Origin of the sequence: Lysobacter alkalisoli, from assembly GCF_006547045.1 — a bacterium.
Taxonomy (GTDB): Bacteria; Pseudomonadota; Gammaproteobacteria; order Xanthomonadales; family Xanthomonadaceae; genus Marilutibacter; species Marilutibacter alkalisoli.
In genome coordinates this window covers 2,856,618-2,969,971 of the sequence record NZ_CP041242.1, presented here as the reverse complement: position 1 = coordinate 2,969,971, position 113,354 = coordinate 2,856,618, and the positions used below count along the sequence as shown (strand labels likewise).

The window sequence follows — 113,354 nt, the reverse complement described above, 5'->3', positions numbered from 1 at the left end:
TCGAGCGCATCGAGATCGTGCGCGGCCCGTTCTCCAGCCTGTACGGTTCCGAAGCGATCGGAGGGGTGGTGCAGATCTTCACCCGTCGCCCGCAGGGGCCGTTCGAGCCCAACGCCATGCTGGCCATCGGCAGCGAGAAGACCCGCCGGGCATCCGCCGGCCTGGCCGGACGCCGCGGCGACGACACGCGCGGCGGCTGGTACTCGCTGCAGGCCGCGCACGAGACCACCGAGGGCATCAACGCCTACCGCGGCACCCGCAATTTCGATCCCGACCTCGATGGTTACCGCAACACGTCGCTGACCGCACAGGGTGGATACCGCTTCAACGAGCGCTGGGACGGCGAGCTGCGCGTGTTCCGTGCCGAGGGCCGCAACGAGTACGACGGCGGTCCGGCCAGCGAGGCTGACAGCGTGCAGCAGGTCCTCGGCGGGCGCCTGCGGCATGCGCCGAACGAGCGCGTGACGTTCACCGCCAGCGCCGGCGGCAGCGCCGATCTCAGCGACAACTTTTTCGACGGCGTGTTCAGCTCGCGCTTCGACACCCGCCGCAAGGTCGGCGGGCTGCAGGCCGACCTGGGCATCGGTGCCGGCCTGCTGACCCTGGGCTTCGACTGGCAGCGCGACGAGATTGACGGTACCACCGCCTATGCCGTCGACCGCCGCATCAACCGCGGCGTGTTCGGCCAGTGGCAGCAGGCGTTCGGTGCGCAGTCGCTGCAGGCCAGCCTGCGCCGTGACGACGACAGCCAGTTCGGCGGCGAGACCACCGGCAGCGTGCTGTGGGGCTGGGACTTCACCGACGCACTGCGCCTGACCGCGAGCTACGGCACCGCGTTCAAGGCACCGACCTTCAATGAGCTGTACTTCCCCGGCTACGGTAATCCGGCACTCGGGCCGGAAACGTCGCGCAGCGTCGAGCTGGGGTTGCGTGGCGCGCATGGCTGGGGCGTGTGGTCGTTGAACGCCTACGACACCCGCATCGACGACATGATCGCCTACGACGCCGACCTCGGCGATTTCGGCGGTCCCAACAACATCGACCGCGCCCGCATCCGCGGCGTCGAGGCGACGTTCGACACCACCGTGCTGGGTTGGGACCTGAGCGGCAGCCTGGGCTGGCTGGACCCGGAGAACCGCGCCGGCAACGCCGGCAAGGTGCTGCCGCGCCGGGCCAGGCGCAGTGCGCGCATCGACCTGGACCGGCGTTTCGGCGACTTCAGCGCCGGGGCCTCGGTGACTGGCGTCGGCGAGCGTTTCGACAACCTGTCCAACACCACCCGCATGGGTGGCTACGGCCTGGCCGACCTGCGCGTGGGCTATGCGCTCTCGAACGACTGGCAGCTGCGGCTGTCGCTCAACAACGTCCTGGACAAGCAGTACGAAACCGCCGCGCTCTACAACCAGCCCGGCCGCAACTGGCTGCTGAGCGTCCGTTACCGGCCGGGCCGCTGAGCGTCCCGGTTCCATTCCCTTCCCGACGAGGCCTGCCGATGAAACCGCTCTCCGGATCCATGAACCTCGGCCTGTTCGCCGCCTTCGCGGCGTTCATGGTCGCCACGCGCTTCAACCATTTTGGCGATGCCCTGCATTTGCCGGATGCATCGATGGCGCTGTTCTTCCTCGGCGGCCTGTACCTGCGCCGTCACTGGCAGTTCGTGGCGATGTTGGCGCTGGCGGTGACGATCGACTGGGTTTCGATCGAATACGCCGGGGTCAGCGATTTCTGCGTGACGCCGTCCTACGCGTTCCTGCTGCCGGCCTATGCGGTGCTGTGGTACGGCGGTCGGCTGTATTCCGGTCAGCTGCAGCCGGCGTGGCTGCCGATGCTGGGCGCGGCCGGGGCCGGCCTGGTGTCCGCCAGCCTGTCGTTCCTGATCTCCAACGGCGCGTTCTACTGGCTCGGCGGGCGCTATGCCGATCCGCACTTCGCCGAATACATCGCACGTGTCTGGCAGTGGGGGCCGTTGTTCGTGCGTACGACGCTCGCCTACATCGTGGTGGCGCTCGCGGTGCACGCGGTCGTGGCATATGCGATGCGTCGCAGGGCCCCGCAGGGCGCCGGCCAGCACTGATCCGGATCTTCATGTCCGATCCGACATCCGACAGGAGGGATGTACCGATGCAAGCACATGCACAACCATTGCCACTGGCGTCCACGCGCGACCAGTGGCTCGTCGGGCTCGCGCTCGCGGCGTTGATGATCGCCACCCGCGGCCAGCATTTCGCCAGCGTCGATGCCCTGCCGAGCGCGTCGTGGGCGGTGTTCTTCCTTGCCGGCGCACTGCTGCGGCCGATGTGGGCGCTGCCGGCGTTCTTCGTGCTCGCGACCGCGCTCGATCTGGGCAGCTACGCGGCCGGCACGATCAGCGACTGGTGCCTGTCGCCGGCGTACTGGGCGCTGGCCTTCGCCTATGCCGCGTTGTGGCTGGGCGGGCACGTCTACCGGAACCTGCATGTCGATGACTGGCGGATGGTGCCGCGGCTGGCGCTGGTGCTGGTCGCGACCGCCAGCGTGGCCTACCTGCTGTCCAAGGGCGGCTACTGGTTCTTTTCCGGACGCTATCCGGAACCGACATGGCAGGGCTTCATCGCCCGCGTCCCGACGTACTATCCGCGTTCGCTGGGCACGCTGGCCGGTTATGCCGGCATCGCCTTCGCCTTGCGCGCGGCATGGCGTGGCGCGACCCTGAGGGTCCGTCGCGTGGAGGAGGTGGTGTCGTGAGCCGCGGTTCCGAGCGTCTCGGCCGTACCGAAGAGGAGCACTACCGCGAGCGGGCGCGGCGCAAGAAGGAACTGGTCGACCGCCGGATCGCGCGGGCGACCATCGACCGCGGTGTGCTGGTGGTCAACACCGGCAACGGCAAGGGCAAGAGCTCATCCGGCTTCGGCATGCTCGCGCGTTCGCTCGGGCATGGTTTCCGCTGCGGCGTGGTGCAGTTCATCAAGGGCAGTTTCAGTACCGGCGAGGATCTGTTCTTCCGCACGATGGGCGATGCCTTTGCCGATCGCCTCGAGTACCACGTGATGGGCGAGGGCTTCACCTGGGAGACCCAGGACCGCGAGCGCGACATCGCCGCGGCCGGCGCCGCATGGGACGTGGCCGCGCGCATGCTGGCGGATCCGGCGTTCGACTTCGTTTTGCTGGACGAACTCAACATCGCGCTCAACAAGGACTACGTGCCGCTCGATGCGGTGCTGTCCGCGCTCGCGGCGCGGCCGCAGCGCCAGCATGTGGTCGTCACCGGCCGCGGCGCGCCGGACGCGTTGGTGGAGGCGGCCGACACTGTGACCGAGATGCGCCTGGTCAAGCACGCGTTCAAGGCCGGCATCAAGGCCCAGCACGGGATAGAACTCTGATGGGCGGCGCCATGCGCTCGTGCCCCGCGTTGCTGGTGTCGGCGCCCGCGTCGGGGCAGGGCAAGACCAGCGTGACCGCCGCGCTGGCACGCTGGCACCTGCGGCAGGGTCGGCGGGTGCGGGTGTTCAAGACCGGCCCGGATTTCCTCGACCCGATGGTGCTCGAACGCGCCAGCGGCGCAGCCGTGCAGCAGCTCGATCTGTGGATGTGCGGCGAGGCCGACGTGCGCGCACGCCTGTACGCCGCCGCGGACGAGGCCGACCTGATCCTGGTCGAGGGCGTGATGGGACTGTTCGATGGCGAGCCGTCCAGCGCCGACCTCGCCATCGCGCTCGGCCTGCCGGTGCTGGCGGTGATCGATGGTTCGGCGATGGCGCAGACCTTCGGTGCGCTGGCGACCGGGCTGGCGAGGTACCGCGATGGGCTGAAGGTGCATGGCGTGGCGGCCAACCGGATCGGCAGTGCGCACCACGCCCGGTTGCTGCGCGAAAGCCTGCCGCCGGACCTGGCGTGGCTGGGTGCGCTGCCGCGCCGCGCGGAACTGGCACTGCCCGAGCGCCACCTGGGCCTGGTGGCGGCCGGCGAGCTCGACGACCTGGATGCACGCCTGGACGCGCTGGCCGATGCCTGGGGCGAGCATGCGCAAACCGCGCTGCCGCCGCCGCTGGCATTTCCGGCGGCGGCTCCGCTGGCGGTGCCGCGCCGGCTGGACGGGTGGCGGATTGCGGTCGCGCGCGATGCCGGGTTCTGTTTCCTGTACCCGGCCAACCTCGAGTTGCTGCGCGAGGCCGGGGCCGAGCTGCGGTTCTTCTCGCCGGTGGCTGGCGATGCGTTGCCGGAATGCGACGCGGCCTGGCTGCCAGGCGGCTATCCCGAGCTGCACCTGGAGGCGCTGTCGAACAACACCGCGCTGCATGCCGCCCTGTGCGCGCACCGCGATGCCGGCAAGCCGCTGCTGGCCGAATGCGGCGGCCTGCTGTTCGCGTTGGAAACCCTGACCGATCGCGACGGACACGGCGCCGCGATGGCCGCGCTGTTGCCGGGCAGCGCGGTGATGCAGCGCCGCTTCGCCGCGCTGGGCATGCAGGAGGTTTCACTGCCGGAAGGCACCTTGCGCGGCCACAGCTTCCACTACGCCCGCGCCGACATCGCCGCCGAACCGCTGGCCACGGCACGCAACCCGAACGGGGGACCGACCGCCGAAGCGGTCTACCGCGATCGCGCGATGACCGCGAGCTTCGTGCATCTGTACTTCGCCTCGAATCCCGAAGCCGCGACCCGGTTGTTCCGGCCATGACGGCGGCGCTGGTCGCGCTGGCCGCCGTGTTGCTCGATGCCGTGCTCGGCGAGCCGCGGCGCGCGCATCCGTTGGTCGCATTCGGCCGTTGGGCAGCATGGCTGGAGCGCCGGCTGCACGCGGACCGGCGCGGCGCCGGGATGCTGGCGTGGGGCCTGGTGGTCCTGCCTTGGCTCGGGCTGGCGGTACTGCTCTCCGTCGGCGCGGCCCGGATTTCGCCATGGCTTTCGGCCGGGTTATCGGCAGTCGTGCTGTACCTCGCGATCGGGCTTCGCAGCCTCGGCGACCATGCGCGCCCGGTGGCGCGGGCGCTGGAGGCGGGCGATCCCGACGGTGCGCGAGCCGCGGTCGGTCGCATGGTCAGCCGCGATACCGGCGCATTGTCGGAATCGCAGGTCGCGGCGGCGGCGACCGAGTCGGTACTGGAGAACGGCAACGATGCGGTATTCGGCGCGCTGTTCTGGTTCGCGCTGCTGGGCGTTCCCGGCGTCGTGCTGTACCGGCTGGCCAACACCCTGGATGCGATGTGGGGCTACCGCACGCCGCGCTTCGAACGTTTCGGCTGGGCCGCGGCCCGCATCGACGACCTGCTCAACTACCTGCCGGCGCGGCTGACCGCGTTGACCTATGCATTCTGCGGGCGCTTTGCCCCGGCGTGGCGCTGCTGGCGCGTGCAGGCGCCGGCCTGGGACAGTCCCAACGCCGGTCCGGTGATGGCGGCCGGTGCCGGCGCATTGCAGGTCCGCCTCGGCGGCCCGGCGCCGTACCACGGCCGCTGGGAAACGCGACCGCATCTGGGAGAAGGCGCCGCGGCGGAGGCGACCTCGATCGACCGCGCGCTGGCGCTGGTGCGCAACGGGGTCGCGGTCTGGCTGCTGATCGGCCTGGTACTGGCGTTTGCGGTGGAGGTGTTGCGTCATGCTTGAGCACGGCGGACGGCTGCGGCGCGCGGCACGCGAGCATGGCATCGCGCTCGAACAATGGCTCGACCTGTCGACCGGGATCAGCCCGTTCGCGTGGCCGGTGTCGCCGGTGCCGGCGTCGGCGTGGCAGCGGTTGCCGGAGGATGACGATGGTCTGATCGATGCCGCGCGCGACTACTACCGCGCGCCGTCGCTGCTGCCGGTCGCCGGCTCGCAGGCCGCGATCCAGGCGCTGCCGCGGCTGCGTGCCGCGTCATCCCGCGTTGGCGTGATCGCGCCGGGCTATGCCGAACATGCACACGCCTGGCGACAGGCCGGGCATGCGGTCGAGACTCTGCCGGCCGCACGCCTGCTCGACGAGGCCGAGCGCTTCGACGTGGTCGTGCTGATCCACCCCAACAATCCCGGCGGCGAGCGATTCCGGCACGATGAACTGCTCGGCCTGCATGCGCGGCTGGCCGCGCGCGGCGGCTGGCTCATCGTCGATGAGGCGTTCATCGACACCACCCCGGAGCGCAGCCTGTGTCCGCACAGCGGTCGCGATGGCCTGGTCGTGCTGCGCTCGGTCGGCAAGTTCTTCGGTCTGGCCGGTGCACGTGCGGGGTTCGTCTGCGCGGCGCCGGCGTTGCTCGACATGCTGCGCGAGTCCCTTGGACCGTGGACGCTGACCGGTCCAGGCCGGCATGTGCTGAGGCATGCATTTGCCGATCGCGAATGGCATGCGGTCGCGCGCCAGCGGCTGATCATGGCCGGCGAGCGCCTGCAGCAGCTGCTCGACCGCAACGGCCTGGGCGATGGCGCCGGCTGCGATTTCTTCCAGTGGCGGCGGCATCCCCATGCGCCGGCGCTGCATCGGGCATTGGCCCGGCGCGGCATCCTCACCCGGCTGTTCGAAGCCGACGGGCACACACCGGCCAGCCTGCGCTTCGGCCTGCCGCCGGACGCCGACGCATTCGACCGCCTCGGTGCCGCGCTGGGCGAAGTGTTGTGCGAGGTGCCGGCATGACGCGCTTGCCGGGAACGAATGCGGGCCACCGCGGGGCTGGCGCCTGCAATGCGCCGGCTTCGGTCGCCCGTGTCCTGATGGTGCAGGGCTGCACCTCCGATGCCGGCAAGAGCACCGTGGTCGCTGCGCTGTGCCGCTGGCTGCGGCGTCGCGAGGTGCGGGTCGCGCCGTTCAAGCCGCAGAACATGGCGCTGAACGCGGCGGTGACCGCCGACGGCGGCGAGATCGGCCGCGCCCAGGCGGTGCAGGCGCAGGCCTGCCGGCTGGCGCCGCACACCGATTTCAACCCGGTGCTGCTCAAGCCGAGCAGCGACAGGGGCGCACAGGTGATCCTGCACGGCCGCGCGATCGGGCAGATGGATGCAGTCGACTACCACGGTTACAAACGCGTCGCGATGGACGCGGTGCTGGCCTCGCACGCGCGGCTGGTGGAGACGTATGACGCCGTGGTCGTCGAGGGCGCCGGCAGCCCGGCCGAGATCAACCTGCGCGCCAACGACATCGCCAACATGGGGTATGCCGAGGCGGTCGACTGCCCGGTGGTCCTGGTCGCCGACATCGACCGCGGCGGCGTGTTCGCGCATCTGGTCGGCACGCTCGCGTTGCTGTCCGAAAGCGAGTGCGCCCGTGTGCGCGGCTTCGTCATCAACCGGTTCCGCGGCGACATCGCGTTGCTGCAGCCCGGTCTCGACTGGCTGGAGCGCGAGACCGGCAAGCCCGTGCTTGGCGTGCTGCCGTACTTGCACGGGCTGCATCTGGAGGCGGAGGATGCATTGCCGGGTGTCGGCGAAACAAGGCCGGACGCGGCCCTGCGCGTGGTCGTGCCGGTGTTGCCGAGGATCAGCAACCACACCGACCTCGATCCGCTGCGCGCGCATCCGCAGGTCGACCTTCGTTTCATCGGCCCCGGTGAAACAGCGCCGGCCTGCGATCTGATCGTGCTGCCGGGCAGCAAGGCGACCCGCGCCGATCTCGCATGGCTGCGTGAACACGGCTGGGAGGCCGCCATCGCCCGTCACCTGCGCTATGGCGGCAAGCTGATCGGCATCTGCGGCGGCCTGCAGATGCTCGGTCGTGCGGTGCACGATCCGGACGGCATCGAGGGCGCGCGCGGGTCGAGCGCGGGGCTGGGCTGGCTTGATTTCGAAACCACGCTGCGTCCGGACAAACAGTTGCGCAACGTCGGCGGCAAGCTCTGTATCAGTGATGGCTGTATCTACGATGTCACGGTACGCGGCTATGAAATCCATTGCGGTGTCAGTGCAGGACCCGCGCTGGCACGGCCGGTTGTCCTGCTCGACGATGGTCGCGCCGACGGCGCGTTGTCGGCGGACGGGCAGGTCCTCGGCAGCTACCTGCATGGCCTGTTCGATCATCCCGACGCGCTCGCTGCGCTGCTGCGCTGGGCCGGCCTGCATGACGCGCAGACGCTCGATATTGCGGCGTTGCGCGAGGCGTCGCTCGAGCGCCTCGCCGACATGGTCGAGGCCCATCTCGATACCGCATTGCTATCTGAATTGCTGGAGCCATCGGCATGCATAGCCTGATTCTGGGAGGTGCCCGCTCAGGCAAGAGCGCGCTGGCCGAGCGACTCGCACTCGACAGCGGCCTGGCGGTGACCTACATCGCCACCGCACAGGCAGGCGACGGCGAGATGGCCACGCGCATCGCCCACCACCGTGCGCGCCGGCCCGCGCACTGGGGCTGCGTGGAAGAACCGCTGGCGCTGGCCGCGACCCTGCACGCACATGCCGCGGCCGACCGTTGCCTGCTGGTCGACTGCCTGACCCTGTGGCTGAGCAATCTGCTGGCCGATCCCGGCGGCGAGCGCTTCGGGCTTGAGCGCGAGGCGCTGCTCGAAGTGCTGCCGGAACTGCCCGGGCGAATCCTGCTGGTCAGCAATGAAGTCGGCCTCGGCGTGGTGCCGATGGGCGAATTGAGCCGCCGCTTCGTCGACGAGGCCGGCCGCCTGCACCAGGCGCTGGCACAACGCTGCGGACAGGTGCTGTTCGTCGCGGCGGGGTTGCCGATGGCGCTCAAGGGGCCGTCGCCATGAATGCAATCGGGCAGGCAACGAATTCGTGGGAGGAAGCTTTGAACCGGAAATTCGATCTACAGGGGCGCTGCGCGATGCCGGATGCGGCGATGGCCGAAGCCGCACGGGCACGACAGGGCGTGCTGACCAAGCCACCGGGCTCGCTGGGCGTGCTGGAGGACGCCGCGGTCATGCTGGCCGGGCTGCAACGCACGCCACAGCCGACGCTCGACCGGGTCTGGATCAGCGTGTTCGCCGGCGACCACGGCGTCGCTGCCGAGGGCGTGTCGGCATTCCCGCAGGCGGTCACCGGCGAGATGGTGCGCAACTTCGCCACCGGCGGTGCGGCGATCTGCGTGCTCGCGCGCGGACTGGGCGCGACCCTCGAGGTCGTGCAACTCGGTACCGTCAACGATCCCGGCGAACTGCCCGGCGTACGGCGGGTGTTGATCGCACCGTCCACCGCGAACTTCTGCGAACAGCCGGCGATGACCGCGGCACAGCTCGAAGCGGCGTTGCAGGCCGGCGCCGACAGCGTCGCACGCGCGGTCGCGGCGGGTGCGCAGGCCTTCGTCGGTGGTGAGATGGGCATTGCCAACACCACCGCGGCGACCGCGCTGGCCTGTGCCCTGCTGGGCGAGGCTCCGGCGATGTTGTCGGGGGCGGGCACCGGGCTGGATGCGGCCGGCATCGCCCGCAAGCAGACGGTGGTCCGGCGGGCACTGGACCGTCACGCCGGTATCGCCGATCCGGCCGAATGCCTGCGCTGCCTCGGCGGCTTCGAGATCGCCGCACTGACAGGTGCCTACATCGCCGCCGCGCAGCAGGAGTTGCCGGTGATCGTCGACGGCTTCATCGCCACTTCGGCGGCGCTGGCGGCGGTGCGGATCAACCCCGGCGTGCGCGATTGGCTGCTGTTCTCGCACTGCTCGCACGAGCGCGGCCACCGCCGCCTGCTCGATGCGCTGGACGCGCGGCCGCTGCTGGATCTGGGCATGCGCCTGGGCGAGGGCAGCGGCGCCGCCGCCTGCGTGCCGCTGCTGCGGCTGGCCTGTGCGCTGCACAACGGCATGGCGACCTTCGAGCAGGCAGGAGTCTCGACCGCGTGAGCGCCGACGGCATCGATACCGGCGCCGGCAGGGCGCATGCCAGCACGGCTGCGACCTTCATCGAGCTGCTGCGGCACGGCGATACCGGGCGGCAGGGTTTCCGTGGCCAGCTCGACGATCCGTTGACCGCGGATGGATTCGGGCAGATGCGGGCGGCTGTCGCCGACGGCAGCTGGGATGCGCTGGTGTCATCGCCGCTGCGGCGCTGCGCGGCGTTCGCGCGCGAGCTTGCATCGGTGCGCGGGTTGCCGCTGGTGCTGGAACCGCGCCTGGCCGAGTACCGCTTCGGCCGCTGGCAGGGCGTGCCGATGGACGCGCTTGCGCGCACCGAGGGCGAAGCGCTGGCGCGGTTCTGGGCCGACCCGTCCGTCCATCCCCCACCCGGCGCCGAAACCCTGGAGCGGTTCGAGGCGCGCGTCGCCGCCGCGCTCGCCGAGGCCGCATCGCGTTTCGCCGGTCGTCGCGTGCTGGTGGTGACCCATGGCGGGGTGATCCGCCTGCTGCTGTGCCGGCAACGTGGCCTGCCGTGGTCGGCGATGGCCGGGCTCGAGGTGCCGCACGCGTCGCGGCATGTACTCGACTGGCCGATGCCGGCACCGGTCATCGCCGCGACCGATTGCGAAACCGGGGCAGCGGGTTGATGTCCGGCTGGCTGGGTGGCCTGCTGGCCGCATTCGGCTTCCTGACCCGAATTCCGGTACCGGCCGGCGCGTTTGCGCGGCCCGGCGCGCAGGCGCATTCGCTGCCGTGGTATCCCGTTGTCGGCGCCTTCATCGGCCTGCTGTTGTGGGGACTCGCTTGCCTGCTGCCGGCCGGCGCACCGATGCTGGTCGCGGCGGTGGTGCTGGTGGCCTGGGTCGCGTTGACCGGGGCGTTGCATATCGACGGACTGGCCGACAGTGCCGATGCGTGGGTTGGTGGGCTGGGCGACCGCGAGCGCACCCTCGCGATCATGAAGGATCCGCGCAGCGGTCCGGCCGGGGTGACGGCGGTGGTGCTGGTGCTGCTGCTCAAGTTCGCCGCGCTGGCGACGCTGCTGCCGGATGCGGGAATGGCGCTGGTACTGGCGCCGTTGCTGGCGCGGGCTACGCTGACCGCTGCCTTCCTTGCGTTGCCGTACGTGCGTGCGAACGGAATCGGCACTGGCCTGGCCGGTGCTTCGCGCACAGCCTGTGTCGTGTCGTTGGCGATGACGGCGGGAGCATGCATCGTTGCCGGCGGCATGGGATCGCTCGCGCTGGTGACGGCGACCTTGCTGTTCTTCGCCTGGCGCCGGGCCTGTCGGCGGCGCCTGGGTGGAATGACCGGCGACACCTGCGGCGCGCTGACGGAACTGGTCGAGACCGCCGTACTGGTGGTACTGGCGTTCGCCTCAATCGCATGAGCACAGTCGCGGCGGTCGCCTCGCCTGTCTGGCGCAGCCCGGCGAGATCGGCTGCGAGGGCGTTCTGGCCAGGTCCCGGGCCGGCTCAGGCACCGGCGGGTGGCAGCCGACGGTCGCCGCGGAACGCAGGGGTGGCCAGTACCATCTCGGCCAGGCTGTGAGCCAGCTCGCGTTCGGCCATGACCGCGCCATCCGCGCCGTGCTCGAGCAGGTGCTTCACCTCGGCGTCGCTGTGGGCGCGGGCGACGATGGTCAGGCCCGGGTTGATCTCGCGCAGGCGGGCGATGATTTCGCCGGCTTCCAGCACGTTCGGGATCGCCAGCATCACGGTGTTGGCGGTTTCGGGACGCGCTTCCGCCAGCACCTTTTCGTTGGCGGCATTGCCGCGGATCGCGGGCAGGTCGGCGGCACGTGCATGTTCGACCAGGTCATCCTCGCCATCGATCACCACCAGCGACACGTCCTGCGCCTTCAGCAGTCGGCCAAGCTCGCTGCCGACGCGGCCGAAGCCGATCAGGATGACGTGCCCGGACAGGTCGTCGGGAATGCCGGGAATCACCCGGGGCGGCTCCGGCGGCGTGGCGGAAGCTTCCCTGCGGGTTCGGCTGTCCAGCCACTGGAACAGCAACGGATTGATCACGATCGAAAGCAGGGCGCCGGCCAGGATCAGGTCCTGGCCGCGCTGGGGCAGGATGTCCAGCTGCAGGCCGAGGCCGGCGAGGATGAAGGAGAACTCGCCGATCTGCGCCAGGCTGGCCGAGATCAGCAGCGCGGTGGAGTCCGGCTTGCCGAACGCACGCACGATCGCGTAGGCGGCGATCGACTTGCCCAGCACGATGATCAGGAAGGTCGCGATCACCTCGAACGGATGTTCGACCAGGATCATCGGGTTGAACAGCATGCCCACCGAGACGAAGAACAGCACTGCGAACGCATCGCGCAGCGGCAGGGTCTCGCTGGCGGCCTTGTGGCTGAACTCCGATTCGTTGAGCAGCATGCCGGCGAAGAACGCACCCAGCGCGAACGAGACCCCGAACAAGTGCGCCGAGCCGAACGCCACGCCCAGCGCGATCGCCAGCACGCACAGGGTGAACAGTTCGCGAGAACCGGTGCCAGCGACGCGTTCGAGGATCCACGGGATCACCCGCCGGCCGATGATCAGCATGAAGGCGACGAAGCCGCCGACCTTGGTGAAGGTCTTCAGCAGCACGATCGAAACCGAAGGTGCCTCTTCGCCGCCGCCGCCGATGATCTCGGCCAGCGCCGGCAGCAGCACCAGCGCCAGCACCATCGCCAGGTCCTCGACGATCAGCCAGCCCACCGCGATGCGGCCACGTTCGGTTTCGACCAGGCGGCGTTCCTCCAGTGCCCGCAGCAGGACCACCGTGCTGGCCACGGACAGCGCCAGCCCGAACACGATGCCGGCGGCGTGCGACCAGCCCAGCAGCTGCGAAAGCCCCCAGCCCAGCACGGTGGCCACCGTGATCTGCACGACCGCGCCCGGCAGCGCAATCGCCTTGACCGAGAGCAGGTCGCGCATCGAGAAATGCAGGCCGACGCCGAACATCAGCAGGATCACGCCGATCTCGGCCAGCTGCGGCGCCAGCTCCTGGTCGGCGACGAAGCCGGGCGTGAACGGACCGGCGACGATGCCGGCGACCAGATAGCCCACCAGCGGCGAGAGCCGCAGACGCTGCGCCAGTGCCCCGAACACGAACGCAAGCACGAAACCGGCGACGAGGATGGCGATCAGCGAGGTGTGGTGCATCGACGCTCCGGAGGCAAGGGCTCAACGCAGGATGTGGGCCGCCGGGAAGGGACGCAACCCGCCTGAAGCGCCACATGACGGAAACGCCAGACTACGCCAGCCGACGTCATGGACAGGTGGGCTGCGGGGAGGCGCCGGCCGCGCCCAAGGGGCCGACGCTGGTTTGGGTCATTGTCCCGGTGCGTTGATTCTGCGAGGAAGCCGATGGTCGTGGGTGTACGGGACACGCCGTAAACCCGTCCATGGGGGCTCATCCGAAACATCCATGTTTCGGAAGGCCCCGCACACCCACGACCATCGGCTTCTGGACAGGTTGCTGGCGTTCCCTGAGAAACACCCGAAGCGACACCCCCACCCGGTGGGGTGTCGACATCTTCCGGAGCCGCTATCCCCGGAAACCGCTATCCCTGGAAACGCAAGAAGAGCCAAAAAACGAAGACGCCCCGCGCTTGGCGGGGCGTCGTTCCCATCACCTGCGGCGATGGATGCTTACCACTTGTAGCCAATCCGGGCGTAGGCGTAGGCGCCATTGAAGCCGAACGGCGACGAGCTGCTGTACGGCAACTGGCCGGACGAGGAGTTGGCGAAGATCACTTCATCCGGGTACTCGTTCAGCACGTTGTCGCCGCCGACCGTGAACTCCCAGCTGTCGAGCCGGTAAGTCGCGGCCAGGTCCAGTGTCCATTTCGGATCGAAGGTCTGGTCGCGCGCCGGGTCGGCGTTGAGCACGCTGAACTCGCCATAGCGGGTCGCAGTGGCGCCGAGGCTGAACGCGCCGACGTTCCATGTGCCGCCGAGGAAGAACTTGTCGCGCGGCGCACCGACTTCGAAGCGGCCCAGTTCCAGGCGGCCGAAGCGCACCGCGTCCGGGTCGATGGCTTCCAGCGCCGGCGGATTGGGCGCGACCTTGTCGATGCTGGTCTTGTTGTAGTTGTAGCCGGTGGTCAGGTCGAGGGTGCTGTTGGCCAGCGTCCAACCGTAGGTCGCGACAACGTCGACACCGTCGGTCGTGGTGTCGATGGCATTGGTGAAGTAGCGACCGCCGGCCACGGCCGGGAACCCGTTGGCATTGAGGTATTCGCGCACCGGCGTGCTGACCAGGTTCTCGGACAGGGTGATGCGGTCGTCGACCTCGATCCGGTAGGCATCGATGGTGACGTACAGATCGTCGATCGGCTGCAGCACCAGGCCCAGGCTGTAGTTGGTCGATTCCTCGGCCTTCAGCGGTTCCGCGCCCAGTGCGATCGCGGCCGGATGGTTGGTGCGGAAGGTGGCGATGTCGAACGGCACACCGCCGATGAAGTTGGTCGAGGTGGTCTGGTAGAACTGCTGCTGCAGCGACGGTGCGTGGAAGCCGGTGGAGACGGTGCCACGCAGCGCGACCCGGTCGGTGAACGCATAGCGTGCGGTGACTTTGCCGGTGGTGGTATCGCCGAAGTCGCTGTAGTCCTCGTAGCGCGCGGCCACGCCCAGTGAAAGCCTGTCGGTCAGGTCGCCTTCCAGGCCGGCGTAGAACGAGAAGCTGTGGCGGTCGAAGCTGCCGCTGTCGCTTGGGCGGAATCCGGGGAATACCTGTGAACCGGAAGGTGCCGGCGCGTCGCCGGGCAGCAGCACGCCGCCATTGATGTAGGAAGCCGGCTCGCCCGGCGACTGGGTGAACTGCTCGCCGCGCCACTCGGCGCCGTAGGAAAGGGTCAGCGGGTAGGCCAGGCCCCAGTCGAGCAGCTTGTTGAAGTCGAGGTTCAACACGTGCTGCTTGAGTTCCAACGCGCCGGCGTAGAAGTCGGTCGGCGAATCCAGCCCCATGCTGCGGTTGAGCGAGTTGCGGACGTCGAAGCTCAGCTCGTTGTGGCCGTAGGCGTAGCTGAAGTCGACGTCGGTGCCGCCCGCGGTGGTGGCCCTGAGCCCGGCGACCAAACCGACGTCCTCGGACTCGTTGTAGATCTGCGGCAGGAAGCCGTCCGGATAGATCTCCGGGATGTTGCGCGAATCGCCGGCCGGCCGGTAGAAGCCGTTCGACAGCACCTCGCGCTTGGTGAAGATGCCGTAGGAATAGAAGGCCAGGTCATCGATGACGGCGTATTCGGCGTTGTAGGAAAACGAGCCGTTGTCGACTTCAGGATCGCCGTAGCGCTGCACGACCTCGCCGAGCGGCGCCGAGCTGGGGGTGGGGGTGCCGATGAACGGGCGCGCACGGTCGGTCTGGTCCTGGTGGCCGCCCTGCGCGGCGAAGTGGATGAAGCCGTCGGCTCCCAGCGCGAAGCCGGCATCGGCACCGAGCTGGTACTGCCTGCCGTCACCGGCGCTGTACTGGCCGACGGTGGCGGTGACTCCGCCGCCGCTGTCGCTGCCCTTGAGCACGACGTTGATCACGCCTGCGATGGCATCGGAGCCGTACTGCGCCGATGCGCCGTCGCGCAGGACCTCGACCCGGGCAATGGCGGAGATCGGGATCGAGTTCAGGTCGACCGGCGAGGAGCCGCGGCCCTGGGTGCCATTGACGTTGACCAGCGCGCCGGGGTGGTAGCGCTTGCCGTTGACCAGCACCAGCACGTGGTCGGGGGCGAGGCCACGCAGCTGCGCCGGGCGCACCGCATCGCTGCCGTCGGAGATGGCCGGGCGCGGGAAGTTCAGCGAGGGCACCGCGCGCGATAGTGCGGTGGCCAGTTCGACCGTGCCGGTGGCCTCGAGCGCTTCCGGGGTGATGATGTCGATCGGCGCAGTCGACTCGGCCACTGTGCGGTCGGCCACGCGGGTACCGGTGACGATCAGCGTGTCGAGGGTGGTGCGGGCGTCGCCGCCTGCGTCCTGGGCGAGGGCCGGTGGAACGACGAGGGCGAGCGCAACGGCGAGGGCGAGGGGGGAAAACGATGGGTTCATGGCAACTCCGGCTGGGTCCTGGAACAAGGGGAGGAAGGTCGTGTTGCGATGCGGCATTATTCGATTACAGCGACATGACAGGCATGTCAACACTTTTTTAACAACCAGTCTGCGACGCGCAGCCGATAAACTGCCCGCCCGTATTCAGGCCCTCGGGTTCTTTCGTGATCTCATTCCGCAATTTCGCCCTGCGCCGCGGCGAACGCCTGCTGCTGTCCAACGTCGACCTGGCCCTGCACGCGGGCTGGCGGGTCGGCGTGATCGGGCGCAACGGCACCGGCAAGTCGTCGTTGTTCGCGGCGATCCGTGGCGAGGTCGAGGCCGACACTGGCGACATTGAGGTGCCGGCGAAGGTCCGCATCGCCAGCGTCGCCCAGGAAACGCCGGCGCTGGACGACACCGCGCTGGACTTCGTGCTGTCCGGCGATGCCGAGGTTCACGATGCGATCCAGGCCGAGGCCAACGCCTTCGCCAGCGAAGACTGGGAGGCCGTCGCCGAGGCCCACCAGCGGCTGGAGATGCTCAACGGCTACGACGCCAGCGCCCGTGCCGGCAAGCTGCTGCACGGCCTGGGCTTCAGCGCCGACACCCACGGTCGTCCGGTCAAGGCGTTCTCTGGCGGCTGGCGGGTGCGGCTGAACCTGGCCCGCGCGCTGATGACGCCGAGCGATCTGCTGCTGCTCGACGAACCGACCAATCACCTCGACCTCGACGCGGTACTGTGGCTGGAACAGTGGCTGCTGAAATACCCCGGCACGCTGTTGCTGATCAGCCACGACCGCGAGTTCCTCGACGGGCTGTCGACCCACACCCTGCACCTGCATGACGGCAGGGCGAAGCTGTACACCGGCGACTACACCGCATTCGAGCGCCAGCGCGCCGAGCACCTGCGTCAGCAGCAGATCGCGCACGAGAAGGAACAGGCCGAGCGCGCCCACCTGCAGAGCTTCATCGACCGCTTCAAGGCCAAGGCCAGCAAGGCGAAGCAGGCGCAGAGCCGGGTCAAGCGGCTGGAGAAGCTGGCCGGCACCGAGGCGGTGCGGGTCGAGCGCGCGCTGCGGATCGAGTTCCCGGTGCCGGACAAGCTGCCGCATGCGTTGTTGCGATTGGCCGATGCGGAGTGTGGATATGCACTGGTCGATGGCGGACAGACGAAGATCCTCGACAACGTCGGTTTCATCCTCGAAGCCGGCGACCGCGTCGCCCTGCTCGGCCCCAACGGCGCCGGCAAGTCGACCCTGGTCAAGTCGCTGGTCGGCGAACTGCCGCTGCTGGCGGGCGAGCGCAGTGGCCATCCCGACCTGCGCATCGGTTACTTCGCCCAGCACACGGTCGAGTCGCTGCGCGAGGGCGCCAGCCCGATCGATCACCTCGGCGAGATCGCCCCCGGTGTCGCCACCCAGGTGCTGCGCGACTTCCTCGGCAAGTGGAACTTTCCCGGCAACCGCGCGTTCGAGTCGGTCGACAGCTTCTCCGGCGGCGAACGCGCGCGACTGGCGCTGGCCCTGATCGCCTGGCGCAAGCCGAACGTGCTGCTGCTCGACGAACCGACCAACCACCTCGACCTCGACATGCGCGAGGCGCTGGCCGAGGCGTTGGCCGACTTCGACGGCGCGATCGTGCTGGTCAGCCATGACCGCCACCTGATCGGCCTGGTCTGCGAGACGTTCTGGCGCGTCGCCGACGGCCATGCGCAGCCGTTCGACGGCGACCTCGACGAGTACGCCGCCTGGTTGCGCAACCGCGACGTTTCCGCCGACGGCAGGGCCGGCAAGCGCAAGCCGGAACCGGCGCCTGTACCGCCACCGGCGGCAGCGAAGCCGCGCAAGGCCAACCCGGTCAAGCTGGCCCAGGCCGAAGCGCGCGTCGCCGAACTGGAAGCGAGGTTGAAGGCGCTGGATGAAGCGCTGGCCGACCCGGATGTCTACGTCGAAGGCGGGAAACGCGCATCCGAATTGACCGGCGAGCGCGAGGCCCTTGCCGCACGCCTGGCCGAGGCCGAAGCGGAGTGGTTGGCGTTGTACGAGACGGCGTGACCGTTGCCGCTGCGATTCACAGCCGGAATTTCGTCGCCGGAGTTTCGTCATCCCGGTCGGGGTAAGGGATCTGTTGTTGCCCGACCTGCGGTTTGACTCATCGCCTCGCCGCATGTTTGGGTAAAAAGCGGTCCGGACGAACGGGGAACGATGGGAACGCTGCACACGTTCGATTACGCCGTATTGGCGGCGTATGCACTGGTGGTCATCGTGGTCTGCGCGCGAGTGGCGCGCCGCAGCCCGGATTCGGATGAATTGTTCCTCGCCGGCCGCACCCTGGGCGCGGGCGTGGTCGGACTGTCGCTGTTCGCCTCGAACATCTCCTCGACCACCCTGATCGGTCTGCCTGGGGCGGCATGGACGTCGGGCATCGCGGTCGCCAACTACGAATGGATGGCCGCGCTGGTGCTGCTGTTCTCGGCGCTGTTCGTGGTGCCGGTACTGCTCGGCAATCGCCTGACCACGATCCCGGAACTGCTCGAACGCCGCTTCGACGCACGCCTGCGCAAGTACCTGTCGGGCGTCAGCGTGTTCCTGTCGATCGTGCTCGACACCGCCGGCAGCCTGTTCGCCGGCGCGGTGGTGCTGAAGGTGTTCTTTCCGATGCTGCCGCTGGTCGAGACCATCGCCGCGATCGCCCTGTTCGCCGGTCTGTACACCGCTGCCGGCGGCCTGCGCGCGGTGGTCTATACCGACGTGCTGCAGTCGATCGTGCTGCTGCTCGGCTCGGCGGTGTTGGCGGTGATGGTGTTCGGCGAGTTCGACTATTCGTGGAGCAAGGTCGTGGCGGCGGTGCCGGCCGACCACATGTCGCTGATCCGCCCGCTCGACGATCCCGACCTGCCGTGGCTCGGGACACTGATCGGCCTGCCGATCCTCGGCTTCTACTACTGGACCATGAACCAGTACGTCAGCCAGCGCCTGCTCGGCGCGCGCAACGTGGAGGCCGCCGGCAAGGGCGCGATCATCGCTGCGGCGCTCAAGCTGCTGCCGTTGTTCCTGATGGTGCTGCCCGGCGCGATGGCGATCGCGTTGTTGCCGGACCTGGAGCGCGGCGACGAGGTGTTCGCGCGATTGCTGGCCGAGTACGCACCGGTCGGCGTGGTCGGGTTGGTGCTGGCTGGCCTGCTGGCGGCGATCATGTCGAGCGTGGATTCGGCGCTGAATTCGGCCTCGACCCTGATCACCCTCGACTTCATCAAGCCACGCCGGCCGAACCTCGATACCCGTGCGCTGGCCCGCATCGGCCGCATCACCACCCTGCTGCTGATGGCGCTGGCGGCGGCGTGGGCGCCGATGATCGACCGCTTCCCCGGACTGTTCGCCTACCTGCAGCAGACCTTCGCCTACGTCACCCCGCCGCTGGTGGCGGTGTTCCTGTTGGGCCTGTGGTGGAAAAAGCTGGCCGCCGGCCCCGCATTGCGTGCGCTGGTCACCGGCCATGCCGTCAGCGTGGCGTGGTTCGTCGCCAGCCAGCTGGGCTGGATCGGTTTGCACTTCACCATCGTCGCCGGCGTGCTGCTGGCGGTGACCCTGATGGCGGCATTGCTATGGCAGGTCGCCAGCACGGCGCGGCCCTCCAGAGAGCAACTGCTGGTCGTGGATATGTCGAAGGCACCGCGGGTGCCGGCTCCGATCCGTTGGGGAGCGGCTGTGGTGGCGCTGTTGACGGCGGTTGTGATCCTGGCGTTCTGGTGAGCTTGCGGCTCCGCCGCGCCCTCACCCCAACCCCTCTCCCGTGAACGGGAGAGGGGCTTTCAAAGCAGGAGCGCCGTTTCAGCCCCTCTCCTGCGTGCGGGAGAGGGGTTGGGATGACGGTGTCTTGACCAGCTCTAGTCCCGCTCCAGCTCATACACATGCCGCCGCAACCCGCTGCCGGCAGTCTCGACCGCCTCCAGGAAGTCGCGGCCCCAGCGCTCGACGTCGTAGCGGCTGACGATGTCGAACAGCTGCCGTTGGCGCGATTCCGCCTCGTCCGGAGGCATCGCCAGCGCCTGCTCCAGGCCGACGATCAGGTCGGCCGGGTCGTGCGGATTGGTCAGCACCGCGCCCTTGAGCTCGGCCGCGGCGCCGGCGAACTCAGACAGCACCAGCACGCCGGCGCTGTCCTCCACGCCGTGCGCGGCGATGAACTCCTTCGACACCAGGTTCAGGCCGTCGCGCAGCGGAGTGATCCACATCACGTCGGCGGCGGCGTAGTGGGCGACGACCTCGTCGAATGGCAGGCCGCGGGCGAAGAAGCGGATCGGGGTCCAGTCCAGCTGCGCATGGCGGCCGTTGATGCGTCCCACCGCCTGTTCGATCTGGGTCTGCAACTGACGGTAGATGGTCATCTCCTGCGCCGCCGGCACGCACACCATCAGCAGGGTCACGGTGCCGCGCAGTTCGGGCCGGTCGGCGAGCATGCGTTCGAATGCCAGCAGCTTCTCCAGCGAACCCTTGGTGTAGTCGAGGCGCTCGACCGACAACACCAGCTTGCGGCCATGGAATTCCTTGCGGATCTGGCCGATGCGCTCGCGCACGTCCTCGCGCGCGAGCATGCCGCGGATCCGGCCCATGTCGGTGCCGACGGGGTGCGCACCGAGCGCGATCTGGCGGTCGCCGACCCGGATCGCGGTGGTCATCCGGTCCAGCCCCACCGCGCAGCCGTAGGTCAGGAAGCGCGGCGCGCAGCCCTCGCGCGAGACCGTCTCGATCGGCATCGCGCCGCGCACCACATCGACGAAGTTCTCGACCTGGCGCGGGATGTGGAAGCCGATGTAATCGCACTGCAACAGGCTGCCGAGGATGTCGCGCCGCCACGGCACCACGTTGAACACGTCGGCGGACGGAAAGTAGGTGTGGTGGAAGAACGCGATCTTCAGGTCCGGGCGCATTTCGCGCAGGAACGCCGGCACCATCCACAGGTTGTAGTCGTGCAGCCACACGGTCGCGCCGTGCGCGGACTCGGCGGCGGTGGCCTCGGCGAACTTGCGGTTGACCTTGAGGAAGATGTTCCAGTCCTCCTCGCGGAAGCGCGCACGCTCCCAGAAGGTGTGCAGCATCGGCCAGAACGCTTCCTTCGAGAAGCGCTTGTAGAACGCATCCACCTCGCCCTTGGTCAGCTTCACCCGCGAGGCGACGAGGTTGGGGTAGAGCTCGGTGTCGACGGCGGTGTGGGTCTCGAACGCGCGTCCCGACTTCGGATCGTCGATGCTCCACGCCACCCATGAGCCCTTGCGTCCGCTGCTGAAGAAGCCGAGCAGGCTGGGGATGATGCCGTTGGGCGAGCGCGGCTGGCGACGCTTGAGCTGGCCGTCCTCCACATACTCTTCGTACGGCAGCCGGTGATAGACCATCACCAGGTCCGACTTGCCGAACTTCAACGAGGCCGGCGTGCTCAGCTGCAGCTCCTCTTCCGGCAGCAGCCTGAAGTGGCGGATCGCTTCCAGTATTCCACCGCAGCCCGGTGCCTTGGCGTGCAGCACGTTGGCCAGCTGGCGGGTCGCGCGGGTCAGCGCCTTTTCCGATTCGCCCACCGCGACGCCCTGGAAGCCGGCGCTGAACATCGACAGGTCGTTGAGTGTGTCGCCGGCGACCAGCACACGCTCGCGCGGGATGCCCAGCTGGACGGCCAGCGCCGCCAGGGTGCGGCCCTTGTCGGTGTCCGACGGCAGGATGTCGAGATAGCGGTCGGCCGAATAGAGCACCGAGCAGTCGAGTGTGGCGGCCGCGGCCTCGATGTCGCCGCGGACTTTTTTCAGCGCCTTCGGATCGCAGAAGTACGAGCAGCGGCGCTCTTGCGGCACGTCCTGCCGGATCAGGCCGGGGAAGTCGTCGATCAGGTCGGCGACCGCATGTTCGCCCGGCCAGCGGGCGTCGATCGCGGCCTGCAGCGGCTGCACCGGTTGCCGGCTGTGCCCATCGACCACGGTCGCGCCAACGTCGCAGATCACGTAGTCCGGGTTCGGCAGGGTCGGATCCGACAGCAACGGCATCACCGCCTCCAGCCCGCGGCCGGTGACGAACACCAGCTGAATCTCGGGGTGGCGATCGACCAGCCGGTAGAGGTGCTGGCGATGTTCCGGGGTGCCGGCGAGGAAGGTGCCATCCAGGTCGGTGGCCAGCATCAGTTTGGGCAGTCTGATGGTGTCCTGCATGGATGCGGGAGGAAGAATCTGTGCTTCTTTCTGGGTCAATGGTTTTCCTTGGCAGGGATGGTGTCGGGAAGGTGGGTGGTGTCGTCGTCGGCAGACCCGGTCTCGGGCAACAGCTCGATCGCGGTCGGGGTAGTTCGAAGCATCACGTGGAAGGCGGTCGGGTGGTCGGTGTCGCGGCGCCGCAGCAGGCGGCGCCCGCCAGCGACCAGCGCGGCCAGGACGAGGGTGATGGCGAAGAACACCGGCAATGCCTCGTGGCCGAAGCGGGTCATCGCAATGCCGGCGAGTGCCGGTCCGAACGCCGAGCCCACACCGTTGAGCAGCAGCAGACTGGAACCGGCCGAGAGGGTGTCCTCGGGTGGCAGGTGGTCGAGCAGGTGGGCCATGCAGATCGGGTAGATCGCAAACGACAACCCGCCGAATGCGAACCAGAGTCCGTACAGCAGCAGGTCGGAAGGAATCCGTGGCACGGAGGGCAGCAGCATCGCCATCGCGGTCCCGGCGGCGAGCAGGCAGACCACGGCCAGCGTGGTGCGGCGGTCGCCTCCATCGGACAGGCGGCCGATCGGCCACTGCAGCGCTGCGCCGCCGATGATGGTGATGCTCATCAGCATCGCCACTCCGGTGACGTCCAGCCCGATCCGGGTCGCGTATACCGCGGCCAGTCCCCAGAAGCCGCCCATCGCCAGCCCGGCCAGCAGCGCGCCCAGCGTTGCCGCCGGGGCGACCCTGAACAGTGCCTTCAACGCCAGCCGTGGCATTGGCGGCAACTCCGGCTGGACCATCCGGCTGGCGGTGACCGGCAGTCCGGCCAGACAGATCAGGATCGCGACCAGGCTGAACAGCGTGAAGGTCTCCTGCGGATACAACCCGATCAGCCACTGGCCGGCCGCCAGTGCGAGCAGGTTGACTGCCATGTAGATCGCGAACAGCTGGCTGCGTTGCCCCGGAGGTGCCTGTACGTTGAGCCAGCTCTCGATCACCGTGTACAGGCCGACCAGGGCGATGCCGGTAAACAGCCGCAGCACGGCCCAGGCCCATGGCGAAACGAATATCGCGTGTAGCAGCACGGTGGCCGCGCAGAGCGAGGTGTAGAACGCGAAGGCGCGGATATGGCCGATCCGCTGGATCAGGCCCGGTGCGGCATAGGTGCCGAGGAAGAAGCCGACGAAGTAGGCCGACATCACCAGGCCGAGGGTCTGGTCGTCGAAGCCTTCGATCCGCCCACGCACCGCCAGCAGCGTGCCCAGCAGGCCGCTGCCCATCAGCAGGAGGGCCACGCCTGCGAGTAACGCGGCCAGGGGACGTACGGTCGCAATCATGGTCCGGCGTTCCTGGGCAAGCGCGAAATTCTAACACATTGAAAAATCAGGAATATTGAGTATTCCGGCGCGCGGCGGTCGTCGTCGCGGCTTGAATCGGCCGGCCGCGGCCCCACACTGGCGCGGGTCCGGTACCGCCCGGCCCTGCTCCAATTCGTTCGTACTTTTAATCCTTTGTGCTCCAACCGCCCGTTTCGGTACTCCGACACCGCCATGCCGATCTATGCCTTCGAATGCGCCGCCTGCGGCCATAGTTTCGACCGTCTGCAGAAGATTTCCGATGCCGATCCGGCCGAATGCCCATCCTGTGGCGAGCCCCGGGTGCGCCGCCAGCTGACCGCGCCGCAGTTCCGCCTTGCCGGCGGCGGCTGGTACGAGACCGATTTCAAGAAGGACGGCGACAGGAAACGCAACCTGGCCGGTGATGGCGGGGCGGCCAAGCCGGACAAGCCGGACAAGCCGGCGGAGAAGTCCGGGAGCAGGCCTGCGGCTTCCAGCAAGACGGATTGAACGAAGCAAGGTTTCGCGAGGAAGCCGACGGCCATGCCTTTGCGGGACACGCCGTAAACCCATCCCTGGGGGCTCATCGTCGGCATCCATGCCTTCGAAGGTCCCGCAAAGGCATGGCCGTCGGCTTCTGGATAGGTGGTCGGCACACGTTTGAAACCCGTCATGGCCCAACCCTCGGCGGTCAAACCGTTAAACTTGCCTGCTTTCCGCGGCCCCTCCCGCGGCCTCAATGTCCGGAGTTTCCATGCGTACCCATTTCTGCGGCTTGATCGACGAGGCGCTGATCGGCCAGACCGTGACCCTGTGTGGCTGGGCCGATGTCGCCCGTGACCTCGGCGGTCTGTGCTTCATCGACCTGCGCGACCACGAGGGCATCGTCCAGGTCGTCGCCGAGCCGGAGCCGGGCGTGGAGGGCAATGCCGAGGTCATCGCCGCCGCGGCCAGGGTCGGTTACGAGGACTGCCTGCGCGTGACCGGCGAAGTGCGCCGCCGCGAGTCGCCGAACGCGAAGATTCCGACCGGCCAGGTCGAGGTGGTCGCGCGCCGCATCGAGGTGCTCAACAAGGCCGAGCCGCTGCCGTTCCACGCCCACGAGAACCCGGGCGAGGACATCCGCCTGCAATACCGCTACCTCGACCTGCGTACGCCGGAGATGCAGCGCAGGATGCGCACCCGGACGAAGCTCGTCCAGGCGTTGCGCCGCTGGCTCGACGCACGCGGCTTCCAGGACATCGAGACCCCTATCCTGACCAAGGCCACGCCCGAGGGCGCGCGCGACTTCCTGGTCCCGGCGCGCATGCACCCGGGCGAGTTCTACGCGCTGCCGCAGTCGCCGCAACTGTTCAAGCAGATCCTGATGGTGGCCGGCTTCGACCGCTACTACCAGATCGCGCGCTGCTTCCGCGACGAGGCCCTGCGCGCCGACCGCCAGCTCGAGTTCACCCAGCTCGACATGGAGTTCGCGTGGGTGTCCGAGCGCGACGTGCAGGACGCTACCGAAGCGATGATCCGCGAGGTGTTCAAGGAGGTCATCGATGTCGACCTCGGTGACTTCCCGCGCATGACCTACGCCGAGGCGATGCGCCGCTACGGTTCCGACAAGCCCGACCTGCGCATCGCGCTGGAGCTGGTCGACGTCGACGCGCAGGTCAAGGATTCGGAGTTCAAGGTATTCACCGACTGGGCCGGCGTCGACGGCGGCCGCGTCTGCGCGCTGCGCATACCGGGTGGCGCGACGCTGAGCCGCAAGCAGATCGACGAGTACGCCGCCCACGCCGCCAAGTATGGTGCGCGCGGGCTGGCCTACATCAAGCTGTCGGAGAGCGGCGAGGTGTCGTCGCCGATCGCCAAGTTCTTCTCCGAAGAGCAGTTCGCCGCGCTGGTGGCGCACGTTGGCGCCGGCAACGGCGACATCGTCTTCTTCGGTGCCGGTGCGTACGCCACCGTCAGCGACTTCATGGGCGCGCTGCGGCTCAAGGCCGGCAGGGACTTCGGCCTGGTCGAGGCGGGCTGGAAGCCGCTGTGGGTCACCGACTTCCCGATGTTCGAGTGGGATGCCGAGGAAGGCCGCTACGTCGCCCTGCATCATCCGTTCACCGCGCCGGCGGTCGACAGCATCGACGACCTGCGCGCGAATGCGAAGACCGCGGTCTCGCGCGGCTACGATATGGTGCTCAACGGCAACGAGATCGGCGGCGGTTCGATCCGCATCCATCGCACCGCGATGCAGTCGGCGGTGTTCGAGCTGCTTGGCATCGGCGCCGAGGAGGCGCAGGCCAAGTTCGGCTTCCTGCTCGACGCGTTGAAGTACGGCGCCCCGCCGCACGGCGGCATCGCCTTCGGCGTCGACCGCATCGCCGCGCTGATGGCCGGCACCGAGTCGATCCGCGACGTGATCGCCTTCCCCAAGACCACCACCGCGCAGTGCCCGATGACCGGTGCGCCTTCGCCCATCGCGGACGCGCAGCTGGCCGAGGTGCACGTAGCGGTGCGGCCGAAAAGCTGAATCCCATGTGGATCCTGACCGGCGGTGGGTGCGACGCTTCTGCCCCGGTCCCACGTAGATGCACAATGAGCGGGTATTCCTGGCCCGCGGAGCATCGACATGAACATCCGCAATTTCTTCCGCATCGCCTGCATGGCCCTGCTGCTGGTTGGCGCCAGCCAGGCCATGGCGCGCGTCACCACGGTCACCGATCCCGAGCGGCCGCGCCAGCTGGAAGGCGACAGTCCGGTCAGCGTCAGCTGGGATGACCCGGCCGACTTCACCGAGATCCGCTACAGCGGCAATCGCTGGGAGGCCCAGCGTGGCAACTGGGTCATGCAGCTGGCCGAGCACCTGCGCAAGCAGGTCGGCAAGGCGCTGCCGGAGGGGCAGCGCGTCGAAATCCACATCACCGACATCGATCTGGCCGGCGATTATCGGCCAGGCCAAGGCATGAACACCGACCACATCCGGATGATGCGCGACATCTATCCGCCACGGATGCGCTTCGACTACACCCGTTACGACGCCAATGGCCAGATCATCGCCCAGGGCGAACGCAAGCTGTCTGACATGGGCTACCTGTCGCGTTCGACGACACGTTTCGACTCCGACAAGCTGGCCTACGAGAAGCGCATGATCGATGAATGGGTGCGCCGCGAGATGACCACAGCCGGTGGCTGACCGGCCTGACCCGGACAGCGACGCCCGCGCTGCAATCCGGGACGTGGCGGGCCGCCCCCGTCGCCGCGTGCTGTTCCTGCACGGCCTGTGGATGCGCGGGCTTTCGATGCGCTGGCTGGCACACCGGTTCCGCAAGGCCGGTTTCGACACCGAACTGTTCGACTACGCCAGCGTGCTCGGCGAACCCGAGGCGGCCGGGCCACGGCTGGCCGCACGGCTGGCGCGTGGCCCGGTACACGTGGTCGCGCACAGCCTCGGTGGCCTGCTGGTCATGGATACCCTCAAGCGCCATCCGGGCCTGCCGGTGGGGCGCGTGGTCTGCCTCGGCTCGCCGCTGTGCGGGAGCGGGGTGGCCCGCGATGCCGCGCGGCGCTCGCTGCGGCTGTTGACCGTGGGGCGCAGTGCGGCCCTGTTGCAGCGCGGCTGTCCGGAGTTGCCGGCCGGGGTCGAGGTCGGCATGGTTGCCGGCGACCTGCCGCTGGGCCTGGGGCAGCTGTTCGGCCGGGTGGACGGGCCACACGACGGCACCGTGGCGCTGGCCGAAACCCGTCCGCCAGGCCTGCGCGATCATGTGGTGATCCATGCCAGCCACACCGGGCTGCTGTTCTCGGCCGAGGCGGCCCGCCAGGGCGCCCATTTCCTGGCCCATGGCCGGTTCGCGCCGGTCGCCCTGCACGCAAGCTGAGCCTTGCCTATAATTGCGCGCTGCAGCAAATCACCCGGCGGAACAAAGACATGGGTCGTGGCCCCTCCATCGAAGCGCGCAAGAACGCATCCGACGCCAAGCGCGGCAAGATTTTCACCAAGATCATCCGCGAGATCGGCGTCGCCGCCCGTGCCGGCGGCGGAGATCCAGGCAACAATCCGCGCCTGCGCGCGGCGATGGACAAGGGTCTGGCCTCGAACATGTCCAAGGACGTGATCGAGCGGGCGATCAAGAAGGCCACCGGCGAGCTGGAAGGCGTCGAGTACGAGGAGATCCGCTACGAAGGCTACGCGCCCGGCGGCGTCGCCGTGATCGTCGACTGCCTGACCGACAACAAGGTCCGTACCGTCGCCGACGTGCGCCATGCGTTCGGCAAGTTCGGCGGCAACCTGGGCACCGACGGTTCGGTCGCCTTCATGTTCAAAAAGCTCGGCGTGCTCAGCTACGCCCCGGGTTCGGACGAGGACGCAATCACCGAGGCAGCGATCGAGGCCGGCGCCGATGACGTGGTGGCCTATCCCGACGACGGCTCGATCGACGTATTGACCGCGCCGGATACGTTCGCGGGCGTGGCGGCGGCGATGGAGGCCGCCGGCCTGAAGCCGGACCTGGCTGAAGTCACCTACCGTGCCGACAACGACATCGCGGTCAGCGGCGAGACCGCTCAACAGGTGGTCAAGCTGCTGAACTGGCTGGAAGACCTGGACGACGTCCAGAACGTCTATTCCAACGCCGACCTGGGTGAGGACGCCTACGCGTAAAGCGCGTAGGCTCCACGTCGTGACCCGCGCTTTCCTCCCGCATCATGCTCATGCCTGCTCGTCGGGGTGTGCGCGGTGATTCGAATCCTCGGCATCGACCCGGGATCGCAGCGCACCGGACTCGGCGTGATCGACGTCGGTAACGACGGCCGTTGCCGCTACGTGCATGCCGGGGTGCTGAAACTGCTCGATGCCGAGGACTTCCCGGCCCGGCTCGGCCTGCTCTGCGAAGGGCTGGAGGCCGCGCTCGACGAATGGCAGCCGCAACAGGTCGCGATCGAGACGGTATTCATGGACAAGTCGGCGACATCGGCGCTGAAGCTCGGCCATGCGCGTGGCGCGGCGCTGGCCACGGTGGTGCGCCGGCGCCTGCCGGTCAGCGAGTACGCGCCGCGGGTGATCAAGCAATCGCTGGTCGGGCGCGGCGCGGCCGACAAGCAGCAGGTCCAGCACATGGTGCGGCTGCTGTTGAACCTGGGCGACGCGAAGCTGCAGGCCGACGCCGGCGACGCGCTGGCGATCGCCCTGACCCATGCGCACATGAGCGCGACCGCGGGCCGGACCGGCATCGCGGTGAACCAGTTGCGGAGGCGCAGTTCACGATGATCGGGCGTTTGAAGGGAGTATTGATCCACAAACAGCCGCCGTGGCTGATGATCGACGTCAACGGCGTCGGCTACGAGCTGGAAGCGCCGATGAGCACCTTCTACGACCTGCCCGAGGTCGGTCGCGAGGTGTCGCTGTTCACCCATTACGCACAGAAAGAAGACAGCGTCTCGCTGTATGGTTTCCTCAGCGAGGCCGAGCGGCGCCTGTTCCGCGACGTGCAGAAGGTCTCCGGTATCGGCGCGAAGATCGCGCTGGCGGTACTGTCGGGGGTGAGCGTCGATGAGTTCGCGCGGCTGGTGCAGGCCAGCGACGTGACCGCGCTGACCCGGATCCCCGGCATTGGCAAGAAGACCGCCGAGCGCATGGTCGTGGAGCTGCGCGACCGCGCCGCCGATCTGGCAGGTACCGGGACGGCATTCGCCGCCGGCGCGCCCGCCGATCCCCAGAGCGAGGCGACCGTCGCCCTCCAGCAGCTCGGCTACAAGCCGGCCGAGGCCGCGCGTATGGCCAGGGCGGCCGTCGAAGCCGGCGACGACGCCGCCACCATCATCCGCAAGGCGCTGAAGTCCGCGCTTCGTTGACGCTGCCCAGCGCGCAACCGGCACCTGACCCGCCAGTCCAAGGCAATACCATGACCAGCTCCTCGACTCCCTCAATGCAGCGGAAAAGCGATCAGGAGATCAGCCTGCGTGGCCTGATGATCGGTGCCATGGCCGTCGTCTTCGGCGACATCGGCACCAGTCCGCTGTACACGATCAAGGAGGCGTTCTCGCCGCAGTACGGCCTGCAGCCCAATCACGACACCGTGCTCGGTCTGCTGTCGCTGGTGTTCTGGTCGCTGATGCTGGTGGTCGCGCTCAAGTACGTGACCGTGATCCTGCGCGCCGACAACGAGGGCGAGGGCGGCATCATGGCGCTGATGACCCTGGCGCAACGCCACGTGGCCAAGGGCTCTCGCTCCGCCTACGTGATCGGCGTGGTCGGCATCTTCGGTGCGGCCCTGTTCTTCGGCGACGGCGTGATCACCCCGGCGATCTCGGTGCTGGCGGCGGTGGAAGGCCTGGAGGTGGTGTCGCCGAGGCTGCATGCGGCGGTGATCCCGGTGACCCTGGTGGTGCTGGTCGCGCTGTTCGCGATCCAGCGTTACGACACCACCCGCTTCGCGCGGCTGCTGTTCGGGCCGGTCGCCGGGCTGTGGTTCCTGGTCCTCGCGGTGCTCGGCGTGGCCGACATCCTCCACGAGCCGGAGGTGCTGAAGGCGGTCAACCCGTTGTGGGCGGCGCGGTTCTTCGCCGAGCATACCTGGGGCGGCATTTTCATCCTTGGCGCGGTGATCCTGGCCGTCACTGGTGGCGAGGCCATCTACACCGATCTCGGCCGTTTCGGTGCCCGTCCGATCCGCCGGGCCTGGTACTTCTTCGTGCTGCCGGCGTTGATGCTCAACTATCTCGGGCAGGGCGCGCTGGTATTGGAGAATCCTGCCGCGGCGCGCAACCCGTTCTACATGGGCGTGCCGGACTGGGGGCTGATCCCGCTGATCGTGCTGTCCACCGCGGCCACGGTGATGGCCTCGCAGGCGGTGATCACCGGCGGCTTTTCGGTCGCCCAGCAGGCCATGCAGCTGGGCTACATCCCGCGCATGTCGGTGCACTACACCTCCAGCCAGAACATCAGCCAGATCTACATCCCGGCGATCAACTGGTCGATGATGGTGATCGTGATCGGGCTGGTGATCGGCTTCGGCAGCTCCTCGGCACTGGCCAGCGCGTATGGCGTGTCGATGTCGATGACGATGCTGATCGACACCGTGCTGCTCGCCATCGTCGCCCGCGCGCTGTGGCCGCGCTGGCGGGTGTGGGTGCTGCCGCTGTGCATCGTGCTGCTGTTGATCGACCTGGCCTTCTTCGTGGCCAACTTCGTCAAGATCCCGCAGGGCGGCTGGTTCCCGGTGGCGCTGGGCATCGTGCTGTTCACCATGCTGCGGACCTGGCGCCGCGGCCGCAAGCTGCTGCGCGCGGAAATCCAGAAGGAAGGCATCGATCTCAAGACCTTCCTGCCCAGCCTGATGCTGGCCCCGCCGGTGCGGGTGCCGGGCACGGCGGTGTTCCTGACCGCGGACAAGAGCGTGGTGCCGCACGCCTTCCTGCACAATCTCAAGCACAACAAGGTGCTGCACGAGCAGAACGTGTTCCTGACCGTGGCCACGCTCAACGTGCCGTATTCGCACAAGCGGATCATCGTCGAGCAGATGGGCGAGGGCTTCTACAAGGTGCTGTTGCGCTTCGGCTATATGGAGACGCCCGACGTGCCGCAGGCGCTGATGCAGACCTGCGACGTCTGCGATCTGGTCCTGGATCCGATGGACACCACCTATTTTCTCAGCCGCGAGAGCGTCGTCGCCTGCGCCCGCCGTGATGGCATGCCGATCTGGCGCGACAAGCTTTTCGCCGCCATGCATCGCAACGCGGCGCCGGTGGCGGGGTATTTCCATATTCCGGGCAACCGGTTGGTGGAGCTGGGCACCCAGGTCGAGATCTGAGAGCGAGTTGAGAGTGGAGAGGAGTGAGAAAAGAGTGAAAGCATTTGGTGCTTACTCGTTTCTCACTCCTCTCCACTCTCCACTGTCCTGTCACGTCAACGCCGCGAACTTCTCCACCAGATCGGTCGGGCCGGAGATGACCAGGATGTCGCCGGGCTCGATATAGCTGTCGGCCTGGGCATAGATGAAGTCGGCATGGCGGCGCTTGATGCCGACCACGGTAATGCCGTGCTTCTGGCGGAGGTTGGACTCGCTCAGGGTTTTTTCCAGTGCTTCTTCCGGCGCCTTGGTCTTGGCGATCGCGAAGCCGTCCTCGAATTCGAGGAAGTCCATCATCTTGCCGGTGACCAGGTGGGCCACGCGCTCGCCCATCGCCGCTTCCGGGTGCACCACGTGGTGGGCGCCGGTGCGTTCCAGGATCAGGCCGTGGCGGGTACCGGTGGCCTTGGCCCAGATGTCGGGGACGCCCAGTTCCTCCAGCGCCAGTACGGTCAGCACGCTGGCTTCGATGTCGCTGCCGATGCTGACCACCGCATGTTCGATGTGGTTCAGCCCGAGCTGGCGCATTGCGTCGCTGTCGGTGGCGTCGGCCTGCACCACGTGGGTCAGGCGGTCGGCCCATTTCTGCACGAGCTCGGCGTTTGTGTCGATGGCCAGCACTTCGTGGCCGAGGCGCATCAGCGATTCGGCCACCGCACCGCCGAAGCGGCCCAGGCCGATCACCACGACGCTGTCGCTATGGGTTACAGGTTTGCTAGCCAACGATTGGGCGCTCCTCTGGGTAGCGGTACAGGCGGCTGCGCGCGCGCAGCGCCAGGGCGGTGGCGACAGTCACCGAGCCGACCCGGCCGATGAACATCAAAAGGATGATGATCACCTGCCCGGCCGGTGGCAGGTCGCCGGTGATGCCGGTGGACAGGCCGACGGTGGCGGTGGCGGATACCGCCTCGAAAATCACGTCGTTCAACGGAAAATCGGTCACGCTCATCAGTGCCAGGGTGCCGAACGCAAGCAGGGTCAGCGCCAGCAGCACCACGGTCAGGGCGAGACGGATGGTCTCGTTGGGAATGCGCCGGTTGAAGGCGATGGTGTCGCTCTCGCCGCGGATTTGCGACCACACCGCGAAGCCGAGCAGGAAGAAGGTGGTGATCTTGATCCCGCCGGCGGTGCCGGCGCTGCCGCCGCCGATGAACATCATCGCCCAGTTCGCGGACTGGCTTTCCAACGTCATGCCGCCGGTGTCGATCGAATTGAAACCGGCGGTACGCGCGGTCACCGCCTCGAAGAACACGCTCAGCAGCTTGCCGACCAGGTTCTTGTCGCCCAGGGTGGCCGGGTTGTTCCATTCGAACAGTGCGATCAGGACAGCGCCCCCGGCTACCAGCACGGCGCTGCCGAGCAGGGTGATCTTGGCGTGCACCGACCAGCGCCGGTAGCTGAACCCCTTGTGCCGCAGCTCGTACAGCACCGGGAAGCCGAGCCCGCCCAGCACCACCGCGAAACTGATCGAACCAATCATCCACGGGTCGCTGGCGAAGCCCATCAGGCTGTCCGACCAGGTCGAGAAACCGGCGTTGTTGAACGCCGAAACGGCCTGGAAGCCGCCGTGCCAGAGCGCCTCGCCCCAGTCGAATCCGTAGCCGAAGTGCAGGCGCAGGGTCAGCACGATGAAGGTCAAGAACTCGACCAGCACTGTCGCGGTGAGCACGATCCGGACCACGCCACCGACGCTGCCCAGCCCGAGCCGGGTGTCGTGTTGTGCGGCCAGGCGGGTGCCGAGGTTCAGCCGCCCGGCAACCAGCAACCCCATCAGCGTCGCGCCGGCCATGATGCCGAAGCCGCCGATCTGGAACAGGCCCATGATGATCACCAGGCCGAAGGTCGACCAATAGGTGGGCGTGTCCACCACCACCAGTCCGGTCACGCACACCGCCGAGGTCGAGGTGAACAGCGCGGTCAGCAGCGGCGCCGATCCGTCCCCGGTCGTGGCCGCCGGCAACATCAGCAGGCCGGTGCCGGCCAGGATGACGCAGAGGAAGCCGATCGGGATCAGGCGGGCTGGGTGGCGTAGACCTTGTCGCTGCACTTTGAGTGTCCCGGCCGGCATCGCAAGTATGCCGCGTGGCGCGCATTCTGCCACAGGCGGCAGCGAGGGAGCGTCGATCCGGGCTGCGCGCGGGGCCACTCCCATGCGACCATGCGCGGATGAGCGAAGACCGCATCATCGCCCCCGACGCCACTCGCGAAGACGACGCCGTCGAGGCCAGCATCCGCCCGAAGCGGTTGGACGAATACCTCGGCCAGCAGCCCGTGCGCGAGCAGATGAAGATCTACATCGATGCCGCCAAGGGGCGCGGCGAGGCGCTCGATCACGTGCTGATCTTCGGCCCGCCGGGCCTGGGCAAGACCACCCTCAGTCATGTCATCGCCAACGAGCTGGGGGTCAACCTGCGCGTCACCTCCGGCCCGGTGATCGAGAAGGCCGGCGACCTGGCCGCGCTGTTGACCAACCTGCAGCCGCACGACGTGCTGTTCGTCGACGAGATCCACCGTCTGTCGCCAGTGGTCGAGGAGGTGCTGTACCCGGCGATGGAGGACTTCCAGATCGACATCATGATCGGCGAAGGCCCGGCCGCGCGCTCGATCAAGCTCGACCTGCCGCCGTTCACCCTGATCGGAGCCACCACCCGCGCCGGCCTGCTGACCGCGCCGTTGCGCGACCGCTTCGGCATCGTCCAGCGGCTGGAGTTCTATACCCCGGAAGAGCTGACGAAGATCGTGCGCCGCTCGGCGCGGATCCTCGGCATCGACTGTGCGCCAGAGGGCGCGGCCGGGATCGCCAACCGCTCGCGTGGCACCCCGCGCATCGCCAACCGCCTGCTGCGGCGGGTACGCGACTACGCCCAGGTCAAGGCCGACGGCGCGATCACCCGTGAGGTCGCCGATGCCGCCACCGTCATGCTCAAGATCGACGCGCAGGGCTTCGACGAGCTCGACCGGCGGCTGCTGCTGACCATCATCGAGAGTTTCGACGGTGGCCCGGTCGGGGTCGAGTCGCTGGCCGCCGCGCTCAGCGAGGAGCGCGGCACGCTGGAGGATGTGATCGAGCCCTACCTGATCCAGCAGGGCTTCCTGGTCCGCACCGCCCGCGGCCGGATGGCGGCCGCGAAGGCCTACCGCCACCTGGGCCTGCAGCCGCGCGCGCGCGAAGCGGATCTGTTCTAAAGCCAATGTTCAGCCTACCTGTCAGGATTTACTGGGAAGATACCGACGCTGGCGGCGTGGTCTACCACGCCCGCTACGTGGCGTTCCTGGAGCGCGCGCGAACCGAATGGATGCGGGCGCACGGGCACGGCCAGGCGACCATGCGCGATGAGCAGAACCTTCTGTTCGTCGTGCGGTCGATGGAACTGGACTTCCTCAAGCCTGCGCGGATGGACGACCTGCTGCAGGTCGGTGTCGTCCTGCGCGATTGCCGCAAGGCCAGTGCGGTGTTCGCGCAGGAGATCCGCCGCGACGGGGAGTTGCTGCTGACCGCGCAGGTGCGCGTCGCGGCGCTCGATGCCGCACGGTTCCGCCCCTGCGCGATGCCGCCGGCCGTGTACGACCACCTGAAATCACTCGAACAGACAACATCCTGAATCGACGCCCGGATCCAGGGCACGGAGAACACAAGCATGACCCCAATGCCGAGCACGCTGCTGGCCACCGTCATCGAACCACTGCCGTCGGAGGCCATCGACGCCGCCAGTCAGGCCGCCTCGCAAGCCGCCGGTGCGGCCACCGCGATCGGTGGCGAACTCGACATCTTCCAGCTGATCCTGCACGCCAGCCTGCCGGTGCAGGCGGTGATGCTGATCCTGCTGTTCGCCTCGATCGCGTCGTGGGTCATCATCTTCCGCAAGAAGAAGATGCTCGACCGCGCCATGCGCGAGGCCGACCAGTTCGAGGAGAAGTTCTGGTCAGGCGCCGAGCTGACCAAGCTCTACACCGGCACCACCGAGCGCCACCGCGACATCGCCGGCATGGAGGCGATCTTCGAGGCCGGCTTCCGCGAGTACGGCCGCCAGCGCCAGCGCCGCGGCATCGACAGCAAGACCCAGCTCGAAGGCGCCCAGCGCGGCATGCGCGTAGCCGCCTCGCGCGAGCTCGACGGGCTCGAACACAACCTGGAGTTCCTTGCCAGTGTCGGCTCGATCAGCCCGTACATCGGCCTGTTCGGCACCGTCTGGGGCATCATGATCTCGTTCCAGGGCCTGGCCAACATGAAGGAGGCGACCATCGCCACCGTCGCGCCGGGCATCTCCGAGGCGCTGATCGCCACCGCGATGGGCCTGTTCGCCGCGATCCCGGCGGTCTGGGCCTACAACCGCTACGCGACCAAGGTCGAACGCATCAGCGGCCGCTACGACGCCTTCGCCGAGGAGTTCTCCTCGATCCTCGAGCGGCAGAGCCAGGACTGACCCCGGTCGCCGCTCCACGCCGTTGAATAGCTGGCCATCGAAACCCAGGCTGTCATAACCCCAGGCCGTCGTAACCCGGAACACGCGAGGATCCCCACATGGCAGGCATCGCCGCGCGCAGACTGCGCAAGCGCAAACTCAAGGCCGAAATCAACGTCGTTCCCTACATCGACGTGATGCTGGTGTTGCTGATCATCTTCATGGTCACCGCGCCGCTGTTGAACCTGGGCGTGGACATCGAGCTGCCCAGGTCCAACGCCAAGTCGATGCAGGAGAAGAAGGACCCGATCGTGGTCAGCGTCGACGTCGACGGCAACTACTTCCTGACCGTCGAGGCCGGCAGCAACGAGGCGCTGGCGCCGAACGCGCTGCAGGCCAAGATGGCCGCCATCGTGGCCGAGAACCCGCAGGTGCCGGTGTTCGTCGCCGGTGACGGTACCACCAGCTACCAGAAGGTCATGGACGCGATGGCCCTGTTGCAGAACGCCGGCGTCGAGCGCGTCGGCCTGATGAGCCAGCCGCAGGACGGTCGCTGATGCGGGAAACGCGCGCCGATACCGCGCTGGCGGTCGTCCTCGCCGTCGGGCTGCACCTGTTGCTGATCCTGCTGCTGCTCTCGGGGTTGTGGTGGACGCGCAGCAACCCGCAGGTGCTGGCGATGGGCTCACCGATCTCGGCCGAGCTGGTCGACGCCAACGAGCTGTCGCAGGCCATGCAGCAGACCCTGGCCGAGCGTCCGGATCCGGTCGAGCTGCCTGAACCCGAGGTTGTAGTTCCGGACGTGGAGGAGACCGTGCCGCCGCCGCAGCCGTTGCCGACACCGGTGCCTGAGGATGCGCCGGACACGCCGCAACCGCAGCCGCAGGATTTCCTCCCCGAGCCTGACGTGATCGAGCAGGACGAGGTCACCGACCTGCCGACCCCGACTCCGGCCGATGAGGAGCGCGAGCGACAGGAGGAGCGCCGCCGCCAGGAACAGATCGACCTGACCGAACGCCAGCGGCAGGAGGAAGCCGAGCGCAAGCGCCGTCTCGCCGAGCAGCAGGCCGAGGCCGAGCGCGAGGCCCGCCTGGCCGAGATCCGGCGCCAGCGCGAGGCGGCGCAGCGCGAGGCCCGGCAGGCCGAAGAACGGCTCAAGCAGATCGCCGATGCGCAGGCGCGCACCGCCTCCAGCGGCGCGGCCAGCGCGCCGGCCGGGCAGGGCGGCACCGACACCGACCTGCGTGCCCGCTATCAGGCCGCGTTGACCCAGGCGATCCTGTCCAAATGGACCCGCCCCGAGACCGTGCCGATCGGTGCGCGCTGCCGGCTGGTGATCCGCCAGCTGCCCGGCGGCGAGGTGATGAGCGCGGAAGTGTCATCGCCCTGTGCCTACGATGAACAGGGCCGGCGCTCAATCGAGGCCGCCGTGCTCAAGGCCCAGCCGCTGCCCTATGCCGGTTTCGAGAGCGTGTTCGCACGCGAGCTGATCCTCAATTTCGAGGCTCGCGACCGCTGACGGATTGGGAGCTTTCTTCCCGTTCAGCCTTGAGCCAGCGTTCACGCCGAAGCTGTTACCACTCAACGTCCACTCCGGGAATACCCATGAATCGACATCCGCGCCGGCCCGCTTCCCCGCTGGTTCTGCCCCTGCTGGCCCTGTTGCTCGCGCTGCTGCCGTTCGCGGCATCCGCCCAGCAGGGCCTTGAACTCGACATCGTCGGCGGCCATGCCGCGGCGCTGCCGATCGCGGTGGTGCCGATGCCCTATCAGGGCAGTGCATCCGCACCGGAAACCGACGTTTCCGCGGTGATCACCGCCGATCTCAACCGCTCCGGCCAGTTCCGCAGCCTGCCCGACGCACGCATCATCGAGCGGCCGACCCGTGGCAGCGAGGTCGAGTTCCCGACCTGGCGCGCGCTCAACCAGGACTATCTGGTGGTCGGCCGGGTCGTCGATGCGGCCGGCGGTGGTTACCGGGTCGAGTACGAACTGTTCGACGTCGCCACCCAGGAGCGGCTGCTCGGCTTTGCCATGACCGCGCGCGCGGCGGCGATGCGCGATGCCGCCCACCAGATTGCCGACGCCATCTACGAGAAGATCCTCGGCGTGCGCGGCGCGTTCTTCACCCGCATCGCCTACGTCACCGCCACCGGCACCGGCCGCAACACCCAGTACGCACTGGTGGTGGCCGACTCCGATGGCTACAACCCACAGACCGTGGTGCGCTCCTCCGAGCCGCTGCTGTCGCTGTCCTGGCACCCGGGCGGCAGCCGCTTGGCCTACGTCAGCTACGAGGGAGGCAATTCCTCGGTCTACATCCAGGACATCAACAGCGGCAGCCGCGAGCGGATCGCCCAGTTCCGCGGCATCAACGGCTCACCGGCGTTCTCGCCCGACGGCAACCGGCTGGCGTTGACCCTGTCCAAGTCGGGCAACCCCGAGATCTACGTGATGGACCTGGGCAGCCGCGCGCTGACCCAGCTGACCAACCACTTCGCCATCGACACCGAACCGACCTGGAGCGCCGACGGCAGCACCATTTATTTCACTTCCGACCGCGGCGGTCGCCCGCAGATCTACCAGGTGCCGGCCAGTGGCGGCAGCGCCAGCCGGGTGACCTTCGAAGGCCGCTACAACGCCAATGCCGACGTGTCGTTCGACGGCAAGAAGCTGGTCACCGCGCAAGGGGCCGGCAACAACTACCGGATCGCGCTGATGGACAGCAGCCTCGGCTCGCCGCGCTGGAGCCTGCTGTCGCCCGGCTCGTTGGACGAGTCTCCGAGTTTCGCCCCCAACGGAGGCATGATCCTTTATGCTGCGCGCGAAGGCAGCAGGGGGGTGCTGTACGCTGTATCCGCCGACGCGCGGGTGCGGCAGCGCCTGGTACTGGCTGATGGCGATGTACGGGAACCGGCCTGGGGCCCGTACCGGTTGCCGCGCTGACCTGCCAGTGTGGTCCGGCCGGGGCGAAGTCCCCGGAAGGATCCACTTCGCAGCACGCGGCCCTTCGGATATCTTGTCCAAGCTTTGATTGACCTGTTCAGTTTCAATCGCAAAGTTCCAACTGCAGTCCAACATCAACAATCTGTCCCACGCAACGACGAGGAACAACCATGAACAGCATCACCCCGGCCACCATTGGCAAGATCGCACTCGCCGCAGTCCTGTGCACGGCCGTTGTGGCCTGCTCGAAGAAGGTCAAGGAAGAGATTCCGACCGACACCACCCCGAGCACGCAGACGACCACCACCCCGACTGCTCCGGGTGCCTACGGTCCCGAGGATCTCGATACCGACGCCTGCCTGCGTCAGCGCGTGGTCTACTTCGACTTCGACCAGGACAACCTGCGTCCGGAGTTCCAGGCCATCGTCGCCTGCCACGCCAAGTACCTGCGTGACCGTCCGACCTCGCGCATGACCCTGGAAGGCAACGCCGACGAGCGCGGCAGCCGCGCCTACAACCAGGGCCTCGGTGAGCGCCGCGGCAACTCGGTGTCTTCCGCGATCCAGGCCAACGGCGGCTCCGGCGGCCAGCAGACCGTGGTCAGCTACGGCGAAGAGCGCCCGGTCTGCACCGAGTCCAACGAAGATTGCTGGGCTCGCAACCGTCGCGTCGAGATCGTCTACACCGCCCGCTGAGGCCGGTTGGCAAGACCATGCCGAAGCTGATCATGCCGATGCGCCAACTGCTCGCATGTTCCGTACTCGCGGCGGCCCTCGTGGCCGCCGCACCGGCGGCCGCGCAGCGCATGAGCCTGGCCGACCGTATCGCCGTGCTCGAACAGAGATCCGCCGACAATCAGGCCCAGGTCGACCTGCTCAACCAGATCAACCAGCTCAAGGCCGAGGTGCAGGCACTGCGCTCCCAGGTAGAGGAGCTCAGCCATCAGCTCAAGCAGCAACAGGACAGCGGTCGTGCGCAGTACCTGGATCTCGATGGCCGCCTGAACCGTCTCGAAGGCGGGGACACTGTCGATCCCGCGATATCGGACGAGTCCGCCGCCGTTCCGGTCACGCCGCCGCCCCGCGCGGCGGTCCAGGACCGCCCGCCCACGGTATATGGCGACAAGGGAGCGATCGCCCAGAGCGCCGACGAGCGCGGTGCCTACGACACGGCCTTCAGTGCCCTCCGGGCTGGCGAGTACGCCGAATCGACCAGTCTGTTCCAGGCCTTTCTGCAGCAGCACCCCGACGGAAGCTATGCGCCCAACGCCCTCTACTGGCTGGGCGAGAGCTACTACGTCACCCAGAACTACCCGATGGCGATGACGCAGTTCCAGGCCCTGCTGGACCGCTACCCGACCCACGACAAGGCTCCCGGTGCGCTGCTCAAGCTGGGCCTGTCCCAGTACGGTATGGAGCGCGTCGACGAGGCCGAGAAGACCCTGTCGACGGTGAGCGAGCGTTACCCCGGCTCCGATGCGGCCCGTACCGCCGCCGATCGTCTCAGTGCGATCCAGCTCAACCGGTTCCGCTGAACCGCGCCTCCCGTCGAGCCCATTTCGTTGACTGCCGGCGTCTTCCGCCCGCTGTCCGTTAAAATCCCCGCATGAACGCCATCACCGCCGATGCGGCCGCCGCGTCGCCGGACCGGCTGCGCATCACCGAGGTCTTCCTTTCGCTGCAGGGCGAGTCGCGCAGCATCGGCTGGCCGACCGTGTTCGTGCGCCTGACCGGCTGCCCGCTGCGCTGCCAGTACTGCGACACCGCCTACGCCTTCCACGGCGGCGAGTGGTGGACGATCGACGCCATCCTGGCCGAGGTCGCCCGTCATGGCGCGCGCCACGTCTGCGTGACGGGCGGCGAACCGCTGGCGCAGAAGCGCTGCATCGGCCTGCTTGAGCGGCTGTGCGATGCGGGCTACGAGGTCTCGCTGGAAACCTCCGGTGCGATCGACATCGGCGCGGTCGACGCGCGGGTCTCGCGGGTGCTCGACATCAAGACTCCGGGCTCGGCCGAATCGCATCGCAACCTGTGGTCCAACCTGCCGCTGCTGACCGCGCACGATCAGGTCAAGTTCGTGATCTGCTCGCGCGAGGATTACGAGTGGGCGAAGGGCGTGGTCGCCGAACACCGTCTGGCCGACACCTGCGATGTATTGTTCTCGCCCAGCTTCACCGAGGTCGCCCCGTCCGCGCTGGCCGACTGGATCGTCGCCGACCGCCTGCCGGTGCGCTTCCAGCTGCAACTGCACAAGATCCTGTGGAATGACGAGCCGGGCAGATAGAAGCCGTTATCCCGGGCAAAGCCGGGATGACGAGCAAAAGCAGGTACGCTTTTCCCGAATCAGCAATCCCGAATTACCAATCCACCATTCATGAAAAAAGCCGTCGTCCTCGTTTCCGGAGGCATGGACTCCGCCGTCGTCATCGCGCTCGCCCGCGAACAGGGCTATGCCGTGCATGCGCTGAGCGTGCGCTATGGCCAGCGCCACACCTCCGAGCTGGATGCCGCCGGACGGGTCGCGCGCAGCCTTGGCGCAGCCGCGCACAAGACCGTCGATGTCGACCTGCGCAGCATCGGCGGTTCGGCCCTGACCGACGACATCGACGTGCCGACCGATGCCGACGGCCACCCCGTCGGCGAGGCGGCGCTCAACGATCCGGCCTACAAGGACCTGATTCCGGTCACCTACGTGCCGGCGCGCAACACCATCATGTTGTCGCTGGCGCTCGGCTGGGCCGAGGTGCTTGGCTCGGCCGACATCTTTTGTGGTGTCAATGCGGTCGACTACTCGGGCTATCCCGATTGCAGGCCCGAATTCGTGGCCGCCTTCCAGGCGCTGGCCAACCTGGCGACCCGGGCCGGCGTCGAAGGCGCCGGCATCCGCGTGCACGCGCCGCTGCAGCACATGAGCAAGGCCGACATCGTCCGCGAGGGCCTGCGCCTGGGCGTGGACTTCTCGCAGACCGTGTCCTGCTACCAGGCCGATGCCGAAGGGCTGGCCTGTGGCCACTGCGACGCCTGTCGCCTGCGCGCGGAAGGTTTCGCCGCCGCCGGCGCGGTCGACACCACCCGCTATCGCTGAACGGCCTGGCGGAAATTGCCTGTTCCCGACCTGCATCCCGGGCTGGGGATGCGCTAGAATGCACGCCCCCGGCGCAAGGCCGGGCCTGGTCGTCCCCGTGACGGCAACCGGAAAGTTCCCGCAGCGTGCTGCAGGCAGTCCATGGGTCGTTAGCTCAGTCGGTAGAGCATCGGACTTTTAATCCGCTGGTCGTTGGTTCGAATCCAACACGACCCACCAATCACATCAACAACTTAGGCGCTGTCGGAACCCTAAAAAACGGCGCCTCCGTAATTGCCTCCGTAATTCCGTGGGATGTTCCACGGCTTCACTCGACTGGATCGGCCGCCCGCTCCAGCGCCGCGCATGCCAGCAACATCACCCGCGACAGACCTTGGCAGCGGCTTCAAGCGCCTTACACCAACGCTCCTGGTAGTCAGGGTTGCCGGTGGCCGCCACCTGCTTGGCGATCTCGGTAAGGTCGATCACCGTGCGTGGCGGGAACTGCTCCTCGGTCCAGTCGATCGAGGGGTCCAGCGTCCATCGGATCTGCCCTGGGGCATGCTCAGACGCGAGCGCGTGCGTCAGGTAGTGATGTAGAGCCTTGCCAACCTCTTGGTCTACCAGCGTCCCCACCGCTTCAAGAATCGTGTCCAGAGCGGGCTCAATACCGGCGAGATTGAGGGCCAGCCGCTCGACCTCCGTTCCTTCGAGGTCGGCAGTCCAGTACAGGTGGTCATCCCTGGTCATCGTGCGGGCTCCAGCTGCAGGGGGATGTTCAGCCACTCGATGTACATGCGATCGACGTACCGCCGCTCGACGTCGACCAGGATAGCCTGTATGTGCAGGCTGCACTCCAGAGGGTCGCGGTCCACGAGGTGGATGGACTCGATCACGTGCGCCGGCGAGGCTGGTTCCCACGTGTCGGTCCTGATGCGGGGCACCATCGTAATGCCGTCAATGGTGCGGGCTTCTCCCCACTGGCTCATGGCTTGATCTCCTGCGGCGGCGTGCGCGTCATCATCTCCCGGTATAGCCAGACAGGGACCACCGCGTATTCCCAGCGCTGGAGGCGAGAACCTGCCCAGTACTTCGTTACGAGCAGATCGTGGTCACCATCCTGGGCGAAGCCGATCACGTGGTGCCGCCGGTTCATCCACCTGATTTTGGAGCCTACCTTGAACTGCATGGTGATCATGCCTCCTGGGCGGTGAACAGTTGCTGCTGGCGCCAGTTGAAGTTGACGGCAGTGATCGTGCGACCGATCAGTCGCTTGTGAATATCGTCTCTGGTCATTTCAGTATCCGGTGGTTTCCCTTGTGTCAAGCCGACGGCTTCGTCGTCGGCACCGACTTGTCGTAGACCTTCATCATCGCTTCGCTGACGCCCAGGGCGTCCTGTTTCTCTGCGCGGGTGCCGACGGTGTCAGTGCCGCCCTTGCGCTTGAGGTCGTGCAGGCTGAACCGGGTTTCCTCGGTGATCACGCCGGCCTTCATGGCCTTCTGGATCATGCGCTGCCAGGCGCTGTCGAGGCTGGACTTGGCCAGCGGCTCGCCGTTCTCGCCGACGAAGACGGTGCGATCCTGCGGGCGCAGCAGCTCGGGGCGTTTGCGGCGGTCGAACACGGCGCGGCGGTGGGCGACGGCGGCGTCCCAGGCGGCGCGCAGGCGCGGGGTCCACTGGACGATGTTGTCGCGGCTGCCCTTTCTGCGGTTGGTGCGCAGGCCGTCGTCGGTGGCGTGGGCCTCGGTGAGGGTGATGGTCTCGATGCCACGCAGCCGGCACAGGTAGCCGATTTCCATGGCCCACGGAAGGTAGGGCGGGAGGGAACCTGCAGCACGTCCGCGCAACGCGGCGCCGGACTGCACGAAGCGCAGCAGGGCGGTGTATGTCTCGGTGCTCGGGTAGCGTTGCCTGGGGCGCTCGGTGGCGGCCTCCAGCCCGACGGCCGGGTTGTGGGTGACCAGGCCGCGGTTGAGTGCCCAGCGGAACAGCATGCGGGAGTAGCGCAGCAGCTTGTTGGCCTTGGTTGGGGTGCCCTCGCCCTCGAGCTTGTCGATCATCCGCTGCAGGTGGGTGTTGCGCAGCTTGTTGGCCAGCGACTTGCCGATGGTGCTGCCGGCGTTGGTGCGGTAGTTGCACAGCAGCTTGCGGCTGTAGATGTAGTCGTTGCGGGTGGACTTGGGGCGCGCCCTGAACTTGGCGGTGGCTTCGAACTGCTCGCACAGCCACTCGACCGTGCCCTGGTTGACGGACTGCTCGGCGATCGCGTGTAGATCCGCGAGGGTGGCGGTAGGCCCGGCGACGGTGCGGCGGCGCTTGCGGCCATCCACGGTGTCGAACATGTACCAGCGGCCGCGGCCGGATGCATCCCAATAGACACCCTTGGGGAGCTTGGCCACGCCTATATGGCGCGGCATGTTGGGTTGTTGCTTGCGTGGTTTGGGAGCCATGGCGGTTACACCAGGTCGGGCGGGTAGGCGTCGCCGTCGTTGGCCGCCGGCAGGCCGATGGCGGCGTTCAGGGCATCCACGGTGGTCACGATGCCGCCGCGGCCGTCATAGGTATACCGCAAGCCAATCTTGCGCGCCCACGCCTCCACGGTGGCCAGGCGCGGGTGCTCGCCGGGCTTGCACAACTCCTGCAGGTCCTGGAATTGGAGGACGGGGCCGATCATGCCGGTGTCGAGGCTGCCTTCCGGCGCTTGCGGCGCCGTTGTTCGCGCTCGGCTTCGGCCAGCGCGGCCTGGTCGAGCCGGGTGGAGAAGCGCAGGTCACGGATCAGGGAGCTGAGCTCGCTGTCGTTGAGGTCGCACACCTGGTCGCGGATGACGCCCTTCTCGGGGTGCTTGCGGGTGCGGCGGCTCATGCAGCCACCGCCAGCGGCACCGTGGCCGGGTCGAGATTGGCGCGTGCGATCGCGCACAGGGGAGGCGGGCTTACGCTGTTGCCGACCATGCGGACCTGCGCGGTCTTCGTGATCGGGCGGCCGTCGGCGGTGCGATCGATGATGTAGTCGGCTGGGAAGCCCTGCGCACGGTACAGTTCGGGCGGGGTGAGCATGCGCAGGCCGATGTCGACGATCACGTAGGGCGTGCCGCGCAGCCACACAGTCACCAGCGCAAGGCGGTCGCGGGTGGTGACCGAAGTCAGCGGCTTGTCGAGGTCGGCCCACTGGCCGCCGGTGCTGTGGTAGCGCATGAGGAATGCAGCAACGCGCAGGGCGCCAGCTTCATGCTCGGGGTTCAGCTGCTGTAGGTCAGCCGTCACCAACCGCTGCTGGCTGCCGGACGTGGAGATTGTGGACACCGGCTCATCGGCGCCGCGGTTTCGCGACGGGTTGCTGTTCGGGCCACCGGCCGCTTGTTCTAGGAACGCGGTACAGATTCCCAGCGCATGCGCGGCCCCGGCGGGGCGGGCTGCGCCTGCACCCGAGGTGATGGTCGGCACTGGGTCCGTCGCGGGCGTGCCGTGGCTATCTCCGCGGAACTTGACCAGGTGGGCGGCGGCCACCGCGTGTTTGCATCCACCGCCGACGATGGTGCCGAGCGGTGCCTCGATGTCCATGGCGCGAGGTTGCTGACCAGCGCGCTCGCCGTACCCGGTCTGTACCAGCGTCGGCATTACCAGCGCTTTCTCGCCGCGGTTTGCGCCGGTGATCGTCCTCATCGGCTCATCGGCGCTTTCCAGCCTCACGCCGTGGGTGAGGTTGCAGATGAAAGGCGTTTCGGCATCCAGCACGAACCGCTGGATGCCCTTGGCGATGCGCCTGCAGGTGGCTTCGGCCAGGGGCTTCTTGCGGGTGAAGATCGACGGGCACGGGATGGACCAGTCGATGCAATCGGCGGCGGTGACGTAGGGGTGCGTATGGTCGGGGCCGTGCGACGGCTCTGGCCAGCGGATCGGTTCACCGTCGCGGCGCGCGGCCAGGAACAGCCGAGTGCGGCTTGTGCCGGCGCCGTAGTCGCAGGCGCGCAGCCTGCGCCACTCCACTGTGTAGCCCAGGCCCTGCAGGGCTGCGACGAAGTGTCGCCAGGTGCGGCCGGCGTGGCGCGGATCTGGGATCAGGTACTGCTGGTCGACGGGCACGCGTTCGCCGGGAGCAGCCACGGTGCCGTCGAGGCGCAGCACGCGGCCGGTGGTCTTGTCGCGCTTGGCGACCAGCGGCCCCCATTTCAGGATCTGCTCGACGTTCTCCAGGCTGATGACGCGCGGGGCGCGACCGTCCTTGGACAGTTTGCCCGCCCACTTGACCACCACCCATGACAGCGAGCGCGTCGACCGGCTGCGAGGCTGGCCGCCCTTCGCCTGGCTGAAGTGCGTGCAGTCCGGTGAGGCGTGCAGCCAGCCAACCGGGCGACCGGCGACCTCGGCGACCGGGTCGGCGTGCCAGATGTCCTCCTGGTAGTGCCGGGTCATAGGGTGGTTTGCCGCGTGCATGCCGATCGCCCACTCGTCGTGGTTGATGGCGATGTCCGGGTCGCGGCCGAGGGCCTGGCGCAGCGCCTCGCTGGCGCCGCCGCCGCCGGCGAACAGGTCGACGATGATTTCGCCAGGGCGCAGTTGCGACACCGGCTGCGTGCGCGGCAGGTTGAACTCGATCTGGCGGGAGCCGTCAGGCATCGCTGGGGTCCTCGCCCGGCGTGGGCTCGATGATCTGGCTGGCGACCCACTTGCGGACGAACTGCCAGCGTTCTTCATCGGATTTGGCGTAGGACTCGTCGTTGATGAACATCACTTCGCACGCGAGGGGATAGGCGATGTCCAGCGCTTCCGCCACCCGCTCCGTGTCCTCGATTTCGACGTCCCACGGGTCGACGGGAAACTCGATGGCGGCGGTGTCAATGCCGCGCCGCGCTGCTACCGCGCCGAGGGCGCAATGGCAGCCGTTCGCATCGGTGAGGTTGTGGGCGATCAGCTTCTTTTCCGGCATGGCGTCCATGGCGGCTGCCAGGTCGCGCAACAGTTGTTGCCCGCGCTTGCCGCGGGTGGCTTGGGCGACGCGGCCGCGCCAGCGGCCGAAGTCCAGGTTGTCGTCGCAGTCGTCGGAGTAGCCGGATCGGCTCATGAGGGCACCTCGTCACCGTAGAAATAGGGGATCGCTGAAACCGGGCGCATGCCGTTGATCTCCCGGGCGTTGGTGTGACGGATCGAACCATCTGGATACCGGTATGCGTAACCGCTGGGGATTGGCGAAGCCCTGTCTTGCGGATGCACCCGGTACAGGTGCGCCGGGCAGGTGAACTGCGGGACGCTATCCGCGTTGTCCCACTGCCCGTCGGCTGACGATGTCGCGCCCGGCAGCAAGCGCCATATCTGGATGCGGCAGCCGCGTTTGGCGGCGGCGCGCAGGTGAGCGTGTTCGTCATGAGTGTTCATGGCGTCCTCAGTAGCGATGCGTGATGGAGCGCCCTTCGAGCCGATGGCTGTAGGTGCGCGGGCGGGCAGCTGCGTCGATCCACGGGAAGCGGCGACGCAGGGCGGTGTGCAGGCGGTGGCTGCTGGCGTGTTGCAGGTGGCCGGTGTAGCTGGCCACGCGGCTGCGGATCTGGCGGAAGTCGTCGGGGGTGCCGCGCAGGGTGCGGCCGCGGACGTGGGTGCCTTCCCATTCGGCCAGGGCCTGGCGGGCATGGGCGACGACGCGGCGCCGCGCCAGCGTGTGGGTGGGGCGGATGATGTAGCCGAGGAAGTCGAGGCCGTCGGTCAGCCGACGCAGGCGGATGTCAGGCTTCAGGCTCAGCTGCAGCTCGTCGGCGATGAAGCGCTCGACCTGCGCCAGCCACTGCTCCAGCACGCCTCGATCGCGGTGTAAAAACACGAAGTCGTCGACGTAGCGCAGGTAGCGCTGGGCCTTGAGGATGTGCTTGGCGAACTGGTCGAGGCGGTCGAGGTAGACATTGGCGAAGAACTGCGACGACAGGTTGCCGATCGGCAAGCCACGGCCGGGCGGGGCGTTCTCAAGCCGCTTGTGGGCCGGGACCTGGGCGCGCTCAGCCGCGGTGGCGCGGTATCGCACGCCGGCATGCAGCGGCGAGTGGCGCAGCAGGGCGTGCGTGGCACGTTGCACGGGCATGGGCAGTCCGGCGCGTTGCATGCGCTCGCGCAGCAGGCGCCACAGCGTGGGCCGGTGGATGCGGTTGAAGAAGTTGCTGATGTCCAACTGCAGGTACCAGCCGTCGCCCTGTCCGCTGTGGACCTGTCTGGCGAAGGCCTGGGCGCGGCGCACGGCGGCGTGGCTGCCCTTGCCCTTGCGGTTGGCGTAGCTGTCGTGGATGAAGGCCGGCTCGTGGATCGCCTCGAGCTGCGGCACCAGCCAGTGGTGGACGACGCGGTCGGCGAAGTCGGGCGCGTGGATTTCGCGCGCCTTGGGCCGGGTGGCGATGAAGCACGTGGACGGGCGCGGTGACCAGGTGCCGCCCTGCAGCTCGCGCTGCAGCTGCAGCAGGCCGCACATCCAGTCGCGTTCGAAGTGGAGCTGGTTGAAGCTGGGCACCTTCTGGCGGCGTGCCCGCCGCCATGCGCGGTACAACGCCTGCAGGTCGACCGCTTGTTCCCCCTGAAACTCACCGGCACGCCGGCACGCCAACGCGAACCCGTTGTTGTTGCGGTGGTTGTTGTTGACGTTGCCGTTGTTGAAATTGACGTTCCACGCGGCCGAGAACGAACCCTCAGCCGCATCCCCGTGCGCTTGCGACCCGGCACCGCATCCGTGGTGGTAGCGGGGCTTCGTCATCGGTTGGCCCCCATGGAGGCGGCACGGGTACTCAGTTTCTGGCCACGCTGCACGACACCCGGGCGGGCTTGTGCATTCTGGGCATGGGGGTGTGTGAAGCTCTTGCGCCAGCCGCCCACCTGTGCGCCCAGGCCCTCGGCCTGGCGTGCAAGGTGTTCGAACTGGCGGAAGCTGGTGAAGGCGCGCAACAGCTTTGCGACCTGCATGTGCTGTTTAAGGGCGTCGACCTCCCACACCAGCGCCTCAACCCACCGCCGCTGGTGCGGCGTATCACGCCACGCGCGGTTGGCGGTGGTGTAGATCGTCATCGCCTGCCGGCGCAACTCCAGACCGATGTGGTAGCGGTACTTGCGGTGAAAGTTGCCCACCGCCTGCTCGATGTCCACGAGCAGGCGTTCGCAGGCCTTGATGATGGGCGGGGGCTGGAAGCGGGAGGTCATCGGACGCTAGGCCAAAATCAAACTACTGACCGGCACGCCGGCACGCCGGCACGCCAACGCGAACCCGCCGTTGCCGCGGAGGCCGCTGCTGACGTAGCCGAGGCTGAAAAGGACGAACCACGCGGCCGAGAACGAACCCTCAGCCTTCTCCGACCACTTCGCCGGGGTCTTGCTCCAGTACCAGTCGCTCTCGATCTGGAAGTAGTCGACGTAAGCCGCAGGGCTGTACCGGGTGCGGTCCACCAGGAGCTGCAGCTCGTCGATCGTCGGCAGGTCCCAGTCGCTGTGGCCGGCCAGCGTGAGCGCCTTGCACGCGGCTTCGCACTGTTCGTGCGGCACGTCGCTGTCGACAACGCTGGTCTTGGTGAAGGTGATGTCGTGCTCGGGCAGGAAGACGGCCACCCACTCGGTGGCGTCGTCGGGGAGCTGCGCGCCGTCGGCGGCAATCTTGATCATCTTGGGTTGGGTCATGTTCTTGGTGTCCTGTGGGATGGGCAAAAGGGCCAACTACTGACCGGCACGCCGGCACGCCAACGCGAACCCGCTGCCGCTGCGGTGGTCGTTGCCGACGCCGCCGAGGAAGAAATTGACGTCCCACGCGGCCGAGAACGAACCCTCAGGCTTCTCCGACCACTTGGCGGGTGTGTTGGTCCAGTGCCAGCGCGGCTTCACGCGCGGGAAGGCATCGGTGTCGATCGCGGGGTCATGACGGGTGTCGTCGATCAGGGTGATCAGCTCTGCGCGCGAGGGTAGGTACCAGTCGTCGAAGCCGAGCAGGCGCAGGTCCTTGCACCGTTGCACGGCGTGGTCGTGGGCGAACCCGTCGTCGGGGTTGTCCTCGTCGCCGAGCGATTCGACGGCCCACATCAGCCCGGTGGTGTGGTCGATGACGGCGACGTGATCTACGTTCGCCGCATCTGCCGGGATGAGGTAGACACCACGGTCGCTGACCTTGGTGAAGCTGAGGCCAGCGGCCATGTTGTCAGCAAGCACCTGTGCGTTAGCGGCGCGGAAGAATGTCGGGCGAGTGGAGGCAACTGCCGAACGGATGGCGGACTCGACGGTGATGGCCGTGGTCTGCTCCGGGACGGTGATACGCACGTCGCCGACTTCGATGGTGATTTGGGTCATGGGGCGGGTGTCCTATGTCAGGCCGCGGCGCGGCGGGGTTCGGTGGTGGCGGCCACGCGGTCGGCGGCTTCCTGGGCGTCGATAGCCTTGCGGAGCCATTCCACACTGCAGCCATGGATGTATTTGGAGTCGATGCGAGTGCCCTTGCCGCGGATGCGGTCCAGCTGTGCGTACAGGGCTTCGTGGGAACCGTCGGTGGTGATGCACACGCCGCGCAGGTGTCCTTCGACGTCGACCTTGATCAGCTCGTGCTTGGGGGTGACCAGCCAGTTGTGCAGGCGGTCGACGCAGAAGCGGATGACGCCGTAGATGCTGCCGATGATGCAGACCTTGTAGGCGAAGAAGAGCACCAGGACCCAGATGGCCATGGCGGGCAGGTCTTTGACCAGACCAATGAGAAGTTTCAGTTCTTCCATGGGAGCCTCAGCTGTTGGAGTGGGTGATCTGGGCGAGCAGCTCTTTGCCGCGCCGGACAAAGGCGGTCGCCTCGCGGTTGACGGTGACCAGCTCCGCTTCGGCGTTCTCCAGCGCGTGCCGGTCGCGGCGCCACTGGCGGGCCATGCCGCGCAGTGCTTCGGCGGTGACCTGCAGGCCCTGGCCTTCGGTCTGGTCGGCGAGGGCGTCGAGCTGGTCGGGGCCGCTCATGGGTGTGTCGTGGTCATACATGCGGGGGTCCTCAAGCGGCGCGCCTGGCGCGGAGGTTGCGGGTGCGGCCGTACTCGTTCGCGAGGCGGGCTTCCTTCTCGCGCACGGATTCGGCGGTTTCGCCGGGGGCGAAGCGTTGGATCACACCGCCTGCAGCGATGAAGGCGGCCACGTCGGCGGCGATTGCTTCACGTGCCGGGCGGCGGGCCTCGATGCCGGGCACGTGGATTGCCAGGCTGGTCCGGAAGGCGCGCGCGATGGGCACCGATGCCTCGGGCGTCGGCTGGGGCTTGGGCGTGCGTGCTTTTTTCACCCTGGCGATTTCTGCGGCGCACCCGGCGTGCTGCGTGCCCTGCGCGGGCTTGGCCTTGCGCTGCTTGGCGGGTGCTGTCTGCGGGTCGCTGCGGCCATCGGTGAAGGTGCGGGCGTTGGCAGCGAAGCGCAGCCCGCGCTTGTCCAGCTTGCCGCGCTTGACCGCGTTGGCCAGGTAGGCGGCCATGTTGTTGGCCTTGGCGCCGGGCTCTATGGCGTCGAGCAGTTCGCGGAAGGTGGCGCCGCGCGGATGGGCGCGCAGGTAGTCGCGGACGGCGTCGGCACGGCCTTGGGTGCGGGGCTTGGTCATGCGCCACCCGCCTGCGCACCCGTTGCATCGCCACAGCCCGGGCCGGTGCGGCCGGTGTCATTGGGGTCGGTGAACTTACGCCAGTGGACCCAGCCCTGTTCGGGGCAGTGAAAGCCCCAGCTTCGGATTCGTGGGCCGGTGATGAAGAGCGTCCACGCAGGCAGGCTTGGGCCTACCGAGCCCACCGCCATCCGGTATGCAGGTGCCCTTTCGAGCTCAATGCGATGCGCCCGCCATGGGCTGCTGACCTTGATGCTGGGGGCGCGCCGTTTGCGCCGGCTGTGAATGCCTCCGGCAGCGATGGTGTGCTCGACGTAGGTGCCGCGCAGCAAGACGCTGCACCAGAACCACGGATGGTCGTGCAGGGCACGGTCGTCGTCATCGCGCAGGAAGCAATGCAGATAGATGTTGAACAGCGGGTTGCGCGGGATCAGGTACCACCGCAGCAGGTACGGGTCTTCTGCGCCACCCACGACGAAGTCGGGGCCGCGGCGGCGTGCCCAGCGGATGACAGCGGTTATGGCCTCTGTGATCACGCCACACCCGCCTTCGCCGCATCCGCAGCGGCCAGCGTGCGGGCCAGTTGCAGGCCCTGCTCGGTCAACGTGGCGCGCGAGGGCAGGCCGGCGTCGTCGAAGTTGACCAGGTAGCCGCGTTCCAGCCGGCTGACCAGCCGATAGGTGAATGTCTCGACCTGCAGGGTGCGGCTGGTTCGGGTGTTGGCGCCGAGGCCGGCGGGGACGTAGCCGGCACGGGTGCGTTGCAGACTGTGGGTGGGCGATGACAGCGCGGCGATCAGGGCGCGGCGCTCGAGCGGGGTGGTGGTGCGCTGTGCGTGCATGGCGACTCCGTCAGGCAGCGTTGGCCACGGCCGCGGCGATCTGCTCGCGGACACGTGCAAGGTCGTGGATGGGGATGTGCGCGCTGGGGTCGTGCCAGCGGGCCTCGGTGATGGCGCGGCTGGGGCTGGGCACGGTGGCGATGCCGCAGCGGTGGCACTCGATGTGGTGGTGCGGTGGGCACGGCCTGGCCACCGGGTGGCTGCGTGGCGCGCCACGGGTTTCGACCCACTGTGGATGGTGGTTCGGGTCGCACGGAGTGATGCCCGCCGGCAGCGGGCGGCTGTACTGAATCATGGTCAGAGCCTCCGTGGCGGCGAAGGGGGCGGTGCCGGGCGCGGGTACGTCGGCAGGGCGTTGTAGCCGGCGCGCTGGGTTGGCCGTTGTTCCTGCGGCGGTGGTCCGGCTCCATCCCACGCCGAATCGTTGTGGTCGCGGAAGAAGGCGGCGGTGAGCATGCCGAAGGCAAAGCCAAGGCATAGCGCGGCGTAGACGGCGAGCAGGATCCAGATCATCTGTCACAGCTCCTGTGCGTGGGTCGGTAGGTACGCCCGCACCGGCGTGGCATCGCGAAGGCGTTGCTTTTGCGCCTCAATGTCGGCCTGGTTGCGAGTGACCTGCGTGGGGACGGGTTCGGACAGCGGGGCGAGCTGCTCGCGGTCGCTGTGGGCGCGCCAGCGCGACAGGTGGACTTCGGCGGCGGTCATGCGGCACCGCCTTCGTTCTGCGCGATCAACGCCTTGGCTGCGGCGTATTCCTTGTGCCAGCGCGTGCCAGGGGCGGGCTCACCGTCCCACTCGTCGATGTTCTCTACGAAGGCGCGGGCAAACGCGGAAAGCTTGGGTGCGGCACCGCCTTCACCGCCCGCGAGGGCGGCATCCAGGTCATCGTTGTAGAGCTTGGCCATCGCCTTGCATGCGGCGATCTCCTCAGCTTGCGTGCGGGCACCCACGATGGCCGAGGCAATGGGGCCGGCCTTCTGATTGAACGCGATCAGGTCGGCCACCGTGGCGATGGCGGAGTCTGCACGCTCGGCAAGTGGGTTGGCCTTGCGCAAGAACGTGATCGGGTCTTGCGATCCCAGCGGAAGTTGCCGGCGCATCTCGTGGAGTGTTTCCAACACAGCGCTCATGCAGCACCGCCTTGCGGCGATGCCGCCATGCGCGCGTGCTGCAGCTGGCGGGCGACCTCGCGGCCGTCGCGGCCGGCGTGCAGTTCGTACAGCACGGCGCGCACGACGTTGCGGGTGGACGGCGGCGTCGCCATGCGCTCGGCCTGGCGCCGGGCGTTCTCGAACGGCCGCAGCGGGATCACGGTGGCGGATGCGGTGCCCATCAGCGCACCTCCCGCCGCAGATCGGCGGCGTTGGCCTCGGCACGCAGCGCCATGCGGGTGAGCCGGCACCGGCGCGGGCTGCGCGGGGTCTGGCCCTTGCCTGCGCCGGACTTGCGGTGCGCCTCGGCGTAGATGTGCTCGCGTGCGCTGGTGCGCGTCAGGGCGCGTGTGCAGGCCGGCGTCATCGGCACGGGCAGGGTGGCGAGCCCGGCGATGTACTGGCGCTCGAGTTCGGAATCGCGGATGTCACGGTCGGTGCGCATGTCGCTGCTCCTGTCGAAGTCAAAAAGGCCAACTACTGACCGGCACGCCGGCACGCCAACGCGAACCCGTTGCTGCCGCGGGGGTAGCCGTCGACGAGGCCGTTGTAGAAACCGACGCCCCACGCGGCCGAGAACGAACCGTCCTCCTGCTCGGACCACTTCGCCGGATCGCTGGTCCAGAACCAGCTGGACGGGAAGTCGGGGAAGACATCGGTGTCGATGCAGGGATCGAAGCGGGTGATGTCACGCAGCGATTCCAGCTCCTGCAGCGTGGGCAAGTGCCAGTTGCGCTGGCCGTCGAGGTCCAGCGCCGCGCAGGCATCGATCGCCTCCTGGTGGGTCATGCGCTTGCCGCCGACCGGCCGCGCGGTCCATTCCAGCCCGGTCGTGCGGTCGATGATGGTCAGCGGCGCATGGCGCGGGAGCCAGATGCCCGGGGTGAAGCGAGATGCCTGTTGGTCCATGACGCTCTCCTCGTGAGTGAGAAGGGCGGCCGGGCCGCGTCACAGGGGGTGGACGCTGGCCCGGCTTGACCGCCGTGGCTGGTGGGTAGCAGCCGGGGCGGGTGCCCTGCCGGCCCTTCGGGGAGCCGGCGAGGGAATATAAGCACACTTACACAAAGGAATGCAAGTGTACTTACACAACGGGCTGATACGGTCTGCCAACAGGGGGAATTTGGGACGGATTCATGAGCATCTATCAGGACGGTGCACCGGGTGGCGCGATGACGTGGCGGCGGCGGTTGGATCGGTCGACTGACGAGCTGCTGGGGTTATGCAGGGGCGTGCTGGCAGATGGCGCGTTAGCGCAGCAGGAAGCGGAATTCCTGTTGGACTGGATCCAGCGCAACGGCCAGTTCCGGGAACACTACCCGTTCAACGTGCTGTTCGACCGGCTGTCGTCGGCGCTTGTGGACGGGTTTCTTGATTCGGATGAGGAGCGCGATCTGCTCGGTACGCTGACGGCCTTCGTCGGTGGTGAGACTCTTGTGGCCGAGAGACAGGTCGCCAGCCTTTCCACAGCGCTTCCTCTGGACGATCCACAGCCGCGGTTCGCGTGGGACTCGCCGGACGTGCGCTCAGGCTTCGTGCTGACCGGGACGTTCGCTTTCGGCAGCCGGAAAAATGTGGCCGACGCCGTCATTGAGCGCGGAGGAACGGTGCTGAAGAACCCGGTGCGGGCAATGCGGTTCCTAGTTATCGGCGAGATTGGCTCGCGCGACTGGGTTCACAGCAGCTATGGCCGGAAGATCGAGAAGGCGGTGCAGCTGCGTGATGAAGGGTTGCCGGTGTCGATCATCAGCGAGGCGCATTGGGCCTCGCATCTGTAGTTGCCGCTGTGGATGAAAAGGGAAGGGAGATGAAGGGCTATTTGATGGCTGGGCTGCTGGCAACCGCGGCCGCTACCGTTTTTGCGCAGGATGCCGATCCTTTCGTTGCGCGTGCGCAGGAAAGCGTCAAGCGAGAGCTGAAAGACCCGAGTAGCGCGCAGTTCCGCGATGTTGCCCGGTATCGGAACGATGGCCGAGATGTGCTATGCGGAGAGGTAAACGCCAAGAACAGCTATGGCGGCTATGTTGGGTTCCGGTCTTTTCTTGTCGTGGATGATGTCGCGATCCTGCGCCAGGACGATGTAGCCGGCCCCTTCGACAGCGTCAGCGTTGCGATGTGCCAGGACAAGGCTCCTGTCCCGCGCGCTCCGATAAGGTTCGAAGTGGGTACCGTCAAGGAATCGTGCGATCGAATCCGACAGGTATCCAACGACCCAAAGGCGGAAGAGCAATGCTACGAGCAAGAGCCGGCCGCGCGGGAATGGGCGCGCGATAGGCACGCTGAAGTTCAGATCGCCGAGAAATGCAACCGAGAGGGGCAGGTGACTGGGCTGTATTTCATGGCCCGCGTTTGCGTCGAGCGTGAAGAGGCCAGTCTAACCAAGGGCGTGCCGTGATCAGTAAGTACGCAGCGTCCACCAGGCAGCGACGCGACCAGCGATGTGTAGTTGGTCGATTTCGCCGCGGTCAATATCCTGCGGTGGATAGGCCGGATTGGCCGAGACGATCTGGAGCCTTCCGGTCAAAAGGTTGGGGGCCAGTCGTTTAATCAGGGCCCGGCCCTGGAAGTTGAAGACGTAGAGACCTTCGCCTGCGAAGTGATCGACGGCGGTGTCGACGAAGACGATGTCGCCGTGGTTGATAACGCCAGCCATGCTGTCACCGCGTGAGCTGATGACCTTCACCCGGTCAAGGTTCCGCGGCAACTTCTGCTGTGCCCACCACTCGGCGACGTCCAGGAACTGCACGACTTCGGGCTGATCGTCGTTGTGCGTGCCATATCCCATGTCCCCCTCCATGTTCAGCAATGGAAGGCGAACGTAACCGTGTGGGGTCTCTGACCCTGCGACGGCTGGCCACGCGGGGTCCGGTTCAGCGATGCGCACGGTTTCGTTGTGCATTGGGCCGAGGCCGGTAATCAGCCACTCGGTGCGGAACTTGCGATAGACCCGTGAGAGCTTGGCGGCCGTAGGGCCCTTGAGCGATTTGCTCTTCCCTGACTCCAATTGGTAGAGCGCAGAGGGCGTGATCCCGGCTGCCCGGGCGACTACGGCCGGTTCGGAGTAACCGGACTCGGTGCGGGCGTGGATCAGGCGTTCGGCCAGTGTCATCGACATATAAGCCAGCTTATGCGCGGCGCGTGTAAGTGAGCTTGCATCTTTCGTGTAAGTAGACTTACACTGCGCCCGCATGGACATCCCAGTCATTAGCAAGGCGCAGGCGATCGAGGCTTTCGGCGGCAACGCCGCTGCTCTGGCCCGTGCGCTGAAGATCACCCCTTCGGCGGTCTACCAGTGGCCCGACGGCCCCATCGATGAGCGCCACGCGCTCAAGCTCCGGTTCGTGTTGAAGCCAGATGTCTTCGGTGCAGTGCCGGAAGCCACGGACACTCCGCCGGCAGAAGACCAGGAGGCCGCCTGACATGGTTATTGGCCTCGATATCCAATCCGATCGGATCGCCGTCACCACGATACGAACCTTCGCTGCCGGGACGCTCTTCATAGAGCACCCCGGCTGGCCAAGCTCACTGCGGTCGACGACGATCCGGCAGTTCCTCGCCGAGCAGCAACGGAAGGTTGAGAACAGTCGCGCGGGCAAGCTGCATCGTGGCCCAGCCGAGGCCGGCGGTCCGGAAGATCAGGTCCACGTCGGTGCCATTGGGTTGGAACCTCACCAGCGGTTTGCCCAGATCCAGGAGGAGCGCATCGGTAGCTGCTGCCTCTGCAAAGGACTGGGCTGGCTCCGGTGTCATGTCCTGCCGCGCGTCCGCAAGGTCGTGAATCAGCTGTTCGACCTGTTGGGCATCGAGCGGTGTCGCAATGCGTAGGGTCAGCATCCTGCGATCTGTCGATAGCGCGATTTCCGTCATGCCGGTCTCCGGTCGGGTTGGTGTGTTGGCACACCCAGCCTACACCGGGGGCCGGCGCCACCTGGAACAGCACGGCGACCAGGCGGCCCTGCAGGTCACGCAGGGCTGTGAGGGTGACGTCTCGCGGGGGCAGGGTGGTGTTGTCCATGCCTGCCATTTTGTGGGCCTGCCAGCGGGAAGCAGGGGGAAGTACTCCTCCCCCTGCTTCCCCATGACTGTCGGGCTGACCCAATGACGCCACCACTGCAGCAGCTCACGCTGAACTTCGAGCCCGGGCTAGCGGCCCGGCACAGCTCGCTGAAGACCTGCATCGCAGCCGGGGTGTACCAGCGCGGCGTGGAGGCGGTGGCCGCGAAGATCGATCGTTCGACGTCGCACTTGAGCGAGGCGCTCAGCGGCAGCGACCGCCGCAAGTTCAGCGTCGACGAACTGGAGCGCTACATCGAGAAGACCGGCGACACCACGCCGGTGCTGTACCTGGTGGCCAAGTACCTGCGCGACCCCGAGGTCAGCCGGCAGGAGGCGCTGGCCAAGGTCAAGTGGCTGGCCGATCAGATGGGCGAGGCCATGCGCGCGGCCGGTCTGGACATGGGCCTTTGACCATGGCCGCCCGCCAGCGACTGCCGCGAGGAGTGCGCAGGTTCGACCGTCGCCCCACGCGCCCGGCCAGTGATACCTCCCGCGCCGGCCTCGCCCAGGCGATGGCCGCGCTGTACGGCCCGGCCACCGGCATCACCCACGAACAGGCTATGGCCGAGCGCGCCCAGTGGGCAGAGGAAGACGATGCGCGCCGTACCCGGCAGGGTGCGTTGCCGCTTCGCGAGGTCGGCAGATGACGCAACCCGCCACAAGCCTGACCCCAACTCCCCGGTGGGTCAGGTGGCGCGCGCGCGATCGCGCAGCGATGCGGCCTCGGTCGTCGCCTCGAAATATGAACGGGAGGGCCGGTGCGGGTCCTCCCCGGGGGTCCCCTGATGCGGGTAGCACGGCCGCAAAAGCCGGGTAGTTAGTGGCTTCGTAAGTTACTGAAATCTGGATTGTTTCCCGGCGGCATTGGCGTCGCCGCTCGACTAATACCGATCCAACCGCATTTCGCAAACAACTCTGAGACGCTTGATGTCAGCAGCCAACTACGATGACGTACTCGACCAGCTCCGATCCGCGGGTCTGTTCGTCGATACGCTCGAGGTCGGACGGATGGTCCGGTGCCGAGTCGAGGGGGGCGGGCGCGAGCGGCGCGGCTGGTACATGCTGCACGAGCTGCAAGCTCCCGGCGGCGACCTGCTCATCGTCGGCAGCTATGGCATCTGGCAGGGCAACGACAACAATGCGCACAAGGTCGAGCTGCGCAAGCGTGAGATCACGCCGGAACAACGCGACGCCCTCCGCCGCCGCCTGGCCGAAGACCGAAAGCGCGTCGAGGCAGCCCGCCGCGCCACCGCCGCCCGCGCCGCCGCCCGCGCCACTGCCGCCTGGGGGCGAGCCAGCGAAGACGGCGAATCCGACTACCTTGCCCGCAAGCTGGTCCAGGGCTACGGGGTGCGCTACGGCAGTGCCGGCGAGGCGATCGTGCCGATGCTCGACAGCACCGGACAGATCCACGGCCTGCAGATCCTGCGATCGGCGAAACAGGCCGAGGCCAAGCGCCGTCCCGCGAAGGAATTTTGGCCGCCCGGCCTGGTCAAGAAGGGCCACTATCACCTGATCGGCAGCCCGCAGTCGGTGGTGCTGGTGGCAGAGGGCTACGCCACCGCCGCCACCCTGCACATGGCCACCGGCTACCCCGTCGCGGTCGCGTTCGACGCCGGCAACCTCTGGCCTGTCGCCGCCGCGCTGCACAAACGCTACCGCTCCACCCGCGTCCTGATCTGCGCCGACGACGACACCCTGCAGAAGTGCCGCGAGTGCAAGGCGCGCCTGGTGCTGACCGAGCATCCGAAAACCTGCCCCGAGTGCGGCGCCGACCACCGCGCCGACAACGCCGGCATCACAGGCGCCAGCACCGCCGCGCTCGAGGTCAACGGCGCCTTCGTCGCCCCGCGCTTCGACGACGAGGACGACCGCCGCAAGCAGTTCCTCGACCGCGGCCACAAGCTGACCGACTTCAACGACCTGCACGCCGAGGAAGGCCTGCATGTCGTCCGCGTCCAGATCGAAGCCCGCCTCTCGGAATTGCAATGGCAGCCGGGTACCGCCCGCGCGCCTGCACCCGTAACACAGGGGGGCGGGGGTAGCGAAAAGCTGCGGCCGATGCAATCCGTCGGCGAGCTGCTCGGCCGCTTCGTTCTCGTCTACGCACATTCCGGTGCCGTGTTCGACCGGCAGGAGCACATGCTCATGTCGCTGTCCGACATGCGCGATGCCTGCGTGCGCAAGGACATCCACCGCGCGTGGTGCGAGGCGCCCGATCGGGAGATCGTCCGAATCCGTGAAGTCGGCTTCGATCCCGGCGGCGATGACCCTGAAATCACCTGCAACCTGTGGGCCGGCTGGCCGACCTCACCGCAGGCGGGCCGCTGCGAAAAGCTGCTGGAAGTGCTGCGCCACATGTGCAGCAACGACCGCGAGCCCGAGCGCCTGTATCAGTGGGTGCTGCGCTGGCTCGCATACCCCATCCAGCATCCCGGCGCGAAGATGAAGACCACCATCGTCGTGCACGGCCCGCAGGGCACCGGCAAGAACGTGTTCTTCGAGTCGATCATGGGGATCTACGGCCAGTACGGCGACGTGATCGACCAGGCCGCGGTCGAGGACAAGTTCAACGACTGGGCCAGCCGCAAGCTCTTCATGATCGCCGACGAGGTGGTCGCGCGCTCCGACCTGTTCCACATCAAGAACAAGCTCAAGTCGCTGATCACCGGCAACCGGATCCGCATCAACCCCAAGAATTTCGCCGCCTACTGGGAGCAGAACCACCTCAACTTGGTGTTTCTGTCCAACGAGGCCATGCCGGTTGTGCTGGATGAAGACGACCGCCGCCACTGCGTCATCTGGACCCCACCCAAGCGCGAGCCTGCGTTCTACGCCACCGTGCTGTCCGAGATTGAGGACGGCGCCATCGCGGCGCTGCATGACTTCCTGCTCAGCGTCGACCTCGGCGACTTCCACCCCGGCTCGCTCCCACCCATGACCGAGGCGAAGGACAAGCTGATCGACCTCGCGATCGACAGCCCCACGCGCTTCTACTACGCAATGTTCGAGGGAGAGGTCGGCAGCATCACCCCCAGGCCGGCGCTGACCACCGACGTCTATGAGCTCTACCGCGTCTGGTGCAGCCGCCTCAACTACCGCGCCGCACCAGCCAACAAGTTCGTCAACGCGCTCGAGCGGAAACACGGCGTCCGCGCGATCCGCAAGCGCTACCTCGGCAAGGCGGGCAACGCCGGCCCGCACGGCGTCCTCTACCTGCAGCCCTTCGAACCGGACCCCGGCGAGTCCGAGAACGCCTGGCTCGGCAACCACATCGTGGCCTTTGCCAACGCCGTGGCCGACTACAAGGGGGCAACGCGTTATGAGTGTGCGGGCTGTGCGGCCTCCTGTGCGGACACCTGTGCGGGCACGAAAGCCAGCAGGGACGGGCTTGTGCGGGCTGTGCGGGGTGCGTCCCTTACGCGCACGCACGCACGATGCACGGCGACCCTTGCCGAACACAACGCCTCACGCGCGCACACGTAGGGATGTGCCCGCACACCCCGCACACCCGCGCCACGTCTGCGTTTCAGCCCGCACAGGTGCCCGCACACCCTCCCGCACACCCCGCACAAGACTTTTTCACGCGCGCGCGCCTCTACCCACTCGCCTGACGCCTGAAAAATCTGAGGAGGAGGGAGCCCCCCAATGAGTCAGCCCGAAGTCGCCAGCTTCCGCGAGTTCGCCGGCATCGTCGGTTGCAAGCCTGGCTACGTCACCCAGCTGCGCAAGGCCGGCCGCCTGGTGCTCACCGACGACGGTAAGCGCGTGCGCGTCGAAGAGTCCCTGCAGCGCATCGCCGACACCCGCGATCCGGCCAAGGCCGCCGTTGCCGAGCGTCATGCCGCCGCCCGCAACAACGGCTCCGGCGCGGCGCTTGCACCGCCTCCACCGGCAGGGGAGGGCGGGGGCGAGCCCGACCTGCCAACCAGCACCGGCTACACCTACTGGCGCGAGCGCACCGAGCGCGCCAAGGCTCTCGCCGCCGAGCGCGAGAACTCCCTCGCCGAAGGCAAGCTGCTCGAGTCCGCCCAGGTCGAAGCCGCCGTCTCCCACGCCGTCACCCAGCTGCGCACCACGCTCGAAGGCCTGCCGTACGACCTCGCCCCCGAACTGGCCCCGATCACGGACGAGGGCGAACTGCGCGCGCGTCTAGTCGAAGCCGTCGAGCTCGCCCTCGGCGAGCTGTCCCGTCAGTTCGCAAAGGCAGCGCAAGGGGAGGGCGCATGATCCCCGCCGCCGCCCCCCGCCTCGCTCAGGCCATCGCCCGCGCCATCGCCCCGCGCGTGCCGCTCAGCACGTCGCAATGGGCGGACGCCGAGCGCATGGTCTCGTCCAAGGGCAGCGCCAAGCCCGGCAAGTGGCGGACCGATCGCAACCCACCGCTGCGCGAGCCGATGGACTGCATGAGCCTGCGCAGCCCCGCGCACGACATCGCGTGCATGTTCCCGATCCAGATCGGCAAGACCGAGATCGCCATCAATGCGGTCGGCTACGTCATGGACCACGCCCCGGCGCCGACCATGGTCGCGCTGCCCGGCGAAGTGTCGATGAACAAGTGGGTGGTGCAGAAGCTCAACCCATCGCTCGACGAAACCCCGGCCATGCGTCGCGCCCTGACCAGCGTCGCCAGCCGCGACAGCGCCAACCAGCGCACCTTCAAGGACTTCGCCGGCGGCCAGCTGTACCTCGAGCACGGCGGCAGCCCGCAGCGTCTCAAGTCGACTACCGTCAAGGTGCTCATCGTCGACGAACTCGACGAGTTCGCTGCCAACCTCCGCACCGGCGACGACCCGGTCAAGATGCTCGACGGGCGCACGTCCGCGTTCCCTTCCAGCTACAAGCGGCTCTACATCAGCACCCCGGGGATGGAGGGGGTCAGCCGCATCAAGCAGCTCTGGGACAAGTCCGACCAGCGCCGCTACCACGTGCCGTGCCCGCATTGCGGCGAAATGCAACCGCTGGAGTGGGGCGGACTGCACTGGAACACCGAAGTCACCGAGGCCTGGTACGTGTGCCGCGAATGCGGCGTGTGCATCGACGAGCACCACAAGACCCAGATGATCGCCTTCGGCCGCTGGGTGGCTACCTATCCCGAGCGCAAGTTCCGCGGCTATCACCTCAACTGCCTCTACTACCAGTTTGGCCTCGGCCCGCGCTGGCTCACCCTCGCCCAGGAATGGAAGGACGCCCAGGGCGACCCGGCCAAGCTCAAGACCTTCGTCAACGACCGCCTCGCCGAAACCTTCGAGGATCCGGCCATGCGGGCGGTCAAGCACAACATCATCGCTGACCGCGCCGAACCGCTGCCCCTGCGCCCGGTGCCCGCCTGGGTGCTCGCCGCCACCGCCGGCATCGACACCCAGGACAACCGTCTCGCCGTGCAGATCCTCGGCTGGGGCAGGGGCGAGAAATGCTGGCCCATCGACTACATCGAGTTGCCCGGGGACCCGGCCGAGGACGCCGTCTGGGACGCGCTCACCGACCTGCTCAATCAGCCTATTGATCATTCCAGCGGCGGCTGGCTCACGCTCGACGCCGCCGCTATCGACATCGGCGGCCACCGCACCGAGGCTGTCAAAGCCTACGTACGCAAGCGCCTCGTCCGTCGTTTGCTCGCCATCTTTGGCGCCGTGCCGAACAACGCCCCGGTGCTTGGCAAGGGCAAACTGCAGGACATCAACTGGCGCGGTCAGCTCGACAAGCGCGGCATCCACATTCACGCCGTCGGTACCGTCGCGATCAAGCACTTGCTCTACAGTCGCCTGTCCACCGATGCGGACAAGGCCCCGGATGACCGGTTGATCCGCTTCAGCGACCAGCTCGACGACACCTACTTCGGTGGTCTCGTCGCCGAGACCTACAACCCCCAGAAGAACCGCTTCGAGAAGCGCCGCGGCGCCCCCCGCAACGAACCCCTCGATACGTGGGACTACGGCTACGCCGCCACGCACCACCCCGAACTGCGCCTGCACCGCTGGACCCGCGCCCAGTGGGACGCCCGCGAGGCGCAGATCCTCGACCGCGCTGGCAAGGTGCCGGCGAATGATTCCCGTGAAACATCTTCCACCGCCGCCCGCCCGGCGCGAGTCGCCACGCCCACCCGACCGGCCCGCCGTCGCGCGGGCTGGGTTGACCCACAGTGAGAGCACCATGGCCGAAGACACCAAAGCCGAAGAACTGACCGACGCCCTGCGCGATGCCTTCGCCGCCAATCTCCGGACGGCGGTGGCGGGGTTGCCTGCTCACCAGGCCCTGCAGCTGGCCGATACGTTGTGCCGTGTGCAGCTCGACATGCTGGCCGGCAAGCGGGTGACCTACAAGGCATCCAAAGCCATAGACGGTGAAGCAATCGCCGAGGATTGGCGCCGCGGAAAGACGATCCAGGAGATCGTGGAGCAGCATGGGTGCAGTCGCGTCACCGCGTATCGATACCACCCGAACAAGCGAACAAGGAAGAACAAGGCCGCCTGATTCTGCGCGGCTGAAAATAGTTTCACGTTTGCCATGAATGAAACTCGACATGCTGAAACCCTTACAGCATGTCGAACACCCAACAGCGATTGGATGCCTACTACGCCGCAGAGGCGCGCATCCTCGCGCGGGGCTCAAACCTCCGGCATGACCAGCGCCAGCGGCAGGAAGCCGAGCTGGCAGACATCCGCAAGGCGATCAAGGAACTCGAAGCCAAGCTGGATGCCGAGAATGGCAAGTCGTCCAGCGCCGGCAGCCTGCGCTACAAGACGGCGGTGTTCTGCAAATGAGCGACTCTGCCGTTCGCATGAATATCCTCGACCGCGGGTTCGCGGTCTTCGCGCCGCGCTATGCGGCCAGGCGCATGTGGGCGCGCAGCGTCTTGTCGCTGTACGAGGGCGGCCGCAGCACCCGCCGCCGCAAGAAGTCCCGCGACAACAGCACCGGCGAGCGCCAGGTCGTCCGAGACGCGGCCACCGTCCGCGCCACCGTCCGTGACCTGGAGCGCAACTACGACCTGGTCGACGGAGCATTGTCCACCCTGGTCCGCAACATCATCGGCCCCAGCGGCATCAGCATCGAGCCGATGCCCCGGCTCAACACGCCGGGCGATAAGTACGACAGCATCGACGACGACTTTGCCCGCCAGCTTCTGGACCTGTGGCGGGAGTGGAGCAAGTCGCCCGAGGTTACCCGCACCCTCAACTGGGTGCAGGCGCAGGAGCTGGCCTGCCGTTCGTGGCTGCGCGATGGCGAGTTCTTCGCGCAGATGGTCGAAGGCCCGCGCGCCCCCATCCGCCACGCCTCCCGCGTGCCGCTGTCGATCGAGCTACTCGAAGCGGACGTGGTGCCGCTGGACTTCGAGGACGAGGCTCGCAACATCGAGGCCGGCATCGAGCGCAACGAGTGGGGCCAGCCGCTGGCCTACCACGCCTACAAGCAGCACCCCGGCAAAGGCGGCTGGACCTCGCTGGCCGACATGAAGCGTGTCCCGGCCGAGCGCATGCTGCACGTCGCCGTGCGGCGCCGCCTGTCCGGCCTGCGCGGCATCAGCCTGTTCGCCAGTGCGATCGACCGGCTGATCGACATCAAGGATTACGAAGAGAGCGAGCGCATCGCCGCACGCATTGCCGCGCGCATCGCCGCCTACATCAAGCGCGACAAGGACATGGAGGGCTTCGCGCCGGCGGTCGACGACAACGGACAGCCGAAGGATCGCGACTTCCTGCTGGAAGCCGGCGCCATCTTCACAGAGACGCTGCCGGGCGAGTCGATCGAGATGATCAACCCGGAGCGGCCGAACACCGTCCTCGAGCAGTTCCGCACCGCGATGATGCGCGCCGTATCGCGCGCCATCGGCCTCAGCTACTCCAGCCTGTCCGGCGACTACGACGGCACCTACTCCGCCCAGCGGCAGGAACTGGTCGAAGCCTACGACGGCTACCGGATGATGACGCAGACCTTCGTCGCGCGTTTCGTCCAGCCGGTGTGGGAGCGCTTCGTCACCATGGCCATCGCCTCCGGCCAGCTGGTGGTGCCGTCGCACATCAGGCCGGAGAGCGTGGCGCAGGCCATTTTCCGCGGCCCGAAGATGCCGTGGATCGATCCGCAGCGTGAAGCGCGGGGCCTGCGCGAACTGTTCGACGCGCGCGTCATGTCCCGCACCCAGGCCATCGCCGAGCGTGGCGGCCGGGTGCAGGACACGTTCGAAGAGATCGCCCGCGAGCGCGATCTGGCCGACGAACTGGGCTTCTCGCTGGACAGCCTGACCGGCGATGGCGCCGACGACAACAACCCCGACGACGAAGACACCCGCACGCCACCGCGCCGCCAGCCGCGCCAGCGCGCTGCTCACCTGCGCGCAGTGCGCAACACCGGAGACCTGTCCGCATGACCACCACAACCATCAACCCGCTCACCGCCGCGGTGGTCGCCGCGCTCAACGCCAGCGTGCAGGCCGCGTCGCACAAGCCGCAGGACCGCCCGCACATCGAGCCGATGATGAAGCTGTCCCAGGTGTCCGGCGCCGCCGACACCTACGAGTTGCTCATCTACGGCGATATCGGCGACAGCTGGTGGAGCGAGTCGGTCACCGCCAAGTCGGTGGTCGAACAGCTCAACGCGCTCGACGACACCGTCGCCACCATCAACGTGCGCATCAACAGCTACGGCGGCAGCGTCGCCGATGGCTTGGCCATCTACAACGCGCTCAACCGGCACAAAGCGACCAAGGCCGTCACCGTCGACGGCGTCGCCATGTCGGCGGCATCGCTGATCGCAATGGTCGGCGACACCGTGCACATGCCGGCCGCCTCGATCCTGATGATCCATGCGCCCTGGGGTGGCTTGTACGGCAACGCCAAGGAAATGCGCCAGTACGCCGACGTGCTGGACACCTTCTCCGATGCCATGGCCGACGCCTATGTGTCGAAGTCCGGCAAGGACCGTGCCGACATCCTCTCCTTGCTGAAGGACGGAGAAGACCACTACTACACCGGCGAGGAAGCCGTCGCCGAGGGCTTCGCCGATGCCGTCAGCGAGCCCGAAGACGAAGCCGCCGGGGAACCCGACGAGAACGCCCGCGCTTTCGCCCGCTCCCTGCTGGAACGCATCACCGCCCGCGGCGTGCCGTCCAACTATGCCGGCATGGCCGTGGCCGCAGCACTGCGTGGCGGGGCGAGGACTTCGGGCGCCGCGCCGACACCCCGCAACGCAGTGACCGTCAAGGTCGACGCCAGCGACGTGCGGCAAGCCGTCGTCGATGCCCTGGCCGAACTGAATCCGCCGGCGCCCAGCGCCGAGCCCACTCCGCCGGCGGATGCCGGTACCTCCACCGAAGAGAGCACTGTCATGAACCTCACCGAAGAGCAGAAGAAAGCGCTGGCTGCCCGTCGCCAGGCCATCCGTGGCGCGTTTGCGCCGTTCCAGAACCGCGCCGACCTCGACCAGGCGGACGTCATCGCCTTGCTGGACGAGTGCCTGGACGATGACGATGTCACCGTCGAACAGGCCGGTGCCAAGCTCCTGGCCCTGCTGGGCAAGGACACCACGCCGACCGGCGCCCGCGGCGAGCGCGCCGAGATCGTCCGCGACGAGACTGACACCTACATCGAGGGCGGCGTCACCGCACTGCTGCATCGCGCCAACCCGTCCGCCCACAAGATGGATGACAAGGGGCGACAGTTCGCCGGCTTCGACCTCGCCGACATGGCGCGCGATTCCGTCGAGCGGGCAGGTACCAAGACCCGCGGCATGAGCAAGCGCGAGGTCGCCATCAAGGCCCTGCAGTCCACCAGCGACTTCCCGGCCATCCTGGAGAACGTGGTCACCAAGAGCCTGCGTGCCGGCTACCAGGCCGCCGGCCGCACGTTCACCCCGTTCTCGCGCCAGGCGACCCTGCCGGACTTCAAGCAGATCAGCCGCGTGCAGCTGGGCGGTGCGCCCAACTTGCTGCGCGTGGTCGAAGGCGCCGAATACGAGTACGGCACCATCGGTGACGGCGCCGAGAAGTACGCCGTGCAGAAGTACGGCCGCATCGTCGCGATCACCTGGGAGGCGATCATCAACGACGACCTCGATGCGCTGACCCGCATCCCGCAGTCCTTCGGTGCCAGCGCCGCCGAGCTGGAAAGCGACATCGTCTACGCCATCCTCACCGGCAATCCGAACATGGCCGACGGCACGGCGCTGTTCCACGCCGACCACGGCAACCTGGGCACGCCGGCTGCACTGGCCGACGCGCTGGATGCGACCGCGCCCGATCCCATCGCCGAGATGCGCAAGATGATGACCCTGCAGAAGGGCATCGAAGGCCGCTACATCACCGTCCGGCCGAAGTTCCTGATCGTGCCGCCGTCGCTGGAAAAGGTCGCCCTGCAGTTGACCAGCGGCAACTACCAGCCGAACAAGGGGCAGGACATCAACGTGTTCGGTCCGTCGCTTACCGCGATCAGCGAGCCGCGTCTGGAAGACGCGAGCGACACCGCGTTCTTCGGCGCTGCCGAGCCCACGACCATCGACACCATCGAGTACGCCTACCTCGAGGGGCACGAGGGCGTGTTCACCGAGACCCGCGACGGCTTCAACGTCGATGGCGTCGAGGTGAAGTGCCGCCACGTGTTCGGCGCCAAGGCCATCGACTGGCGTGGCCTGTTCAAGAACGCGGGCGCGTAACCGGCGCGTGACCTCCCGGGCGCGCGGCCCCCGCCGCGCCCTGGAAAACACCTCTCACTGGAGAAGCTGTCATGAAGAACTTCAACTCGCCGGGCAACACGATCACCGTGATCGCGCCGGCTGCCGTCACCTCGGGCGTGCCGTTCATCTACGGCGTGCTGTTGGCCATTCCCGTCACCGACGCCGCCTCGGGCGATCCCGTCGCCAGCGTCGTCGAGGGTGTTGTCGAACTGCCCAAGGCCACTGCCGCTGATATCAGTGGCGGCGACATGGTCGACTGGGACGGCACGGGTGGCGAAGTGGTCGCCAGTGGCGGCGACCTGGTCGGCTTCGGTGTTGCGGTCGATCCGGCTGGAGTCGGCGTCACGACCCTCCGCGTCAAGCTCACCCCGGGCACTGGCGCTGCTGGCGGTGGTGGCGGCTGATCGTGATTGATGCAGCCCGCCATCGCTTCCATGGGGCGACCCCCGCCCACTGCCGACTCGTCCCGGCAGTGGGTGGGGTGCTCGTTCGCCTGGAGGTCGAGTGATGGCGGGCGCGACAGTGCTGCCGCTGCCCATCACGCCCAGCGCCGCGGTGTGCCAGATCATCCGGCCGGCGCTGGCGCTGTTGCCGCAAAAGATGGACAGCGCCAAGGCAGTTGGGCTGATCCTCACGATCATGCTGCAAGAGGTCGGGCGCGACGACATGCTGGCGTACCGCTGGCAAGTGGTCGACCTCAAGCGGCCCGAGGTCAAGGGACCCGCGCGGGGCCTGGCGCAGTTCGAGCGCGGCACCTATGCCAGCCGCGGTGGCGTGTGGGGAATCTACCTTCACCCGGCCAGCCGCCCGCACCTGCAGCGCGCCTGCAACACCCTGCGCGTGCCGTTCGATGCGCTGAAGATCTGGCAAGCGTTGGCCAGCAACGACGCGCTGTCCGTTGTCTGCGCGCGCCTGCTGCTGTGGACCGACGCCGCACCGCTGCCCGCTCTGGGTGACGAGGCCGGAGGCTGGGACTACTACCTGCGCAACTGGCGCCCCGGCGCGTACACCCGCGGCACCTCGACCAAGCGTGCCTCGCTGCGTGCCAAGTGGAGCCGCAACTACCGGACCGCAATGACCACGCTCGACAGGGGGAGCAGATGACGATGGACCTGGAACAGCACGCCGACGGACGCATGCATTTCCGGCTGGGGAAGGTCGAGATCTGGGTTGCCGGTCTGGTCGCCGCTGCGTGCATCGCGTCGTTTGCCTGGATCTTCAACCGGGTGATCGCTCAGCAGGACACGCAGCAGGAGGCGACCTCGGCGGTGAAGGAGTCAATCACCGAGGTATCCACACAGCAGAAGGTCCTGAGTACCCAGTTGGCGAACCTGTCATTGCAGCTGTCGGACGTTCCGGATCTGCGACGACAGGTGACCGAGCTCAAGGTGCGGAGCGATCGGCACGAGGAAGACCTCAAAGAACTTCGACAGACGCGGGGGCTGCGGTGAACGCCAAGCGGTTCGACTTCCATGCCGTGATGCGCCGGATATCGACCTGGCTGTCGATCGTCGGGGTGTCGGCCATCACAGGCCTGGGCACCTATGCCGCCATGCCCGCGCGTGTGCAGGCCGCATTCCCGGACTGGGCGCTGATCGTCCTGGGCACGCTGGCGCTGGGCTCGCACATGCTGGTGCCGTTTGCGACCAGCTTCAAGCAGAAGAACATCGATGCGTGACCCATTGCGCCCGTACATCTACCTGGTCGGCCTGGCGATCAGCGCCACGCTGGTCCTGGGTGGATTCGTGACTGGGTGCCGCCACGGCAAGGCCAGTAACGCGGTGGCTGCGGCGCGGTCAGCCGAGGCCGCCGGGCGCGCCCAAGCTTCCGTGAACGTCATGCGCACGACCCTTCAGGAGATCAGCCGGCGGGCCGCAGAGGCGCGGGCCGCGGCATCCGACTGGAAGCGCAAAGCCGAACAAGCCGCGGATCACGCACGTGTGGCCGCGCGCAAGCACGAGCAGACCCTGGCCGAGATTGAGCGCGAGCTGGAACGTGCCAAGCGCGACCCCGACTGCAGGGCCCAACTGGAGGAGCAGCTATGCGTTGCCTTGCATTGACATTGCTGCTGCTGGTGCTGGCCGCTTGTCGGGGCACATGCCCGGACATCAAGCCGCCCGAGATTGTCGAGGTCGTCGTGGAGCGTTACGTCCCGCTGCCGGCGGATCTGACCAGGCCGTGCGGCGATACCGCGAAGCGGAACAACACCGTTTCCGAAGCGGTGCGCCTGGCGAATGCCCGAAAGGCCGACCGCGACGAATGCAATGCACGCATGACGCAGATCAGGGAATTGGGGGAGTCGCCGTGAGCTTCGACGACGACTTCGCAGCCGATGCCCTGGTCGACATCTACGACACCTTCGGCGTGGACGGCACCGTGCAGCGCGGCGCTGCCGCTCCGGAGCCGGTGCGCATCATCGTCGATCGCGACCAGGAGCGCCTGGGCGAGTACGGGCAGGTAATCGGCCGCATCGACAAGGTGCGCTGCATGATCGGCCAGTGGACGTTGCAGCAGGGCGATGTGGTTGCCTGGACCGACCGCCTCGGCACGCACAGCAAGACCGTCGAGACGCAGGCCGATGACGATGGCCTGGAGTCCGTGGGGGTGCTGCATGGCTGACGCGCCCACCCAGGCCATTCTGGAAGCGCTGGCCGATGCCCTGCGCGGCATCACCACCGCCAACGGCTACCACACCGACCTCGGCCTCAACGTGCGCACCGAGCGCACCGAGACCGGCATCCCCACGGCCCAGCGTTGCACCGTGGCGGTGGTCAACAAGCTGCGCACCGAGCGCGGCCAGCAGCGACCGTCGCGCGGGCGCGCCCTGCGCGGCGTGATCGAGATCGAGGTCCCGGCCAGCTTCACCGATTCCATGGCCCGCGTGCTGCTGGCCGAGGACGACGTCGACCGCCGCCTGTCCGAGTACCACCAGATGCCCGACGCGCTGCCCGTGCAGTACGAAGAGACGGTCTTCCTCGATCGTCCCGAGGGCATGCCGGTGGTCGCCGCCGAGATCCAGTGGACCACGGGGTACACCCGCAATGGCTAGGGTCCTGCGCGAGCGCCACGGCCGCACCACGGGTGTCTCGTTCGACATCGACGGCACCGCGGCGTTCGGCCGTGACATGGAACTGCTGGGCAACCGTATCCCGTGGTTCCAGGAGCGTGCCATCCAGACCCTGGCCCGGCGCCTGTCCGTGGAGGCGCGCCGCGACATCCAGGCCGAGTACAACATCACCGCCACCCGCGTGCGCAACCACATGCGCGCCACCGTCGTGCGTGGCGAGGGCTCGGCCCGGCTCACCGGTGTCCGCCTGACCGGACAGTGGAAGCGCGGCATCGGCCTGCTCAACTTCAGCGGCAGGCAGACCCGCAAGGGCGTGACCTACAGCGTGTACCGCGGCCGGCGTCAACTCGAGGCACACGCCTTCATCGCCCGCATGAAGTCCGGGAACCTGCACGCCGTGCAGCGCATCCCGGGCGCCAAGACATGGAAGCGCACCTATACCGACCGCAAGGGCAAGCAACGCGAGCGCATGGACCAGCCGCTTGACGTCCTCTACCGCTCCACCGTCGCCCAGATGCTCGCCAAGGGCCGCCGGCCGGAACGCCTGCTCGACTACTCCCGCAACCTGCTGCGCGCCGATGTCGAGCGGCAGATCGGCAGCTACCTGCGCAATCACCGATAACCCCGTCCAACCCGCCGGCGTGCCGGCACCACACCGGAGACACCACCATGAAAGACTTCAGCTTCCAGGGCCGGATCTACCTCGGCACCAAGCTGCCGAGCGGGCAGCCCGGCGCGCTCACCTGGGTGGGCGACCAGTCCTCGTGCGAGATCAACCTCAACACCGAGAACGTCGACCGCACCGAGACCTTCTCGGGCAACCGCCTGCAGTCGGCTCGCCTGCGCACCTCCACCACGGTCGAGCTCAATCTCGTGTTGCGCTACTTCAACCCGTACAACGTGCAGCTGGGCCTGTACTCCACGCCGCAGAACGTCACCGCCGGCAGCGTGGCGGGAGAGGTGCTGCCGTCCGGACTGGTCGTCGGCGATCGCGTCGCCCTGCAGAACGGTGCCAATGTCACCAACCTCAGCATCGAGGACGACATGGCCGCGGCCCTGACCGCCGGCACGCACTACCGCCGCGACGATGCCAACGGCAGCGTGATCGAGATCCTCGACCTGGGCAGCTTCGTGCAGCCGCTGGTCGCGGACTACGACCACGACGCCTTCACCAGCCTGCCGCTGTTCACGGCCCAGCCGCCGGAGCGCTACCTGTACATGGACGGCATCAACACCGTCGACGGCTCCCGCGTCCGCGCCCACCTGTACCGCGTGCAGTTCAACCCGGTCGAGAACCTCGGCATGATCAACGAGGAGTTCGGCGAGCTGCCGCTGTCCGGCACCGCGCTGTTCGACTCGGACAATGCCACCGATCCCACCCTCGGCGGCTTCGGCCGGTTCGAGATTCCGGACGCGGCATAAGCCATGGCGCGTAAGGTCAACCCGGACCCGATCGGCCAGCCGATCCACAAGCCCTCCGCCGTCGACAAGACGGCGGACGAGCTGCAGGTGCTCAAGCCCGACATCACCCTCACGCTGGGTGGCGAGTCCATCACCGTCCACGAGTACGACTTCTGGACATCTATGGACATCGTCTACGGACAGCGCGGCTTTCTCGACGATGCCGTTGAGCTGCTGACCAACACCAGCGGCGAATTCCGCGACGCGTGGGAAGCGATCCGCAGCCTGTTCGGCCGCCACGCCGCCTACCTGAAGCGCGCGGTGGCGGTGGCCGTGGAGCGTGATGTGGCCTGGGTGGAATCACTCGGCCCGCGTGAAACAGACGCCCTGCTCAGCACCTGGTGGGCGGTGAACGGCCATTTTTTTCTGCACGAGGCGACGGTGGTCATCCAGGGGCGGCTGACAAGGATGCGGCTGGCTGGTTCGACATCTTCGTCGAGCTCGCCGGCGCCGGACTCGGAGACGCCGACCGCCTCGGCCGATACACCCAACGACAGCTGACCCACTTTCACCAAGCCCTGCAGCGCAGCCGGAACGCCGCACGGGCCGACCTGATCGAGGACCTGATGGCCGGCAATGTGGATTCGAAAGAAGGGCTGCGGGCAACGATCGCCCGGATCAAGCAACTGAGGAAACGCTGACGTGGCAACGGGCGGTCAAGACTTCACCATCGACATGCGGATGCGCGCGGACTTCGATTCCGCGCGCAAGGCCATCCGCGCCACCAGCAAGGACCTGGAGGCACTGGCCGACACCGCCCGCGAGGCCACCACCGACGTTGCCGGCGGCGGCACCGACGCCAACGTCCAGGCCCAGCGCGCCTACGTGCAGGCCAGCCAGGCCACGCAAGCGGCCATCGCCGAAGAGATCGGCCTGATCGGACAGCTGCAGGACCGACTGGACCGCGGCGCTTCCAGTTGGGAAGACCTGGCCGACACCGAGGCCATGCTCGACAAGGCCATGGCCAAGGGCCTGGTCACCGCTGAGGAGTACGACCAGGCACTGGTCAAGCTCGACAAGACCCAGGGCACCCTGGAGCGCAGCACCGCCAAACAGCAGAAGACGCTGGACGGCACCGTATCGCGCTACGACAAGGCAGGCGCGCAGCTCAAGCAGCTGGCGCAGGACGAGGTCCGTCTGAAACAGGCCGTCGACTCCGGCCGCATCAGCCGCGAGCAGTACAACCGCGCCATGGCGGGCATTGCCGCCCGCCGCGCTGGCATCCAGAACATCAATCAGCAGGCCCGCGCCATGCGCGGCCTGCAGCTGCACACCGTGCAGACCCAGCAGTCAGTGGCCGCGTTGCTGCGGCAGCTGTCCATGGGCTCGTGGCGCGGCGCCACCACATCACTGGTGTCGCTGGGTGGACGGGCTGGCGTTGTGGGTGCTTTGTTCAGCGGCATGGCGGCGCCGATTGCTGCGGCCGGTGCTGCAGTCGCAGTCTTTGCAGTAGCAGCTTTCAAGGGCTACACCGAGTTGCGCGCCCTTGAGTCGGCGTTGATCTCGACCGGCAACATCGCAGGTGTCACGGCAGGGCACCTGTCTGACATGGCCCGCGAAGTAGGCGCAGTGTCCGGTGAGTTCGGCAAGGCCCAGGAGGCTGCGGTGCTGCTGGCCAAGTCTGGTCAGGCAAGCGCTGACACGCTGCAGGATATGATCAGCGCGGCGGTTAACCTGTCCGAGCTGACAGGCCAGAGCATCGAGCAGACCACCCACGAAGTCCTGCGGTTGGCAAAGGCCCCTGTTCCGGGCCTGATCGAGTTGAACCAGCGCTATCACTTCCTCACCGTCGCCACGCTGGAACAGGTACAGGCGCTGGTGGACCAGGGCCGCGAACAGGATGCCGTGCGATTGAGCATGGACCTGCTCGCGCGTACGTCGGAGCAACGCGCCCAGCAGATGCGCGACAACGCTGGCTCCATCGAGCGGGCGTGGTCCTACGTAAAGCGCGAAGTGCTGGATGTGTGGCAAGCGATGAAGGACGTCGGCCGCACGGACATCGAAGCGCAGATGCGCGGTGTCGAGCGGGCGATCAAGACGGCAGAGGGGCGCAATGCGTTTGGGGCATTCACGGCGCCCGGCGGTCTGTTCGGCGGACTGATTATCCGTGCCAACCGCGACACGATTCTCAAGAGCTTGAACGAGCGGCGGGCCGCATTGGAGCAGCAGAAGAAAGCGCTCGACGATGTCGCCAAGGCCGAGGCCGACCAGCAAGCCGTGCAAGAGCGCGGCATCAAGGCCCAGCAAGCCATCACCTCAGCCGTCAAGGACTCCGCCACCCAGTCCGAGAAGTACGCCGCGGCCGTGGCCGACCTCAAGCGCCAGTTCACTGAACTGCGCGAGGCCAGCCCGGACAGCGGTCTACTCACCGACGTGATCTTTGGCGCCGACGGCGGCATCAGCGGCGGCGCCTTCGACCAGGCGCTCAAATCCATCCGTGAGCGGTTCAAGGAGCGCAGCAAACGCACTACCCAGACCGACGCCCAGAAGGCCGAGGAGGCCGCCCGTCGCGAACTGGACAACCTCGTTCGCCGCGCCGACATGCTCGAGCAGCTGGAGGAAGGTGAAACCCAGCTCAGCGAAGCCCAACGCATCCGCTACGAAATCGAGAACGGCGCATTCAAGAATGCGAGCGAGGCCACCAAGGCCCTCCTCGAGGACTACGCCCAGCTCGTCGACGGCGAGCAGCGTCGCATCGACATGGCCCGCGAGTACGTGCAGGTGCAGCTCGAGATTGCCCGCATGCAGGGGCGGCCCGTGCCGCCGCACCTGGACGAAGAGTCCAAGCGCCTGCAAAAGCTCGCCCAAGACTACGAGAACCTCGGCCGCGCAGCCGAGGCGGCGGAAGTCCGTCGCCTGCAGACCATGCGCGAGGCCTCCCGCGAGCTGGATCAGCTGCATGCCGAGTACCAGCGGATCATGGGCGCGATTGAGATCGCCCAGCAGCGCATCCAGCTCAACGTCCAATCCGGCCTGATCACCCAGGCCGAGGCACAGCGCCAGATCGTCGCACTGTACGGCCAGGAGTTGGGCGCCCTCGACCAGCTGATCCCGCGCATGGAAGAGCTGGCCCGCGTCACCGGCAACGAGCAGGCCCTGGCCAACGTGCAGCGCATGCGTCTGGAACTGGACCAGATGCGCAACACCACCGACCTGTTGAGCCAGACCATTGCCAACACGTTCGAAGGTTCGCTCGCCGGCGCGCTCGAATCCCTGGCCACCGGCACCGCCAGCCTGGCCGACGCCGCCCGCCAGTTCTTCACCAACATGGCCCAGGGCCTGGCGCGCTTCGCTGCTGAACAGCTCGCCGCTATCGCCCGGGCAAAGCTGATGCAGTTGTTGGCACGCAAGAGCGGTGCCGAGAACGTCGGCGAGGGTGCGGCCCAGTTGACCACGGCCGCCGGCGCTACAGCGCTGGCGGGTGGCGTGGTCGCCAATGGTGCCACGGCCCTCGGCGCATCTGCTGCTGCATTGCAGTCCGCCGCCACAACGCTGCTCATCGCCAACAGCATGTCCAGTGCCGGCGGTTTCGCCGACGGCGGATTCACGGGCTACGGTGGCAAGTACGCACCCGCCGGTGTTGTCCATCGCGGCGAGTACGTGATGCCGCAGGAGACCGTCCGTGCTTACGGCCTCGACGCCATGCGTGCCATCCATGCCGGCCGCGCCCGCTTTGCCAACGCCCCGGCGCCGCGGGTGGCGCCCCGTGCACCGCGTTTCAGCTTCGCCGAGGGCGGCCTTGTCGGCGGACAACCTGCGGCCCCGCAAGTCAACGTCAGCAGCGTCAACCTGATCGACAGCGCGCAGTTGGTCGGCGGTTACCTGGAGGATCCGTCAAGCGACGTGGTGTTCGTCAACAAGATCGGCCGCAATGCCGGTGCGATTCGACAGCTGCTGGGGAGCTGACATGGCCTTTTCGATCGACTTCACCGACCAGACTGGCACCACCGGCATCGCGCACAAAGAGTTGTTGCTGCGGATACAGGCGCTGGCCGAGCTCAATGGCTGGACGACACTGCGTTACGCCACTGGCGTGGCGCCCACCGTCGGTACCGGCCTGCAGGATGAGCTGATCCTGCAGGGCGAGGGCCTGGCCGGCACCGACGAAATATTCATCGGCTTTCGCACCTACGACAACGTCAGCGCCGACTACTACAACATCTCCGTTGCGGGATTCACCGGCTATGTGCCCGGCAACCCTTGGTCCGCGCAGCCAGGGATCATCGAGAGCGGCATCCCCGCGCACAACCAGCGCGTCGACTACTGGTTGCAGGTCAACGCTCGCCGCATCAACCTGGCGCTCAAAATCGGCACGCCGGTGTACACCTCCGGCGGCGCCGGTTTCTTCCTGCCGTATTCCCTGCCGTCGCAGTACCCGTACCCCATGTATGTGGCCGGCATGCTCAACGGCCCAGCGCTCACGCGCTACAGCGACACCGCGATGTCGATGCCGTGGAAGGGCAACCGGCCGAACTTCCGCATCCGATGGTTCGACGGCTCGTGGAAACAGCCCGACATGTACCCGTGGAACAACGCATGGGTTGCCGGTGCGACATCGCAGCTGCGCGACACAAACGACCAGTACCCGGTCATGCGGATCCGCATCAATGACGCCGAGCCCAACGTCTACGGCGTGCTTGACGGCATCGGCTACGTCAGCAATTTCAACAACACGGTCGAGAGCACGGTCTCAGCCGATGGCGATGACTGGGTGTGCATCCAGGATGTCGGCCGCACCTCGTTCAACGACTACTTCGCCTTGAGGCTCGCCTGATGCCCTACGTCTCCGGCAGCGCCAACTCATTCGCCGACCTGCTGACGGCGCTGCGCAATGCGTGCACTACCAACGGCTGGACGCTCAGCGGCACCGTGCTGCACAAAGGCACGTGCTATGTCGACGTGCTGCGCGAAACCGCGCCGTTCAACCTCGCGCCCGCCGATAGCCATCTGTCAGTGCGTGCCGGCAACGGCATCGACGGCTCCAACAACCTGACCGACCCCGCCCCGCGCCGCGCATGGCTCGGCTTGCTGCGCGCAGTTGCGCCAGACAACACGTTCCCGGACTGGTCATGGCCGGTGACGTACCACATCCACGTGCTCACCGATCCGGACGAGGTTTGGCTGTGGGTCAACTACAACACCGACTTCTGGCAGTGGCTAGCGTTCGGCCAGAGCCCTGCGGGCGGTAACGCGGGCACCGGGAACTGGCACGCGGCGTCGATTTGCGAGCGCGGGCCGTCATCTGGATCAAATACGACCCGGATCAATCAATGCCGCGTCGGTGCCGACGGGGTCGCTGATCGTGGCGGTGGTAATGAGGCACAGTTCTGCCCGCAGCCATTTTTCTTGTTCCACACATCCGCGAGCACCTACTCGCATCCTAATTATGCAATCCACGGAGCACTAGATGACAGCACCGGAGCTCCAATCTGGAGCTCCGGAGACCGTCACTTTGCCGATGGTGGTGTTGGTGGTGGCTACTCGCCGCACACTGTCAACGCAAGCAGGGCCCTCGTGCCCTTGTACAGCAGGTCCCCCAATCAATGGAACAGCGAAGCGCCGTTGCTGCCGGTGCAGGTAATCCAGACGCGGTTGTCAAACAAGGTTTCGCTGATCGGCGAGTTCCGACACTCACGACTGACCCGCAACAAGTTCATTACCCCAGGACAGGTTGTACCGCTGGGTGCAGACGAGTGGAAGGTGTATCCGGTGTACAGGCGGAATGCAGCAGTGACAGGAGACGTCGGCTCAGGGACGCTGGGCGCAGGGGCTGATCACAGCGGCACATTCGCGATCGCGATCCGGTACGACGGTGCATAGATGGCAGACCGTGACGGCTACCTGGTATCCGGCGACGACTTCGGCGCAGACCTGCCGCCCCGCAGCGCGAATATCATCAATCATGCGCACCTCGACTGGGACGTGCGCATCGCCGACACCGGCCTGCTGTATGGCGCCGGCGCCCGCACCCCCACGCTCCCCGTCGCATCGCACGTCGTCGCGCGCGACGGTTACATCGCGCACAGCTACTTCGACGACTTCTACCACCGGATCCATGTCGTGCCACGCGACATCGCCCTCGGCAACCTGGCCACTGAGCAGATCCGCGTGATCCTGGTCTGGAACGCCTTCCTGACCGAGCAAACTCTCACCGACACGCCCATCGTCAACGGCGACGGCATCGAGATCACGCCACCGGCCATGCTGCCGATCACCTTCGCCCCGCTTCAGCAGCTCGACTGGGAGATCAAGGTCACGACCGATGGTCCGTCGCGTATCGACGCCACCATTACCTACGTCTTCACAGGCCTGGACGACACCACCGTCACCATCACCGGCGACCGCCTGCAGGCGTGGCCGTTGCCGGCGGACTGGGGCAGCGCCGTTGACGAGTCGCTGGAATGGCTGACCGACGTGCAGCAGGCGATTGACGGCGGCCTGACCCGCGAGCCCAAGCGCGACGCCCCCCGCCGTGGCTGGAGCTTCGACCTGGTCGAGGGCGCCCGCGAGCGGCGCATCATCGAGAACCTGGTCTACGACTGGGCCGGCCGCAACTGGGTGCTGCCGGTGATGACCGACGGCGACGTGCTGGCCACCGCGGTGCCGGCCGGCAGCACCGTGATCGCGGTAGATACCGTGGGCGTGGACTATCGCGACGGCGGCCTGGCGTTGCTATGGCGCGACGCATTGGACTTCGAGCTGGTCGAAATCGAGACCCGCAGTGCCATCGAGTTGGCCTTGGTGCGCCCGACCCTGAAGCCGTGGCCAGTGGGCACGCGAATCTGGCCGTGCCGGGTGGCGCGCATGGTCCAGGCGCCTACCTGGCGCCGCAAGTCCAGCCAGGTCATCGTCAGCCGGGTGCAGTTCGAGGCGCAGGAGCCGTGCGATTGGCCGGCGATCGCGCCCTCGGCAACCTACCTCGGTCACCCGGTGCTGGAGCAGCCTATCGAGGAATCCGAGGACCCGACCCAGAGCACGCCGCGGCAGCTGTTCGTGTCCGATGCCCAGGTCGGCCCGGTCATCGTCGACGACATCACCGACCTGGCCTGGCAAGACCAGTCGCACGCCTGGAAGCTGTGGGGCCGCGCCGAGCGTGCCGCGCACCGCAGCCTGCTGTACTGGCTGGACGGTCGGTCGAACCTGCTGTGGGTGCCGACGTGGAGCGACGACATTGAGCTGCTGGATCCTGTCGGCGCGTCCTCGCAAGTGCTGACCGTCGCCAATGCGCGCATCGCCCTGGCGCTGCGAAGCCAACCCGGCCGGCGCCACCTGCGGATCGCGCTGCACGACGGCAGCGTGTTCTACCGCCGCGTCGAAGCTTCAAGCGAACTGGACAGCGCCCGCGAGTCGCTGCTGCTCGACAGCGCGCTGGGCGTGGAGATGGACCCTGCGCAGGTGCGGCTGATCTGCTGGATGTCGCTGTCCACTCTGGCGGCCGACCGGGTGACCTACTCACACACCTCCGACAGCCGCGGGGAGTCGGTGTGCCGCGTGCGCTTTGCCGCCGCCCCGGCGGAGGAGCCGTGACGCCATGAGCTTGTTCGCACGCCACGTGGAGCTGATCGAGTTCTTCCGAAACTCGCGCTTCTGGCGCTACACCAGCGGCAATCGCATCTACACCGCAGTAGGTCAGGACTACCTGCCATACGCCATCGACACCGGCCGCACCATGCAGTCGGCCGAGGAGAACCGGAACAACCGCGAGATCAAGGCACCGGTGACGCTGCCGTTCCTCGACATCTGGCGGCCTTACCCGCCTATGGAACGGATCCACGTCACTATCAAGCGCGTGAAGGCCAGCGACGGCAGCATCGAGCGCAGTTGGACCGGCATCGTCGCCGACGTGAAGGAGACGGCGTTCGAGGCCACGATCCGCTGCCAGACCTTGATTGCCGCCGCCCATGGAATGGGCCTGCGGCGCAACTGGCAGGTGCCGTGCCCGTTCGCCACGTACGGCGCGCAGTGCGGTGTGCCGCTGGAGGACTTCCGCGTCCCGGCCAGCCTGACCCTGGTCGACGGCGTCACCGTGCAGGCGGCGGCCTTTGCCGCGTTCCCAGACGGGTGGTTCAACGGCGGATTCATTCGCTGGCAGGCCAGCGCGTTCGAGACCGAGCGCCGTTTTGTCGTGACCCACTCGGGCGACACGCTGACCCTGCTCACGCCGATGCCGGGTGGCGTCACGGCGGTAGACGCCTTCCCCGGCGACGACCACTCGCTGCAGACATGCGACGAGAAGTTCAACAACGCCGTCAGATACGGCGGCCAGCACACGATCCCCGAAAAAAACCCGTTCGGTTCGGACCCGGTGTTCTAGGAGCGCGCAATGGATCCGATGACCTGGTACTACATCATCATGCTGGTCGTCTCGCTGGCGGTGAGCTACGCGATGCGGCCCAAGACCCAGCACGCCAAGCCGCCGGCGCTGGAGGATTACAGCGTGCCCACCGTCGAGGAGGGACGTCCGGTGGCGAAGATCTACGGCACCTGCTGGATCGATGACCCGAACGTATTGTGGTGGGGCGACGTGCGGCACTTCCCGCCGATCAAGGCGAGCGGGGGCAAGTGATGGCCGCGAGTCCGAACGGCGTGATCGTGACCATCGAGCATGTGCGTGCCGCCCGGCTGGTCGGCGAGGGCGTGACGTGTGCGCCGGGTATTCGCCTGTGGGCGCAGCGCTACGGCATCGACATCCGCGCATTCCTGCGTGATGGCTTGCCGGTGGAGCAGATCGAAGCCATCGGCGGTCCGTTCGCTATGCGGGCAGCGTCGCTGGCACGGGCCGAACAGGAGACGACCAATGAATGATCGTTTGAAGCTGTTGGTGTTCGCAGTATGCGTGGGTCTGACCGGCGCGATCCTGTCGCACAGCGTGGCCAGCGGTCGCGCCATAGCGGCTGGCGTTGCCGTCGCAGTGCTGGCCGTGCAGGCCGGCCTGCTGGCCCATTACCTGTGGAGGCGCACCCGTGGGTAAAGGCAGCAAGCCCACCATCGGTTACTGGCACAAGATGGGTCTGTACATGGGCGAGTCGACCAGTAACGAGGCCCTGCGTGCGGTCAAGGTTGGCGGTGAGCTGGCTTGGGAGGGCAACCTGGTCGGCAGCGGCAGCATCAACATCAACAAGCCGATGTTGTTCGGCGGCGAGAAAAAGGAGGGTGGCATCGTCGGCACGCTGGATGTGCGCCAGGGCGAGCCGACCCAGATGCCGCACCCCTACCTGCAACAGCAGGTACCCGGACCGTGGCCGGCCGGGCGTGGCCTGTGCACAACGGTGTTCAACGGCGACGTGGGCGCCATGAATCCGTACGTCAAACAGTGGTCGAAACTGTGGTCGCGCTGGACCGCAGGCTGGACCACGCCTGTGTTCGAGCCGTCGCTGTGCAAAGTTGGCGAGGGCATGAACCCGGCCCACATCATCTACGACGCGTTCACCTCCACTGACCAGGGCATGGGCCTGCCGACCAGCATGATCGACGTGCCCAGCTTCACCGCTGCGGCGCAAACGCTGTTCGATGAAGGCTTTGGCCTGTGCCTGAAGTGGTCGCGGAACACCCCGGCCGGCAACTTCATTGCCACCGTCTGCGAGCACATCGGCGGGCAGTGGGCCGAGGACACCAGCGTCTTCCCGACCAAGATCAAGTTGCAGCTGTTCCGCGCCGATTACGACGCCGGCACCCTGCCACTGCTGGACGAAAGCAACATCGTTGAGCTTGAGAGCTGGGAAGACGGTGCCCTCGATGCCGGCGTCAACGAGATCACCGTGGTCGGACATGATGCGCTGATCGGCAAGGACATCGCGGTCACCTACCAGAACCTGGCCAACGTGCAGGCGCAGGGCCGCGTTGTTGCCGACAAGAGGCAGTTCCCGGGCCTGTGGAACCGCGAGCTGTGTGCCCGCGTCGCCGCGCGTGAGTGCGCGGCTGCAAGCGCCCTGATCAAGCGTGTCCGCCTGATTGCCGACAAGACGATGCTGGGCGTGCTGCGCGGCGACGTGCTGGCGATCAGCTGGCAGCGCAAGGGTGTCGTGCGCATGCCTGTGCGCGTGCTGGAGGTCGACGAGGGCACCTTCGTCGACCAGCGGATCCGGCTGACCCTGACGCAGGACATCGCCGGCATGGCAGCCACCAGCTACATCGCCCCGGTGTTCAGTGAGTGGGCACCGCCGGACCGCACGCCGTATCCGCTTAACCCAGAGGCGGTGTACGAGGCCACCTACCGCGACCTGGCCGGGAACATGAGCGCGGCCGACCTGCAGCAGGTGGCTGCCGATGGCGCATACCTGGTCAGCGTCGGCGCACGCCCGTTGGGCACCGCCCAGAACTACACGCTGGCCACCCGAACCGGAGCCGGCGACTTCACCGAGGTCGCCACCGGCGACTTCACTCCGCATGGCGAGCTGGCTGTGGGTATCGGCAAGACCACCACTGCGATCACCTTGGCCAACCATCGCGACCTGTCCCTGGTAACCGTCGGCAGTGAGGCGGTGATCGCCGGCATCGAGCACTGCCGCGTTGATGCGATCGACGCCGGCACCGGCGATATGACCCTCGCGCGCGGCTGCGTCGATACCGTGCCGCACGTCCACGGCGCCGGCACCCTGGTGTGGTTCCCGGACCTGTACCACGGCGCCGACCCCACCGAGTACCTTGTCGCCGAGACCGTCGACGCCAAGCTGCTCACCCGCACCAGTATCGGCCAGCTTGAACTGAGCGCCGCCATCACTCGCAGCCTGGTCATGGCCGGCCGTCAGGGCCTGCCGTACCCGCCCGGTCGCTTCAAGATCGACGGCCTCGACTACCCGGCCAGCGCCACCGGCGAGTTCGTCGTGACCTGGGCGCACCGCGATCGCCGGCTGCAGGCAGACCAGCTGGTCGACACCACCGCCGCGGGCATCGGCCCCGAGCCCACCACCCGCTATGCACTGCGCCTGCTCAACGATGCCACCAGCGCCGTGCTCGCCGAGAAGCTCGACATCGCGGGCACTACCGCCAGCGTCGAACTCGACTTCACCGGCAACGTGCGCATTGAGCTGTACGACACCAGCAGCGTAGGCGACAGCCTGCAGCGCCACGTGCACGTGCTGGCCTACACCCCGGACGCTTCGCCCGTGACCCAGATCACCGCCGCCACCTACAACCCCGACGACGACGCCACCGTGATCGACGGAGGGCGCATCTGATGGCCATCGAAACGATCGACTACCGCTTCGTCCTGCGCCGCGGCCTGGCCGCCGAGTGGACCGCCCAGAACGGCGTGCTGTTCGAGGGTGAGTTTGGCCTTGAGCTGGACACCGGCAAGCTCAAGATCGGCGACGGGAGCACCCCGTGGAACAGCCTGCCGTATGCGGTGGTGGCGGCTGCGGCCGATCAGACCGGCATTGCCGGCGCCAAGGAGTGGGTGGGCGAACATACGTTTACACGAGACCTTAGAATTAATGCAGGGGCCAGCACTGCGCGCATTCTATTCTCAGCAAATGCTGGTTTATTTACCGACCTTACGTTTGAAACTTCGGGGGTTGCTCGGTGGGTCGTTAGAAAGACGAACGCAGCAGAAACCGGTAGCGATGCAGGTTCGCATTTCATAATAAGGCGCTTCACCGATGCCGGCGCACCTAATGGCACTCCGCTTGAAATCAGACGAGACACGGGTGACATGATTTGGTCGGGGGCCTTCTACCCAAACTCTGATAACGCATTCGATTTTGGCAAGGCTGGCAACAGGATCAAAGAATACTGGGGGGTTAATGCGACTATCAACACGTCAGATGCAAGATTGAAGTCCACACCCAGGTATCTAACGCAAAACGAAATCAAAGCAGCGCAAGAAATAGCTCGCCTACCGATGGTATGGCAATGGCTTTCCGCTATTCAAGAAAAGGGACCGGACGCCCGCCTGCATTGCGGTCCGACGGTGCAAGCCGTAATGGCAATCATGCAAGCGCACGACATCGACCCGTTCCGGTGGGGAGCTATCTGCTACGACGAGTGGCCCGAGCAGCAAGAGATCATCGAGTCGTGGGAAGACGAGTACGACGAAGAGGGGCGCTTGGTCCGTAAAGCGGGTAGTGCGGTGGTGCAGGAATACCGTCCCGCAGGTAACTGCTACAGCCTGCGTCCTGTCGAACTGCTGTGGTTCACAATGGCGGGTAAGGCAGCGGCGGATGATGCCCTTGATGCCCGGGTGACGGCGTTGGAGGGGTAGGGGTTTTCCTACCCGAGGCTCGGCGATTGCCCGACTGCCGCACCCAGTCTGCACTGCCATCCTGATGCTGCCCCGGCCGTCCTGGCCGCCCACGAGCCGCCAAGGCAGGCAGCGGCCACGTCAGCAGGGACGCTGCGCCGACGCGCCGGGGCTCCGTAATTCAGAACAACCATGCCTTACACAGCAATGGTTCCACGGATCTAGGTCCGTAATTCAATTCGGGGAAAGCTGTTGACTAAGCGGTACTATGGCGATGCCTTTTAATCCGCTGGTCGTTGGTTCGAATCCAACACGACCCACCATCCCAGAGACAGTCGGTCTCCGAATCGGACTCAACCCGCAGATCGTTGGTTCGCCCGCTTCGCGGGTCCGGCCCGGGCCTCGCGGCTCGGGCGTTCGACGGCCTGCGAACCGGTGGTTCGCGATCAGGCCGTCTCACCCAACACGATCCACCATTTCCTCATTCACTCCACCCGCAGGGTGAAGTCGCCGGAGAAGGTTTCGACGACGATTTCGCCGCTGCCGTCGCCATAGGTGTGGGTGAAGCTGGCGCCCGGGCCGTGCCTGGGGCGCAGGATGTCGGCGCCGGGCGCGCGCAGGCTGCCGCTGAAGCTCTTGCCACGCACGCTGGCCGACAGATTGCGCGGCATGCGCAGGTCGACGTCGCCGCTGACCGTTTCCAGCTTGATCCGGCCGTTGCCGGCCAGCGCGGTGCTGGCATCGATGTCGCCGGATACCGTCGAGCCGGTCAGACGCCGCAGGCTGGATTCGAGTACGCGAACCTCGGCGTCGCCGGACACGGTCTCGATCGATACCTCGCCATCGAGGCGGCCGCGCAGGCGGATGTCGCCGCTGACGGTCTCCACATCCGCCTTGCGGCTGTTGACGACGAGGGTGATGTCACCGCTGACGCTGTCGACATCGATCGAGTCCGGGGCGCCGGCGACGTCGACGTCGCCACTCACGGTGTCGATCGACAGTTCCGACGGCGCGACGCCGCTGACCTTGATGTCGGCGGACACCGAATCGATTTCGAGATCGGCCCGCAGGGGCACCATCAGCAGCAGCTGGCTGGGCTCGGCGCGGTCGCTGCCGCCGAACAGCCCGACTTTGCCGCGATTGGGATATTGGACCTTGATCTTCAGGCGGCTCGGGGTGCCGGACACGTCGAGTTTCTCGACGCCCTCGCCCAGGGTGCCGGTGATCTTCACCTCGTTGCGATCCCAGGCCTGGACATCGATGCTGCCCTTGAGGTTGTCGATCTCGACCCGGCCACGCGGATCCAGCGGGCGGGTCTCGTCGATCGGGGTCGCAGCCAATGCCGGCAGAGCCAGCAGGGCAAAGGCCAGGGTCAGGGTGCGAGCGGTGGTGCGCCGAGTGATGGCGGCTGGAGCGATGGCGTGGAACATGGGGGCCTCCGATTCGGGAGTGAAGTCTGCGTGGGTCTGTATGTCAGGCATGGATCAGGCGTTGGCTGACGGCCAGGCGGCGGGCATAGGTCCGTCGCAGCTGTTCGAACAGCAATCGTGAATCGGGTTGTTCGGCCAGCGCGGTGAGGATCTGGCTGGCGTTGCGGTCGAGTTCGTCGATCACCGGCCGCATCGGGTTGTCGTCGGGCACGGGGCCGATCTCGCGGAACGCGGCCTGGTATTGCTCGGACAGCCCCGCGGTTTCCCGTGCCAGTGGCGATGGCGCTGTGGCGGCGTCGGCGACCTGCGGCGCCGTGTTGTCCGGGGATCGGAGGTCGTCCCAGCCGGGCCGGCCGAGGACCAGCATGCCGACCACCAGCAGCAGGCTGGCCGCCATCGCCAGCGGTGCCGGCCAGCGCTTGCGGCGGCGGGGAGCGGCGGCGATGGCGTCACGCGGTGGCAGGCGGTTGGCGATGCCGGGCCAGAGATCGCGCCCGGGGGCATGTTCCTGACGCAGGCCGCGCAACTGCCAGCGCAGGGTGTCGGGCAGCGGGACGGGCTGGCTGAAAGGCGTGTCGCGATGGATGTCGGAATCGTGTGTCATGGGGTTTCTCCAAGCCATGCGGCTTCGCCGAGCCGGTCGCGCAGCAGGTTGCGTGCGCGGTGCAGCTGGGCCTTGGAACTGCCGACCGCCATGCCGAGTTCGGCGGCGATCTCTTCGTGCTTCCAGCCTTCGACGTCGTACAGCACCAATACCGCGCGGGCCCGCGGCGGCAGGCTGGCGACCGCGCGTTCCAGATCCATCGACAGCGCGGTGGTATGGCCGGCCGAGTCGGCCAGGCCGAGGGTGTCGAAGGCGCCGTCGTCTCCCTCGTGCTGGGGCCGGCTGCGCTGACTGCGCAAGTCCATCAGCGCGGTATTGACCGCCAGCCGGTGCAGCCAGGTCGAGAATGCCGATTCGAACCGGAATCCCGGCAGCGCCTGCCAGGCACGTACGAAGGCCTCCTGGGTGAGGTCCTCGGCGCGGGTGCCGTAATGGCCGACCAGCCGGCCGATCACGCCATGCACGCGTGCCGCATGACGCCGGTACAGCGCCTCGAAAGCCTGCACATTGCCCTCGCAGGCGGCCCGCACCAGCGTGCCTTCGGCATCCGTGTCGGGTGCCGCGGCGGTCGTGAGGGCGCCTTCGGCGATTGTTGTTCTGTCGGCCACGGCATTGAGCATAAACACTCGGATGCAGGCGTGAGGAAGATGGTTTAGAGATTGGCGGGGAGGGCGGGGCCGTCGGCTGGCATGTGCGGAAAGGGCCGTATCCGCGGGTGCCGGGTGCCGATGAATTGCACCTTTTGTTATGTTGAAGCCCGGAGCATCAGGAATGGACAATGAAACGGGCACGGCGCCTGCGCGATCGGTGCCGGTTCCACGCGAGGGGGCGCGTGTAGCTGGCGATGCGGTGCGACCTGCGGGGTTTCAGACAGAGGCCAATGAGTTCGAGTACACCAAAGACCTCCATCCGTCCCACCCTCGCGGTGGTGGAAGACGACGCCGAGTTGCGCGAGCAGATCCTCCTGCCGGCGCTGGCACGCGCGGGTTTCGAAGTCGCCGGCATGGCCAGTGCGCTCGAGTTGTATCGGGCCATGGCAGGGACGAGCTACGACCTGGTGGTACTGGACGTGGGGCTTCCCGATGACGACGGGCTTTCCATCGCCCGCCATCTGCGCAGCCTGTCGCCGACGATCGGGATCGTCATCCTGACCGGCTATGGTTCCGGCAAGGATCGCCTGCGCGGTTTGCAGGCGGGGGTGGACGCCTACCTGTCCAAGCCGGCGGACATGGACGAACTGGCGATGACCCTGCACAACCTGGCGAAGCGGGTGCAGCCCGGCCAGGGACAGGCCGATGCGGGTCCGGGGCGCTGGCGACTGGACGAGGGCGGCTGGCGGCTGCGGTCGCCCGGTGGCGGCGAAGTGACCCTGAATCTGTTCGAGCGGGAGGTGATCAAGATGCTGGCGGCTGCCTCCGGCATGCCGGTCCGTCGCGACGCGTTGATCGCCCAGCTGGTCGAGGACATCCACGATTTCGATCCGCACCGGTTGGAGATGCTGGTCTACCGCCTGCGCAAGAAGTGCTTGAAGCTCACCGAGGAGGAGTTGCCGCTGCGCGCCGTTCGCGGTATCGGCTATGTGCTGGCCTGGTAGGCGGCATCGCATGCGACGGCGAATTCCGGAGTCGATCTCTTCCGCCGGGTGGCGCGCCCACTGAACGGGTTTCCTGCCGTCGCGGGGATGGCATGCACGGCGCGAGTGGCAGACCTGCGGCAGAATGCAGGACATGGCGAGAGAATTGTGAGGAAGCGACCGCGATGAGGCTGATGGCCCTGGCCTTCGGCCTGCTTGTGTGGTGTGGCCCCGTTCTGGCGTCGACCGCGGTGCACCCCGATTACCGGGTCCGCCCGAAGGTGTTCACCGATGACGATGGGCTTCCGCCGTCAGGCGTGAGTGCCCTTGTCCAGGCCCGCGATGGCTATCTCTGGGTGGGCACGTTCGGCGGCCTGGCCCGCTTCGATGGACGGACGTTCAGGACATACAGGGATCGCCATGTCCCCGGCTCGCTGCATGTGGATGGCGAGCCGGAAACGGGACCGTCCAGCGACCGCATCGTCGCCCTGCATGAGGACGATGAGGGCCGGCTCTGGATCGGGACCGAGGATGCCGGGCTGAGTGTTCTCGAACACGGGGAATTCCGGCATCTGCCCTTTTGCGATGGCCTCTGCCAGATCAACGACATCCTGCAGGGACCGGATCGGGGGATATGGGTTGCGAGCAGCGAGGGCGTGTTCAAGCTGGATCCGGTCAGCGGACAGGTGGTCTGGAGCGGACGTTCCAGTCCGGCCGGATACACCCGATTGGCCAGTGACGGGCTGGGGCGGATCCACGTCGCTGGATACGAAAGTTTCCATGTCGTGGCCGGCCAGCAACTCCGGCCGATCCGGTTGCCCGGCGGAAACAGGGGCGTCCGGTTGCTTGAAGGCAATGGCGACGGTCTGCTGGTCGGCACCGAGCGGGAACTCTACCGGTACGACCCGGTCCGCCAGCAGTGGCAGCCGCTTGGTGTCGAGGAGCCAGCCCTGGCTGCACGGGACGCAGAAGGCCTGTGGTGGGTGTCGCAACTTTCCGGAAAGGTGGTGCGTGAGGACGGCATGGGCGGCTGGGCGCATGTGCCGGAGCTGTCGGGCATGGGCATCATCAGTTTGGCATGGGACGACGAAGGCGACCTGTGGGCAGGCAGTGGCAGCAAGGGCCTGTTGCGGACGCGCAAGCCGCTGTTCGGCCTGTTCTCGACTTCCCAGCTGGGAACCAACATGGCCGGCCGCGCAATCATTGGCGACGGAAACGGCGGTCTGTGGTTCGGCTCGGCCTGTGGAGGCGTACACCATTGGTCGCACGATGGCGGCGTGCAGGCCTTGCCTCTCCGGAAAGCGCAGGTGGGTGAATGCGTCACCAGCCTGCTGTTGGATCACGAAGGCGTGCTTTGGGTGGGGACGGGCGAGGGGGGCTGGCGCGGGTAGCCGGAGGTGAACCGAAGCAGGTCGCCAGATGGCCGGCTGGTGGAATGGTCAATATGTGGCAGCGCAGGGACGGAGGCTTTCTGGTCAGCGCGGGACGCTCGACATACGTGATCGGGATCGATGGCGAAGGCCGCATCGCCGGGCGTCACCGTATCGAGGCCCTGCAGGGCATGCGCATCAACAACGTCGTCGAGGCCGCGAATGGCGGCACCTGGTTCGTGGGCGATCAGGGGGTGCTGCGGCTGGCCGGCGACGAGGTCGTCGAGCGCTGGTCGACGCAGGAGGGGCTTTCCTCACGCTTTGCCCGCGCCCTGTACGAGGACGCTGCTGCGGGCACGCTCTGGGTGGGCACCTATGGCGGCGGCCTCAACCGCATCGAGAACGGGCAGGTGCGCCAGTACGACAGCGGCAACGGACTGTTCGACGACACAGTGTCGTGCATTCTGGCCGACGATCGGGGGCGCCTGTGGCTGGGAGGCAACCGCGGGGTGACCTTGCTGCCATCGCCGCAAACGGCGGACGTCGAGATCGAATCGGTGGGCTATGCGGCGAGCGATGGCCTGGTGCCGGCCGAGATGAACGGGGGCACTTCGTCGCCCTGCCATCGCGATACGCAGGGCCGGTTGTGGTTCGCACTGGTGGAAGGATTCGGCGTCATTGATCCGGCGGATGTGCGCGAGGTCCGGGCTGCATTGCTCAGGCCACACATCGAGCATGCCGCGGCGGCCGGACGCGAACTCGATATCGTCGGCTCGACGCTGACGCTGGAGCCGTTCACGCGGAACCTGGAAATCCGCTACACGGCGATCAATTTGAGCCGGCCGCAGGAAACCCGTTTTCGCTTCCGCCTTTCAGGGGTCGATGGCGACTGGATGGAAGCGGGACAGAACCGCAGCGTTCTCTATCCGTCGATCCCCTGGGGAAAGCACGAGTTCGAGGTGCAGGCGCGCATCGCGGGAGGGCAGTGGTCGCCGGTTCCGGCGAGCCTGCAGATCGTCCATCCGCAGCCGTGGTACCAGCGCCCGTGGATCTGGACACTGGCGATGCTGCTGGGTCTTCTGGTGCTGGTCGGCAGCACCCGCCTGGATGGCAGCGGAGCGGCTCCGGGCCGGCCGGGCTCGCAGCGTCCCTGACAGGCTCCGGTTCCTACCCTGCCGCGACGGTTCGGGTTTCGCACGCCTCGCCACTCTTGTCGTACGCGCCAGTTGGATCGTCCAGCCGCTCTTCCGGCGCATACGGCTTGACCAGAGGCAGCCGGAGGTGGATGCGGGTTCCCCGTTCCGGACTGCTGTCGACCTCCAGTTCGCCCCCGCTGTCGGCGACGAATCGATGCACGATCGACATGCCGATGCCGGTTCCCTCGCCCTTGGGCTTGGTGGTGAAAAAGGGTTCGAACAGGCGGGCGAGCACGTCCGGCGGCATGCCAGAGCCGGTGTCCTCCATCCGGATGAGTGCCTGGTTTTCCGATGGATCGACGGACAGCGTGAAGTGTCCGCCCTGCGGCATGGCGTCGCAGGCGTTGCTGACGATGTTCAGCAGCGCGAGCTCGAATTCCTCATGGTCCGTCTCCACCAGCAGGCCGGGCGGGGGGATGTCGAGGCTCACCCGGATCCCGCGATGGAACATTGGCAGTATCAATGGCCGCATTTCATCGATGGCCTCGGCGAGATCGAAGACCGATACCTGCCTGACCTGCGTGCGGCTGAAACTCAGCAGACGACGGGTGATCACCGCGCCGCGCTGCGCGGCCCGACGGATCCTGGACAGCACGCTGTCGGCGGGATTGCCTTTCAGGTGGGGCGAGGTGGCGAGCCCGACGATCACACTGAGAATGTTGTTGAAGTCGTGAGCGGCGCCGGCCGACAGCCGGCCGATGGCTTCCATCCGCTGTGTCTGCAGCAGGCGTGCGTAGGCGAGTTCCTTTTCCTCGATCTCGCGCTTGAGTTCCATACAGGCCGCGTCCAGTGCCTGGCTGCGCTCGATGGCCCGCTGGGACGAGCGGATCAGACGGTCGAGGATCACCGCAAGCACGAGAAAGTTCATGCTGGACAGGAGCAGGTCCGACAGCACGCCCGATGTTCCCGGAATGTTGGTCGCGTGCCGTATGTCGACCCACGCGCCTATCGCCAGTGCGACGGTATTGGCGAGCGCCGTCCACCACACGGCCGACCGACCCAGCAGCAGGCCGGCGAATAGCAACGGCATCAGATGGATCATCAGCAGCCCGGGTTGTGCCTGCAAACCATAGACGTAGTAGCTGGCTCCGATCAGCAACAGGCTGCCGATCACGGTGAGACTGGCTGACAGCCGGTACAGCCCTCTTCGCGACAGATGAAAGCAGAGCCATGCGTATGCGCCTATCGCCACGGCGACCCAGGTATCGCCTTGCGCCTCGATGCCCGTGAAGGCGTAGGAGCTGAAAACCATCACCAATGCCGCCGTGCCGACGATGGCGAGGATCGTCTGCAGCATCAGGGCATTGCGGCGGTCCTGGGGCGCATGAATGGGCATGCGCTTTATCCAGCCGATGACGCGTTGCCACAGATCCCGGGGCGGATAGAAGATATTCATTGCCGGGGTGCGATGCGGCCGGCTGCCTGCGTTGGCCGTCATGCGCCGACCTGGCATTCGTCTGCAGAATGATTCATGGCCACCGACGACGCTGCCTTTCCCTGCCCCTGCAATTCGTCGCTCGCCAGGCATATCCGGAAACAGGTGCCCCCGGACCGCTGTCGAGTTCGGCGCTGCCATTGGCGGAGACGATCAGGTCATGCACGATCGCAAGCCCCAGGCCGGTCCCCTGTCCGTCCGGCTTGGTGGTGAAGAATGGCGTGAACACGCGATCCCGGATCTCCGGCGGTACACCGTGGCCGCTGTCGAGCAGTTCGATCTCGATCATCCCACCGGGCGAGGGCGCCCGCAGGGTTATCCGGAAGCGGCCGCCGTCGGGCATGGCATCGGCGGCGTTGGCGGTGACGTTTAGGATGACCAGGGCGAATTCGGCACGGTCGAAGCGGATCATGCACGGAGTGTCGGGAGTGTGCATATCGAGGGTGATCCCGGCCCCAAGAGTCTGGCGCAGCATCGGTTTCATTTCGAGCAGGGCCTCGCCGGCATCGAAGCGCTCCACCCGGGTGGTGTCCTGCCGGCTGAAGTGCAGCAGTTTATGAGTGATCGCGGTGGCGCGTCGCGCCGCAGACTCCACCCCGGTCAGGATGTCCCGGGTCTCGGAGGTGCCCGTCGCGTGCTTGCCGCGTTCGACATAGCCCAGGATCAGGGTCAGCAGATGGTTGAAGTCATGGGCGATGCCGCTGGCCATGCGCCCGACGGCCTCCACTTTCTGCGCATGGATCAGTTGCTCCTGGGCCTGTTCACGGGCCGCGATCTCCGTCTTCAACCGCTGGTTGGCAAGCGAGAGCTCGAGGCCCTGCTGCACCGCCTCTTCCAGGCTGGAGCGCATGGCGGCGACGGTGCGATCCACCACGATGGCGATCAGCAGGAACATCACGCCACGGGCCACGGGATCGCCGAAGTAGTATTCGCCCGTCCGCTGTGCGTCCGCGAGCATTCCCGCCATGAGTGCCACCAGCAACGCCCCGTACATGCCCCATAGCGCGCGCCGGCCCACCATCGTGCCGGCGATGAACAGCCACATCACGTGCAGCGGCTGTTCGTAGGTCTGCGCCACGACTCCGCTGCCGGCGTAGGCGATCACGAGGATGACTGCCACTACCACCAGCAACTGGCGCACCGCCCATTGGAAGCGGCCGTGGCGGATCAGGGCAAAGCAGAAGAAGGCCACCGCGCAGATCAGCAGGCTGGTAACCAGACCGACCGTTTCCCCCGGGCGCCAGGGCACGTCAAGGGCGACGATCCGGTAGAGCCACATCAGTGGCGGCAGCGTGCCCAGCATGAGCAGTACGACTTGCAGCATGGGCGCATTGCGTCGATCGACCGGATCCTTGATCGAGGTACGACGCAACCAGACGACGAGCTTCTTCACCATAGCGAACCGTTCCCCAAGTCGGTTTACCGGTGGACAGAATAATGGCCCGCAGGTGCGCGCCGATAGTCTCCCGTCTTATCCATTCGTCCTACGGATCGCGCTGCCTGTCGCCGCCAGGCAGCGAAGGGCGAGTAGCGCAAGAGTCGTTGGCTGGCGGATAGCGGACAGACAGATTCTCACCGATGGTGAGTTTTATCCAGTTTCGGTGCGTGTGCCTGTCGTCATGCGCTACTAGATTCCCTGCCAAGAACCCTCAAAGGCACTTCCGGTTACGTCGCACCCTGGGTCAGGGGTGAGGCGCTACCCGCAGACCGGTTGGAGCCGATGGGGGAGGGATCGATTTCATGGCAGGGGTAGCCAGTCGCCAGGACGCATGCGTACCGGTGGACAACAGGCGCTCCCGCAGAGCTAGGGGGTTGCGTGACCAACACGTCTCAACGCAAGGCGGCTGCATCTCACCACACGGGCTTTCTGTCGGTACTGCTTGCTGCAACGGCCGTGGCCGGACTGCTCATCGGCATGCCTGCACTGGCGCAGACCTCGGTCACCAACACGGCGACCATCACCGCACCCGCCGGCGTGGTCGATTCGAACCCGAACAACGACAGCGACGATGCGCTGATCTCGGTCACTGCGCCGCAGCCGGATTTCGGTTCGTGCGATGCGACCATGTACCTCACACAGGCCGACGGCGGTCCGCCGACGACCCTGATTCAGTTCGACACTTCCAGCAATCCATTCGTCTATACCCCATTGGGGTCGGCGGCGGGTTTCGAATACAACGCGACCGCGTTCAATCCGCTCGACAACTATCTGTACGCGGCCCGGTGGAACGGCTCCCAGCATGAGTTGTTGCGGATCGGCAGCGACGGCTCGGCCGAAGTCGTCGGGCCCATCACCGGCGGCGGAATCAATACTTCTTCCAATGGTCTGAATACCGGCGAGATCGGCCCGGATGGCACTTACTACGTCAAGCGTGCGGAGAACACCAACCAGGCGTGGCGGGTCGATCTTGCAACGCAGACTGCTACGCTGATCACCCTCAGCCAATCGGTGTGGCTGGGGGATTGGGCCTGGCACAACGGCCTGCTCTACGGCCATTCCCACGAGACCGGGCTGCTGTACGCGATCGACCCGACGACCGGCGCGGTCGCCGCCGTCGGCGCGACCGGCATCGTCGGCGTACCCTTCGGCGCCATGTTCGGCGCCAGCAACGGTGTCTACGGTGGCAACAACGGTGGCGGCTTCTACCAGTTCGACCTTACCACCGGCGCGGCGACGCTGATCTCCGATTCGCCGGGCGCGAGCCTGAACGATGGCGCGAAGTGCGCCACCACATCGTTGGAGTTCCCGGCCGATCTGGCAATCGACAAGGACGACGGCAGCGACACCTACGTGCCGGGCGAGGACGTGGTCTACACCATCGTGGTCAGCAACCTCGGCCCGTTCGGCGTGTCCGGCGCCACGGTGAGCGACCCGCTGCCGGCCGGCATCACCACCGCCAGCTGGACATGCGGCAGCGCCACCGGCGGTGGCAGCTGCGGTGTGGCCAATGGCACAGGTGCGATCGTCGATGTGCCGGTCAATCTGCCGGCTGACGCCACCGTCACCTTCACGCTGACGATGGCCGTGCCGGCCGACTTCACCGGCGAGCTGACCAACACGGCGACGGTCACCAGCCCCGACGGCTCGCCCGACCCGAATCCGGCCAACAACACCGACAGCGACACCAACACCGTCGAGCCCGCTGTGGTCACGGTGGAAAAGACTGCCGCTCCGGTGCCCGGCACGACCGTCACCGTCGGCCAGACGCTGACCTACACGCTCACCGCCACCGTTGCCGGAGGTCCGACTTCGGACGTGGTGACGCTGACCGACACCCTCAGCGCCGGGTTGACCTTTGGCGCTGTCACTGACGCAGGCAGTTTCATCTGCAGTGGCGCGCTGCAATGCACGTTGCCGGCGGGGACGGCACCAGGAACGTATGCCGTCACCTACACCGCCATCGTCGATCTCGGCGCCACCGGCACGGTAAGCAACTCGGTGGTGGCCGAGGGCGGCGACGATCCGACCTGCGGCACCTGCACCACCGGGCATCCGGTGCAGCCGAGCTTCGGAACTTGCGACGCGACCATGTACCTGGCGCAGGACGTCCCGACGCGCCTCTTCCGGTTCGACACTTCGTCCAATCCGTTCATCGTCGACCCGGTGGGGCCGGCGACGGGAGCGCAGTACAACGCCATCGCCATCAGCCCGATCGACAACTACATGTACGGCATGCTGCTGTCGGCGAGCACCCCGGGCACGATTGCGCGCATCGGCAGTGACGGCAGCGTGCAGGATCTCGGGCCGGTGGCCGGTCTCGGGGTCAACAGCGTCTCCGGCGAGATCGGTCCCGACGGCACGTACTACGTGGTTGCGGGCGGTGTGCTCTATCGGATCGACATCCCGACGATGACGGCGACCAGCGTCACGCTGAGCCAGAACATCGGGTCGCTGGACCTGGCGTGGCACAACGGGCTGCTCTACACCGCGGTCGACAGCAGCAATCTGTACGCGATCGATCCGGCAAACGGAAACGTCACCACGATCGGCCTCACCGGGACCACCGGTCCCTTCGGCGGCATGTTCGGCGCCACCAACGGCGTGTTCGGCAGCAACAACAACGGCGGCTTCTACCGGTTCGACCTGACCACCGGCCAGGCCACCCTGATCTCGGACCTGCAGGGCTCCGGCAGCAATGACGGTGCGCTTTGCGTCGATGCCGCGCTGGAATTCCCGGCGGACCTTGCGATCGACAAGGACGATGGCAGCGACACCTACGTGCCGGGCGAGGAGGTGGTCTACACCATCGTGGTCAGCAACCTTGGGCCGTTCGGCGTCTCGGCTGCGACCGTCAACGACCCGCTGCCGGCCGGCATCACCACCGCCAGCTGGACCTGCGGCAACGCCACCGGCGGTGGCACCTGCGGCGTCGCCAGCGGCACGGGCGCGATCGTGGGTGCGCCGGTCAACCTGCCGGCCGACGCCACCGTCACCTTCATGCTGACCATGGCCGTGCCGGCGGACTTCACCGGCGAGCTGACCAACACGGCGACGGTGACCAGCCCCGATGGTTCGCCCGATCCGAATCCGGACAACAACACCGACAGCGACACCGATACGCCGGAGTTTCCCACCATCGGCACGGCCAAGACCGCCGATCCGGCGGCCGGCGGCCAGGTCCAGGCCGGGCAGGCGATCACCTACACCCTGACCGTGACCGTGGCCCAGGCACCGACCACGGAACCGTTCGTGCTCACCGATACGCTGGGCACCGGACTGACCTTTGGCGAGGTGACCGATGCGGGCGATTTCAGCTGCACGGGCGCGCTGGAATGCACGCTGCCGGCCGGCACCCTGCCCGGAACCTATGCGCTGAGCTACACCGCGACCGTCGATGCGGACGCCACCGGCACCCTGGCCAACAGCGTGGTCGGCACCGGCGGTGGCGATGACGATCCGGAGTGCGACCCCTGCGTGACCGAGCATGAAGTCGGTCCGCCCGTGATCTCGGTAGCCAAGAGCGCCGACCCGGCCGATGGCAGCACCGTGCAACCGGGCGACACGCTCAGCTACACCCTGACCGCCACGATCGCCGACGCGGCGACCACCGAACCGCTGGTGCTGACCGACACGCTCGGTACAGGACTGACGTTCGGCGCCGTGACCGACCCGGGTGTGTTCACCTGTACGGGTGCGCTGCAATGCACGCTGCCGGCGGGCACGGTGCCGGGCATCTATGCCTTGACCTACACGGCGACCGTCAATGCGGATGCCACCGGCAACGTGGGCAACAGCGTGGTGGCGAGCGGCGGTGGCGGCGATCCGGAATGCGTGCCGTGCGAGACCGAGCATGAAGTCGAGCCACCGACGATCGCCGTGGTCAAGAGTGCCGATCCGGCCAATGGCAGCACGGTGCAGCCGGGCCAGACGCTCACCTACACCCTGACCGCAACCATCACGACCTCGGCCACCATCGAACCGCTGGTGCTGACCGACACCCTGGGGGCGGGTCTGACCTTTGGCGCGGTGACCGATCCCGGTGTCTTCGCCTGCAGCGGCGAACTGACCTGCACGCTGCCTACGGGCACGCTGCCGGGCGTCTATGCAGTGAGCTACACCGCGATGGTGAACGCAGATGCCACCGGCAACGTAGGCAACAGTGTCGTGGCGAGCGGCGGCGATCCGGAATGCGTGCCGTGCGAGACCGATCACGAAGTCGAGCCACCGACGATCGCCGTGGCCAAGAGCGCCGATCCGGCCTCGGGCAGCCAAGTGCAGCCGGGCGACACGCTCACCTATACCCTGACCGCGACCATCACGACCTCGGCCACCATCGAACCGCTGGTGCTGACCGACACCCTGGGTGCCGGCCTGACTTTCGGTGCGGTGACCGATGCGGGCGCGTTCGCCTGCAATGGCGAACTGATCTGCACGCTGCCCACGGGCACGCTGCCGGGCGTCTATGCGGTGACCTACACCGCGACGGTGAATGCAGATGCCACCGGCAACGTGGGCAACAGCGTGGTGGCGAGCGGCGGCGATCCGGAGTGCGTGCCGTGCGAGACCGATCACGAAGTCGAGCCGGCAACGATCGCCGTGGTCAAGAGTGCCGATCCGGCTTCGGGCAGTCAGGTGCAGCCAGGCGACACCCTCACGTACACGCTAACCGCGACGATCGCGACTTCGGTGACCACCGAGCCGCTGGTACTGACCGACACCCTGGGTGCCGGCCTGACTTTCGGTGCGGTGACCGATGCGGGCGCCTTCGCCTGCAGCGGCGAGCTGACCTGCTCCCTGCCGGCAGGAACCGCGCCGGGTACCTACGCAGTGTCCTACACGGCAACGGTGAACACGGATGCCACGGGCAACGTAGGCAACAGCGTCGTGGCGAGCGGTGGCGATCCAGCGTGCGCGCCGTGCGAGACCGAGCATGAAGTCGAGCCGCCGACGATCGCCGTGGTCAAGAACGCCGATCCGGCCTCGGGCAGCCAAGTGCAACCGGGCGACACGCTCACCTACACCCTGACCGTCACCATCACGACCTCGGCCACGACCGAACCGCTGGTACTGACCGACACCCTGGGTGCCGGCCTGACTTTCGGTGCGGTGACCGATGCGGGCGCGTTCGCCTGCAATGGCGAACTGATCTGCACGCTGCCCACGGGCACGCTGCCGGGCGTCTATGCGGTGACCTACACCGCGACGGTGAATGCAGATGCCACCGGCAACGTGGGCAACAGCGTGGTGGCGAGCGGCGGTGGCGGCGATCCGGAATGCGTGCCGTGCGAGACCGAGCATGAAGTCGAGCCACCGACGATTGCCGTGGCCAAGAGCGCCGATCCGGCCTCGGGCAGCCAAGTGCAGCCGGGCGACACGCTCACCTACACCCTGACCGCGACCATCGTGACCTCGACCACGACCGAGCCGCTGGTGCTGACCGATACCCTGGGCAGCGGCCTGACCTTTGGCGCGGTGACCGATGCCGGCGCGTTCGCCTGCAACGGCGAACTGACCTGCACGCTGCCGGCCGGCACCCTGCCAGGCATGTATGCGGTGACCTACACCGCAACGGTGGACGCGGATGCCACGGGCAATGTCGGCAACAGCGTGGTCGCCAGCGGCGGTGGCGGTGGCGACGATCCGGAATGCGTGCCGTGCGAGACCGACCATGAGGTCGAACCGCCGACGATCACTGTGGCCAAGACCGCCGACCCGGCCGATGGCAGCACGGTGCAACCGGGCCAGACGCTCACCTACACCTTGACCGCGACCATCGCGACCTCGGCCACGACCGAGCCGCTGGTGCTGAGCGACACCCTCGGGGCCGGCCTGACCTTCGGTGAAGTGACCGATGCCGGTGCATTCGCCTGCAACGGCGAACTGACCTGCACGCTGCCGGCCGGCACCCTGCCAGGCACGTATGCGGTGACCTACACCGCAACGGTGGACGCGGATGCCACGGGCAATGTCGGCAACAGCGTGGTCGCCAGCGGCGGTGGCGGTGGCGACGATCCGGAATGCGTGCCGTGCGAGACCGAGCACGAGATCGAGCCGCCGACGATCGCCGTGGCCAAGAGCGCCGATCCGGCTGATGGCAACACCGTACAGCCGGGCGACACGCTCACCTACACCTTGACCGCGACCATCGCGACTTCCGCCACCACTGAACCGCTGGTGCTGACCGACACCCTCGGGGCCGGGCTGACCTTCGGTGCGGTGACCGATGCGGGCGCGTTCGCCTGCAATGGCGAACTGATCTGCACGCTGCCCACGGGCACGCTGCCGGGCACGTATGCGGTGACCTACACAGCGACGGTGAATGCAGATGCCACCGGCAACGTGGGCAACAGCGTGGTGGCGAGCGGCGGTGGTGGCGATCCGGAATGCCTGCCGTGCGAGACCAACCACGACGTCGAACCGCCGACGATCACCATCGTCAAGTCGGCCGATCCTGCCGTCGGTGTCGAAGTGCGTCCGGGCGACACGCTCACCTACACCCTGACCGCGACGGTCGCGACCTCGGTCACCACCGAACCGCTGCTGCTGACCGACACCCTGGGTGCGGGCCTGACCTTCGGCGAGGTGACCGCTGCCGGCGCCTTCGCCTGCAGCGGCGAGCTGCTGTGCACCCTGCCTGCGGGCACGGCGCCGGGCGTGTATGCGGTGAGCTACACCGCGACGGTGAATGCGGATGCGACCGGCAGCGTGGGCAACAGCGTGGTCGCCACCGGTGGTGGTGGCGACGAGGATCCGGAGTGCGCGCCCTGCGAGACCGAGCACGGGGTCGAATTGCCGAGCCTCACCATCGCCAAGACCTCCGATCCGGGCGACGGCGCCGAGGTCAACGCAGGCGATGTCATCACCTACACCCTGACGGTGACGGTGGCGACGTCGGCCACGACCGCGCCGTTCGTGCTGACCGACACCCTGGGTGGCGGCCAGACGCTGCTGGCCGATGCGATCACCCTGCCCGAAGGCGGCAGCTGCGAGGCCACGGATGAAGGCCTGACCTGCACCCTGGCCGAAGGCACGTTGCCGGGCAGCTACGCGTTCACCTACCAGACTCAGGTGAACCCGGATGCGGTCGGCGCGGTGGGCAACAGCGTGGTGGGCGAGGGCGGTGGCGATCCGGATCCGGAGTGCGCGCCGTGCACGACCGAGCATCCGCTGGCCGAGCCGGTGGTAACCATCGCCAAGACCTCCCATCCGGGCGATGGCGCCGAGGTCAGCGTGGGCGAGACCCTTGTCTACACGCTCACGGTGACCATCGAGAACGCCGCCATCGCCATGCCGGTGCAACTGAACGACACGCCGGGCGCGGGCCTGACGGTCGGCGAGCTGCCGGCCGGTTGCAGCGGCGGTTCTGACGGAATCGTCTGCACGGTAGAGGCCGGAACGGTGCCGGGCGTCTACACCTTCAGCTACCCGGCGACGGTCAATGCCGATGCCACGGGCGAGGTGACCAATGCCGTGGTCAGCGAGTACGGCGGCACCACCGAGCCGGTGTGCCAGCCCTGCGGTACTTCACACCGACTGCTGAGCGACGCCGAACTGCGGATCGTCAAGACTGCCGGCGTGCGCAGTGCGCGCATCGGCGACCTGATCCGCTACACGCTGACGGTGGAGAACGTCGGGGTGGTGAACCTGGTCGGCGGCACGGTCGTCGACACCCCGCCGGCCGGCTTCAGCTACGTCGAAGGTTCGATGAGCGTGGTCGACGGCGACGGTGCCTTCACCCTGGCGCCGGGCCGGCATCCGCTGCAGATCGGCGGGATCGACATCGCCGTGGGCGAACGCGCGACCATCGTGTACCTGCTGCGGGTGGGCGCCGGCGTGCGCCATGGCACCCAGGTCAACTCGGCGGTGGCGCAGAACGGTGCGGGCCATCCGATCTCCAACATCGCCACCGCACAGGTGACGATCGAGGCCGATCCGCTGCTCGACGACAGCCTGATCTTCGGCACGGTGTTCGACGACCGCGACGGCGACGGCTGGCAGGACAACGCCGCGCTGAGCGGGGTGCAGGTGCAGGGCGGCTTCGCCCCCGGTGCCTACATCGCCGGTTCGACCACGATCGACCGCGGTGCTGGCATGGCGCCGGTGGCCGATGCCAGCGCGCCGCTGCTGCACGGCATTGACGTGGGCGAGATCGCCGCCCGCCAGTCCGAGGCCGATCCGGCCGAGGCGCATCAGGTGGTGATCCGCCAGCGCCTCACCGAGGCGGCGTTCACCAACGACTTCGTGCTGACCAGCGACCAGGGCGTGACGGTGCGCATGGACGCCGAGGGTCGGACCACGGTCGAGCGCAGTGGCGAAGCGGCCAAGGGCCTCAATGCCGCCGAACCGACGGTGGAGCGGCGCATTGCGCAAGGCGAAGGCGGGGTGGTGGTCGACTACGTGATCGGCAACGCCGGCATCGACGAGCGCGGCATCCCCGGGGTGCGGATCGCGTCGGTGGAGGGTCTGCTGATCGAGACCGACCAGTACGGCCGCTACCACCTGGTCGACGTGCAGGGCGGCGAGCGCGGCTACCGCAACTTCATCCTCAAGGTCGATCCGTCGACGCTGCCGCCGGGCACGGTGTTCACCACCGACAACCCGCGGGTGCGACGGATCACCCCGGGCCTCCCGGTCCGGTTCGACTTCGGCGTGCAGTTGCCGGCCGAGCCGATCCCGGGCGGCAGCGAGCAGGTGGAACTGGAACTGGGCGAGGTGATCTTCGCCCCGGGCAGCGCCGAGGTCCGTGCCGAGTACCGGCCGGCGATCGCGAAGATGGCCGAGCAGGTGAATGCCTACGGCGGCGGCGAGGTGGTGATCACCGCGAACGGCGATAGCGAAGCACTGGCCTTCGACCGCGCCAGCGCGGTACGCGAACTGCTGCTGTCGCAGGTCGCACCCGAGAACCGGCGGGCGCTGACCGTCAATGTGCGTACCGATGTGGACGGCGCACTGGTGGCGGGCGTGACCGAGGGCGGCGCGCTGCTGGGCACGGTGCTGTTCGACACCGACAAGTCGGAGATCCGGCCGGAGTTCGAGCCGCTGCTCGATCGCGTCGCGGCCCGCCTGGAGGGCATGGGCGGCGGTGCGGTGGCGGTGGTGGGACATACCGACGTGCGCGGCAGCCACGCCTACAACGCGGCACTTGGAATGCGTCGGGCGCGTGCCGTGTACGAAGCCCTGGCCGAACGGTTGAGCCCCGATATACGTGAACGGGTGCGCGTGGAATCCAGTGACGATCCGACGGCTCCAGTCGGTCAGGACGGGGAATGGAAGGGGGCCGGATCATGAAAATGAAACTGCTGGATTACACGCTGATCGGAATCCTGGCGAGCGCATCGCAGATGGCGCTGGCGCAGGATGCGACGACCGCCGGTGCTGCTCCGGTCGACAGCGGGGAGACCGGGCAACAGCTGTCAGGCGACAACGACACCGATACGCCGCTGGACTGTACTGCTGACGGTTGTGCGTCGGGTGAGGACCTGGTGTTCAAGATGCGCACGCGCAGCTACGACCAGCCGGAGACCGCAGGCACCAGTGCCGGCTCCTCGTCCGAGGTACTGCAACCCGATCGACGGGTCAGCATCGGCCTGGAGCAACCGGGCCGCGCGGTGGCGCAGGGCCGCTTCTCGGTGAACCTGCCCGGTGGCGGGGTGATCTGGGCGACCGAGGACCCGACCCTGGGCCTGCCCGAGCTGTCGGTCTCCGCACCGACCCTGGTGCCGTTCGACGGCAAGGCCATCACCCGCCCGGTGCGCTTCTTCGTGCGCGGCAACTACAGCGGTTTCATCGAGCGGATGGAACTGGCGGTGTTCCGCGCCACGGACGCCGACCTGGTCCGGCCGCTGGCGAAGGTGCCGATCGAGGTCGCACCGGTGTCGCAGGTCGAGTGGGACGGCGCGCTGCCATCGAACATCCCGTTCCGCACCGGCGACGAACTGGTCTACGTGCTGCGGGCGTTCGACGCCGCCGGCAACATCGACGAGACCCATGCGCGCCGGTTGCAGCTGGTGCGTCCGGAAGAGGCCGAGCGTGGCCGCCAGCGGTTGCGCGATAGCACCGAGCGCGGTCACGGACGGGCGCTGGGCGCCGAGCAGGCCGAGACCCAGCGCCTGGTCGACGACGTCTTCGGCGAAAGCACGCTGCGCTACCAGAACATCCCGATCTACGGCTCGCGGGTGCGCGTGCAGGGCCGCAACCTGCCGCCGGGCTATGGCCTGCTGATCAACGGCGACAGCTACCCGGTGGACCTGGAGCGCAAGTTCGTCGCCGAGTACCTGATGCCGGTCGGCCAGCACCGCTTCGAGATCGCCCTGCAAGGGCCGGAAGGCGCCATGCCGGCCCGGCATGCGCTGGACGTGGACGTGAGCGGGCGCTACTTCTTCGGCGTCGGCATTGCCGACCTGACCGTGTACGAGAACAGCGCCAGCGGTCCGGGCCGCGACATCGCCCGCGCCGGCCGCGACGACAACATCCTGGGCGACGGAAGGCTGGCGTTCTACGGCAAGGCCAAGCTCAAGGGCAAATACCTGTTCACCGCCCAGGCCGACACCCAGGACCGGCCGCTGGAGGACCTGTTCGACGGCTTCACCTCGGCCGACCCGAAGGACATCTTCCGCCGTCTCGACCCGGACCTGTACTACCCGACCTACGGCGACGACTCGACCACCTACCGCGACGTCGACACCATGGGCCGGTTCTACCTGCGCGTGGACTGGGACAAGAACGAGGCGCTGTGGGGCAATTACTACACCGGCATCACCGGCACCGAGTACGCGCAGTACGTGCGCTCGCTGTATGGCGCGGGACTTAACTGGCGCTCGCGCGCGAGCAACGCCTGGGGCGACCCGGGCACCGAACTGCGTGCGTTCGGCTCCGAGGCGCAGACCGCGCCCGGGCATAGCGAGTTCATCGGCACCGGCAGCGTCTATTACCTGCGCCACACCGATGTGCTGCCCGGTTCCGATCACGTGGTGGTCGAGGTGCGCGACCCGCGCACCGGCCGGGTGGAGCAGCGCATCGAGCTGCAGCGCGGGGCGGACTACGAGATCGACGAACTGCAGGGCCGGATCATCCTGGTGCGGACGCTGCATCCCGTCACCAGCGAGAACCAGCGCGGGATCACCCGCGACACCCCGCTGGACGGGTATGAGCAGCGGCTGATCGTGGACTACGAGTGGGTGCCGTCGGACTTCGACGCCGACGAGATCACCGCCGGCGTGCGCGGCAAGCACTGGTTCGGCGACCACGTCGGCGTGGGCCTGACCTACGTGGACGAGAACCGCGCCGGCGAGGACTACACCCTGATGGCGGCCGACCTGACCCTGCAGGCCGGCAAGGGCACCTACCTGAAGCTGGAGCACAGCCGCACCGAGTCCACCAGCGCACCGGTGTTCTTCTCCGACAACGGCGGCCTGTCCTTCACCCGGCTCAATCCCGACGGACCGCGCGAAGGCGAGGCCAGCGCGGTCGAGGCGCGGGTCAACTTCCAGGAGCTGGGCTGGACCGAGCAGGAGTGGAGCGCGGGCGCGTGGTGGCGGCAGGTCGATGCCGGCTACTCGATCTCGCGCTACGACACCGGCCTGGAGATCGAGGAGCACGGCGCCGAGGTGCTGGGGCGGTTCACCCCCAACGTCGGCCTGCACGCCCGCTACAGCAAGGCCGAGCGGGGCACCGAAGCGTTGACCCAGGCCCAGCTCAACGGCGAATGGCGGATCGGCGAGAACGCCGCGGTCATCGCCGAGCTGCGCCGGGTCGAGGAACAGCGCAGCACCGGCGATGCCGCCGGCACCCTGGGCGCGGTGCGCTACACCCATCGCTTCGGCACCGCACTGGACCTGTTCGGCACCGCCCAGTTCACCCTGGACGACGACAGCGGCAAGTACGCCGACAACGACGCCTACAGCCTGGGCGCACGCTACAACTTCGCCAACCTGTCCAACATCGGCGCCGAGGTCACCACCGGCGATCGTGGCGATGCGGCCACGGTGAATGGCGAGTACCGCCTCACGTCCCAGCACAGCCTGTACGGCGGTTACACCTATTCCACCGACAGCACCCGCTACGACTCGCTGTTCAACCCCAACGCCCGCAACGGCTGGACCTTCGGCCAGCGCTGGCGGCTGTCGAACCAGGTCAACCTGTTCAACGAGAGCCAGTTCCTGAAGGACCGCGGCGAATCCGGGCTGGCGCACACCTTCGGCATGGACTTCTACCCGGCGGTGGGCTGGAACCTGGGCTTCACCCTGTCCGATGGCGAACTGACCACCGCGAGCGGCGGCCAGGTCGACCGCCAGGTGATCAGCGTCAATGGCGGCCGGACTTCGCCGGGCACCGACTGGCAGAGCAAGCTGGAATGGCGCCGCGACGCGGGTGCCGAACGGCGCACGCAGTGGGTGAGCACGAACCGGTTGAGCCACAAGGTCAATGAAAGCTGGCGGATCGCCGCACGCTTCAACTATGCCGACACCGACGACGAGCTGAACCCGGCCGCCGGCGCGAAGTTCATCGAGGGCAACTTCGGCTTCGCCTACCGGCCGTGGAACAACAGCCGCTGGGGCCTGTTCGGCCGCTACACCTACCTGTACGACCTGGCCACGCTGGGTCAGGTGGGCGGGGCGCAGGTCGACCAGAAGACCCAGGTGCTGGCATTCGAGGGCGTGGTTCGGCTCGACCACCACTGGGAGCTGGCGGGCAAGCTGGCACGGCGCGAGGGCGAGGCGCGGTTCGGCCGCGGCACCGGCGAGTGGTTCGACTCGGCGACCACCTTCGCTGCCGGTCAGGTCCGCTACGAACTGCGGCAGAAGTGGCACGCGCTGGCCGAGTACCGCTGGCTGGGGGTGACCGACGGCGGCACCCGGCAGGGCTTCCTGGTCGGCGTGGACCGCGACATCGGCCGCAACTTCCGCATCGGTGCCGGCTACAACTTCACCGACTTCAGCGACGACCTGACCGATTTCGACTACGACCACAAAGGCTGGTTCGTCAACTTCGTGGGGAGCTATTGATGATGTTCACTTCCGCTCCAAGGGCCGCCGCGGTGGTGCTGTGCGCGCTCGTGCTGCTGGCGGCTTCCGGCGCGCAGGCGCAGGTACAGAGAAGCTTCATAAATTCGAGTTTCGAAGAACCCGTATTGCCCAGCGACGCCTGCTGGTCGATTCGTGAATCCCAGCTTGTGCCCGGCTGGGAGACGACCGAGCCGACCTGGACCGGCAACTGGACCCCCACCGAGCACGGCACCTGTGGGGGGCACAAGCCATCGCCTCCCATCGAGGGCGCGATGCAGATCTTCAAGGGGAATTTCCAGGGCGCGAACCCTGCCTCCGGTTCGCAGTACGCGGAACTGAACGCCTACACGCCTTCCCGCCTCTATCAGACTGCCTGTCTGATAAGCGGCGACGTCGTGCAGTGGCAGTTCGCCCACAAGGGTAGGGCTTCCAATACCGAAAGGGCGGCGTTCAATATCGGAACGAATCCTTCGGGGGCCGGCAGCCAGCTCATCGTCGATGTCACAACAACGACAACCGGAACCGGCACGATCAATTCGGTCGGCACTGGATCGGCCAGCGTTGCAAGCAATGTGAACAACTGGGCCAATTACTCCGGCAGCTTCACCTGGTCCGGGTCAACCGGCATGCAGACGGTCGGTTTCCAGGCGCTCAGCGGAGCGAGCGTCGGCAATTACCTGGACGAAATCCACTTCGACCTGACGCCATTCGTGGAATTCGCCACCGCGAGCGGCTCCGACGCCGAGGCGGGCGGCGGGAACATTCCGCAGATCGCGGTCAGCGGCAGCTTCCTGGCGCCGACACCCATCACTGTCAACGTGGTGGGAGGCACCGCCACGCTGGGCACCGACTATACGACGCCGAGTGGCTCCAGCAGCTTTCAGGTGATGATCCCGGCCGGCCAATATGCCGGGGCTCTCTTTCCGCTGGGTGTCGAGATCATCGACGACGATTCGCAGGAAGACGACGAGACGATCGTGTTCGAACTGGATGCGACTTCGTCCGACTACATGGTTCTGAGCACTCAGACCTGTGGTGCGCCAGCACTGGCAAGCAGCACATACACAATCCTTGATGATGACATCGAAGTCGACCTCGCCATCACCAAGGACGACGGCCAGACGGCTTACTCGCCGGGTGGCACGGTCATCTACGAGATCGTCGTGACCAACAACGGCCCGGCGGATGTGCTGGGCGCCCTGGTCAGCGATCCGCTGCCCGACGGCATCACCGACGCCAGCTGGACCTGCGCGGACGACGGCGGCGGCAGCGGCAGCGCCTGCGGAGAGGCGAGTGGTACGGGCGCGATCGCCACCACGGCGGACCTGCCGGTGGGCACTTCGGTCACCTACACACTGACGGTACCGGTTCCGGTCAGCTACAGCGGGGACCTCACCAACACGGCCACGGTGGACGTGCCGGCCGGCATGACCGATACCGATCCGTCCAACAACACGGCCAGCGACACCAACACCCAGTTCACGTCTCCACCCGGTCCCGTTCCTGGCGTATGCAACATCGCCAACAACGGCTCCTTCGAATCGCCGGACATCCAGAACGATCCGGAAGGCCCGGGCGACAATACGGCCTACGTGAACGGCTTTGCGGTCTGGCGGACAACGACCAATCCGATCAGCGGCTGGGAAACCGTCGCCGGCACCATTGACATCCTGCGTCATTACAACAACGCCAGTGCAGAACTGCAGAGCATCGATCTCTGGGGCACGGCGGCGGCAACGCTACGGCAGACGTTCACCGGGCTCGTTCCGGGCGGGCAGTACACCTTCTCGGTGGATTACTCGGGTCTGTCGGCGGCGAACTCGATTGCCGTCGTCCAGTTGGGCAATGGCGTCGGGGCGACACCCGTCACCCTGGCAACGCTGCAGCCGGTTGCCGATGGCATCTTCAATGGAAACGCCGGTGTGCCGGACACCCCGCAGTGGTCGGTGGTCTGGAGCACCTTTACCCACACCTTCATCGCGACGGGCACAGAGGCGACGATCCAGTTCGTCAACAACGCCGCTCCGGCGACCCAGAATACCGGGCTGTTCGTCGACAACTTCATTTTTGCCGGCGATCCCTGTGCGGACCTTGGGGTCGTGAAAACCGTGACCCCGGACGCGGTGGTATCGGGCGACGAGGTGGTCTATACGCTGCAGGTCGCCAACAACGGTCCGGATGCCGCGGACGGCGCGGTGGTCACCGACGCCGGAGTGCCGGGCAGCCTGGAATGTACGACGCTGTCGTGCTCGGTTGGGGGCGGTGCGGTCTGCCCAGGCTCGCCGACCCCGGCGCAACTGGCAGCCGGGCTGGCGATTCCGACCTTCCCCGTTGGTGGCACCGTCACCCTGGAGCTGACCTGCACGGTGACCGCCACCGGCAACTGAGCCTCGCCAAGGGCTTGCCCCATGGCTCGGGTGGCGCCTCAGGCGCGGCCCGGGCTTTCTTACGCCCGACGACCGCGGGATCCAGCTCCTGCAGGAGTGGCGCAAGCCGCGACCCGTCGAGCCCATCCAACGATGCACGGGTTGCGGCCGCTAAAAAGCGGTGCTGCAGACCTGAGATGGACGGTGATTTTTCGTGATTAAAAATGTGATGTGTATCACGTAACATTCACGCCACTTTCACGCAGAAGGCCGCCGTCAGTACGCCTGCCGGTGGTCAAGGTGGCAGCGGCATATGAATGCGTTCTCTCAGCAGTATCCGGCAGCCTGGGGTGCCGGCCATCCTGTTTTCCGGCCTCGTGGTGGCCGTATCCGGTCCGGCATCCGCGGATTGCTTGCCCTGGCGACACTGTGGCTGCTTGGCGCGATGCTTCCCGCGGCGGCCAACGAGTGTCGCTTGGCCGATCCGAATTCCAACGGTGAGCATGTCGGCACGATCTGCTGGTTCCAGTTCGGCGCGGTCGACGAGGACCTGCCCAGCGACACCTCCAACGTGCCGTTCGAATTTGATCTGCCGGACGGTTCCAGGGTGGAACTCAACGTGAGCGTCAGCGGCGGCAGTGCCGCGAATCCACGCTTGACGGTCCGTCAGGCACCGACCTGGACCGGTTCCAACTTCAGCGGCAATTCCGGCTACTACACCATCCTCACGCCGAACGCGGCGGCGCTGCATTCGCCCGATGGGCGCGGTAACCAGGCCGTGCTGACGCTGGCGGACATTCGCCTGTACGCCCCCGACGGACTGGAGGTGACCGACCTGCCGTTCGAGATCGTGGTGGCCGATGCCGAGCGCCTGAATTCCAATCCGGAGTATCTGGATTTCGGCGTGGTCTCCGGCGGTACGCCCTGGAGCGTGCTGGAGTGGCTGGGCAACGCGCCGGCCTCGGCCGTGCAGCAGGGCACGCCGGCCACGCTGGATCCGGGCGTGGCCTCGGCCTGCCTGGGCAGCTACGTCGACTGCCTCCGGTTCAAGGGCATGACCGGTGGCAGCGACGCCAACGCCGTGGTGCTGGCGTCGCAGAAGGTGGTGGGCAGCGCGCAGCCGTTCACGGTGATGGGGCAGATCCACTCCGCTGCCGGCCAGGGTTTCGCGATCGGCGTGCGCTGCTGCGCGATGCGCCTGCGCAAGGTGCTGCCCGAAGGACGCGCCGATCCTGCCGACCAGTTCACCTACAGCATCGTCAACGTCAACGATCAGACCGTGAGCACCGGAACCACGACCGGTACGGCCACCGGCGCCTATCCGTACATCAGCACGATGGCGATGTCCGGCAACGCACTCACCCTGGTCGAGGAAATGGCGCCCGGCAGTGCATCGGCACTGGACGCCTACGCGCGCCGTATCGTGTGCGTGAACACCCGGACCGGCGAGACCGTGCTGGACGACGGATACGACTCGGCGTCACCGCCCACCTTGAACATCCTGGAGATGGGCGACGTGGTCGATTGCGATCTCATCAACACGCCATTGCCGCAGGCCGACGTGTCGGTCGTGAAAACGGCCTTGCCGGAGACCGTCGTATCCGGCGGGCAGGTGACCTTCACCCTGGAGGTTGCCAATGCTGGCCCCGCGGCCGCCGATGGCGCGGTATTGCGCGATCCGGCCGTGGATGGACTCGACTGCACGGCGGCGGTGCCAAGCTGCAGCGCCAGCGGCGGCGCGGTCTGCCCCGCCAGCCCGAGCGTGGCGCAGTTGCAGTCGACCGGGGTGGCGATCCCGACCCTGCCGGCGGGCGGCCAGGCAACGTTCGAGCTCACCTGCACGGTGACCGCCAGCGGGCAGCCGTAGTCCGGGCAGGCGCAGCGCACCCGGGGCAATGCCGCCCGGATGCGACCTTGTCCGGCTACGGGCCTGACGATTGGCGTTTTCTCAGCCGGCAGCAGCCACGGTATCCAGCACCAGCCCGCCGTAGCGCTCCAGTTTGCCGGTGCCGATGCCGCCGATGCCGGCCAGTTCGCCCTCGCTGGCCGGACGTCGGGCGGCGATCTCGCGCAGGGTGCGGTCGTGGAAGATCACATAGGCCGGCACGTTCTGTTCGCGTGCCAGCCGTGCACGCATCTCGCGCAGGGCCTCGAATAGCGGGACATCGGCCGGGGCGAGGGCGAGGACGGCAGCCGGGGTCCTCGCCGCAACGCGGGTGCGTTCGCGCTTGACCACGATCTTCCGCAGCATCACGGTCTGCTCGCCCTTGAGCACTGCGCGGCTGGCGGCGGTCAGGCGCAGGCCACCATAGCCTTCGGCATCCACGTCTAGCAGGCCGTGCGCGACCAATTGGCGGAACACGCCGCGCCATGTCTTCGCATCGAGGTCGGCGCCGATACCATGGGTGCTGAGCCGATCGTGGCCGAACTGGCGGATCTTCTCGCTGTCGCTGCCGCGCAGGATGTCGATGAGATGGGCGGCGCCGAAACGCTGGCCGCTGCGGTAGACGCAGCTCAAGGCTTTTTGTGTGGCTTCGGTGGCATCCCAGGCCTCGGGCGGCTGCAGGCAGTTGTCGCAGTTGCCACAGATTGAACCAGAGGCACCGCAAGGCGAGCTCTGCGGTGCCTCGACAGGCAAGTATTCCTCGCCGAAGTTGGACAACAGTACCTGCCGGCGGCAGCGCATCGATTCGCAGTAGCCGACCAGGGCGTCGAGCTTGCGGTGTTCGAGCCGCTTGCGCTCCTCGCCGGATTCGGACTGCTCGATCATCTGCCGCAGCAGCACCAGGTCGCCGAGGCCGTAGCACATCCACGCTTCGGCCGGTTCGCCGTCGCGGCCGGCGCGACCGGTTTCCTGGTAATAGCCCTCGATCGACTTGGGCAGATCCATGTGGGCGACAAAGCGCACGTCCGGCTTGTCGATACCCATGCCGAAGGCAATCGTCGCAACTACCACCACGCCCTCGCCGTGCAGGAAACGGCGTTGGTTCTCCGCACGCAAGCGTGCGTCCATGCCGGCGTGGTAGGGCACCGCATCGATGCCATGACCGGCGAGGAACTCGGCGATCTCCTCGACCTTGCGCCGAGACAGGCAATAGACGATACCGGCCTCGCCAGCATGACCCTGCAGGAAATCGAACAGCTGCCGCCTGGCGTTGTCCTTCTGCACCACGGTATAGCGGATGTTGGCACGGTCGAAGGAACTGACGAAGCGGCGCGCGTCGTCCAGCTGCAGGCGCTCGGCGATCTCGCGCTGGGTCGGCGGGTCAGCGGTGGCGGTCAGCGCGATCCGCGGCACGTCGGGCCAGCGCTCGTGGAGCACGGTCAGCTGGCGGTATTCGGGACGGAAATCGTGGCCCCATTGCGAGACGCAATGGGCTTCGTCGATTGCGAACAGGGCCAGCCGGCCATGTTGGTGAACGCGGTCGAGCAAACCAAGCATGCGGCTCGTCAGCAGGCGTTCGGGTGCGACGTAGAGCAGGTCGAGTTCGCCGCCGAGCCATTCGCGCTCGATCCGTGCGGCGGTTTCGGCGTCCAGCGATGAATTCAGGAAGGCCGCATGCACGCCGAGCTGGCGCAGGCCTTCGACCTGGTCCTGCATCAACGCGATCAGCGGCGAGATGACGATACCGCAGCCGTCGCGCAGCATCGCCGGCAGCTGGTAACACAGCGACTTGCCGCCGCCGGTGGGCATGAGCACGAGGGCATCGCCGCCGTCGGCGACATGGGTGACGATCTCGGCCTGCTCGCCACGGAAGTCGGGATGTCCAAAAACGGTGCGAAGCAGGTCAAGCGCGGTGTTCTCCATGCGCAAAAGGGTAACAGGCGGATGGCGCCCGGATGTCGGAAAACATCGCGTCGGCAGGTAGGGGAAACGCTGAACAAGTCGAGCCTCTGCCGAAGAGCGGGCCCCCGGCTTTTTTTGCCGGAGTGACGACTTTTCAGCGTTGCCTTGACCCCACGGCGGAACATCGGCCGTTGTATCGTTGCCGCCATCGTGCTTGCAAAGGAGTCGAGCCGTGATACGCAGAACCGTGATTTGCTGGTTTGCCGCTGCCCTGTCGCTGTCGTGTGCCCTGATTGCCCAGGCCCAACCGGTGTCGGTGCCGGCGCCCCTGGAGCCGTGGCGCGAATGGGTGTTGCAGGATGAGCCCGGGCGCGATTGCCCGCTGCTGGCCGGTGCCGGCCAGAAGGGCGCGCAGCGGATCTGCGTCTGGCCCGGCGTACTGCATGTGCAGGCCGATGCCGGTGGGGTCGCGTTCGCGCTGCGCTATACGCTTCAGAAGCGCGGCAGGGTGGTGCTTCCGGGCGATGTCCAGTACTGGCCGCAGCAAGTGACCGCCAATGGCAATGCGGTGCCGGTGGTCAGGCATGCCGGCCGGCCGGGTGTGTGGCTGGATCCGGGTCATTACGAACTGCGTGGGCGCATCCCGTGGGCACAGC

Annotated in this window: 112 protein-coding genes and 1 tRNA gene (2 of these 113 cut by a window edge); 74 read left to right on the top strand and 39 right to left on the bottom strand. The window is 67.2% G+C overall.

Annotated features, from left to right (window positions below; genetic code table 11):
• The 12 genes from btuB to FKV23_RS13080 form a co-directional block, all read left to right on the top strand.
• Positions 1-1,454 carry the 3' portion of a TonB-dependent vitamin B12 receptor gene (gene btuB, locus FKV23_RS13135; RefSeq protein ID WP_244244005.1) on the top strand. Its footprint begins 400 nt before the window's first position, so only the last 1,454 of its 1,854 coding nucleotides appear in the window; the start codon falls outside the window, past its left edge; it ends in the stop codon at positions 1,452-1,454.
• A 38-nt stretch (positions 1,455-1,492) separates the two neighbouring features.
• Positions 1,493-2,074 (top strand): hypothetical protein, encoded by a 582-nt coding sequence (locus tag FKV23_RS13130; protein ID WP_141624252.1) that lies wholly within the window; start codon positions 1,493-1,495, stop codon positions 2,072-2,074.
• A gap of 47 nt (positions 2,075-2,121) precedes the next feature.
• Positions 2,122-2,724, top strand: coding sequence for a hypothetical protein (locus FKV23_RS13125; RefSeq protein ID WP_141624251.1), 603 nt, complete (start codon positions 2,122-2,124; stop codon positions 2,722-2,724).
• Positions 2,721-3,359, top strand: coding sequence for a cob(I)yrinic acid a,c-diamide adenosyltransferase (gene cobO, locus FKV23_RS13120; RefSeq protein WP_244244004.1), 639 nt, complete (start codon positions 2,721-2,723; stop codon positions 3,357-3,359). Before FKV23_RS13125 ends, cobO begins: the two co-directional genes overlap by 4 nt.
• Positions 3,359-4,657: a cobyrinate a,c-diamide synthase gene (locus tag FKV23_RS13115; RefSeq protein WP_167285233.1), complete on the top strand. Its 1,299-nt coding sequence runs from the start codon at positions 3,359-3,361 to the stop codon at positions 4,655-4,657. Before cobO ends, FKV23_RS13115 begins: the two co-directional genes overlap by 1 nt.
• Positions 4,654-5,583: an adenosylcobinamide-phosphate synthase CbiB gene (gene cbiB / locus FKV23_RS13110; protein WP_141624248.1), complete on the top strand. Its 930-nt coding sequence runs from the start codon at positions 4,654-4,656 to the stop codon at positions 5,581-5,583. The genes FKV23_RS13115 and cbiB overlap by 4 nt, the downstream gene beginning before the upstream one ends.
• Complete coding sequence (gene cobD, locus FKV23_RS17380; RefSeq protein ID WP_141624247.1) at positions 5,576-6,586, top strand: threonine-phosphate decarboxylase CobD; 1,011 nt, start codon at positions 5,576-5,578, stop codon at positions 6,584-6,586. Before cbiB ends, cobD begins: the two co-directional genes overlap by 8 nt.
• Before the next feature lie 77 nt (positions 6,587-6,663).
• On the top strand, positions 6,664-8,133 hold the full coding sequence (locus tag FKV23_RS13100) for a cobyric acid synthase (RefSeq protein WP_244244185.1): 1,470 nt from the start codon (positions 6,664-6,666) through the stop codon (positions 8,131-8,133).
• Positions 8,121-8,642 carry a bifunctional adenosylcobinamide kinase/adenosylcobinamide-phosphate guanylyltransferase gene (cobU, locus tag FKV23_RS13095; protein WP_141624245.1) on the top strand — a complete coding sequence of 174 codons (522 nt, stop codon included), beginning with the start codon at positions 8,121-8,123 and terminating at the stop codon, positions 8,640-8,642. The genes FKV23_RS13100 and cobU overlap by 13 nt, the downstream gene beginning before the upstream one ends.
• Positions 8,643-8,716: 74 nt before the next feature.
• Positions 8,717-9,730 carry a nicotinate-nucleotide--dimethylbenzimidazole phosphoribosyltransferase gene (gene cobT / locus FKV23_RS13090; protein WP_141625200.1) on the top strand — a complete coding sequence of 338 codons (1,014 nt, stop codon included), beginning with the start codon at positions 8,717-8,719 and terminating at the stop codon, positions 9,728-9,730.
• A 59-nt stretch (positions 9,731-9,789) separates the two neighbouring features.
• Positions 9,790-10,371, top strand: coding sequence for a histidine phosphatase family protein (locus tag FKV23_RS13085; RefSeq protein ID WP_141625199.1), 582 nt, complete (start codon positions 9,790-9,792; stop codon positions 10,369-10,371).
• Entirely contained in the window at positions 10,371-11,114 is a 744-nt protein-coding gene (locus FKV23_RS13080; RefSeq protein ID WP_141624244.1) for an adenosylcobinamide-GDP ribazoletransferase, read from the top strand. The genes FKV23_RS13085 and FKV23_RS13080 overlap by 1 nt, the downstream gene beginning before the upstream one ends.
• Positions 11,115-11,199: 85 nt before the next feature.
• Here FKV23_RS13080 and ybaL read toward each other — a convergent pair whose 3' ends face one another.
• Positions 11,200-12,882: a YbaL family putative K(+) efflux transporter gene (gene ybaL / locus FKV23_RS13075; RefSeq protein ID WP_141624243.1), complete on the bottom strand. Its 1,683-nt coding sequence runs from the start codon at positions 12,880-12,882 to the stop codon at positions 11,200-11,202.
• A 489-nt stretch (positions 12,883-13,371) separates the two neighbouring features.
• The gene (locus FKV23_RS13070) at positions 13,372-15,762 is read right to left on the bottom strand and encodes a TonB-dependent receptor plug domain-containing protein (RefSeq protein WP_141624242.1); all 2,391 of its coding nucleotides are present in this window, start codon (positions 15,760-15,762) and stop codon (positions 13,372-13,374) included.
• Positions 15,763-15,926: 164 nt separating this feature from the next.
• Between FKV23_RS13070 and FKV23_RS13065 the strand changes: the two genes are divergently transcribed.
• Positions 15,927-17,798 (top strand): ABC-F family ATP-binding cassette domain-containing protein, encoded by a 1,872-nt coding sequence (locus FKV23_RS13065; protein WP_141624241.1) that lies wholly within the window; start codon positions 15,927-15,929, stop codon positions 17,796-17,798.
• A gap of 150 nt (positions 17,799-17,948) precedes the next feature.
• A complete protein-coding gene (locus FKV23_RS13060; protein ID WP_141624240.1) occupies positions 17,949-19,496 on the top strand; it encodes a sodium:solute symporter family transporter in 1,548 nt (515 codons plus the stop codon).
• Positions 19,497-19,630: 134 nt separating this feature from the next.
• Here the strand turns inward: FKV23_RS13060 and ggpS are convergent, their stop codons facing one another.
• Positions 19,631-21,976, bottom strand: coding sequence for a glucosylglycerol-phosphate synthase (gene ggpS / locus FKV23_RS13055; protein WP_244244003.1), 2,346 nt, complete (start codon positions 21,974-21,976; stop codon positions 19,631-19,633).
• Complete coding sequence (locus FKV23_RS13050; protein WP_141624239.1) at positions 21,973-23,259, bottom strand: MFS transporter; 1,287 nt, start codon at positions 23,257-23,259, stop codon at positions 21,973-21,975. The genes ggpS and FKV23_RS13050 overlap by 4 nt, the downstream gene beginning before the upstream one ends.
• A 213-nt stretch (positions 23,260-23,472) precedes the next feature.
• On the opposite strand from FKV23_RS13050, the gene FKV23_RS13045 reads away from it, so the two are divergent.
• The 8 genes from FKV23_RS13045 to FKV23_RS13010 all read left to right on the top strand — a co-directional run bounded on the left by FKV23_RS13045 (position 23,473) and on the right by FKV23_RS13010 (position 31,052).
• Entirely contained in the window at positions 23,473-23,769 is a 297-nt protein-coding gene (locus tag FKV23_RS13045; RefSeq protein WP_141624238.1) for an FmdB family zinc ribbon protein, read from the top strand.
• Between the two features lie 244 nt (positions 23,770-24,013).
• Complete coding sequence (gene aspS, locus FKV23_RS13040) at positions 24,014-25,774, top strand: aspartate--tRNA ligase (protein WP_141624237.1); 1,761 nt, start codon at positions 24,014-24,016, stop codon at positions 25,772-25,774.
• Positions 25,775-25,873: 99 nt separating this feature from the next.
• A complete protein-coding gene (locus FKV23_RS13035) occupies positions 25,874-26,437 on the top strand; it encodes a DUF3016 domain-containing protein (RefSeq protein ID WP_244244002.1) in 564 nt (187 codons plus the stop codon).
• Between the two features lie 91 nt (positions 26,438-26,528).
• Positions 26,529-27,122, top strand: a complete 594-nt coding sequence (locus tag FKV23_RS13030; RefSeq protein WP_141625196.1) for an esterase/lipase family protein — start codon at positions 26,529-26,531, stop codon at positions 27,120-27,122.
• A 50-nt stretch (positions 27,123-27,172) separates the two neighbouring features.
• Positions 27,173-27,904, top strand: a complete 732-nt coding sequence (locus FKV23_RS13025; protein ID WP_141624236.1) for a YebC/PmpR family DNA-binding transcriptional regulator — start codon at positions 27,173-27,175, stop codon at positions 27,902-27,904.
• A gap of 75 nt (positions 27,905-27,979) precedes the next feature.
• On the top strand, positions 27,980-28,510 hold the full coding sequence (ruvC, locus tag FKV23_RS13020) for a crossover junction endodeoxyribonuclease RuvC (RefSeq protein ID WP_141624235.1): 531 nt from the start codon (positions 27,980-27,982) through the stop codon (positions 28,508-28,510).
• On the top strand, positions 28,507-29,094 hold the full coding sequence (gene ruvA, locus FKV23_RS13015; protein WP_141624234.1) for a Holliday junction branch migration protein RuvA: 588 nt from the start codon (positions 28,507-28,509) through the stop codon (positions 29,092-29,094). The genes ruvC and ruvA overlap by 4 nt, the downstream gene beginning before the upstream one ends.
• Positions 29,095-29,144: 50 nt before the next feature.
• A complete protein-coding gene (locus FKV23_RS13010) occupies positions 29,145-31,052 on the top strand; it encodes a potassium transporter Kup (protein ID WP_141624233.1) in 1,908 nt (635 codons plus the stop codon).
• Positions 31,053-31,142: 90 nt separating this feature from the next.
• On the opposite strand, the gene FKV23_RS13005 is transcribed toward FKV23_RS13010, so the two are convergent.
• Both FKV23_RS13005 and FKV23_RS13000 read right to left on the bottom strand, forming a co-directional pair.
• Complete coding sequence (locus FKV23_RS13005) at positions 31,143-31,814, bottom strand: potassium channel family protein (protein ID WP_141624232.1); 672 nt, start codon at positions 31,812-31,814, stop codon at positions 31,143-31,145.
• Positions 31,807-33,138 (bottom strand): TrkH family potassium uptake protein, encoded by a 1,332-nt coding sequence (locus FKV23_RS13000; protein WP_208543167.1) that lies wholly within the window; start codon positions 33,136-33,138, stop codon positions 31,807-31,809. The genes FKV23_RS13005 and FKV23_RS13000 overlap by 8 nt, the downstream gene beginning before the upstream one ends.
• Before the next feature lie 119 nt (positions 33,139-33,257).
• Between FKV23_RS13000 and ruvB the strand changes: the two genes are divergently transcribed.
• The 11 genes from ruvB to FKV23_RS12945 all read left to right on the top strand — a co-directional run bounded on the left by ruvB (position 33,258) and on the right by FKV23_RS12945 (position 41,743).
• The gene (ruvB, locus tag FKV23_RS12995) at positions 33,258-34,277 is read left to right on the top strand and encodes a Holliday junction branch migration DNA helicase RuvB (RefSeq protein WP_141624231.1); all 1,020 of its coding nucleotides are present in this window, start codon (positions 33,258-33,260) and stop codon (positions 34,275-34,277) included.
• A 5-nt stretch (positions 34,278-34,282) separates the two neighbouring features.
• Positions 34,283-34,693 (top strand): tol-pal system-associated acyl-CoA thioesterase, encoded by a 411-nt coding sequence (gene ybgC, locus FKV23_RS12990; protein WP_141624230.1) that lies wholly within the window; start codon positions 34,283-34,285, stop codon positions 34,691-34,693.
• A gap of 45 nt (positions 34,694-34,738) precedes the next feature.
• On the top strand, positions 34,739-35,515 hold the full coding sequence (gene tolQ, locus FKV23_RS12985; RefSeq protein ID WP_141625194.1) for a protein TolQ: 777 nt from the start codon (positions 34,739-34,741) through the stop codon (positions 35,513-35,515).
• Positions 35,516-35,613: 98 nt separating this feature from the next.
• On the top strand, positions 35,614-36,051 hold the full coding sequence (tolR, locus tag FKV23_RS12980) for a protein TolR (protein WP_141624229.1): 438 nt from the start codon (positions 35,614-35,616) through the stop codon (positions 36,049-36,051).
• Entirely contained in the window at positions 36,051-37,013 is a 963-nt protein-coding gene (gene tolA, locus FKV23_RS12975; protein WP_141624228.1) for a cell envelope integrity protein TolA, read from the top strand. The genes tolR and tolA overlap by 1 nt, the downstream gene beginning before the upstream one ends.
• An 86-nt stretch (positions 37,014-37,099) precedes the next feature.
• Positions 37,100-38,440, top strand: coding sequence for a Tol-Pal system beta propeller repeat protein TolB (tolB, locus tag FKV23_RS12970; RefSeq protein ID WP_141624227.1), 1,341 nt, complete (start codon positions 37,100-37,102; stop codon positions 38,438-38,440).
• A gap of 170 nt (positions 38,441-38,610) precedes the next feature.
• Positions 38,611-39,135, top strand: coding sequence for a peptidoglycan-associated lipoprotein Pal (gene pal, locus FKV23_RS12965; protein WP_141624226.1), 525 nt, complete (start codon positions 38,611-38,613; stop codon positions 39,133-39,135).
• A gap of 38 nt (positions 39,136-39,173) precedes the next feature.
• Entirely contained in the window at positions 39,174-39,974 is an 801-nt protein-coding gene (gene ybgF / locus FKV23_RS12960) for a tol-pal system protein YbgF (protein ID WP_141625193.1), read from the top strand.
• 71 nt (positions 39,975-40,045) lie between these two features.
• Entirely contained in the window at positions 40,046-40,723 is a 678-nt protein-coding gene (queE, locus tag FKV23_RS12955) for a 7-carboxy-7-deazaguanine synthase QueE (protein WP_141624225.1), read from the top strand.
• A 90-nt stretch (positions 40,724-40,813) separates the two neighbouring features.
• Positions 40,814-41,524, top strand: a complete 711-nt coding sequence (queC, locus tag FKV23_RS12950) for a 7-cyano-7-deazaguanine synthase QueC (RefSeq protein ID WP_141624224.1) — start codon at positions 40,814-40,816, stop codon at positions 41,522-41,524.
• Between the two features lie 143 nt (positions 41,525-41,667).
• Positions 41,668-41,743 (top strand) — tRNA-Lys (locus FKV23_RS12945).
• Positions 41,744-41,881: 138 nt separating this feature from the next.
• Here the strand turns inward: FKV23_RS12945 and FKV23_RS12940 are convergent.
• The 25 genes from FKV23_RS12940 to FKV23_RS12820 form a co-directional block, all read right to left on the bottom strand.
• On the bottom strand, positions 41,882-42,253 hold the full coding sequence (locus FKV23_RS12940) for a catalase family protein (protein WP_141624223.1): 372 nt from the start codon (positions 42,251-42,253) through the stop codon (positions 41,882-41,884).
• Positions 42,250-42,492 carry a hypothetical protein gene (locus FKV23_RS12935; RefSeq protein WP_141624222.1) on the bottom strand — a complete coding sequence of 81 codons (243 nt, stop codon included), beginning with the start codon at positions 42,490-42,492 and terminating at the stop codon, positions 42,250-42,252. The genes FKV23_RS12940 and FKV23_RS12935 overlap by 4 nt, the downstream gene beginning before the upstream one ends.
• Positions 42,489-42,692, bottom strand: a complete 204-nt coding sequence (locus FKV23_RS12930; RefSeq protein WP_167285228.1) for a hypothetical protein — start codon at positions 42,690-42,692, stop codon at positions 42,489-42,491. Before FKV23_RS12930 ends, FKV23_RS12935 begins: the two co-directional genes overlap by 4 nt.
• 133 nt (positions 42,693-42,825) lie before the next feature.
• Complete coding sequence (locus tag FKV23_RS12925; RefSeq protein ID WP_141624220.1) at positions 42,826-43,956, bottom strand: site-specific integrase; 1,131 nt, start codon at positions 43,954-43,956, stop codon at positions 42,826-42,828.
• 5 nt (positions 43,957-43,961) lie between these two features.
• Complete coding sequence (locus FKV23_RS12920) at positions 43,962-44,180, bottom strand: hypothetical protein (protein ID WP_141624219.1); 219 nt, start codon at positions 44,178-44,180, stop codon at positions 43,962-43,964.
• Positions 44,177-44,371 (bottom strand): hypothetical protein, encoded by a 195-nt coding sequence (locus FKV23_RS12915; RefSeq protein ID WP_141624218.1) that lies wholly within the window; start codon positions 44,369-44,371, stop codon positions 44,177-44,179. Before FKV23_RS12915 ends, FKV23_RS12920 begins: the two co-directional genes overlap by 4 nt.
• Positions 44,368-46,125 carry a DNA cytosine methyltransferase gene (locus tag FKV23_RS12910; protein ID WP_141624217.1) on the bottom strand — a complete coding sequence of 586 codons (1,758 nt, stop codon included), beginning with the start codon at positions 46,123-46,125 and terminating at the stop codon, positions 44,368-44,370. Before FKV23_RS12910 ends, FKV23_RS12915 begins: the two co-directional genes overlap by 4 nt.
• Entirely contained in the window at positions 46,118-46,570 is a 453-nt protein-coding gene (locus FKV23_RS12905; RefSeq protein WP_141624216.1) for a hypothetical protein, read from the bottom strand. The genes FKV23_RS12910 and FKV23_RS12905 overlap by 8 nt, the downstream gene beginning before the upstream one ends.
• Positions 46,567-46,881 (bottom strand): hypothetical protein, encoded by a 315-nt coding sequence (locus tag FKV23_RS12900; RefSeq protein ID WP_141624215.1) that lies wholly within the window; start codon positions 46,879-46,881, stop codon positions 46,567-46,569. Before FKV23_RS12900 ends, FKV23_RS12905 begins: the two co-directional genes overlap by 4 nt.
• 7 nt (positions 46,882-46,888) lie before the next feature.
• On the bottom strand, positions 46,889-48,235 hold the full coding sequence (locus tag FKV23_RS12895) for an RNA-directed DNA polymerase (RefSeq protein ID WP_141624214.1): 1,347 nt from the start codon (positions 48,233-48,235) through the stop codon (positions 46,889-46,891).
• A complete protein-coding gene (locus tag FKV23_RS12890) occupies positions 48,232-48,675 on the bottom strand; it encodes a four helix bundle protein (protein ID WP_141624213.1) in 444 nt (147 codons plus the stop codon). The genes FKV23_RS12895 and FKV23_RS12890 overlap by 4 nt, the downstream gene beginning before the upstream one ends.
• Before the next feature lie 6 nt (positions 48,676-48,681).
• Positions 48,682-49,146, bottom strand: a complete 465-nt coding sequence (locus tag FKV23_RS12885) for an Lcl C-terminal domain-containing protein (RefSeq protein ID WP_141624212.1) — start codon at positions 49,144-49,146, stop codon at positions 48,682-48,684.
• 36 nt (positions 49,147-49,182) lie between these two features.
• Complete coding sequence (locus FKV23_RS12880) at positions 49,183-49,806, bottom strand: Lcl C-terminal domain-containing protein (RefSeq protein ID WP_141624211.1); 624 nt, start codon at positions 49,804-49,806, stop codon at positions 49,183-49,185.
• A gap of 17 nt (positions 49,807-49,823) precedes the next feature.
• On the bottom strand, positions 49,824-50,222 hold the full coding sequence (locus FKV23_RS12875) for a hypothetical protein (protein ID WP_141624210.1): 399 nt from the start codon (positions 50,220-50,222) through the stop codon (positions 49,824-49,826).
• A gap of 7 nt (positions 50,223-50,229) precedes the next feature.
• Positions 50,230-50,451 (bottom strand): hypothetical protein, encoded by a 222-nt coding sequence (locus FKV23_RS12870; RefSeq protein ID WP_141624209.1) that lies wholly within the window; start codon positions 50,449-50,451, stop codon positions 50,230-50,232.
• Between the two features lie 31 nt (positions 50,452-50,482).
• Positions 50,483-51,073 carry a hypothetical protein gene (locus FKV23_RS12865; protein ID WP_141624208.1) on the bottom strand — a complete coding sequence of 197 codons (591 nt, stop codon included), beginning with the start codon at positions 51,071-51,073 and terminating at the stop codon, positions 50,483-50,485.
• Positions 51,070-51,609 carry a hypothetical protein gene (locus FKV23_RS12860; protein WP_141624207.1) on the bottom strand — a complete coding sequence of 180 codons (540 nt, stop codon included), beginning with the start codon at positions 51,607-51,609 and terminating at the stop codon, positions 51,070-51,072. Before FKV23_RS12860 ends, FKV23_RS12865 begins: the two co-directional genes overlap by 4 nt.
• Positions 51,606-51,914, bottom strand: coding sequence for a hypothetical protein (locus FKV23_RS12855; protein ID WP_141624206.1), 309 nt, complete (start codon positions 51,912-51,914; stop codon positions 51,606-51,608). Before FKV23_RS12855 ends, FKV23_RS12860 begins: the two co-directional genes overlap by 4 nt.
• A 10-nt stretch (positions 51,915-51,924) precedes the next feature.
• Positions 51,925-52,209, bottom strand: coding sequence for a hypothetical protein (locus FKV23_RS17560; RefSeq protein WP_244243999.1), 285 nt, complete (start codon positions 52,207-52,209; stop codon positions 51,925-51,927).
• A 2-nt stretch (positions 52,210-52,211) separates the two neighbouring features.
• A complete protein-coding gene (locus tag FKV23_RS12845) occupies positions 52,212-52,427 on the bottom strand; it encodes a hypothetical protein (RefSeq protein ID WP_141624205.1) in 216 nt (71 codons plus the stop codon).
• A 3-nt stretch (positions 52,428-52,430) separates the two neighbouring features.
• Positions 52,431-52,619: a hypothetical protein gene (locus tag FKV23_RS12840; RefSeq protein ID WP_141624204.1), complete on the bottom strand. Its 189-nt coding sequence runs from the start codon at positions 52,617-52,619 to the stop codon at positions 52,431-52,433.
• The gene (locus FKV23_RS12835; RefSeq protein WP_141624203.1) at positions 52,616-53,044 is read right to left on the bottom strand and encodes a hypothetical protein; all 429 of its coding nucleotides are present in this window, start codon (positions 53,042-53,044) and stop codon (positions 52,616-52,618) included. Before FKV23_RS12835 ends, FKV23_RS12840 begins: the two co-directional genes overlap by 4 nt.
• The gene (locus FKV23_RS12830; RefSeq protein WP_141624202.1) at positions 53,041-53,247 is read right to left on the bottom strand and encodes a hypothetical protein; all 207 of its coding nucleotides are present in this window, start codon (positions 53,245-53,247) and stop codon (positions 53,041-53,043) included. The genes FKV23_RS12835 and FKV23_RS12830 overlap by 4 nt, the downstream gene beginning before the upstream one ends.
• Entirely contained in the window at positions 53,247-53,510 is a 264-nt protein-coding gene (locus tag FKV23_RS12825) for a hypothetical protein (RefSeq protein ID WP_141624201.1), read from the bottom strand. Before FKV23_RS12825 ends, FKV23_RS12830 begins: the two co-directional genes overlap by 1 nt.
• Positions 53,511-53,542: 32 nt before the next feature.
• A complete protein-coding gene (locus tag FKV23_RS12820; protein ID WP_141624200.1) occupies positions 53,543-53,974 on the bottom strand; it encodes an Lcl C-terminal domain-containing protein in 432 nt (143 codons plus the stop codon).
• A 224-nt stretch (positions 53,975-54,198) separates the two neighbouring features.
• Between FKV23_RS12820 and FKV23_RS12815 the strand changes: the two genes are divergently transcribed.
• Complete coding sequence (locus FKV23_RS12815; RefSeq protein ID WP_141624199.1) at positions 54,199-54,840, top strand: BRCT domain-containing protein; 642 nt, start codon at positions 54,199-54,201, stop codon at positions 54,838-54,840.
• A 29-nt stretch (positions 54,841-54,869) separates the two neighbouring features.
• The gene (locus tag FKV23_RS12810; RefSeq protein WP_141624198.1) at positions 54,870-55,457 is read left to right on the top strand and encodes a hypothetical protein; all 588 of its coding nucleotides are present in this window, start codon (positions 54,870-54,872) and stop codon (positions 55,455-55,457) included.
• Here the strand turns inward: FKV23_RS12810 and FKV23_RS12805 are convergent, their stop codons facing one another.
• Positions 55,458-56,171 (bottom strand): XRE family transcriptional regulator, encoded by a 714-nt coding sequence (locus FKV23_RS12805; RefSeq protein ID WP_167285225.1) that lies wholly within the window; start codon positions 56,169-56,171, stop codon positions 55,458-55,460.
• Positions 56,172-56,250: 79 nt separating this feature from the next.
• On the opposite strand from FKV23_RS12805, the gene FKV23_RS12800 reads away from it, so the two are divergent.
• Entirely contained in the window at positions 56,251-56,481 is a 231-nt protein-coding gene (locus FKV23_RS12800; protein ID WP_141624196.1) for a Cro/CI family transcriptional regulator, read from the top strand.
• Positions 56,482-56,584: 103 nt separating this feature from the next.
• On the opposite strand, the gene FKV23_RS12795 is transcribed toward FKV23_RS12800, so the two are convergent.
• Positions 56,585-56,929, bottom strand: coding sequence for a hypothetical protein (locus tag FKV23_RS12795; protein WP_141624195.1), 345 nt, complete (start codon positions 56,927-56,929; stop codon positions 56,585-56,587).
• A gap of 231 nt (positions 56,930-57,160) precedes the next feature.
• Between FKV23_RS12795 and FKV23_RS12790 the strand changes: the two genes are divergently transcribed.
• The 30 genes from FKV23_RS12790 (at position 57,161) to FKV23_RS12650 (ending at position 84,513) form a co-directional block, all read left to right on the top strand.
• Positions 57,161-57,529, top strand: a complete 369-nt coding sequence (locus tag FKV23_RS12790; RefSeq protein WP_244243998.1) for a hypothetical protein — start codon at positions 57,161-57,163, stop codon at positions 57,527-57,529.
• Complete coding sequence (locus FKV23_RS12785; protein WP_167285223.1) at positions 57,526-57,765, top strand: hypothetical protein; 240 nt, start codon at positions 57,526-57,528, stop codon at positions 57,763-57,765. The genes FKV23_RS12790 and FKV23_RS12785 overlap by 4 nt, the downstream gene beginning before the upstream one ends.
• A gap of 280 nt (positions 57,766-58,045) precedes the next feature.
• On the top strand, positions 58,046-60,604 hold the full coding sequence (locus FKV23_RS12780) for a DUF5906 domain-containing protein (protein ID WP_141624193.1): 2,559 nt from the start codon (positions 58,046-58,048) through the stop codon (positions 60,602-60,604).
• 162 nt (positions 60,605-60,766) lie between these two features.
• The gene (locus tag FKV23_RS12775) at positions 60,767-61,348 is read left to right on the top strand and encodes a terminase small subunit (protein ID WP_141624192.1); all 582 of its coding nucleotides are present in this window, start codon (positions 60,767-60,769) and stop codon (positions 61,346-61,348) included.
• A complete protein-coding gene (locus tag FKV23_RS12770) occupies positions 61,345-63,264 on the top strand; it encodes a phage terminase large subunit family protein (protein WP_141624191.1) in 1,920 nt (639 codons plus the stop codon). Before FKV23_RS12775 ends, FKV23_RS12770 begins: the two co-directional genes overlap by 4 nt.
• 7 nt (positions 63,265-63,271) lie before the next feature.
• Positions 63,272-63,592 (top strand): hypothetical protein, encoded by a 321-nt coding sequence (locus tag FKV23_RS12765; RefSeq protein WP_141624190.1) that lies wholly within the window; start codon positions 63,272-63,274, stop codon positions 63,590-63,592.
• Between the two features lie 68 nt (positions 63,593-63,660).
• Positions 63,661-63,882: a hypothetical protein gene (locus FKV23_RS12760; protein WP_141624189.1), complete on the top strand. Its 222-nt coding sequence runs from the start codon at positions 63,661-63,663 to the stop codon at positions 63,880-63,882.
• 17 nt (positions 63,883-63,899) lie between these two features.
• Positions 63,900-65,486: a phage portal protein gene (locus FKV23_RS12755; RefSeq protein WP_167285220.1), complete on the top strand. Its 1,587-nt coding sequence runs from the start codon at positions 63,900-63,902 to the stop codon at positions 65,484-65,486.
• A complete protein-coding gene (locus FKV23_RS12750; protein WP_141624187.1) occupies positions 65,483-67,765 on the top strand; it encodes a ClpP-like prohead protease/major capsid protein fusion protein in 2,283 nt (760 codons plus the stop codon). The genes FKV23_RS12755 and FKV23_RS12750 overlap by 4 nt, the downstream gene beginning before the upstream one ends.
• 71 nt (positions 67,766-67,836) lie before the next feature.
• Positions 67,837-68,190: a DUF2190 family protein gene (locus FKV23_RS12745; RefSeq protein ID WP_141624186.1), complete on the top strand. Its 354-nt coding sequence runs from the start codon at positions 67,837-67,839 to the stop codon at positions 68,188-68,190.
• 103 nt (positions 68,191-68,293) lie between these two features.
• Positions 68,294-68,890: a hypothetical protein gene (locus tag FKV23_RS12740; protein ID WP_141624185.1), complete on the top strand. Its 597-nt coding sequence runs from the start codon at positions 68,294-68,296 to the stop codon at positions 68,888-68,890.
• 2 nt (positions 68,891-68,892) lie between these two features.
• A complete protein-coding gene (locus FKV23_RS12735) occupies positions 68,893-69,237 on the top strand; it encodes a hypothetical protein (RefSeq protein WP_141624184.1) in 345 nt (114 codons plus the stop codon).
• Positions 69,234-69,464 (top strand): hypothetical protein, encoded by a 231-nt coding sequence (locus FKV23_RS12730; protein WP_141624183.1) that lies wholly within the window; start codon positions 69,234-69,236, stop codon positions 69,462-69,464. The genes FKV23_RS12735 and FKV23_RS12730 overlap by 4 nt, the downstream gene beginning before the upstream one ends.
• On the top strand, positions 69,457-69,846 hold the full coding sequence (locus FKV23_RS12725; RefSeq protein ID WP_141624182.1) for a hypothetical protein: 390 nt from the start codon (positions 69,457-69,459) through the stop codon (positions 69,844-69,846). Before FKV23_RS12730 ends, FKV23_RS12725 begins: the two co-directional genes overlap by 8 nt.
• Positions 69,847-69,848: 2 nt before the next feature.
• Positions 69,849-70,094 (top strand): Rz1-like lysis system protein LysC, encoded by a 246-nt coding sequence (gene lysC / locus FKV23_RS12720; RefSeq protein WP_167285217.1) that lies wholly within the window; start codon positions 69,849-69,851, stop codon positions 70,092-70,094.
• Positions 70,091-70,405 (top strand): hypothetical protein, encoded by a 315-nt coding sequence (locus tag FKV23_RS12715; RefSeq protein ID WP_141624180.1) that lies wholly within the window; start codon positions 70,091-70,093, stop codon positions 70,403-70,405. Before lysC ends, FKV23_RS12715 begins: the two co-directional genes overlap by 4 nt.
• Positions 70,398-70,835: a hypothetical protein gene (locus FKV23_RS12710; RefSeq protein ID WP_141624179.1), complete on the top strand. Its 438-nt coding sequence runs from the start codon at positions 70,398-70,400 to the stop codon at positions 70,833-70,835. Before FKV23_RS12715 ends, FKV23_RS12710 begins: the two co-directional genes overlap by 8 nt.
• Positions 70,828-71,475: a hypothetical protein gene (locus tag FKV23_RS12705; protein WP_141624178.1), complete on the top strand. Its 648-nt coding sequence runs from the start codon at positions 70,828-70,830 to the stop codon at positions 71,473-71,475. The genes FKV23_RS12710 and FKV23_RS12705 overlap by 8 nt, the downstream gene beginning before the upstream one ends.
• A 47-nt stretch (positions 71,476-71,522) precedes the next feature.
• Positions 71,523-72,275 (top strand): phage tail tube protein, encoded by a 753-nt coding sequence (locus FKV23_RS12700; protein ID WP_141624177.1) that lies wholly within the window; start codon positions 71,523-71,525, stop codon positions 72,273-72,275.
• A 3-nt stretch (positions 72,276-72,278) separates the two neighbouring features.
• Positions 72,279-72,815 carry a DUF6631 family protein gene (locus FKV23_RS12695; protein ID WP_141624176.1) on the top strand — a complete coding sequence of 179 codons (537 nt, stop codon included), beginning with the start codon at positions 72,279-72,281 and terminating at the stop codon, positions 72,813-72,815.
• Positions 72,816-72,956: 141 nt separating this feature from the next.
• Positions 72,957-76,220 (top strand): phage tail length tape measure family protein, encoded by a 3,264-nt coding sequence (locus FKV23_RS12690; protein ID WP_141624175.1) that lies wholly within the window; start codon positions 72,957-72,959, stop codon positions 76,218-76,220.
• A 1-nt stretch (position 76,221) separates the two neighbouring features.
• On the top strand, positions 76,222-77,088 hold the full coding sequence (locus tag FKV23_RS12685; protein WP_141624174.1) for a hypothetical protein: 867 nt from the start codon (positions 76,222-76,224) through the stop codon (positions 77,086-77,088).
• Positions 77,088-78,134 (top strand): hypothetical protein, encoded by a 1,047-nt coding sequence (locus FKV23_RS12680; RefSeq protein WP_141624173.1) that lies wholly within the window; start codon positions 77,088-77,090, stop codon positions 78,132-78,134. The genes FKV23_RS12685 and FKV23_RS12680 overlap by 1 nt, the downstream gene beginning before the upstream one ends.
• Positions 78,135-79,841, top strand: coding sequence for a hypothetical protein (locus FKV23_RS12675; RefSeq protein ID WP_141624172.1), 1,707 nt, complete (start codon positions 78,135-78,137; stop codon positions 79,839-79,841).
• 4 nt (positions 79,842-79,845) lie between these two features.
• Positions 79,846-80,628 (top strand): phage BR0599 family protein, encoded by a 783-nt coding sequence (locus FKV23_RS12670; protein ID WP_141624171.1) that lies wholly within the window; start codon positions 79,846-79,848, stop codon positions 80,626-80,628.
• Positions 80,629-80,637: 9 nt separating this feature from the next.
• On the top strand, positions 80,638-80,880 hold the full coding sequence (locus FKV23_RS12665) for a hypothetical protein (protein ID WP_141624170.1): 243 nt from the start codon (positions 80,638-80,640) through the stop codon (positions 80,878-80,880).
• Positions 80,880-81,119 carry a hypothetical protein gene (locus FKV23_RS12660; RefSeq protein WP_141624169.1) on the top strand — a complete coding sequence of 80 codons (240 nt, stop codon included), beginning with the start codon at positions 80,880-80,882 and terminating at the stop codon, positions 81,117-81,119. The genes FKV23_RS12665 and FKV23_RS12660 overlap by 1 nt, the downstream gene beginning before the upstream one ends.
• The gene (locus tag FKV23_RS17265; protein ID WP_167285216.1) at positions 81,112-81,285 is read left to right on the top strand and encodes a hypothetical protein; all 174 of its coding nucleotides are present in this window, start codon (positions 81,112-81,114) and stop codon (positions 81,283-81,285) included. Before FKV23_RS12660 ends, FKV23_RS17265 begins: the two co-directional genes overlap by 8 nt.
• Positions 81,278-83,491 (top strand): hypothetical protein, encoded by a 2,214-nt coding sequence (locus tag FKV23_RS12655; protein ID WP_141624168.1) that lies wholly within the window; start codon positions 81,278-81,280, stop codon positions 83,489-83,491. Before FKV23_RS17265 ends, FKV23_RS12655 begins: the two co-directional genes overlap by 8 nt.
• On the top strand, positions 83,491-84,513 hold the full coding sequence (locus FKV23_RS12650; protein ID WP_141624167.1) for a tail fiber domain-containing protein: 1,023 nt from the start codon (positions 83,491-83,493) through the stop codon (positions 84,511-84,513). Before FKV23_RS12655 ends, FKV23_RS12650 begins: the two co-directional genes overlap by 1 nt.
• 464 nt (positions 84,514-84,977) lie before the next feature.
• Here the strand turns inward: FKV23_RS12650 and FKV23_RS12645 are convergent, their stop codons facing one another.
• Genes FKV23_RS12645 through FKV23_RS12635 form a run of 3 tightly spaced genes read right to left on the bottom strand, consistent with a single transcriptional unit; the run spans position 84,978 to position 87,146 of the window.
• On the bottom strand, positions 84,978-85,922 hold the full coding sequence (locus tag FKV23_RS12645) for a DUF4097 family beta strand repeat-containing protein (protein WP_167285215.1): 945 nt from the start codon (positions 85,920-85,922) through the stop codon (positions 84,978-84,980).
• A gap of 43 nt (positions 85,923-85,965) precedes the next feature.
• Positions 85,966-86,526: a hypothetical protein gene (locus FKV23_RS12640; RefSeq protein ID WP_141624165.1), complete on the bottom strand. Its 561-nt coding sequence runs from the start codon at positions 86,524-86,526 to the stop codon at positions 85,966-85,968.
• A complete protein-coding gene (locus FKV23_RS12635; RefSeq protein ID WP_141624164.1) occupies positions 86,523-87,146 on the bottom strand; it encodes an RNA polymerase sigma factor in 624 nt (207 codons plus the stop codon). The genes FKV23_RS12640 and FKV23_RS12635 overlap by 4 nt, the downstream gene beginning before the upstream one ends.
• 260 nt (positions 87,147-87,406) lie before the next feature.
• Between FKV23_RS12635 and FKV23_RS12630 the strand changes: the two genes are divergently transcribed.
• The 3 genes from FKV23_RS12630 (at position 87,407) to FKV23_RS12620 (ending at position 90,623) form a co-directional block, all read left to right on the top strand.
• Positions 87,407-88,120, top strand: coding sequence for a response regulator transcription factor (locus FKV23_RS12630; RefSeq protein ID WP_167285214.1), 714 nt, complete (start codon positions 87,407-87,409; stop codon positions 88,118-88,120).
• Between the two features lie 164 nt (positions 88,121-88,284).
• The gene (locus tag FKV23_RS12625) at positions 88,285-89,490 is read left to right on the top strand and encodes a ligand-binding sensor domain-containing protein (RefSeq protein ID WP_167285213.1); all 1,206 of its coding nucleotides are present in this window, start codon (positions 88,285-88,287) and stop codon (positions 89,488-89,490) included.
• 53 nt (positions 89,491-89,543) lie between these two features.
• Positions 89,544-90,623 carry a two-component regulator propeller domain-containing protein gene (locus FKV23_RS12620; RefSeq protein ID WP_167285212.1) on the top strand — a complete coding sequence of 360 codons (1,080 nt, stop codon included), beginning with the start codon at positions 89,544-89,546 and terminating at the stop codon, positions 90,621-90,623.
• Between the two features lie 13 nt (positions 90,624-90,636).
• On the opposite strand, the gene FKV23_RS12615 is transcribed toward FKV23_RS12620, so the two are convergent.
• Entirely contained in the window at positions 90,637-92,061 is a 1,425-nt protein-coding gene (locus tag FKV23_RS12615) for a sensor histidine kinase (RefSeq protein WP_167285210.1), read from the bottom strand.
• Positions 92,062-92,134: 73 nt separating this feature from the next.
• The gene (locus FKV23_RS12610) at positions 92,135-93,496 is read right to left on the bottom strand and encodes a sensor histidine kinase (protein ID WP_141624159.1); all 1,362 of its coding nucleotides are present in this window, start codon (positions 93,494-93,496) and stop codon (positions 92,135-92,137) included.
• A 498-nt stretch (positions 93,497-93,994) separates the two neighbouring features.
• Between FKV23_RS12610 and FKV23_RS12605 the strand changes: the two genes are divergently transcribed.
• The 4 genes from FKV23_RS12605 to FKV23_RS12590 all read left to right on the top strand — a co-directional run bounded on the left by FKV23_RS12605 (position 93,995) and on the right by FKV23_RS12590 (position 110,778).
• Positions 93,995-102,829, top strand: coding sequence for a DUF6923 family protein (locus FKV23_RS12605; RefSeq protein ID WP_141624158.1), 8,835 nt, complete (start codon positions 93,995-93,997; stop codon positions 102,827-102,829).
• A complete protein-coding gene (locus FKV23_RS12600; RefSeq protein WP_208543166.1) occupies positions 102,826-106,545 on the top strand; it encodes a TonB-dependent receptor in 3,720 nt (1,239 codons plus the stop codon). The genes FKV23_RS12605 and FKV23_RS12600 overlap by 4 nt, the downstream gene beginning before the upstream one ends.
• The gene (locus tag FKV23_RS12595) at positions 106,545-108,932 is read left to right on the top strand and encodes a DUF11 domain-containing protein (RefSeq protein WP_141624157.1); all 2,388 of its coding nucleotides are present in this window, start codon (positions 106,545-106,547) and stop codon (positions 108,930-108,932) included. Before FKV23_RS12600 ends, FKV23_RS12595 begins: the two co-directional genes overlap by 1 nt.
• Before the next feature lie 454 nt (positions 108,933-109,386).
• Positions 109,387-110,778, top strand: a complete 1,392-nt coding sequence (locus FKV23_RS12590) for a DUF11 domain-containing protein (protein WP_167285207.1) — start codon at positions 109,387-109,389, stop codon at positions 110,776-110,778.
• Between the two features lie 81 nt (positions 110,779-110,859).
• On the opposite strand, the gene recQ is transcribed toward FKV23_RS12590, so the two are convergent.
• Positions 110,860-112,719, bottom strand: a complete 1,860-nt coding sequence (recQ, locus tag FKV23_RS12585; protein WP_141624155.1) for a DNA helicase RecQ — start codon at positions 112,717-112,719, stop codon at positions 110,860-110,862.
• A 211-nt stretch (positions 112,720-112,930) separates the two neighbouring features.
• Between recQ and FKV23_RS12580 the strand changes: the two genes are divergently transcribed.
• A protein-coding gene (locus FKV23_RS12580; RefSeq protein ID WP_141624154.1) for a hypothetical protein crosses the window boundary here: on the top strand, positions 112,931-113,354 show its start. The gene runs 3,809 nt beyond the window's last position; only the first 424 of its 4,233 coding nucleotides appear in the window; it begins with the start codon at positions 112,931-112,933; its stop codon lies off the right edge, out of view.

Excerpts from the sequence above, each read along its gene's own strand:
- FKV23_RS12625 (WP_167285213.1), top strand. The coding sequence starts at position 88,285 with ATGAGGCTGATGGCCCTGGCCTTCGGCCTGCTTGTGTGGTGTGGCCCC.
- FKV23_RS12635 (WP_141624164.1), bottom strand. The coding sequence starts at position 87,146 with ATGCTCAATGCCGTGGCCGACAGAACAACAATCGCCGAAGGCGCCCTC.
- FKV23_RS12710 (WP_141624179.1), top strand. The coding sequence starts at position 70,398 with ATGGCTGACGCGCCCACCCAGGCCATTCTGGAAGCGCTGGCCGATGCC.
- FKV23_RS12810 (WP_141624198.1), top strand. The coding sequence starts at position 54,870 with ATGAAGGGCTATTTGATGGCTGGGCTGCTGGCAACCGCGGCCGCTACC.
- FKV23_RS13035 (WP_244244002.1), top strand. The coding sequence starts at position 25,874 with ATGAACATCCGCAATTTCTTCCGCATCGCCTGCATGGCCCTGCTGCTG.
- FKV23_RS12765 (WP_141624190.1), top strand. The coding sequence starts at position 63,272 with ATGGCCGAAGACACCAAAGCCGAAGAACTGACCGACGCCCTGCGCGAT.
- FKV23_RS12915 (WP_141624218.1), bottom strand. The coding sequence starts at position 44,371 with ATGAGCCGCCGCACCCGCAAGCACCCCGAGAAGGGCGTCATCCGCGAC.
- FKV23_RS12840 (WP_141624204.1), bottom strand. The coding sequence starts at position 52,619 with ATGACCGCCGCCGAAGTCCACCTGTCGCGCTGGCGCGCCCACAGCGAC.
- FKV23_RS12645 (WP_167285215.1), bottom strand. The coding sequence starts at position 85,922 with ATGTTCCACGCCATCGCTCCAGCCGCCATCACTCGGCGCACCACCGCT.
- FKV23_RS13010 (WP_141624233.1), top strand. The coding sequence starts at position 29,145 with ATGACCAGCTCCTCGACTCCCTCAATGCAGCGGAAAAGCGATCAGGAG.
- ruvB (WP_141624231.1), top strand. The coding sequence starts at position 33,258 with ATGAGCGAAGACCGCATCATCGCCCCCGACGCCACTCGCGAAGACGAC.
- ybaL (WP_141624243.1), bottom strand. The coding sequence starts at position 12,882 with ATGCACCACACCTCGCTGATCGCCATCCTCGTCGCCGGTTTCGTGCTT.
- FKV23_RS12875 (WP_141624210.1), bottom strand. The coding sequence starts at position 50,222 with ATGGAAGAACTGAAACTTCTCATTGGTCTGGTCAAAGACCTGCCCGCC.
- FKV23_RS12795 (WP_141624195.1), bottom strand. The coding sequence starts at position 56,929 with ATGACGGAAATCGCGCTATCGACAGATCGCAGGATGCTGACCCTACGC.
- ruvA (WP_141624234.1), top strand. The coding sequence starts at position 28,507 with ATGATCGGGCGTTTGAAGGGAGTATTGATCCACAAACAGCCGCCGTGG.
- FKV23_RS12680 (WP_141624173.1), top strand. The coding sequence starts at position 77,088 with ATGCCCTACGTCTCCGGCAGCGCCAACTCATTCGCCGACCTGCTGACG.
- ybgF (WP_141625193.1), top strand. The coding sequence starts at position 39,174 with ATGCGCCAACTGCTCGCATGTTCCGTACTCGCGGCGGCCCTCGTGGCC.
- FKV23_RS12735 (WP_141624184.1), top strand. The coding sequence starts at position 68,893 with ATGGACCTGGAACAGCACGCCGACGGACGCATGCATTTCCGGCTGGGG.
- FKV23_RS12820 (WP_141624200.1), bottom strand. The coding sequence starts at position 53,974 with ATGGACCAACAGGCATCTCGCTTCACCCCGGGCATCTGGCTCCCGCGC.
- FKV23_RS12905 (WP_141624216.1), bottom strand. The coding sequence starts at position 46,570 with ATGAGCCGATCCGGCTACTCCGACGACTGCGACGACAACCTGGACTTC.
- FKV23_RS13130 (WP_141624252.1), top strand. The coding sequence starts at position 1,493 with ATGAAACCGCTCTCCGGATCCATGAACCTCGGCCTGTTCGCCGCCTTC.
- tolA (WP_141624228.1), top strand. The coding sequence starts at position 36,051 with ATGCGGGAAACGCGCGCCGATACCGCGCTGGCGGTCGTCCTCGCCGTC.
- FKV23_RS12885 (WP_141624212.1), bottom strand. The coding sequence starts at position 49,146 with ATGACCCAACCCAAGATGATCAAGATTGCCGCCGACGGCGCGCAGCTC.
- aspS (WP_141624237.1), top strand. The coding sequence starts at position 24,014 with ATGCGTACCCATTTCTGCGGCTTGATCGACGAGGCGCTGATCGGCCAG.
- FKV23_RS12825 (WP_141624201.1), bottom strand. The coding sequence starts at position 53,510 with ATGCGCACCGACCGTGACATCCGCGATTCCGAACTCGAGCGCCAGTAC.
- tolQ (WP_141625194.1), top strand. The coding sequence starts at position 34,739 with ATGCCGAGCACGCTGCTGGCCACCGTCATCGAACCACTGCCGTCGGAG.
- FKV23_RS12920 (WP_141624219.1), bottom strand. The coding sequence starts at position 44,180 with ATGATCGGCCCCGTCCTCCAATTCCAGGACCTGCAGGAGTTGTGCAAG.
- FKV23_RS12630 (WP_167285214.1), top strand. The coding sequence starts at position 87,407 with ATGAGTTCGAGTACACCAAAGACCTCCATCCGTCCCACCCTCGCGGTG.
- FKV23_RS12940 (WP_141624223.1), bottom strand. The coding sequence starts at position 42,253 with ATGACCAGGGATGACCACCTGTACTGGACTGCCGACCTCGAAGGAACG.
- FKV23_RS12660 (WP_141624169.1), top strand. The coding sequence starts at position 80,880 with ATGGCCGCGAGTCCGAACGGCGTGATCGTGACCATCGAGCATGTGCGT.
- FKV23_RS12830 (WP_141624202.1), bottom strand. The coding sequence starts at position 53,247 with ATGGGCACCGCATCCGCCACCGTGATCCCGCTGCGGCCGTTCGAGAAC.
- ybgC (WP_141624230.1), top strand. The coding sequence starts at position 34,283 with ATGTTCAGCCTACCTGTCAGGATTTACTGGGAAGATACCGACGCTGGC.
- FKV23_RS13125 (WP_141624251.1), top strand. The coding sequence starts at position 2,122 with ATGCAAGCACATGCACAACCATTGCCACTGGCGTCCACGCGCGACCAG.
- FKV23_RS12685 (WP_141624174.1), top strand. The coding sequence starts at position 76,222 with ATGGCCTTTTCGATCGACTTCACCGACCAGACTGGCACCACCGGCATC.
- FKV23_RS12780 (WP_141624193.1), top strand. The coding sequence starts at position 58,046 with ATGTCAGCAGCCAACTACGATGACGTACTCGACCAGCTCCGATCCGCG.
- FKV23_RS12935 (WP_141624222.1), bottom strand. The coding sequence starts at position 42,492 with ATGAGCCAGTGGGGAGAAGCCCGCACCATTGACGGCATTACGATGGTG.
- FKV23_RS13115 (WP_167285233.1), top strand. The coding sequence starts at position 3,359 with ATGGGCGGCGCCATGCGCTCGTGCCCCGCGTTGCTGGTGTCGGCGCCC.
- FKV23_RS13030 (WP_141625196.1), top strand. The coding sequence starts at position 26,529 with ATGCGCGGGCTTTCGATGCGCTGGCTGGCACACCGGTTCCGCAAGGCC.
- FKV23_RS12675 (WP_141624172.1), top strand. The coding sequence starts at position 78,135 with ATGGCAGACCGTGACGGCTACCTGGTATCCGGCGACGACTTCGGCGCA.
- FKV23_RS12845 (WP_141624205.1), bottom strand. The coding sequence starts at position 52,427 with ATGATCTGGATCCTGCTCGCCGTCTACGCCGCGCTATGCCTTGGCTTT.
- tolR (WP_141624229.1), top strand. The coding sequence starts at position 35,614 with ATGGCAGGCATCGCCGCGCGCAGACTGCGCAAGCGCAAACTCAAGGCC.
- cobD (WP_141624247.1), top strand. The coding sequence starts at position 5,576 with ATGCTTGAGCACGGCGGACGGCTGCGGCGCGCGGCACGCGAGCATGGC.
- FKV23_RS12745 (WP_141624186.1), top strand. The coding sequence starts at position 67,837 with ATGAAGAACTTCAACTCGCCGGGCAACACGATCACCGTGATCGCGCCG.
- cbiB (WP_141624248.1), top strand. The coding sequence starts at position 4,654 with ATGACGGCGGCGCTGGTCGCGCTGGCCGCCGTGTTGCTCGATGCCGTG.
- FKV23_RS13045 (WP_141624238.1), top strand. The coding sequence starts at position 23,473 with ATGCCGATCTATGCCTTCGAATGCGCCGCCTGCGGCCATAGTTTCGAC.
- FKV23_RS12910 (WP_141624217.1), bottom strand. The coding sequence starts at position 46,125 with ATGCCTGACGGCTCCCGCCAGATCGAGTTCAACCTGCCGCGCACGCAG.
- FKV23_RS12855 (WP_141624206.1), bottom strand. The coding sequence starts at position 51,914 with ATGCACGCACAGCGCACCACCACCCCGCTCGAGCGCCGCGCCCTGATC.
- FKV23_RS12900 (WP_141624215.1), bottom strand. The coding sequence starts at position 46,881 with ATGAACACTCATGACGAACACGCTCACCTGCGCGCCGCCGCCAAACGC.
- FKV23_RS12800 (WP_141624196.1), top strand. The coding sequence starts at position 56,251 with ATGGACATCCCAGTCATTAGCAAGGCGCAGGCGATCGAGGCTTTCGGC.
- FKV23_RS13060 (WP_141624240.1), top strand. The coding sequence starts at position 17,949 with ATGGGAACGCTGCACACGTTCGATTACGCCGTATTGGCGGCGTATGCA.
- FKV23_RS12700 (WP_141624177.1), top strand. The coding sequence starts at position 71,523 with ATGAAAGACTTCAGCTTCCAGGGCCGGATCTACCTCGGCACCAAGCTG.
- FKV23_RS12775 (WP_141624192.1), top strand. The coding sequence starts at position 60,767 with ATGAGTCAGCCCGAAGTCGCCAGCTTCCGCGAGTTCGCCGGCATCGTC.
- FKV23_RS12835 (WP_141624203.1), bottom strand. The coding sequence starts at position 53,044 with ATGAGCGCTGTGTTGGAAACACTCCACGAGATGCGCCGGCAACTTCCG.
- FKV23_RS12865 (WP_141624208.1), bottom strand. The coding sequence starts at position 51,073 with ATGACCAAGCCCCGCACCCAAGGCCGTGCCGACGCCGTCCGCGACTAC.
- tolB (WP_141624227.1), top strand. The coding sequence starts at position 37,100 with ATGAATCGACATCCGCGCCGGCCCGCTTCCCCGCTGGTTCTGCCCCTG.
- FKV23_RS12650 (WP_141624167.1), top strand. The coding sequence starts at position 83,491 with ATGGCCATCGAAACGATCGACTACCGCTTCGTCCTGCGCCGCGGCCTG.
- FKV23_RS17265 (WP_167285216.1), top strand. The coding sequence starts at position 81,112 with ATGAATGATCGTTTGAAGCTGTTGGTGTTCGCAGTATGCGTGGGTCTG.
- FKV23_RS12760 (WP_141624189.1), top strand. The coding sequence starts at position 63,661 with ATGTCGAACACCCAACAGCGATTGGATGCCTACTACGCCGCAGAGGCG.
- FKV23_RS12895 (WP_141624214.1), bottom strand. The coding sequence starts at position 48,235 with ATGACGAAGCCCCGCTACCACCACGGATGCGGTGCCGGGTCGCAAGCG.
- recQ (WP_141624155.1), bottom strand. The coding sequence starts at position 112,719 with ATGGAGAACACCGCGCTTGACCTGCTTCGCACCGTTTTTGGACATCCC.
- FKV23_RS12750 (WP_141624187.1), top strand. The coding sequence starts at position 65,483 with ATGACCACCACAACCATCAACCCGCTCACCGCCGCGGTGGTCGCCGCG.
- FKV23_RS12620 (WP_167285212.1), top strand. The coding sequence starts at position 89,544 with ATGTGGCAGCGCAGGGACGGAGGCTTTCTGGTCAGCGCGGGACGCTCG.
- FKV23_RS12640 (WP_141624165.1), bottom strand. The coding sequence starts at position 86,526 with ATGACACACGATTCCGACATCCATCGCGACACGCCTTTCAGCCAGCCC.
- FKV23_RS12740 (WP_141624185.1), top strand. The coding sequence starts at position 68,294 with ATGGCGGGCGCGACAGTGCTGCCGCTGCCCATCACGCCCAGCGCCGCG.
- FKV23_RS13050 (WP_141624239.1), bottom strand. The coding sequence starts at position 23,259 with ATGATTGCGACCGTACGTCCCCTGGCCGCGTTACTCGCAGGCGTGGCC.
- FKV23_RS12880 (WP_141624211.1), bottom strand. The coding sequence starts at position 49,806 with ATGACCCAAATCACCATCGAAGTCGGCGACGTGCGTATCACCGTCCCG.
- FKV23_RS12600 (WP_208543166.1), top strand. The coding sequence starts at position 102,826 with ATGAAAATGAAACTGCTGGATTACACGCTGATCGGAATCCTGGCGAGC.
- queC (WP_141624224.1), top strand. The coding sequence starts at position 40,814 with ATGAAAAAAGCCGTCGTCCTCGTTTCCGGAGGCATGGACTCCGCCGTC.
- queE (WP_141624225.1), top strand. The coding sequence starts at position 40,046 with ATGAACGCCATCACCGCCGATGCGGCCGCCGCGTCGCCGGACCGGCTG.
- FKV23_RS12725 (WP_141624182.1), top strand. The coding sequence starts at position 69,457 with ATGCGTGACCCATTGCGCCCGTACATCTACCTGGTCGGCCTGGCGATC.
- FKV23_RS13025 (WP_141624236.1), top strand. The coding sequence starts at position 27,173 with ATGGGTCGTGGCCCCTCCATCGAAGCGCGCAAGAACGCATCCGACGCC.
- FKV23_RS12925 (WP_141624220.1), bottom strand. The coding sequence starts at position 43,956 with ATGGCTCCCAAACCACGCAAGCAACAACCCAACATGCCGCGCCATATA.
- FKV23_RS12815 (WP_141624199.1), top strand. The coding sequence starts at position 54,199 with ATGAGCATCTATCAGGACGGTGCACCGGGTGGCGCGATGACGTGGCGG.
- FKV23_RS12610 (WP_141624159.1), bottom strand. The coding sequence starts at position 93,496 with ATGGTGAAGAAGCTCGTCGTCTGGTTGCGTCGTACCTCGATCAAGGAT.
- FKV23_RS12595 (WP_141624157.1), top strand. The coding sequence starts at position 106,545 with ATGATGTTCACTTCCGCTCCAAGGGCCGCCGCGGTGGTGCTGTGCGCG.
- FKV23_RS13070 (WP_141624242.1), bottom strand. The coding sequence starts at position 15,762 with ATGAACCCATCGTTTTCCCCCCTCGCCCTCGCCGTTGCGCTCGCCCTC.
- cobU (WP_141624245.1), top strand. The coding sequence starts at position 8,121 with ATGCATAGCCTGATTCTGGGAGGTGCCCGCTCAGGCAAGAGCGCGCTG.
- FKV23_RS12805 (WP_167285225.1), bottom strand. The coding sequence starts at position 56,171 with ATGACACTGGCCGAACGCCTGATCCACGCCCGCACCGAGTCCGGTTAC.
- FKV23_RS12770 (WP_141624191.1), top strand. The coding sequence starts at position 61,345 with ATGATCCCCGCCGCCGCCCCCCGCCTCGCTCAGGCCATCGCCCGCGCC.
- FKV23_RS12695 (WP_141624176.1), top strand. The coding sequence starts at position 72,279 with ATGGCGCGTAAGGTCAACCCGGACCCGATCGGCCAGCCGATCCACAAG.
- FKV23_RS12670 (WP_141624171.1), top strand. The coding sequence starts at position 79,846 with ATGAGCTTGTTCGCACGCCACGTGGAGCTGATCGAGTTCTTCCGAAAC.
- FKV23_RS13100 (WP_244244185.1), top strand. The coding sequence starts at position 6,664 with ATGGTGCAGGGCTGCACCTCCGATGCCGGCAAGAGCACCGTGGTCGCT.
- FKV23_RS12755 (WP_167285220.1), top strand. The coding sequence starts at position 63,900 with ATGAATATCCTCGACCGCGGGTTCGCGGTCTTCGCGCCGCGCTATGCG.
- FKV23_RS17560 (WP_244243999.1), bottom strand. The coding sequence starts at position 52,209 with ATGATTCAGTACAGCCGCCCGCTGCCGGCGGGCATCACTCCGTGCGAC.
- FKV23_RS12615 (WP_167285210.1), bottom strand. The coding sequence starts at position 92,061 with ATGAATATCTTCTATCCGCCCCGGGATCTGTGGCAACGCGTCATCGGC.
- FKV23_RS12790 (WP_244243998.1), top strand. The coding sequence starts at position 57,161 with ATGACGCCACCACTGCAGCAGCTCACGCTGAACTTCGAGCCCGGGCTA.
- FKV23_RS12665 (WP_141624170.1), top strand. The coding sequence starts at position 80,638 with ATGGATCCGATGACCTGGTACTACATCATCATGCTGGTCGTCTCGCTG.
- FKV23_RS12705 (WP_141624178.1), top strand. The coding sequence starts at position 70,828 with ATGGCTAGGGTCCTGCGCGAGCGCCACGGCCGCACCACGGGTGTCTCG.
- cobT (WP_141625200.1), top strand. The coding sequence starts at position 8,717 with ATGCCGGATGCGGCGATGGCCGAAGCCGCACGGGCACGACAGGGCGTG.
- pal (WP_141624226.1), top strand. The coding sequence starts at position 38,611 with ATGAACAGCATCACCCCGGCCACCATTGGCAAGATCGCACTCGCCGCA.
- FKV23_RS13080 (WP_141624244.1), top strand. The coding sequence starts at position 10,371 with ATGTCCGGCTGGCTGGGTGGCCTGCTGGCCGCATTCGGCTTCCTGACC.
- FKV23_RS12870 (WP_141624209.1), bottom strand. The coding sequence starts at position 50,451 with ATGAGCGGCCCCGACCAGCTCGACGCCCTCGCCGACCAGACCGAAGGC.
- FKV23_RS12930 (WP_167285228.1), bottom strand. The coding sequence starts at position 42,692 with ATGCAGTTCAAGGTAGGCTCCAAAATCAGGTGGATGAACCGGCGGCAC.
- FKV23_RS12890 (WP_141624213.1), bottom strand. The coding sequence starts at position 48,675 with ATGACCTCCCGCTTCCAGCCCCCGCCCATCATCAAGGCCTGCGAACGC.